Raw genomic sequence first — 114,219 nt, 5'->3', positions numbered from 1 at the left:
GACGGCGGCATCGTTGTGCTGCTCGACTTTGGACAGCGTCGCCCCGAAGCTGCTTTGCCCGGTCTTGCACGAGGTCGAGGTAGTCGGCACCGCGATCACGCAATCGCTTTGCGGCACCATCTGGCACGTCAGGACGAGGCCGGTGTTCTTCTCATCCTCGGTCAGGGCGTCTTCGATGTAGTCGTCACCGAGGTCGTAGCTGCCGCTTTCGGCACGGCACTTGCACGTGCCGCAGACGCCATCGGAGCAATCCATCGGCAGGTTGATCTTGGCGCGAAAAGCGGCATCGAGCACCTTCTCGCCCGCCTTGCAATCGATGAACCGCGTGACGCCGTCCTCGAAATTCAGTGCAACTGTGAAACTGGACATGGGATACCTCCGCTGCCTCTTGTGCGTGACCTATACGTGGGTGCGATCTCAGACGTGATAGACGTCGAGCACCTGTCGGATGTAGTCGTTCTTCAGGACGATCTTCTTGGATGCAATCAGGAAGTCATCACCATTGCGGCGCAGGGTGACGAACATCGTGCCGAAGAAGTGGTCGGTGGCCTTGTACCGGTGGCTGAGCGTGTGGAAGTTGTAGCGCACGTCGACTTCACCGTCGCGTTCGGCCAGGATTTCCACGTTGGTAATGCAGTGGCTGGTTCTCGGCTCCGGCGTGGATGCGCCGCTGCGCTCGGTCTTGATGCGGAAGACGCGATCCTCCAGTCCGCAGCGATTGGCGTAGTACATCAGCGATATCTCGCTCTGCGGGTCGTCGGTCAACTGGTCGTCGTCATCCCATGCCGGCATCCAGTAGGTGACGTCTTCCGCATAGCAGTCCAGCCACGCGTCCCACTGGCGGTCGTCGAGCAGCCGCGCCTCGCGGTACAGGGCCGCGCAGATGTTCTGGTAATCGGCGCTCATGCTGGCACCCCTTCGCATTCTTTCTTCAGTGCATCGCGCATGACTTGCACCCAGTATTCGTGCTGGCAGACGAACAGGCCTTCGTCTTCACTGCGCTCGCCGGAGATGCGTGGCTTCAGGCCCATCTTGGTGGCGTTCTCATCGGGGCCATGCACCCACAGCGGCGCACCGCGTGACAGGTCGTTCCACAGGGTGGTCGTGCCGGCATAGCCGTTCTGGCAGGCGCGGAATTCTTCCAGGTCGTCCGCCGTGCCCATGCCGGTGACGTTGAAGAAATCCTCGTACTGGCGGATGCGCGTTGCACGGTCGGTTGCGCTCTCGCCCTTCGGCGCGAAGCAGAAGATCGAGACTTCCGTCTTGTCGACGCTGATCGGCCGCACCACGCGAATCTGCGTGCTGAACTGATCCATCAGGAATACGTTCGGATACACACACAGGTTGCGGGTCTGATTGACGATGAAGTCCGTCTGGATTTCGCCCACGCGCGCCTTGATCTCTTCACGGTGCGCATAGACGGGCCGCACTTCGGGGTTCATCGTCTGGGTCCACAGCAGGATGTGGCCGTGCTCGAACCCATAGACGCCTGCCACCGACTTGCTCCAGCCGTTCGCATCCACCGCCTGGGTGCCACCCTCCTTGCGCCGGCCCATCGTGGCGGCGTAGTTCCAGTGCACGGTGCTCACGTGGTAGCCGTCGCAGCCGTTCTCCATCTGCATCTTCCAGTTGCCGTCATAGACATACGTAGAGTTGCCGCGCAGGACTTCCAAGCCTTCCGGCGCCTGGTCGACGATCTGGTCGATGATGACCCGCGCTTCACCCAGGTAGGTTTCGAGCGGCAGCACATCGGCATTGAGGCTGCCGAACAGAAAGCCGCGATAGTTCTCGAACCGCGCGACCTTGCGCAGATCATGCGAGCCATGCGTGTTGAACTGCACCGGATACTCGGTGGTCTTTTCGTCCTTCACCTTGAGCAGCTTGCCGGTGTTGGAGAACGTCCAGCCGTGGAACGGGCACGTGAAGCTGCCTTTGTTGCCGTGCTTACGGCGGCACAGCATCGCGCCCTTGTGTGCGCAGGCGTTGATGACTGCGTTCAGCTCACCCGTCTTGTCGCGGGTGATAACGATCGGCTGGCGACCGATCCACGTGGTGTAGTAGTCGTTGTTGTTCGGAATCTGGCTTTCGTGCGCCAGGTAGACCCAGTTGTTCTCGAAGATGTGCTTCATCTCCAGTTCGAACAGATCGGGGTTGGTGAAGATGTCTCGGCGGCAACGGAAAACGCCCGCCTCTTCGTCATCCACCACCGCGGTTGAGAGCAGGTGATCCAGTTCGTTGGCTTTGTCGATCAAGGCGGACATGGTCGTCTCCACTTAGCGTTCTAAGGTCTCAGACCTCGGCCGAAGCGCGCAGGCGGTTCACGCGCTGGTTGTCCTTGCCCTGCACCAGCGGCGTCAGCACGACGTTGAATTCGATGTCCTTGTACGCATCGGTCTTCAGGTCGAGCGCGGCGCCGCCGGTTTTCTCGACCACGAGCGGAATCAGCTCTTCGCGGGTGGCGTAGGCGAAGTCGTCCCAGATCAGCGGATCGCCTTCGATGTTGAATTGCGTCGTCAGCTTGCGGTGGCCATCGCTCGACACGAAGAAGTGCACGTGCGCCGGGCGATTGCCGTGGCGGGCCAGCCCGTTCAGCAGTTGCTGGGTCGCGCCTTGCGGCGGGCAACCGTAGCCCACGGGCATGAGCGTGCGGAATTCGTACTTGCCATCAGCACCGGTGCGGACTGCGCCGCGCAGGTTGAACGGGCTTTGCGCACCGGTCGGGTCGAAGTGCGAGTAGAAGCCGTTCGAGTTCGCATGCCAGCACTCGACCAGGGCGCCGGCCACCGGCTTGCCGTCCGGGCCAGTCACCGTGCCATGAATGATCAGCGGGCCCGCGGCCGGGTCCGGATCAACGTCGATGCGGGACACGCCATCGCGCACCGTCGCGCCCGCCACGTACAGCGGACCTTCGATCGTGCGCGGCGTCCCGCCGTTGAGGCCAAGCGCGGCGTCCGCAGCGTCCATGCGGATGTCGAGGTACTTCTCCAGGCCCACGCCGGCGGCAAGCAGTGCTGCCTCGCCGTCCTGGCCAAGCTTGTTCAGGTAGTTGATGCCCGCCCAGACTTCATCCGGCGTGATGTCGAGATCGTCGATGGCCTTGAACAGATCGGCCAGCAGACGGTGGGTGATCTGCTTCAGGCGGGCGTTGCCCTCCTTGCCATCCAGGTTGGTAGCAGCCTTTAGCAGGTCCTGCACGTCTTTCGTTTCGAATACGGTCACGCTCATGATGGGTGTCTCCACTGGTTTTTTGGGGGCAATGTCTGGGGTACTCAGGCGTCGTCGCCGTGCACTGACGACGGGTGACGGCACAGCGGTGTCACGGCAATCTGCATGTACGGAAACAACGGCAACGCGGTCAGGATGTCGTGCAGTTCGGCGTTGCTCTGCACGTCGAAGATGCTGACGTTCGCGTACTCGCCGACCAGGCGCCAGATGTGGCGCCACTTGCCGCTGCGCTGCAGCTCCTGCGAGTAGGCCTTTTCGCGCGTCTTGATCTCGTTGGCGACATCGGCGGGCATGTCAGGCGGCAGGCGGACATCCATGCGGACGTGGAACAGCATCGTGGTCTCCTTGGTGGGTGGTCTTCGTCTTGGTTGTTGTTATTGGCGGCGTAGGCGCGCGAGCTTGTCGCGGTCGATCTGGATGCCCAGGCCGGGGCCGGTGGGCACCTGCAACATAAAGTCGCGGTACTGCAGCGGCTCGGTCAGCAGTTCTTGCGTGAGCAACAAGGGGCCGAACAACTCGGTGCCGAACTGCAGATCGCCGAAGGTAGAAAACACGTGTGCCGAGGCAGCCGTGCCAACCGCGCCTTCGAGCATCGTTCCGCCGTAGAGGCTGATGCCCGCAAGCTGTGCGATGGCCGCCACCTGCATGGCCGGGACCAGGCCGCCGGACTGCGCGATCTTCACGGCGAACACATCGGCGCTGGCGTTGCAGGCCAGCTCGAAGGCGTCCAACGGGCCGTGCAGTGCCTCATCGGCCATCATCGGCACAGCGAACTGGCGGGCGAGGCGCTCCAGCGCGGCGCGGTTTTCAGCTCGCACCGGTTGTTCGATCAGGTCGATGCCGCCGGCTTGCAGTGCGGCAATGCCGTTGGCGGCATCGAGTTCGCTCCAGGCCTGGTTGACATCCACGCGCACGCTCACGGCATCACCCAGTGCGCGCTTGATGGCCAGCACGTGTGCCACATCGTCGGCCACGGGGCGCAGGCCAATCTTCAGTTTGAAGATGCGGTGGCGGCGCTCGGCCAGCATTTTTTCTGCCTCGGCAATGTCCTTGATCGTGTCGCCGCTGGCGAGTGTCCAGGCCACCGGCAGCGCATCACGCAGGCGGCCGCCCAGCAGTTCCGACAGTGGCACGTTCAGCCGGCGCGCCTGGGCATCGAGCAACGCCGTTTCCAGCGCGCACTTGGCAAAGCGGTTGCCCTGGATGGTCTTGCGCACTTTGGCCATCGCAGCCGCCACGTTTCGCGCATCCATGCCGATCAGCAGCGGCGCGATATGCGTGTCGATGTTGACCTTGATGCTCTCGGGGCTCTCTTCGCCGTAGTTGAGGCCGCCGATGGTGGTGGCCTCGCCCCAGCCTTCGATGCCGTCTTCGCAGCACACATGCACGAGGACGAGCGTCTGCGTATGCATGGTGGCGACGGAGAGCTTGTGCGGACGGATGGTGGGCACATCCACTAGAATGGCCTCGATCGAGCGAATCATGTTTTCCAGGTATCAGAGGAACTGCGTTCAACGTGGAAACCAGATTACGCAGCGAGATTTACTGCGTCCAACACCGATTTAGTATCAGCTTCATACCTATAAGGTTGGATATGGAACTGCGCCACCTGCGCTACTTCGTCGCCGTTGCCGAAGAGCTGAACTTCACCCGCGCGGCTGAGCGCCTGCACATCGCCCAGCCGCCCTTGAGCCGGCAGATTCAGCAACTCGAAGAGGAGATCGGCGTGCTGCTGTTCGAGCGCGGCAGCCGTCCGCTCAAGCTGACGGAAGCCGGCCGCTTCTTCCATGCACACGCGCGCCAATTGTTGGCGCAGACGGCCGAACTGGCCTCCATGACGCAGCGCGTCGGCCAGATCGAGCGGCGCATGTCGATCGGCTTTGTAGCCTCGACGCTGTACGGGATGCTGCCGAAGGTCATCCGGCGCTTTCGGGCGGAGTACCCGATGGTCGATCTCACCATGCACGAGATGACCACCATGGACCAGATCCAGGCGCTCAAGGACGGCCGCATCGACGTGGGTTTCGGCCGTATCCGCTATGAAGACCCGAACGTGCGACGCATCCTGCTGCGCGATGAGCGCCTGATCGTTGCCTTGCCCTCGGGGCACGCGTTGCTTGAGACCAAACCGGCGGTCTCGCTGCGCGATCTGGTGGGCGAGACGCTCATCATCTACCCCCGTGCGCCGCGCCCGAGCTATGCCGACCAGGTGCTCGCGCTGTTCCATGACCGTGCCCTGGAGCCGGCCAAGATCTACGAGGCACGGGAATTGCAAATCGCCCTCGGGCTGGTTGCCGCGGGCGAAGGTGTATCGGTGGTGCCGCGCAGCGTGGCCGGTCTGCAGCGCGAAGATGTCAGTTATATGGAACTGGACGACCCGCAACTGGTCTCGCCCATTATCTTCAGCACGCGCCTGCTGGATGAGTCGGAAGACATCCAGGCCATGCTGAACCTGACCTACCGGCTGTACGAAGAGCAGAAGATTCCGCACTACCGGCCGACGTAAGCCTTGCAATACGGGCGCGCAAAGTTACACACGCGCAGGCACGTCGGTGGACTGGACACGACGGCCGCATGGGCTAGATTGAAGTGAAGCGCCCGTCTGCCTGCGATTGGAGCGTAGCGAGTGAAAAGAATACGCCGCCCCGTCAAATTGTTGGCCCTGATTGCCGCGCCACTCCTGCTGCTTGCGGTGGCTGCCTGGCTTGTCTCCAGCGAGCTGAAGACCTCCGCGTGGCAGGCAAGCTACCTCGCCCGTCTCGGCAAGTCGCAAACCTTTCCCGTCAAGCCAGGGCCCAACGCCTCCGCGCGCTACCCGAACTCCGGCCCGTACGACGAGCGCCTCGGTTATCACCAGCTCTCTACGTTTCTGGATCGCCTGCACGCGCGCGGCTACATCGTCGCCCAGCAGGCCGTGCCGTCAAACGACATGCTCTCGCTCATGGAGCGCGGCCTGAACGCCCCCTACCGCGAGAAGGATCAGGCCGGCCTGGAACTGCTCGATGACGACGGCCGCCCGATCTACCGCGTACGCCACCCCGAGCGTATCTACGACCGCTTTGACGCCGTTCCGCCGCTGCTGGTCAACTCGCTGCTCGGGATCGAGAACCGCACCCTGCTGCAAACCGAATATCCCAAGCGCAACCCCGCCGTTGAATGGACCCGTCTGGTGCGCGCCGTGTGGGACCGCGCCCTGCGCCTGGCCGATTCGGAGCATGAATCCCCCGGTGGCAGCACGCTCGCCACGCAAATCGAAAAATACCGCCACTCACCCGAAGGCCGCACCGATTCCCCAAGCGAGAAGCTGCGGCAGATGGCTTCCGCCTCCGTACGCGCCTATCTGAACGGCGAAGACACCACCGCCACGCGCCACCAACTCGCCGTCACCTACCTGAACACCGTGCCGCTGGGCGCGCGCGCCGGCTTTGGCGAAATCCAGGGCATTGGCGATGCGCTGTGGGTCTGGTACGGACGCGACTTTGCGGAGGTCAACAAGCTGCTGGCGCCAGACTCCACCGCACCGTTGGCCGCCCGTGCGCTGGCGTACAAAGAGGCGTTGAGCCTGCTGGTATCGCAGCGGCGGCCGTCGTACTACCAGGAGAATCTCGACGATCTCGAATCGCTGACCAACGCCTACCTGCGCATCCTGGCCACGGCAGGCGTTATTCCGGCGGATTTGCGCGACTCGGCACTCGCGCAATCGCTCAAGCAGCAGGCCCAGCGCGTGCACCCACCCGCCACCCCCATCGAGCGCAAAGGCACCAACGCCGTGCGCGTCAACCTGGCTGGCATGCTGGGCGTGCCGCGCATGTATGCACTCGACCGGCTGGACCTGACCGCCAGCAGCACGCTCGACGCGCCGCTGCAGCACGAGATCGCCACCGAGCTGCGCAAGCTGCAAGACCCGGCACGCGCCAAGGCCGCTGGCCTCATTGGCGACAAGATGCTCGAACACGGCGACCCGCGCGGCGTCACCTACAGCTTTACGCTTTACGAACGCGCGCCCGGCGGCAACCGCGTCCTGGTGCAGGCCGACACCTTCGACCAGCCGTTCGACATCAACGAAGGCGTAAAGCTGGACCTGGGCTCCACCGCCAAGCTGCGTACGCTGGTGACGTATCTGGAAATCGTGGCCGAGCTGCACAAGCGCTATGTCGACCAGCCGCCTGCCACGCTGCGCAAACTCAACATCTCCCCGCAGAACCCGATCGAGCGCTGGGCCGTCGACTACCTCGCACACGCGCAGGACCGCTCGCTGAACGCCATGCTGGAAGCCTCGATGGAGCGCAAGTACTCCGGCAACGCCGGTGAATGGTTTACCACCGGCGGCGGCATGCAGAGCTTCGAGAACTTCGAAAAATGGGAAGGCACCCAATTCTTCACGGTGCGCGAGGGGCTCAAGCACTCCGTCAACCTCGTCTTCGTGCGGATCATGCGTGACATCTCGCGCTACTTTCAGCACCAGTTGCCCAGCGCCGGCGCAGAAGCACTGGAGGACACGGATTCCCCCCAACGGCAGATCTACCTGCAACGCTTTGCCGACCGCGAAGGCAAGCTCTTCATGGGGCGCTTCTATAAGAAATACCGCGGCAAGACGGCCGAGGAACAGGAAGACACGCTCGTGCAGAGCACGCATGCGACCCCCGTGCGGCTGGCCACGATCTTCCGCAGCATCAACCCGCAAGCCGGGCCGGACAAAATGGCGGCCTTCATCCGCGCGTATCTGCCAGGCGCCAAGCTGGATGAGGCGACAGTCACCAAGCTCTATAACAACTATGCGATCCAGCGCTTCGACCTGGCCGACCGCGGCTACATCGCACGGCTGCATCCGCTGGAGCTGTGGCTGGTGGCCTACCTGCGTGAGCATCCGCAGGCAACCTTGGCGCAGGTCAACCAGGACAGCGCAGCCGAGCGGCAGGCCGTCTACAAATGGCTGCTGCAATCCCACCGCAAGGGCGCGCAGGACAAACGCATCAAGCAGCTGCTGGAGATCGAAGCGTTTCAGTCCATCCACGCAATGTGGAAGCGGCTTGGGTATCCGTTTGAATCGCTGGTGCCTTCGTACGGCACAGCCATCGGCGCCTCGGCAGATCGCCCCGCCGCGTTGGCGGAGCTGATGGGCATCATCGAGAACGACGGCGTACGCCTCCCCACCGTGCGCATCGACCGCCTGCACTTTGCCGCCAACACCCCCTATGAAGTGCTGCTATGCCGAGACCCAAGCGCCGGTGAACGCGTGCTGCCACCGGAGATCCCGCGCATCGTCAAAGCCGCGCTAGCCGGCGTGGTGCAAGGGGGCACCGCCAAGCGCATCGACGGCACCTTTGTCGATACAGACGGCAAACCCATCACCGTGGGCGGCAAAACCGGCACCGGCGACAACCGCTTCAAGACCTTCAGCCGCGGCGGCGGGCTGATTTCCGAGCGCGTAGTCAGCCGCTCAGGCGCCTTCGTCTTCTATCTTGGGGATCGCTACTTCGGCACCGTCGTGGCCTACGTGGCCGGCGCAGATGCCGCCAAGTACAAGTTCACCAGCGCACTAACGGTGCAAGTGCTCAAGGTGCTAGCCCCCACCCTGATGGGCTACCTGGATCTGGCCGACGCAGCCCCCGCGTTCAACTGCAAGGTGCCGCAAGCCACCGCACAAGAGCAAAAACTGGATTGATCCCCAGCCAGCCAAGCACACCCAGCGTCAGCACATGCCCCCAGACGGTGTGGCCGTACCCTGCCCTAGATGGCGCCTTGAATTTCTGTAAGCGGGCGGAAAAAAGGCGGGGAACTGTCTGAGCGAAGCGAGTTTTCCCCGCCTCCGCCCGGTTACATAAATTCAAGGGGAAGTCGCCATCTCGGGCGCGCCTCTCTTTGCTTACTTTCTCTGGCAAGACAGAGAAAGTGAGTCAGCCCCGGCAGGGGATGAAACAAGGGATGCACCAGCAACGCAAACTCAGCGCAAATGCCGCTGCAACCAAATCGCCCCAGCACATATCAACGCAACCACCGCCCCCCAAGCAAACAAATCCCCCACAGCCAACAGAGTCGCCTGCCGATCAATCTCAGCAGAAATCCGCACCAACTCAACCCCCTGCAACGGATGCGGCCACTGCCAGGCCGGCGTGAGCGCACTCACATGCCCCACCAGATCCGTCCGATGCTGCGCCTGCCCCCGTTGCAGCAGCAGCGTGGCGCCCATCGTGCCGAAGGCCTGCGCCCAGGCCCGCATAATCCCCTTGAACTGATAGGCGTGGCCGAAGTCCTTGGCCGGCAGATCCACATACGTCAGCCCCGCCACCTGGATCACCACAAACATCCCCACCATGCCTTCGATCATGAAGGCCGGCGCCACTGCCGCCACGCCCGCACCGGGCATCGCCACGCGCGACATCCACAGCAGCGCCGTCGCCATCAGCATAAAGCCGATGGAGATCAGCACACGCTTGGGCGGCAGCACATTCGTCAGCTGAAAGTTCAAGATGCCCAGCACCACCGTCACCAGCCCGCCCAGGCTGATCAGCTGCGCGGTGGTTTCATAGCGGAAGCCCAGACCGTTCTGCAGCAGGCTCGACGAGAGAAAACTCCACCCGCTGGCAAACACGTAGTAGATGGCGTAGAAGACCATTCCCATCATGAAGCGGCGCTGCAGCGTGGCACGCAGGTCCACCCACGGCAGCGGGTGGCCCGTCTGGCGGATACCGATCCAGAGGATGAGCGCCACCACGGCGATGATCGGCACCACCTGCGCGGGCGAGCCATCCGGGTGCACGAAGCGCGCCTGCTGAAACCCGTGCAGCGCAATCAGCGCAGCCAGCCCGAAGGCGATAGCGGACGGCCAGTCGAGCGAAGCGAAGTCACCCTTGCGCTCCTGCATTTTCGGGTGCGGATAGAACGCCGCCACCAGAACGCACACCACCACGGCCACCAGCAACTGCGCGATGAAGGTGGAGCGCCAGCCAAACTGCTCGTTCAGCGCGGCCGACAGGATCGGCGACACGCAACTCAGCCCGAAGATGCCGTAGATCATCCCCTTCATCATCGTGCGGCGTTCATGCGCGGGGCTGTGCTGCACAAAGATGCGCGAGGTGGAGAGCATTGGCCCGCCGCCAAACCCCTGCACGGCCCGGCCGACGATCAGCATCGTGCCGCCCTCGGCTGCCGCACACATCAGCGTGCCGGCGATGAACACCCCCAGCGACAACAGCGTGTGCTTGCGGTACGTCATGTGATCGGCCAGCCGGCCCATCACCAGAATCGCCAGGCTGGCCGCCGCCGCATAGGCCGTCACAGCCCACAGGTAGACATCCTGCGAGGCCAGCACACCGCCTTCGATATGCGGCCCCGCGATCGAAAACATCAGGTTGGACATGTAGTCCACGCCCGTCGCCAAGCCGATCACCATGCCCACCATGCGCAACTCCATCCGGCTGCCAACCGTAGATTCGGCCGGCTGGCCAGCCGGCTGACGGAGGGGCGCTGGATTAGGGGAAACCATGTGGTCTGTGCTTGGCGTGTTCATGCTGGGATGGTAATTTGCCTGAAAACCGGCGGAAACCGCCATCCCACAAATTCATTGTTCAACTATGCGAACGACGGACTGGAACGACTGGGACACGTTTTGCACCGTGGCCACCCTTGGCAGCTTCACGCGTGCAGCTGACCGGCTGGGGCTGCCCAAGTCATCGGTCAGCACAGCCGTGTCACGACTGGAAGGCAAACTGGGCGCGCGCCTGTTCGAGCGGAGTACGCGCCGCCTGCGCCTGACCGACGCCGGCGAGGCCCTGCTGCGCGACGCCGGCCCATTGTTCCAGCGGCTGCGCGAAGTGTCGGAAGACGCGGCCGCGACGTTCCAGTCGCCCGCAGGCACCCTGCGCGTTGCCATGCCCTATGAATTTGCCGCCCGGCAATTTGCTGAGGTCGTGCTGGAAGTCATGCGCGAACACACCGGCCTGCGCATCGAGGTGGATGTGGCCCCGCGCCAGATCGACCCGCTTGCCCAGGGCTACGACATCATGCTGACCGTGCCGCGCGGGCCGCTGCCCGATTCCGGCCTGGTCGCCCAGCGCGTGTTCGACCTGCGGCGCGCGGTGGTGGTCGCCCCGCAACTGCTGGAACGCCTGGGGCCGCTTACCCACCCCGATCAACTGGCCGACTGGCCGTGCCTGGGCGTTTCGAACGAATCCGAATGGCAGTTCCGCACGCCCGGCGGCGAGACCATGAACCTGCCGCTGGACTTCCGCATGCGCACCTCCAATAGCGAACTGCGCATGCAGGCTGCCATTGCCGGCCTGGGTGTTGCGCGCATCACGTCGGTGTTCGCCACCGATCTGATCACCTCGGGTGCGCTGCAAGAGGTGTTGACTGATTACCAATCCCCGCCGATGCGCGTGTATGCCATCTTCCCGGGCCGTCGCCTGATGCCGGCCAAGGTGAAGGTGTTCATGGACGCCCTGCACCGCCGCATCGAGCGCTCCCGCCAGCACACCGACGTCCGGCCCACCTTCGTGGATGACACCACCCCGCCGTGGCCGCCGGAATCCCTGCTCTGATCCCATCCCAAGACGCTTTCTTCTAGTGGTAGATACGACAATGCGCCCATTTGCCCGCTCCCCCATCCGCGTCCTGACGCTGCTCCTGACCGTCGGCACGCTGTGCACGACGGCCTGCTCCCGTGCTGAAGACATCGGCAGCGTCAGCACCAATTTCCGCATCACCGGCTCGGACAAGATCGTCATCGAGGCCTTTGACGATCCGCTCGTGCAAGGCGTCACCTGCTACGTATCGCGCGCCCGCACGGGCGGCATCAAGGGCACGCTGGGTGTGGCCGAAGACGTGAGCGAGGCCGCCGTGGCCTGCCGCCAGGTCGGCGACATCACCTTCGTGAAGCCGCTGCCGCAGCAGGACGACATGTTCACGCAGCGCCTGTCGCTCATCTTCAAGACGCTGCACGTGGTGCGCACGGTCGACCGCAAGCGCAACGTGCTGGTCTACCTGACCTATTCGGACAAGGTCATTTCCGGCAGCCCCAAGAACAGCGTGACGGCGGTGCCGATCCCGGCCAGCCAGCCGATTCCGGTCAAGTAAGCGGCTTCATGCGGCGCGCGCACTACATTGGTGCGCCGCAGCGTCAACGTGGTAGCCAAACAACGCCCGCTGGTGCATACGTAGGCTTACGTATGGTGCATTGCAATATTTGGTCTATCATTCGGGTATTCCCTAACCGGGAAATCCCTAAGAGGCCAATCATGCAAAACACGAACGACCTGAAGCTGACCGACCAACTCGAACGCGAACTCATCGAGCGCGAAATGTCGGAAGGTATCTACTACTATCGCCGCCCGTCGGGCCATGCGTTCTCCTTCGCCCAGTTCTTCTCGGCAATCGCGAACCTGTTCAGCACGCAACGCACCGCCAAGGCCTGATCTGTCGTCATCAGCCGCCGTTATTGTCGATGGGCGTGTGCCCGAGCTAGCTGTAGCGTAGTAGCCGCAATATCAGCAGTACCGTGCGCCGGCCGCGTGTTTTTACACTCGCCGCCACACCCGCCAGGTCATGACCGCCTGGTGCCAATCGAGGGCCGGATTCCGGCCCTTTGTCATTTCTGCGGCAGCTGCTTTGCGCAACGCGCTGCGTGCCGCGGCATCCTCCTTTCACCTCTGCTGCCCCCCAACCGCGCTGCGGTTGTCTTCTCATTTGCCTGTGCTTTACTGAGTAGAGCCGCGACCACCGATATCGAGACCACGCACGCATTTCCGCTGCAAGGAAGGCACTCAGCGTGGCACCGGCGCCCATCCCCCAAGGAGACTTCCATGACGATCAGCCTCAAGCTGTCGGTCAACGGTGCGCCTGTCACCGTCAGTGTCGAACCCCATACCCTGTTGGTCCAATTGTTGCGCGAGCACCTGCGCCTGACCGGTACGCACGTTGGCTGCGATACCGCGCAGTGCGGCGCCTGCACAGTGCATATGAACGGGCGCGCGGTGAAGTCATGCAACATCCTGGCCGTCCAGGCTGACGGTGCCGAGGTGACGACCATCGAAGGGCTGTCAAAAGATGGTGCGCTGCACCCAATGCAGGAAGCCTTTCGCGAGTGCCACGGTCTGCAATGCGGCTTCTGCACCCCCGGCATGGTGATGGCGGCCACGGCGCTGGTTGCGCAACACCCGCATCCGGATGAACACATGGTGCGCGAGCAGCTTGACGGCAACCTGTGCCGTTGCACCGGGTATCACAACATCGTGCGCGCCGTGATGAAGGGTGCCGAAGCCATGGCCGAGGATGGTGACGCATCCTCCCTGCAAAGTCTGGCCGCCGCGCGCGCCCACGCTGCCTGATCAGGTGGCCAACAAGGCGAGGACACCACCATGAACGCTCCCGCAGAACCCAACAATCACCTGATCGGCGCGGCCGTCAAACGCAAGGAAGACTTCCGCTTCCTGACCGGCGCCGGGCAGTACACCGACGACGTCGTCCAGGCCCACCAGTCCTATGCGGTGTTCCTGCGCTCGCCCTATGCGCATGCCCGTATCAAGCACATCAACGCCGATGCGGCGCGCAACCATCCGGGCGTGCTGGCCGTACTCACAGGCGACGACCTGGCCGCCGACAAGGTCAACGGCCTGCCGTGCGGCTGGCTGATCCACAGCATTGACGGCACCCCGATGAAGGAGCCCCCCCACCCCGTGATCGCACAGGGCAAGGTGCGCCATGTGGGTGACCAGGTGGCGCTGGTGGTAGCCGATTCGGTGAAGATCGCCAAAGATGCCGTCGAGATGATCGACGTGGAATACGAAGAGTTGCCCGCCGTGGTGGACACCGCCACCGCACCAACGGCCGGCTCCGCCGTGCACGACGACGTGCCGGACAACACCTGCTACACCTGGGGCCACGGCGATAAGGCCGCCACCGACGCCGCCTTCGCCAAGGCCGCGCATGTGACGCAGTTGGATATCGTCAACAACCGGCTGATTCCGAACGCGATTGAGCCGCGCGCCGTCAACGCCAGTTACTCGCGCCAGGACGACAGCTACACGCTCTACGTTGCCAACCAGAACCCGCACGTAGAACGCCTGCTGATGTCGGCCTTCGTGCTGGGCCTGACCGAAGCCAAGGTGCGCGTGATTGCGCCGGATGTGGGCGGCGGGTTCGGCTCGAAGATCTTCCTGTACCCGGAAGACGTCGCGCTCACGTGGGCATCGAAAAAGGTCGGCCGGCCGATCAAGTGGACGGCGGAGCGGTCCGAATCCTTCCTGACCGACGCGCATGGCCGCGACCATGTCACGCATGCCGAACTGGCGCTCGACGCGCAGGGCAACTTCCTCGCCATGCGCGTGCACACCACGGCCAACATGGGCGCGTACCTGTCGACGTTTGCCAGCAGCGTGCCGACCATCCTGTACGCGACATTGCTGGCAGGCCAGTACAAGACGCCGGCCATCTACGCCGAGGTGAAAGCGGTGTTCACGAACACTGCGCCAGTGGATGCGTATCGCGGCGCCGGGCGGCCCGAGGCAACGTACGTGGTTGAGCGCCTCGTCGAAACCGCCGCACGCGAGTTGCAGATCGACCCCGCCGAACTGCGCCGCCGCAACTTCATCCGCTCGTTCCCTTACGCCACACCCGTTGGCCTGACGTACGACACGGGCGACTACGAACCCCTCTTGCAACGCGCCATCGAACTGGCCGACGTGAAGGGCTTCCCCGCCCGCCGAGACGCCTCGCGCGCCAAGGGCCGGCTGCGCGGCATGGGCTACTCCTGCTATATCGAAGCGTGCGGGCTTGCGCCGTCCAATATCGCAGGGGCGCTGGGGGCACGGGCTGGCTTGTTTGAAGCCGGTGAAATCCGCGTACACCCAACGGGCTCCGTCACCGTCTTCACCGGATCACACAGCCACGGCCAGGGGCACGAGACCACCTTTGCGCAAGTGGTGGCCGATCGCTTGGGCGTGCCCATCGAGAACATCGAGATCGTGCACGGTGATACCGGCCGCATCCCGTTTGGCATGGGCACGTATGGCTCGCGCTCGATTGCCGTGGGCGGCTCAGCCATCATGAAGGCGCTCGACAAGATCGAGGCCAAGGCCAAGAAGATCGCCGCGCATCTGCTGGAAGCCTCGGCGGAGGACATTGAGTTCAAGGACGGCGTCTTCCGCGTGGCCGGCACGGATCGCACCAAGACCTTCGGCGAAGTCGCGCTCACGGCCTACGTGCCGCACAACTATCCGCTCGACAAGCTCGAACCCGGCCTCGACGAAAACGCCTTCTACGACCCGACCAACTTCACCTACCCGGCCGGCGCGTACATCTGCGAGGTGGAAGTCGACCCCGACACCGGCGAGGTGCATATCGACCGTTTCGTCGCGGTGGACGACTTCGGCAACATCATCAACCCGATGATCGTCGAGGGGCAGGTGCATGGGGGGCTTGGCCAGGGCATTGGCCAGGCGCTGCTGGAGCGCTGCGTGTACGACGAAACCGGCCAGTTGCTGACGGGCTCCTACATGGACTACGCCATGGCGCGCGCCAACGATCTGCCGAGCTTTACGGTGGAGACTGCCAAGGGCACGCCATGCACGCACAACCCGCTGGGCGTGAAGGGTTGCGGCGAGGCTGGCGCCATCGGCTCACCGCCCGCGCTCATCAACGCCATCGTGGATGCGCTCGCCCCGCTGGGCGTGAAGGACATCCAGATGCCCGCCACGCCGCACCGTGTCTGGCAAACCATTCAAGCGGCCAAGGCCTAGGTAGAGGAGCCCACCATGTACGACTTCGAATACCAGAAAGCCACCGACGCCCAGACCGCTGTCACCGCACTGAATACGCACGCAGACGCCAAGTACCTCGGCGGCGGCCAGAGCCTGCTGGCGGCGATGAAGCTGCGGCTCGCACAGCCCTCCACGCTGGTGGATGTCACGCGCATTCCCGGCATGTCGGGCATCCGCTCGCAGCCGGGCGTGATCACCGTGGGCGCGGCCACACGCCATGCCGACGTGGCCGAGAGTGACGAGATCCTTCGCATGCTGCCCGCGCTAGCGGAACTGGCCGGTGGCATCGGCGACAGGCAGGTGCGCGCCATGGGCACGTTGGGCGGGTCGCTCGCCAATAACGACCCGGCTGCGTGCTATCCGGCCGCTGTGCTGGGGCTGAATGCCACCGTCGTCACCGAGCGGCGCAACATTGCGGCGGATGATTTCTTCCTCGGCATGTACGAGACGGCGCTGGCGGCAGACGAACTCATCACCGAGGTGCAGTTTCCCGTGCCGGACCAGGCCGCGTACGTGAAATTCCGCAACCCCGCGTCGCGCTTTGCGCTGGTGGGCGTGTTTGTCAGCCGCAAGGGCAACAACGTGCGCGTAGCGGTCACGGGTGCGGCACCGTGCGTGTTCCGCTGTGCGCCGTTGGAACAGGCGCTGGCGGCCAGCTTCACGTCGGAGGCGGCGCGCAAGGTGGTGGTGTCGGCCGATGATCTGGTGGGCGACCTGCATGCCTCGCCGGAGTATCGGGCGCACCTGATTCCAGTGCTGACAGCCCGCGCGGTTGAACAGGCGTTGGCGCACCATCACTAAGCGCATTTCTAAGCGCATTTGCTAGGAAACTGCATGCCGGTCGACTCCATCGACGACTGCATCGCGCAACTGCAAGGCCAGGGCTACTTTGCCAGCCGTGAGCTGGCTACGGCCCTGTTCCTTGCGCTGCGCATGCAGCGGCCGCTGTTTCTGGAAGGCGAACCCGGCGTCGGCAAGACCGAACTGGCGAAGGCGGCGGCCGGGCTGCTCGGCACGTCGCTGCTGCGGCTGCAATGCTACGAAGGGCTCGACACCGCCAGCGCCCTCTACGAGTGGGATTACCCGCGGCAGATCATGGCGTTGCGCCTGGCCGAAGCGGCGGGTGAAAAACCGCGTGCCGACACGCTTTACCGTGATGAATTCCTCCTCAAGCGCCCTTTGCTGCAGGCGCTGCTGCCTGACCCCGCCCACCCGGACACGCCACGCGTCCTCCTGATCGACGAGATCGACCGTGCCGATGAACCGTTCGAGGCGTTCCTGCTGGAGCTGCTGTCGGATTTTCAGGTGTCGATTCCGGAATTTGGCACCGTGCGTGCGCAGGTGATTCCACTGGTCATCATGACCTCCAACCGCACGCGCGAGGTGCACGACGCGCTCAAGCGGCGCTGCCTGTATCAATGGATCGGTTACCCCGACAAGGCGCGTGAGCTGCAGATCGTGGAGCAGCGCGCGCCTGAAACCGCCGCCCATCTGCAGCAACGTGCGGTGGATTTCGTGCACCGCCTGCGTGGCATCGACCTGTTCAAAGCCCCCGGCATTGCCGAGGCGATCGACTGGTGCCGCGCGCTGGCCGCACTCAACGTGATGGAGCTGGACCCGCAATCCGTGCAGGACACGCTGGGCGTGCTGCTCAAGTACCAGGACGACCTGGCCCGCGTGGACGCGCCCACCATTGAGCAACTGCTGGCGGCACCCGCGTTGCCGGAGTAGTAATGGACACGTTGACTACGCCGTTACCGACGCAGTTGCCCATCCTCGCCCGCAACGTGACGCACTTCGTGCGCCTGTTGCGCAACGCCGGCATGCCGCTAGCGCCCTCACGCGCCGTGGATGCCATTGAAGCCATGGGCCATCTCGACATTGGCCGCCGAGACGACGTCAAAGCCGGGCTGGCCGCCCTGCTGGTCTCGCACCCAGACGAACGCACGCTGTTCGATGCCGCATTCAACGTCTTCTGGCGCGACCCAGATTGGGAGGGCAAGCTGCGCACCCTGCTGCTGCCCAAGGTGCGGGGCGGCATTCCCCCCGCGCGCAGCAACCGCCTGGCCGATGCGCTGCGCGCGCAGCCATCGACCAACCTGCCGCCCGGCCCAACGCCTGACGGTGAGCGGCACGACATCGTTGCGCCAATGGCGTTTTCCGCAAACGAAGCGCTGCGCACACGTGATTTCGACACGCTCAACGCTGCGGAGTGGCGCACGCTGCAGCACATGATCCGGCGCAGGCGCGTGCACTTGGCGCAGGAGCGCACGCGTCGGCTGAAAGCAGCCTCACGCGGACGCCATCCGGACCTGCGCGCCACCGCTCGTCAGGCCGTGCGTGCCGGCGGCGACTGGACCGGCTGGAAGTACCGCCAGCCGGTCGACCGCACACCCCCGCTCGTGCTGCTGCTCGATATCTCTGGATCCATGAGCCGCTATTCGCGCGCGGTGCTGTATTACTGCCACGCGCTGCTGCAATCGCGCGAGCGCATCCAGGCCTTTCTGTTCGGTACGCGGCTGACGAACGTGTCGCGGCATCTGCGCGAGCGTGATCCGGACATTGCCGTGCAAGCCATCGCGCAGCTCGTGCCGGACTGGTCCGGCGGCACGCGCATCGGCGCAGCAATGGCCGAGTTCAACCGCCACTGGGCGCGCCGCACACTGTCTGGTCGTGCCACCGTGCTGCTCGTGACCGACGGGCTCGACCACGAACACATCGACCTGCTCGACACCGAGATGGCCCGCCTCGCGCGCTTTGCCCACCGCATCGTCTGGCTCAACCCATTACTGCGCTTTGCCGGCTTCGAGCCCCGGGCACGCGGCGTGCGGGCCATCCTGCCGCACGTCGACGCGATGGTGCCGGCACACCATTTCGACAGCCTGGCGGCGCTGGAGCAGGAATTGGCGCATGCTCGCCGCACCCCGTTTCCACGCCCCCATCACACCCGCCCGACCCCTACCCCAGCCCACCCGACCGCCCCATGGAACTAGCCCAGACCCATCTCCTGCCCGTACCCCTGCAGACCGCCTGGGATGCACTCAACGATCCGGCCGTGCTGCAGCGCTGTATCCCGGGCTGCGAGAGCATCACCGCGGCCGGCGACCATGCCTACGAGGTCGCCATGACGGCGGCCGTCGGCCCCGTCAAGGCGCGCTTCAAGGGGCGCATGGAACTCACCGATATCGCGCCGCCGCGCAGCTACACCCTGCATTTCGACGGTCAGGGCGGCGCCGCGGGTTTCGGCAAAGGCAATGCACAGGTGGAACTCTCGCCCGAGGGGCCGACAGTCACGCGGCTCTCCTACACCGCCAACGCGCAGGTGGGCGGCAAACTCGCGCAGATCGGCTCACGCTTGATCGACGGTGCTGCGCGCAAACTGGCCGACGAATTCTTCCAGCGTTTTGCGGCAGAATTCGGCCCCGCCTCCGATGGCGCGGCCGCGCTCGACAACCAGCCCGCTGAACATGCCATCCCGGATCTGGCAGCCGGCGAACTCCAGGCCCACGGGGCACCACAAGGCGCACCGAACATCGGCCCCGCCGTGCAGCCTCGCAATCCGTGGCCGTGGATCATCGTGGCCGCAGTGGCCGTGGTGGCGGCCTACCTGTTTTTGCACCACGGGGCATAATCGGGCACCTCCCCGCATTGAACACCGCGCGTAAGCGCAGGAAACGCAGGAAACGCATCATGGACAGCGTCGATCTTGAAGTCTTGAAAACCAGCGTGCGCTGGCTGGAACAGGGGCGGCGTGTGCTGCTCGTTACCGTTGTGAAGACATGGGGCTCCTCACCCCGGCCCGAAGGCGCCATGCTCGCGCTGCGCGACGATGGTGTCGTCGTCGGCTCGGTATCAGGCGGCTGCATTGAAGACGACCTGATCGATCGTGTGCGCCGCGAAGGCCTACAGCAGGTCAAGCCCGAGGCCGTCAAATACGGCATCAGTGCCGAAGAGGCCCACCGCTTTGGCCTGCCGTGCGGCGGCACGCTCCAGCTCGTGCTGGAGCCGCTGAACGCCGCCAGCGGTATCGATGCCCTGCTGCACGCCGTGGAAGCCGGTCAGCTTGTCGCCCGCACGCTCGACATGACCACGGGTGCGACGCAGTTGCAGCATGCCACCGTCACCGATGGGCTGCAATTTGACGAAGAACGCCTGGTCACCATTCACGGCCCGCGCTATCGGATGCTTGTCATCGGCGCCGGGCAGCTCTCCCGATACCTGTGCCAAATCGCCGTGGGCCTGGACTACCAGGTGACGGTGTGCGACCCGCGCGAAGAGTACAGCGAGGAATGGGACATCCCGGGCGTGGCGATGGTCCGCACCATGCCCGACGATACGGTGGTGGCCATGAAGCTGGATGAGCGCTGCGCCGTCGTTGCCCTCACGCACGACCCCAAGCTCGACGATCTGGCGCTCATGGAAGCGCTCAAGACGCCTGCCTTCTACGTGGGCGCGCTCGGCAGCCGCCGCAACAACGCCAGCCGCCGCGAGCGCTTGAAGGAGTTCGACCTGACCGAGGCGGAACTGGCACGCCTGCACGGCCCGGTAGGCATCTACATCGGCAGCCGCACGCCGCCGGAGATCGCCATCTCCATCCTGGCCGAGGTGACGGCGGCCAAGAACGGCGTTTCGCTGCCAACCATCCTGCAGGTGGAGGGAGCCAAAGCCGCGCGCGAAATTGCGGCCAATGCCACGTCCAGCTGCGCGGTGCCGCAAGCCTAAAGTCAGCCTTCTAGCGTGAAAGGTCTACAAAAGGGCGTGCCGAAAGGCGCTTGAAAGGTTACATTCTTATAAATCGCTGATTCTGCGCGGCTTCTGACCGCACCGCACAACACCTGTCATGCGGCGCGGCGAGCCTCGCACCTTGCGCGCCCTGCAGATGTGCCCTTTCGGGGCCTGCGCGCACCACCAGCGTTCCGTGTCCGCGCATGCGGCACCGATGCGGTTATTGGCAGGCGGGTTGGTCGCTCGCTTCGCACTTCAAAGATTTCGAGCTTTCTCGCATGAGTATTCTGCTGACCGGCGCGACCGGTTTTGTGGGCGGCGCTATTGCCGCAGATCTGTCTGCCAAGGATTTGCTGGCCGATACACGCTTTGCCGTGCGCGGCGACACGCCCGCAGACGGGCTCGCGCGCCTGCGTAAAAACCTGCGCCGGTTCCAGTTGCCGCAATCCGTGCTGGACAGCATCACCGAATCGCAGATCGTGCTGTTCGACCTGCGCAACGCCGGCGAGGCCAAGCTGGGCGACCCGGAAGTCATCATCAACTGCGCGGCGCTGGCAACGTTTTCAAACCATCCGTCGCTGTGGGATACCAACGTGGGCGGCGTGCTGGCGCTGGGCAAACTGGCTGCGCAGGGCTCGCGCCTCAAGCGCTTCCTGCAGATCGGCACGGCCATGTCGTGCGGCCAACTGGCCAACCACCATGTCCACGAAAGCTGGGATGTGCCGCCGATCGAGCAGCACGCCGTGCCCTACACGTATTCCAAGGGGATGGCTGAGCTGAAGCTGCGCGAAGCCGTGCCCGAGCTGCCGCTGGTGGTGGTGCGGCCGTCCATCGTGGTCGGTCACAGCACGCTGGGCTGCGAGCCCTCGGGCAGCATTTTCTGGATGCTGCGCATGGTGGCCCTGCTGGAGACCTTCAGTTGCCAGTTGTCGGACCGTGTCGACATCCTGCCGGTAGACGACTGCGCCGAGGCCATCGTCCGGCTGGCGACCAAGCCTACGCTGGCGCATGACCTGTATCACATCAGTGCCGGCGATACGAACTCCGAGCGCATCGAGACGCTGTACCCGCGCTTCAAGCGCTGCAAGACCCCGGAAGAAGACGCCCAGGCGTTGGCCGGGTACGTGTACCAGGAAAAAATCGCTGAGAAAGCATTGGCGCGTAAATTCCTGAGCATGACGGGTGACGGCAATGTGCGACTGGTCGCGCGCTGCATCCACCTGTATGCCAAGTTCGCCAGCATGAGCTACGTGTTCGACAACACGCGACTGGTGCAGGAGACCGGCTTCCAGCCGCGCTCCATGCTCGCCTACCTCGACCGCTGCCTCGAGACATCGGACGCCGTGCCGATTCCTGAGCAGATGCAGTGGGACTATAAGTAGCCGTCGGGTCTACCCGGCTCGCACGGCGTGTCATGGCGCCGTGTTATAACCATCGGCGCCTCATCTAGCACCTGAGCAAGACTCCGGGCTGCATAACAAGGAGCCGCCGATGCAGTTGCAAGCCCTCGCCAATCTCAACATCGTCACGCTGGTGGATTCGTTCATCAGCCTTACCGCTGCCTTTGCGCTCGGTTCCCTGATCGGTTTCGAACGGCAGGTCAGGCAGCGGACCGCCGGTTTGCGCACCAACGCGCTGGTGGCAGTGGCAGCGGCGGCCTTCGTCGACATGGCCGCGCAGATCGGTAGCCCATCGGACACCACCCGCGTGATCGCCTACGTGGTGTCGGGCGTCGGCTTCCTGGGGGCCGGCACCATCATGAAGGAAGGGTTGAACGTGCGTGGGCTGAACACGGCCGCCACACTGTGGGGCTCGGCTGCCGTAGGTGCGGCCGCAGGCTCGGACCTGATCGGTCAGGCGATATTGATTTCGCTGTTTGTGCTGGCCTCGAACATCCTGCTGCGGCCCGTGGTGAACCGCATCAACCGCACACCGCTGAACAACCAATCCGCTGAAGTCACGTACACCATGTGCGTGATCACGGCGCGCGAGCGCCAGAAAGAAGCCTTGGCCGACCTGGAGCGCTTGCTGGAAGAAGCCAGCTACCCCGTCAGCGACCTGTCGGTCGAGCCCTTTGGCGAAGACCATGTGGAAATCGAAGCCATGCTGATGTCCACCGCCGTCAATGCCGTCGAGCTGGACCGCATCGTCACTGTGCTGCAAGCCCAGCCGCACATCGCCCAGGCGTTCTGGAACCCGAGCACGACGGAATAACCGCAGTGCTCAAAGCTCCTGCGTGGCCGCCAGAGCGAAGATCTTCGCCCAGCGCTTCGCTTCCTGGCGACTGCGCATCGGGATCAGCCAATCCGCCTGCGCCTGGTGCTTCAAGCGCAACGCCAAAGACCATGCGCCGTCGCGCTCAACCGCATCGGCGCCGGCAATGTCGGCAAAGAGAAATCGGGCGTCCTGGTCATGCAGGCGCAATGACCCGCGCTTCTGCTCGGCGTCGACGGCAACCTGCCCCCAGCTCCCGCTCAGGGACACAACCCGCTGGCCCTTCACGTTGACGCCGTGCACCGCACGGTGGCGGCGGATCAGGCTGATGACGGCCCAGGCGATAAGCGCCGCTGCAAGCAATACCGCAGCGCCACCTGCCACAGCCCCGTAAGCCGAGGCGACTTCTGCGTACAACCGGATTGCGCCGTAGACGAGCAGGCCAATCAGCGCAAACGCGGCAATGATGAACGGCATGGTGAGATTCCTTGATCCTTGGATGAGCGTTCCGGTTATATCAACCGAAACGGCGCTCAAGGCAAGTCATTGCCACACATGCCGATCAAATCGATCGCTTGTATCAATTCCGGTATGGATCGGGTCAGGCCAGTCGGAACGCCGCAATGGCAGCGTTCAGCACCTGTGCCTGTTCTTCCAGCGACTCGGCCGCCGCGGCCGCCTGCTCCACCAGCGCGGCGTTCTGCTGCGTGGCTTCGTCCATGAGCGTGACGGCCTTGTTGACCTGTTCGATGCCCGAGCTTTGCTCATTGGAGGCCGCGGCAATCTCGCCCATGATGTCGGTCACGCGGCGGATGGAGGCGACGATATCTTCCATCGTGGTGCCGGCGCGCTCGGCCAGTGCACTGCCCGCCTCTACCTTGGACAGCGAGGCCTCGATCATCTCCTTGATTTCCTTGGCCGCTGCGGCGCTGCGCTGCGCGAGGTTGCGTACTTCGCCGGCGACCACGGCAAAACCACGACCTTGCTCACCGGCGCGGGCGGCTTCCACGGCGGCGTTCAGCGCGAGGATGTTGGTCTGGAAGGCGATGCCATCAATCACGCCGATGATCTCGGACACCGTGCGCGACGACGAGCTGATCTCGCGCATGGTCGCCACCACGTCAGTCACCACCGCGCCGCCCTGGCTGGCCACATGCGAGGCGCTGTCGGCCAGTTGGCTGGCCTGACGGGCGTTGTCGGCGTTCTGGCGCACGATGGAGGTCATCTCTTCCATGCTGGACGCGGTTTCTTCCAGCGAGCTGGCCTGCTCTTCCGTGCGTTGAGACAGGTCGGCATTGCCGGCAGCAATCTGCTTGGTGGCCGCGCCAATGGATTCGGAGCCGGTGCGCACGCGGCGCACAGTGTCGGTCAACGCCCCCTGCATGCGAGCCAGACCTTCGAGCAGGCGGCCCATCTCATCCCCACGGTCGACATGTACGGGCTGTGTCAGATCACCCGCGGCAATGCGGTCGAATTGCGCCAGTGTGGCGTTCAGCGGCCCGACAATGGCGCGCAGCAGCGACCATGCGCACACCAGCGCCACCAGCAATGCGAAGACGATGGCCGCAATCACGATCATGCGGAAACGCGCATAGGCTTCGCGCGACTCATCGTAGTTGGCCTTGGAGAAGGCGAGCTGCTTCTTGCTCAGTGCCAGGCTGGTGTCATTGGAATCGCGGAAGGCCTTGGAGACGCCCTTATCCATGATCTTGTCGGCAGTGGCCCGGTCACCGGCGCGCAGTGCCTTGATGATGTCGCGCAGCGTGCCCGATGCGGCCTCACGCTTGGTGGCGACATCCTTGGCCAGGCGTTCCTCTTCATCGTCGCGCGGCAGGGCCAGGTATTTTTTCCACGCCTCGTCCGAGCGGGCGATCAGCTCTTCGGTGCGGTCGAGCAACTGCATCGCGCCCTTGTCTTCCGGATACAGCATCGCCTTGTCGAGCGCGGTGCGGGCGCGCGTGAGGCTCAGGTCGGATTCGCCCAGGGCCAGCGCAGACGGAAACTGGTTGGTGAAGGTCTGTTCGTGTGCACGATTGGCGTCACGCAGGCCAAGCAGCCCAGCCACACCGATGAGCAGGGCCAGCAAAAACAGAATGGAAACCGTAAGCACCAGACGGGTGCGGATGGTCAATCGGGCAGACATGGGCGGGCGCGGCGAGAGTGACGTGCGCGGCTTCTCACGCAGGCGCGACGATCGCGCCGGGCGGCCGGCTACCTTGGCACTATCGGTCGCCCACGGCGGGAACTTGAGGGCGGCATGCACAATGCTTCACCTGACACCACCCCTGGCTCAAGGCGTTAGCCTGCCTTGCCCTTGCGCGCCTGCTGGTAGTCCTCCGCAAACTCGGCCCATTGTTTGAGCGACACCTTGCGCCCGTGCGTGGCCAGCTTCAGCGCCGATTTGCGCCACGCCGTGCCGGCAGCGTAGTCCTGCACCGTCTCGACCAGATCGGTCCCAAGGCGGCCACAACTGCGCAGATGGCACCAGGCGGCCACGCGAGCCATGGTCTGTAGCGCGTCGTCCAGGTTGGCAACAACGTGCTTACCGGAGCCCAACTCCACGCGGTCGGCCGTCGGCTGCAGGCTTTTGACCACGTACGACTTCGGCTTTTCACCCTTGGCCCCGTAGACGACACCACGCAGCAATGCCGGCGAAATCGCCTGCGAGATCCGCTGGATGCCGACCACACGCCCTGCCTCGCTATGCCACGGCGCCACGCTGCACGCGTCGCCCAGCACGCCGGCCCAAACGCTCGGCACGGAGAGCTTGATGTCGATCAGACGCAGGGTGTCGGGGTCGTTCTCTGGGCGGGCCAGCACCGAATAGCGCTCCAGCCCCAGGCTGCCCGTGCCGGCAATGCGACGCGCGACATCTACGGCAACGAAGCGCTGGCCGTGTCCGTTGCCCTGCTCGGCATACGCCTGGAGAATGCGGCGCGCGCGGCGAGCCTCATCCTTGCTGGCATGTAATGTGCGGCGCCCATCGATGCGCAGGTTGATCTGGTTGCCGTTGCGCTCCGTGCGCTCGGCAATGTAGGCCGCACGGTTGCGCCTGCGCAGGCCGCGCAGCAGGGTACGCACGATGCCGGTGGCGGTGGCACGCTCGACCCAGCGTGGTTTGCCGTCGACCAGCGCAGCCGCATAGGTATCGAGAAACCGCCGGCAGAGGTTGTTTGCGTCTTCGTCAGCCAGCTTCCAACTATGCGCAGCCACTTGTAGGCTGGACAGTACGCGCACGAGATCAACGGTAAACGGTGCGGTCAGTGCCTCGTCGAAATCGTTCATATCGAAGTAGACCAACCCGTTCTCGCCCTTGAAGCTGCCGAAGTTCTCCAAGTGCAGATCGCCACAGACCAGCGTGCGGGGCGGTTCGTGCATGAGCGGCGCATCGATCATCGATGCGGCGTACATGTTGTTGGTGCCGCGAAAGAATGAGAACGGATCGGCGGCGATGGCGGCCAGCTTGCGCGTGAGGCGCTCCGGGTCTCGCCCGGCGTTGTACTCAAGAATGACGCGGGTACTCTCGTGCATGGTCGCTGCCTTATCGATTGTTGGAGTGGAGTGCAATGCCCTCGAAAATCGAAGATTACGCCCTGATCGGTGATTGCGAAACCGCGGCGCTGCTGGGCACACCCGATCATGGGCGCTGGCAGATCGCACCACGATGTGGTGTTCGTCGTGTCAACCAGCGAACGCGCACCTAGAAACCAGAATCCGCCATCCCGGTAGAATGACGGCCCTGCTGATTCAACTGCCCCCCGCCATGCCCGACGACATTTCCAGTGCGCCCGAAAGCACCCTGCTCGGCCGCCCCGACAGCCCGTGCGTCGGCATCTGCTCGACCCTCTTCGATGAGGTCTGCCAGGGCTGTGGGCGCACCCAGCTGGAAGTCAGCAACTGGGTGTTCATGACCGACGAGGAGCGCAATGTGGTCTGGATGCGCATCCTGGCCGAAGGCACGGCCCAGGGCTACAACCCCGACGGCAGCCGCAAGTAAGCGCCAAAAGAAAACCCGGCCGAAGCCGGGTTTCTTGTTGACGCAGTAGACCGATCAAGCCGTCTGCGCGGGCTTGAGCTGCAGTGCCTTGTACTCCAGGAACTCCTCCAGCCCGTACTTGCCGTTCTCGCGCCCGTTACCGGACTGCTTGTAGCCACCAAACGGCGCCTGCATATTGAACGGCCCGCCGTTGATGTCGACCTGCCCGGTACGAATGCGCCGCGCCACGCGAATCGCCCGCGCCTCGTCGCCTGACCACACCCCGCCGCCCAGGCCGTAGATGCTGTCGTTGGCGATGCGGATGGCCTCATCCTCGTTGTCGTAGCAGATCACGGTGAGCACCGGGCCGAAGATCTCTTCGCGCGCCACGGTGTCGGTGGTCTTGACGTTGCCCAGCACGGTCGGCTTGACAAAGAAGCCGGTGGACAAGCCCTCCGGCGCATCAGCGCCACCGGTGATGAGTTCAGCGCCCTCTTCCAGGCCGCGGCGGATATAGCCGAGCACGCGGTCGCGCTGTACGGCGGAGATCAGCGGGCCCAGGCGCGTGGTTTCCTGCGCCGGATCGCCCGGCACGTAGGCCGCCGCGAATTGCGCGGCCAACGCCTTCACTTCCTCGTACTTGGCACGCGGCACCAGCATGCGTGTGTGCGCCGAGCAGGTCTGTCCCGAGTTCAGGAAACACGCCGACAACGTGCCCTTGACCGCCGCCGACAGGTCTGCGTCATCCAGGATCACCGAGGCGGACTTGCCGCCCAGCTCCAGCGCCACGCGCTTGACCGTTTGTGCTGCCAGCTCGGCCACACGCTTGCCCGCGCGCGTCGAACCCGTGAACGACACCATGTCGACATCCGGATGGCTCGCCAGCACCTCACCCACCACCGGGCCATAGCCGGTGACGAGGTTGAACACGCCCGGTGGCAGGCCGGCCTCTTCAATGACTTCAGCCAGCACAAACGCGTTGAGCGGCGCCACTTCCGACGGCTTGAGCACCACCGTACAGCCGGCAGCCAGTGCGGGCGCAACCTTCAGCGTGATCTGGTTGAGCGGGTAATTCCACGGCGTGATGGCGCCCACCACACCTACCGGCTCGCGCACCACCAGCGAGTTGGCGACCTGCTCTTCAAACTCGAATTTGGCCGTTAGCTTGGCAAAATTGCCCCAGTTGAACACCGGGCCACCCACCTGGATGGCGCGCGCCAGCTTGATCGGCATGCCGACTTCACCGGCAATCAGTTGCGCCAGTTCTTCACCTCGGGCCTTGAGGCCGTCGGCGATCTTCTGGATGTACTCGGCGCGTTTGGCCACGGGCGTAGCGGCCCAGCCATCAAACGCTGCGCGGGCGGCGGCTACGGCGGCTTCGGCATCGGCAGCGCTGCCTTCAGGGATCGTCCCCATCACCGCTTCGGTGGCCGAATGAATCACTTCAATGACGCCCTTGCCCTGCGGCGCCACCCACTTGCCATTGATGAAAAGCTTGTCGCGTTGCTGCATCGTTGCTTGTCTCGCTCTGGTGGATGCGCGGTTTGCGCGTTGTGCTATCCGGGTTGCGACTGAGATCGGCGCGCCCCCGGGGCGGTTATGATCGTTCTATTGTAGAGCCAGCAGAGCGCGCACTGCAGACGCGCCGGCCGAGGGAGAGAAGCATGACCGCCAGCATCTATCAGAAGACGGACAAGGGGCAGGAAGAAATCCGCACGCGCGCCTACCATCTGGATCAGAAGCATCGCGCGCTGCTGCTCATGGTCAACGGCGAGAAAACCTGTGACGAGATCCTCATCCAGCTCGCTCCATTGGGCATGAATCAGGCCGTATTCGAAGAGTTGGAGCATGCCGGGTATATCCGATCACACGGGATCGGAGCAACGCCCGCCGCAAGTGAACCCACCTCCGCGCCGGAGGCCCCTGTGCCAAGCACCACCTCCGGCGAGCGCGGCGTTGAAGGCTATCAGCACCTCTACCGCTTCTATACCGAGACCATCAGCCGTTACCTCGGGCTGCGCGGCTATCTGCTTGAAATGAAGGTGGAAAAGGCCGGCAATGTGGCCGACCTCGTCGCCCTGCGCGACACACTCAAGGCCGCACTTGCCAAGGCGCGGGGCGAGCCCGAGACCAGCAACGTGATCGCCCAGTTGGATCTGCTGATCGACGAAGCAACCAGCTAGCCTGTTCGTCGGGCAACAAAAAAGGCGGCCATCAGGCCGCCTTTGTTCAATACGTGTGCGATGCTCAGACTTCCACGCCCTGGCTCTGCAGGTATTCGTCGTAGGTGCCCGCGTAATCGCTAAGCGTGCCGTTCGGGCGCACTTCGATGATGCGCGTGGCCAGCGCACTGATCAGCTCGCGGTCATGCGACACAAAGATCAGCGTGCCCTCGAACTTGTCCAGCGCGATCTGCAGCGACTCGATCGACTCCATGTCCATGTGGTTGGTCGGCTCGTCCAGGGCCAGGACGTTGTGGCGGCCCAGCATCAGCTTGCCCCAGATCATGCGGCCCTTCTCACCACCGGAAAGCACCTTGACGCTCTTCTTGATGTCGTCGGCCGAGAACAGCAGACGGCCCATCGTGCCGCGCAGGGATTGGTCGTCATCACCGGCCTGCGTCCACTGGCTCATCCAGTCCATCAGGTCGCGGTCTTCGGGGAATTCTTCGTAGGTGTCCTGCGGCATGTAGCCGACGTTGGCGTTCTCGGCCCACTTGACGGTACCGCCATCGATCTCGATGCCGCGCTGCACGCCGGTTTTGACCGCACCGTTGAGCAGCGAGCGCAGCAGCGTGGTCTTGCCCGCGCCGTTCTCGCCGATGATGGCGATGCGCTCGCCGGCGCGCACGGCCATGGTCAGGTTGTCGAAAATCTTGCGGTCGTACGTCTTGCGAGCGTTTTCGGTTTCCACCGCCAGGTTGTGCAGCTTCTTCTCGAATTCGAAACGCACGAACGGGTTCTGGCGCGACGACGGCTTGATGTCTTCCACCTTGATCTTGTCGATCATCTTCAAACGCGACGTGGCCTGACGGGCCTTGGACTTGTTGGCCGAGAAGCGGCGCACGAAGTCCTGCAAGTCGGAGATGCGTTCCTTGGCGCGCGCATTGGCGGCCTGCAGGCGTTCACGTGCCTGCATGGAGGCTTCCATGTAGTCGTCGTAGTTGCCCGGGTAGACCTTCAGCGTGCCGTAGTCCATGTCGGCCATGTGCGTGCAGACCGAGTTCAGGAAGTGGCGATCGTGGGAGATGATGATCATGGTGGAATTGCGCTCGTTGAGCACCGATTCCAGCCAGCGGATCGTGTTGATGTCGAGGTTGTTGGTCGGTTCGTCCAGCAGCAGCACGTCCGGGTTCGAGAACAGTGCCTGTGCCAGCAGCACACGCAGCTTCCAGCCCGGGGCGACGTTGCTCATGGTGCCGTGGTGCTGGTCAGTCGGAATGCCGACACCCATCAGCAGTTCGCCCGCACGCGCTTCGGCGGTGTAGCCGTCGTATTCGGCGTACTTGGCCTCCAGGTCGGCGGCCTTCATGTAGTCGTCGTCGGTCGCTTCCGGGTTGGCGTAGATGGCGTCACGCTCCTGCGCGGCGGCCCACATTTCGGTGTGGCCCATCATCACCACATCCAGCACGCGCATGTCTTCGTAGGCGAACTGGTCCTGGCGCAGCTTACCCAGGCGCACGCCCGGTTCCAGCATCACATTGCCAGCGCTCGGCTCCAGATCGCCGCCCAGGATCTTCATGAAGGTCGACTTGCCGCAGCCGTTGGCACCGATCAGGCCGTAGCGATTGCCTTCGCCAAACTTGACCGAGATGTTCTCGAACAAGGGCTTGGGCCCGAACTGCATGGTGATATTGGCGGTGGAAAGCACGTGGAAACCTTGATTTGGAAAGCGGTGATCTGGCGCGGCAGGCACTTGGCCGTGCGCCATTTAGGAAACCTGGGATTTTACCATCCGGAGATGACCCGGACAGGCAAGCGGCCTAGCCGCGCAGCGTCGGATAGCCGCCCAAGTGCAGCGTAAAGCCCGTCGCATCGATGTCCAGCTCGGCTTGCGCGCCGATCGGCAGCGTCGCCTTGGTCGGGCAATGGCCGAACGGCAGGCCGGTCAGGACCGGAATTGGCAACCGGGCAGCCAGGTAGTCGCACATGGGGCCGAAGTCGTAGCCCGCGTCGTACGGCGTGGTGCGATAGCCTGAAAAATCGCCCAGCACCAGCGCTTGCTGACGCTCCAGCACACCGGCCTGCTGCAATTGCAGCAGCATGCGCTCGACCCGATACGGGTGCTCGTTGATGTCTTCAACGAAGAGGATGCCGCCGTCGATCCTGGGCAGATATGGCGTACCAACCAGGCTGCACAGCATGGCCAGATTGCCGCCCCACAGCGTGCCGCCCCACAGCGTGCCGGTGATGCGCCCCAGGCGAGCGGTGGCCTGTGGCACATCCACACGCAACGCGTAGTTCGGGTTGCGCAAGATGCCCCAGAAATGCTCGACCATGTAGGCATCCACCTCGGGCAGCGCGAAATCCGAGCACAGGTGCGGCCCGGCAAATGTCACACCGCCCGTCGCGGCCAGATACGCCAACGAGAACGCCGTGAAATCGCTATGGCCGACGATGATGGCATCGGTGGCCCGCGCACGCTGGTGGATCGCCGCAAAGTCGATGCGGTCCAACAACCGCGTCAACCCGTAACCGCCGCGGATGGCCATGGCGATTTCCTGACCGCTGCCGGTGCCGATCTGGTGCAGATCGGCCAGCCGCGCATCGTCGTCGCCGGCAAAGCGCTGGTGCTGGCGCGTGAGGCATTCCGTATTCACCAGCTCGCAGCCCTGCGCCCGCAGCGCCGCAGCGCCGCGTTTGGCGATCTCAGCATCGTTCGGGTAGCCAGAGGGAGCGATCAGGCGGACGGTGGTCGGCATGCGGTCAGTTCAGATCGGATCGGATTCGGTGGAGGCCAGCCGTGCAGCACGTTGGCTCGCGCGGCGCTCGGCGAAGAACGCGCGCAGCATGTCGCCGCATTCCTGCGCGAGCACGCTGCCGGTGATGGCGGTCTGATGGTTCAGGCGCGTCTCGGCAAACAGGTCGAGGATGCTGCCGGCAGCGCCCGTCTTCGGGTCCGGCGCGCCGTAGACGACGCGTGCGACACGCGCGTGCAGCATGGCGCCCGCGCACATCACGCACGGCTCCAGCGTCACGAAGACTTCGCAGTCGGGCAGGCGGTAGTTGCCGAGCTTTTCGGCGGCTTGGCGCAGGGCGCGCATCTCGGCGTGAGCTGAGGGGTCATGCGTGCCAATCGGCGCGTTGTAGCCGACGCCGACGATCTCGTTGCCGCGCACGACCACCGCGCCGACCGGTACCTCGCCCCGCCCCCATGCAAACTTGGCCTGCACCAGCGCCTGCTGCATCCAGTAACCGTCGCGCTCGTGCGCGGACATGTCGGCAGGCGGTGTGAGGACGTGGGGCGTGGTCATGCGTATCGGCTGTATCCGATCAATCTTGCTCGTGCGGGCGCGCGAGCTTCACGTCGGCCCAGCAGTTCGGGGTTTCGTACAGCACCAGCTTCGACAAACGCAGATGGTGCCCGAACGTATTGCGGAACACCGGCTCGAGAATGTCGAACGCGACCTGCGCGAGGTTCTCGACGGTGGGCACGTCGTTCAGCACGACGGTCTTGTGACCGCCTTCCATGTCGTTCAGGAATTCGACCAGCTTTGTGTCGCCCCGATAGACCAGGAACGCGTGGTCCCACAGGTCGACGAGGTGCTTGTTGGCGAGCTGCTTGACGTCGCCGAAGTCGAGGATCATGCCGTCGTCGGCGGCCTTGTCGTTGTGCAGGACTTCGCCCGTGAGCGTGAGTTCAAGCTGGTAGCGATGGCCGTGCAGGTTGCGGCACTGGCCGGCGTGGCCGGGGATGCGGTGGCCGGCATCGAATTCGAGCCGGCGCGTGATGGAAACGGTCTTGGTCATGGAGCGCAAAGGACTGGGCGGCAGCGAACGCCGCGAAACGGCTGAGACGACTGGGACAAAATGCTGCGGCCCGCCTTAGCGGATGCCCAGCATCTTATGGGTTTGCAGCGACAGGCGCCAGCGCGGCCGGCGCTGGCACAGCTCAACGGCGAGCGCCGTATTCTGCCGCGCCAGCGGGCCATCCATGGCCTGCAGGAACAAATGCTGGAAATCCAGCCGTTCATATGCGTCGAGGTCTTGCCCGTCTTGCGGGATCACGACCTTCAGCTCGTCCCCACGCGTGACAACCAGCTCCGAGCCCATCTTCGGGCTCACGCATACCCAGTCGATGCCCTCGGGCACAGCGATGGTGCCGTTGGTCTCGATGGCGATCTCGAAGCCGCGTGCGTGCAATGCGTCGATCAGCGGCTTATCGAGTTGCAGCAGCGGCTCGCCGCCGGTGCAGATGACGAGCGGCTTGCCGCCCTTGGCGTCGGCCGGCCATTCGGCGGCGACGGTATCGGCCAGGGCATCCGCGGTGGTGTATTTGCCGCCTTGCGTGCCGTCCGTGCCGACGAAGTCGGTGTCACAGAACTTGCAGACGGCGGTGGCGCGATCGGCTTCGCGCCCGCTCCAGAGGTTGCAGCCGGCAAAGCGGCAGAAGACGGCTGCGCGGCCAGTGTTGGCACCCTCGCCTTGCAGCGTGTAGAAAATTTCCTTGACGGCGTAAGTCATGTCTGAACGGTGGCATTCACAGGAGAAAGCTGCAAAAGCAACCCAATTCCCGCGCAAACCGTACCAGTACCCACTAGTGAATAACCCGGTATTGTTTCACAAATCGGGCTTCTGCGTCGTTCTAGCCGCAGAAGGACGCCAACGTCACAAAGGAAAACACGCTCTCCGGCGTCAGCCACGCCGAAAAAATCAGCGCAGCACCAGCTACCGCTAGCGCCCACGCTACACAGCGCTTGAACCGCCCGCTCATGCCGGTTGCGCGACCGGTGTGCGCGCCAGTTGGCGATCATCGATCGGCCAGTGCAGCAACGCCGCCACGATGCCCAGCACCATCGCACCAAACCAGATCGCGTCGTACGCGTGCAGGCGGTCGTACACCAAGCCACCCAGCCATACGCCCAGGAATGCACCGATCTGGTGGCCCAGGAACACGAAGCCAAACAGCGTGCCGATATAACGCACCCCGAACACCTGCGACAGCAGCCCATTCGTGAGCGGCACCGTGCCCAGCCACAGCAGCCCCATCACGATGGCAAACCCATACAGCGTGACCGGCGACAGCGGCAGCAGGATGAACAGCGCGATCGCCGCCGTGCGGATCAGGTACAGCAACGACAGCAGGTACTTGCGCCGGAACAGCCCGCCCAGCGCGCCGCAGTAATACGTGCCGACAATGTTTGCGGCCGCGATGAGCGCCAGCGCAATCATGCCGTGGCGCGCTGTCAGCCCTTTGTCGAGCAGATACGCGGGCATGTGCGCGGCAATGAACGCAAGCTGAAACCCGCACGCCAGAAAACCAAGGTTCAACAGCCAGAAACCTGGGTGCGCAAACGCTTCGCGAATGGCTGCGCCCAGGCTCTGGTGCGCTTCATGCGCCATGACGGTGGATGCCTTCTCGCGCAGCGGCGCCGCCAGCGGCAGGAACACCGCCATCACCACGGCCATGACCACCAGCGCCGTCACCCAACCGACGTTGCTCAGCAACCCCTGCGCCGCCGGCACCATCACGAACTGGCCGACGCCACCCACGGCGCCCGCCACGCCCAGCGCCCAGCTACGCCGCTCCGGCGGTGTCAGCCGGCTGATCGCGCCGTACACGACGCCGAACGAGGTGCCCGAGAGCCCGATACCGATCAGCCCACCCGCCGACAGCGTAAAACCCAGCGGCGTGCCGGCATGCGCCATCAGCACCAGCCCCAGTGTGTAAACCGCGATACCCGCGACCACGACCTTGGCCGCGCCAAAACGGTCTGCCAGCATGCCGGCGAACGGCTGCGCCGCACCCCAGATCAGATTCTGCAGCGCGATGGCCAGGCCGAAGGTTTCGCGCGTCCAGCCATGGTCCATCGTGATGGGCACCAGAAACAAGCCCTGCACGTGGCGGATGCCCAGCGCCAGGCCGATCACCGCCCCGCCCGCCAATACCGGCAGCCAGGGCGACTGCGTCAAGGATTTCGATGTCATGGGTGCGTTCTCCGTTGCGACTGACATTCCCGCGTTGCAAGCGTGCATTTGGCTGGAATGTGGTCCGATGGCTTATTAAACTTCGCCACATTGGGGTTCTCAATTGATCTTTGAGAACGCTTCACATGAGGAAAACGCATGTCGACACCATTGGTTCGATTGGCCTCGCTGGACTTGCTGCGCGGCTTTGTGGCCGTAGGCCGGCGCATGAGCATCACGCTGGCCGCCGATGACCTGTGCCTGACCCAATCGGCCGTGAGCCGCCAGGTGTCGGTGCTGGAAGAAACGCTGGGCGTAAAGCTGCTGGTGCGCGGCCACCGCTCGATCGCCTTCACACCTGAAGGTGAACGCTTGTTCCGCAGCGCCGACAGCGCTGTGCAGCAGTTGCAGGACGCCATCGGCGCCATTCGCGTGGCGGCCGAGCGCCGACCTGTGACGATCACCGCCAGCATCGGCGTGACGGGCCTGTGGTTGCTGCCGCGTCTGGCGCGCTTCCAGCAGCAGTATCCGGACATCGACGTGCGTGTGGCCACCAACAACCGCCTCGTCGATCTGAAGAACGAGGGCATCGAGCTGGCCATCCGCTACTGCCCGCCGGAGGATGCGCCGCCCGGCGCAATCCGCCTGTTCGGGGAAACCGTGGCGCCGGTTGCACATCCGTCGCTGGCGTTGTGTTCGCTCGACTCCGCCGAGGCGCTGGCCGGCCAGACCCTGCTCGACTTTGACGACCGTGACCTGCGCCGCCCCTGGCTCCAATGGACCGACTGGCTTGCCGCCGCCGGCTGGAGCCACGCCAAACCCCGCACGGTGCTGCGCTTCAACCAGCACGACCAGATCATCCACGCGGCGGTGGCGGGCCAAGGCATTGCACTGGGCCGGCAAGAGTTGATTGCCCCTCTGCTGGCCGATGGCCGGTTGGTGACCGTGCCGACGACGGCCCCTGGCGTGCACAACACGCATGCGTATTGGTTGATCCAGGCAGAGATCAACCCACGCCGCGACGTACGTGATGTGGCCAACTGGATCTGCGCTGAAGCCGCGACCCAGGCTTCGCATGCGCCCAGCGCATCCGAACTTGCATGAAACGCGTTTGAGCGCACGCCGCGCACCACGTGTAATGCCGCCAACGACACCCACGTTGGAGGCTGCATGGACACCCGCACCCGACCGCAAACGGTGGTTGGCGGCCTGAGTTACGTCAAACCCGACGGCCCTTATGCCATCAACTACATGTACCCGCCGCCCGCTGGCGAGCCCTGGCAGACCTGCGAGTACGAGCTGCGCGAGGTCAGCATCGCCGACATACGTTCAACCGCGCCGCCAGCGCTCGAACGCGAGGGCTTCATCCTTGCCGACGCTCCCACGCGCGTAACGGACTTTGGCGATGAAGACGCGATCCACGCGATCTACTACGCAGAAGCAGCCGAGCTTGCGCGCGCCGTAACGGGTGCCCGCGCTGCATACGTGTTCGACCACCTGGTCCGTCGGCGCGATCCAAGCCGCCCCACCCTCACCTTCGGGCGCGAAGGCGACGGTGCGCCCTCTGCCGTCGGCCGCATCCATAACGACTACACCGAGGCGTCTGGCCGCCTGCGCCTGGGCCGTGTGCTGACCGACCCCGTGCAGGCTGCGGCAGTCGGGCGCTATGGCATCGTCAACATCTGGCGCTCGATCCGCGGGCCGGTGCTCGATACGCCGCTGGCCCTGTGCGATGCGCGCAGCGTGAACGTCGCCGACCTCGTCGCCGCAGAGATCCGCTACCCCACGCGTACCGGCGAGCTCTACCTCGCCACCCACAACCCGCGCCACCGCTGGTGGTACGCGTCGGCCATTGATCGGCACGAGGCGCTGGTCTTCAAGCAATATGACTCACAGGCCAGCGGCGTGGCGCGGTTCACACCGCATGCCGCGTTCGTCCACCCCGAGGCGCCGGCTGGCACGCCACCGCGCGAGAGCATCGAAATCCGCTGCCTGGTGGTGTATGACTAAGCCGACCCCTTACAACGCAACGTGGGAAGCCCTCGTACCCACACCCACCGTCGAGTTCTGGTTCGACTTCGCCAGCAACTACAGCTACCTGAGCGTGATGCGTATCGAGGCGGCGGCCATACGCCTGGGCGTGCGCATCGTATGGAAGCCGTTTCTGCTCGGGCCGATCTTCCAGTCCTTCGGCTGGAGTAACTCGCCATTCATGCTGCAAAAGGCCAAGGGCGACTACATGTGGCACGACATCGCACGGGAGTGCCAGAAGATTGGTGTGCCGTGGACGCGGCCAAGCACCTTCCCACGCAATTCCGTGCTGCCGCTGCGTGTGGCGGCGCTGGGTGCCGACCAACCGTGGATCGGCGCGTTCTGCCAGCGCATCATGCTGCACAATTTCGCGCAGGATAGTGACATCCACACGCCAGAGGCCGTGTGCGAAGCACTGTCCGCACTCGGGCTTCCCGCCGAAGCGATCCTGGCCGAAGCCCTGTCCGACGCCAACAAGCAGCGCCTGCGCGAACAAACGCACGCCGCGCAGATTCGTGGCATCTTTGGTGCCCCAACGTTCTTTGTCGGTGACGCGATGTTCTGGGGCAATGACCGCCTGGATGACGCGCTCGCCTGTGCCGCAGCTTTGCAGTCCAATCCCCATCCACTCCACACCGGATAGCCCATGCCGACTCAGATCGAAAAAGCCCACGCCTTCCGCGCCCTGCACGAACGCAGCGGCACCTTTGTCATCCCCAACCCGTGGGATCCGGGCTCGGCCCGGTTGCTGGCCGCGCTGGGCTTCGAGGCGTTGACCAGCACCAGTGCCGGCTTTGCCTTCTCGCGCGGGTTGCCTGACTACGGCGTTGGGCGCGATCTCATCCTCACGCACGTGGCCGACCTGGCCGCGGCAACCGATCTGCCGATGGCCGCCGATCTGGAAAACGGCTTTGGCGATGCCCCCGAAACCGTGGCCGAGACCATCCGCCTGGCGGGTGCCACGGGCATTGTGGGCGGCTCCATTGAAGACGCCACGGGCCGCGCCGATGCGCCCATCTATCCGCTGGAAGCCTCTGTCGAGCGCGTACGCGCCGCCGTGGAAGCCGCGCGCTCACTGCCGTTTCCGTTCACGCTCACCGCGCGCGCAGAGAACCACCTGCACGGCCGCAACGATCTGGCCGACACCATCCGGCGCCTGCAGGCATTCCAAGATGCCGGCGCCGACGTGCTCTACGCCCCCGGCCTGAAAACGCGTGAAGAGATTGCCACCGTGCTGCGCGAAATCGATTGTCCGCTCAACGTGCTGATGGGGTTTGCCGACGGCAACCTGAGCGTGGCGGAACTGACCGAACTGGGCGTCAAGCGCATCAGCGTGGGCGCCGCACTGGCACGGGCTGCGCAGGGCGCATTCCTGCGCGCGGCAGAGGAGTTGCGGACCACGGGCACCTTCGCCTTTGCACGCGATGCCGCCAGCGGGGCCAAACTCAATGGCATCTTTGCGCCCTACGCTTGAGCCTTGCCTACGCGCCGGCAGTCGCGCGCAGCATGTGCTCTTCGGTGTTGGTATTGATCTGCACCCACAGCGGCAGATGGTCTGAGAGCTGATACGTCATCGCCTGCTTCGTCAAACGCGGGAACAGCGGCGTGTGATCGCCTTGATAGAAGTCGAGCACGCCGCCCGCGTTGGTAAAGCTCTCGGGGTATTCCGGCATTTGCAGGATCTGGTCGTAGCGCTTGTTCTTCTCCAGGTTGCTGCCGAACGTGCTGCGCAGCAGCTTGTCCGGCACACGCAGCCCACGTGCGGTCAGCGCCTGGAACAGCGGACTCTTCTCGCTGGGGACATTGAAGTCGCCCATGACAATCAGGTCTTTGCCGTCGGCGTCCTTCTCTTGCGCCTTGGCGTAGACCCAGTCGGCCAGCGCCTCGATTTCCGATAGGCGATCGCGCTCGCTGTTTCCCCAGCGGATGTGGGCGGAAAGGCAGACGAAGTCAAAGTTGCCGGAATGGAATGACACCATGTACGGCCGGCGCCACCACGAAATGTCTGACAAATACTCCATGCCGCGTTTCGTGCGTGGCGGTTGCGCCTGCGCTGCCAAACCGGTAAAGGCAACGGCACGGCGGTCATAGACATAGGCGATGCGCTCGCGGTTGCCACCGGCGTCGGTCAACGCATCGGAATACACGGCGCGCCAATCAGGGCCAAGAATCTCCAGCACGCGCTTGAGGTCGCCCAGGTTGTCACGCACTTCCTGCACGCCAATCAGATCGAACTGCCGCAGGATCTCCGCGATGTAGTACAGCGCGGTCTTTGTGCGCGGCTTCTTGCCGAACTCGCGGATGTTCCAAGTGGCAATGTTGAGCGTTTCGTCCAGTTTGGAAGACGGGATCTTCGCTTGGGCAATACGTTCGCGCAGCACCAGCAGGCCGCGCGCAATCTCTGGGGTGATGCCGTCGTAGTTCATGGGGCTCCCTGCCTGAAAGCCCGCCACTCTAGTGACCGCACGCAGACTGCAATATCAGACAGCGCCCTGACGTGGTTTGAACCACTCCACCAGAAAATCCAGCATCGCCCGCAGCGCCGCCGGCATCTGCCTACGTGAGCTATAGACACCATGGATGCCGAGCGCCTGCGGCACGTGCTCGGGCAGCAGGCGCACGAGCTGGCCGGCGGCGATGGGTGGCGCGGCGGCAAACGCCGGCTGCAGTGCAACGCCCGCGCCTTCCCTGGCGGCCGCCAGCAGCGCCATCGACTCATTCGCGCTCAGATTGCCGCTCACCGGCACGTCGGACGACACCCCCGTCTTCGTATCAGTGAACTTCCACAGGCTCTTGCCGAAGTACGAATACGTCAGGCAGTTGTGCACGGCCAGGTCTTCCACTCGGCGCGGCGTACCGTGCGCAGCCAGGTACGACGGCGCAGCCACCACCACGGAGTTGCACGTGCCCAGTCGCCGCGCGATCAGGTTCGGATCGAGATCATTGGTAATGCGCACCGCCAGATCGATGCGCTCTTCCACGAGGTTGATGGTGCGGTTGTCGACAACGAGGTCGACCGCCGTTTGCGGATAGCGCCGCAGAAAGGCCGTTACCGCCGCACTCAACACCTCCTGTGCGAGCGATTGTGCGCAAGCGATGCGCAACAAACCGCGTGGCGTGTCGGCCTCGGGACCATCTGCAACGGCCATCTGCGCGGCAATCTCCAGGATCTGGCGACACCGCACGAGCGTGGCTTCGCCAGCCGGGGTCAGGCCCATGCGGCGCGTGGTCCGGTGCAACAAGCGCGCACCAGACCAATCCTCCATCTGCGCCAGATAGCGCGTGACCATGGCGCGCGACATGTCGAGCCCTTCAGCGGCGGCGCTCAGGCTGCCGCGCTCGACAATCGCAACGAACACCTCAGCGGCAACGATCCGGTCCATATTTGATCGATTGAAGAAACAAATATGCGCATCTTAGGTGGTTTTTCGATCGAATCAAGCAACCTACAGTAACGACATTGCCATCACACCTCACTTGCCCAGGAGCACCCGATGACTTTGATCCGCACCCTGCTTGCCGCCGGCCTTGTCAGCGCCGGCCTCGTTGCCCATGCCGCCCCCCCGGCGCCGCTGCACCTGGAGGTGTACAACCCCGGCGACAAGGGTGTCTTCCCGGTGTCGTCGGAGATCATCACGGGTGCGCACGACGCCATCCTGATCGACGCGCAGTTCCAGCGCAGCGATGCAGAGGCCCTGGTGCAGAAGATCAAGGCCAGCGGCAAGACGCTCACCACCGTCTACATCAGCCAGAGTGATCCGGATTACTACTTCGGGCTGGACGTCATCCGCGCGGCCTTCCCAAAGGCAAAGATCGTGGCCACGCCACAAACCGTGGCGGCCATCCAGGCGTCGATGAACGGCAAGCTCGCCTATTGGGGCCCGATCCTGAAAGACAACGCACCCAAGGCGCTCGTGCTGCCCGACGTACTGCACGCCGATCACCTCACGCTGGAAGGCCGCACGATCGAGATCAAAGGCTTGAACGGCCCAGACGCCGCACGCACGTACTTGTGGATTCCGTCGCTCAAGACGGTGGCCGGCGGCGTGGTGGTCAACAATGGCGACCACGTGTGGGTGGCCGATACGCAAACGCGCGAATCGCGCCTGGGCTGGCTTCAGACGCTCGATAACATCACCGCGCTCAAGCCGACGACGGTGGTGCCTGGCCACTTCACCGGGCCGATGCCCACGGGGTTGGAAGCGGTACGCTTTACGGCGGATTACCTGAAGACCTTCGAGGTGGAGGCTGCCCGCGCCAACAACTCAGCGGAATTGATCAAGGCGATGAAAGCGGCCTACCCGTCGCTGCCCGGCGATGCCTCGCTGGAGTTGAGCGCGAAGGTCATCAAGGGCGAAATGAAGTGGCCGCAGTAACCAAGGATTGTTCATGACGACGTTGCATTACATCTTCGACCCACTGTGCGGTTGGTGCTACGGCGCCGCGCCGCTGGTGGATGCCGCCCGCGCAGTGCCGGGCCTGACCGTCGCCTTTCATGGCGGCGGCATGCTGGCCGGCGCAAACCGGCGCATGGTCACGCCGCAATGGCGTGACTATGTCATGCCCCACGACCACCGCATCGCCGAGATGTCCGGCCAGCCATTCGGCAAACCGTACTTTGACGGCCTGCTGCGTGATACCACCGCGATGATGGATTCGGAACCGCCCATCACCGCGGTGCTGGCTGCCGAAGCGCTTGGCGGGCTCGGGCTGGACATGATCCACCGCGTCCAACGCGCGCACTACGAAGAAGGCCGACGGATTGCTGATCTGCCCGTGCTGCGTGAGCTGGCTGTTGAACTGGGCCTATCGCCCGAAGCATTCGATGCGGAATATGCGCGGCAGGCCGGCGCGCTTACGCAGCAGCACATTGCGGCAAGCCGGCAGTGGCTGGATCGCGTGGGTGGTCAGGGTTTCCCGACGTTTGCACTGGAAGATGCGGAAGGCCACCTGGGCACAATCGACGTCGGCCCGTGGCTTGGTCGTCCGGAAGAATGGGCGCAGGCCCTGGCGCAGCACATCGGTGCACCGGCACCAGCAAGTGAGGCTGATGGGCCGGTCTGCGGACCGGATGGCTGCGCGTAACCGGGCAAAGAACGGCGCGAAGCTCAGCCCTTGAGCGTCCAGCGGCCAAGCTCGTCGTACCGCGTCTTGCCGAGCCAGCTATGGATGAGGACGAACTCGCGCACCGTCCAGGTGACGGGTTCGACCGGCTTGGGCGCAAAGCCACCGCGGTCGTACAACAGCGTGATGTGCGGCTTGAAATGCCCAAGCGGCACGGGCAGGCCGGCATGCTGCAAGGCCTCGCCCAGCGCCAACTGAAACGCCATCAGTTCGCTCACGCCATCACTGCCAAGCAGCACGAACGGACGATGATCGCGTCGGCCATGAAAGCTCACGACCTGATCGAGCGTGACATCGAAGGCCGGCAAGGCAAGCCGCTCAGCAGTCAGGCGCGTGCGCGCAACCAGATCCTCCGGCGGAGCTTGAACGAAATCGCCCAGGTGATACAGCGTGACATGCAGGCGCTCCGGGCGTAGCGCCTTCCCCTTGAAACCCACTACCGGGCGCAACTGCTCGACCAATCGTGCAATGCGCTCTGCGGTACCGGCATCGGGCTTAATCGCCAGAAACAGGCGGTGTGCGGGCAACTGCGGCGTGGCTTCGAATCCGGGAAGGGTGAGTTGGGTCACAGCGCGGGTGTCAGGTGTGGAGCATCAAGACCTCCATTATCGACAAGCGCATGACGTCTTGCGCATTGCTCCAAAAAACAACGCCCGGCGGGACGAACCCGTCGGGCGTTGTTTCATGTGACGCGGCGATCGATCAGATGTCGAAGAACACCGTTTCCGCACCGCCATCGGGCGTGTCCTGCAGGCGCACGTCAAAGGTGTAGACCACCTCGCCATTGCGCTCGGTACGCTGGGCAATCAGCGTCTTGCGGCGCACTTCCCACTCAATGCCATTGAGTACCGGATCGGCACCGTTGGCGGTGGCCTCGTCCGCAAAGTACACGCGCGTATGCAAGCCAAGGTTGATGCCGCGTGCAAACAGCACCATGCAGATATGCGGCGCCTGCACGGTATTGCCGCGCCCTGCCACGGCACCCGGCTTGATGGTGTCGAAGCGGTAGACGCCGGTGTCGAAATCGGCACCCGCACGGCCCCAGCCGCGGAACGCCGCATCGGCTGGCTTGTCCTGCTGGTCAGCCGGGTGTGCGTATTTGCCATCGGCATTGGCCTGCCAGATTTCGATCAGCACATCGCGTACGAGCGAGCCGGAACCATCGAACACGCGGCCTTCCAGCGCGATGCGCTCGCCGCGCGTGGCGGGCGTGGTCAGCACGTTGCCGAATTCCTTCTCGTAGATATCGAAGCCGGCCTGGCGCGGTGCGAGCCCGATATGCACGTAGGGGCCGCCCGTCTGCGAGGCCGTCTCATTGAAATGTGCGAAAGGCGGCGTTGTCGTCATGGCCGTTGCCTGCGCACGTTCGAGTGAGGCATGAAGCGTGGTCGTCGTCATCACTTGGCTCCTTGCAGGGCGTTCTCGAAATGCGTGGCGCGGCGGCCGCGCAGCGTGATGTCGAAGCGGTAGCTGCGCGCATCGAGCGGTACGTGGTTAGCCGTATCGAGCAGCGCAATCAGGCCGCGCACCTGCTCTTCGCTGGGGATGGTCTTGATGATCGGGCACTGCGCGATCATCGGATCACCCTCGAAGTACATCTGCGTGATGAGACGCTGCGCCCAGCCATCGCCCGAGAGCGAATAGTGGATGTGCGAGGGCCGCCAGTCGTTGATGCGATTGCGCCACGGATATGGCCCCGGCTTGATGGTCCGATAGGCGTAGTAGCCGTTGGCGTCCGTCAGCATGCGGCCGCAACCGCCGAAGTTCGGGTCGATCGGCGCGATGTACTGGTCTTTCTTGTGGCGATAGCGGCCACCGGCGTTGGCCTGCCACACCTCCACCAGCGCGTTCGGCACGGGGCGGCCGAATTCGTCGCGCACATAGCCGTGGACGATGATGCGCTCGCCAATTGGCAGACCCTCCTTGGCGTAGTTGAGGATGAGGTCGTTGTCGAGCGCACCGAGGTCGTCCGGATGGAACACCGGCGCGGTCGTCTCCGACAGCGTGTTGAGCGTGGAGATGAGCGCATTGCGCGGCGAGCGCAGCACGCTGGTCTTGTACACGGGGGTGAGCGCTGGCGGGTGTTGGGCGGTATCGCGCTGGGCGAACTCGCCGGTGCCGGAAAGCGGCAGGGTCATGGGGCGTCTCCGTTGGAATCTGTGGGGATGACTGTATCTCTGCCAAAAAGTGAAGTAAATTGACTTCTGATCGAAAAATCAATAACCAAAAGTTATGGATAGCACTGACCTGCCCTCGCGCATCCGCTTTCGCCATCTGAGCTGCTTTGTTGCCATTGCGCAGGAGCGCAACCTGCGGCGTGCGGCTGAGCGGCTGCACCTGAGCCAGCCGGCTGTGTCGAAAACACTGGGCGAACTGGAAGCGCTGGCCGGTATGCAACTGGTCGAGCGTGGCCGGCAAGGTGCGCGGCTCACAGCAGCCGGCGAGCAGTTCTTGCGACATGCCGTGGGGGTGACACAGGCGCTGGAATCGGCCACCGCTGCGCTGATGGGTTCGGGCGAAGCCTCCGCACCTGTCGTGCACGTCGGCGCCCTGCCGACGGTGGCGAGCGGCCTGCTTCCCCAGGCGATTGCCGCGCTGCATGCGCAACGCCCGCATGCCGGCGTACGCCTGCGCACCGGCACCAATGCCGAACTGCTGGCCGCGCTCAAGGCGGGTGAGCTCGATTTCGTGGTAGGTCGCATGGCCGAGCCGACCATGATGCAGGGTCTGTCGTTCGAGCTGCTGTATGCAGAAGCGCTTGCGCTGGTCGTGCGGCCGCAGCATCCGCTGACCCTGTCTGCAAACGGTGTGACATCCCTGCAGGCGGTGCTCGACTATCCGCTGGTGATTGCCACGCCTGGCACCGTGCCACGTCATCACACCGATGCCCTGTTCCAGACGCACGGCCTGCGGCTGCCCGCGGGCGTGACGGAAACGCTGTCCGTGTCGGTCGCGCGGCTGCTGGCCCGCCGCTCCGATGCGATATGGATCACGCCGGAGCGTGCCGCCCAGGATGACTTGTCACAAGGCTGGCTCACACGCCTCAACCTGCCAACACCCGGCACCGGAGAACCCGTTGGCCTGCTGCGCCGCAGCGCCGCCACGCCAACCGAGTTGGCGGATGCTTTCATGGAGACCCTCCGGGCGCTTGCGCATGCGGCTCCGGAAAAAACACGCTGAAACTATAACGTTAGCCGGCAGACAGGCAACGAATTTCATAATCCGAATAATTAAATAACAGCCGCGTTATCCACCAAAATTATTCAATACAAATAACCTGATTCAACGTCATTTTACGCAGCGATCAACTGCCAATTCACTTTATTGAAGGCAGATCAAAGAAAATATCACCCATCACCTGAATGGCCTATGCAACATTGGTCATCATCCCTGTCAGGCAGCCGGCACTCATCACCACATACATTGAAAAATCAAAGAGTTGCTCACGCTCGACCCCTTCCGCCTTCTTCTTATCCTGCTTACCCGCTGTTCAAATAATGCCAATTTACCTGGGATAACCGTGCCGATCTAATAATGATTAGTTCGAGATAGCGAGGCGCAGCATTTTCTAAAAAATATAATGACTCAACCAAGCGCATTGATGCCTTGGCACACAGACTCCAGGACAACCCCATTTAATGAGGCGCAACAATGACGCAACAATCTCTTGCTGAACGCGTACACGCAACGGAAAGCCAGGCAAAAGAGGCATTGGCTGTCAACGACTGGACGAAGTACGACGGAGAACGGGTCACAGGCAGCAACTCCTCGCCGGTCTACCTGGTCTTGCATGGCCAGCTGCGCTGGATCCCCAACCCGACCACGTACACCAACCTGTTCGCCTCGTGGGACGGCATCATCGTGAGCGACTACCTGGTCGACAACATCCCGCGCGGGCCGGCGCTGACCAACGGCGCCGTGCTGGCCAAGGGCAGCAGCGCAGCAACCTACCTTGTCACCAACGGACAGAAGCTGTGGATCCCCAACCCCGAGACCTTCAACAAATTTGCCTTCAACTCGAACAAGGTCGTGACGGTGCCGGATGTCGTCATCGACTTCATCCCGACCGGGCCGAACGTGGGCTGACGCATCCCAGCGGGCACGCGAAAGCGCCCCGTTGAGGGTTTCAAAAAAAAATGCCGACCACGGGGTCGGCATTTTCTTTTTTTTGGCGCAGAGATCAGCGATGCATCAGCTCGGGCTCGTCGCCGGCGTCAAACACGCTTCGATCAGTCTGCCCCAGCAACTGGCTGGTGATGGTGCCGGCGGTCATGGAGCCGTTGACGTTGAGCGCGGTGCGGCCCATGTCGATCAGCGGCTCGATGGAGATCAGCAGCGCCACCAGCGTCACCGGCAGGCCCATGGCCGGCAGTACGATCAGCGCGGCAAAGGTGGCACCACCGCCAACGCCCGCTACACCGACTGAGCTGAGTGTGACGATCGCGACCAGCGTAGCGATCCACACTGGATCAAACGGGTTGATGCCGACCGTGGGCGCCACCATCACGGCCAGCATGGCGGGATACAAGCCCGCGCAGCCGTTCTGGCCAATGGTGGTGCCGAACGACGCCGCAAAGCTGGCGATCGATTCCGGCACGCCAATGCGCCGTGTCTGCGCTTCGATGCTCAGCGGAATGGTGGCGGCGCTCGACCGGCTCGTGAACGCAAAAGACAGCGCCGGCCACACCTTGCGGAAGAAGCGGATCGGATTGATGCCGTTGACCGTCAGCAGCACAGCATGCACGCCGAACATGATCGCCAGGCCCAGGTAAGAGGCCACCACAAAGCCACCGAGCTTGATGATGTCCTGTACGTTGGACACGGCCACGACGTTGGTCATCAGCGCCAGCACGCCGTACGGGGTCAGGCGAATGACGAGTCGCACGAGCTTCATGACCCAGGCCTGCGCGGTATCGATGGCAGTCAGCACGCGCTCGCCCTTCACCGCGTCGTCCTTGAGCAGATGCAGTGCCGCCACCCCCAGGAATGCGGCAAAGATCACCACGCCGATGATCGACGTCGGCTTGGCGCCAGTCAGTTCTGCAAACGGGTTCTTCGGAAGGAAGGACTGCAGCAGTTGCGGAACCGAGAGGTCCGCCACCTTGCCGACGTAGTTGTCCTGGATCGCAGTCAGGCGGGCGGTTTCCTGCGCGCCTTGCACCAGCCCTTGCGCGGTCAGGCCAAACAGGTTGGTGACGAACACACCGACCAGCGCAGAAATCAGCGTCGTCAGCAGCAGCGTGCCAATGGTCAGCACGCTGATCTTGCCCAGCGACGCTGTGCTGTTGAGCTTGGCCACCGAATTGAGAACGGAGACCAGCACCAGCGGCATGACGATCATCTGCAGCAACTGGATGTAGCCGCCGCCAACAACGCTGAACCAGGCAATCGATTGCTTGAGCGTTGCGCTGTCGTCACCATAAATCAGGTGCAACACCAGACCGAACACGATGCCCAGCACCATGCCCAGCAGCACGCGTTTCGCCAGGCTCCAGCTCGCGTTCACGCGGCCCAGAGCGATCAGGATGGCGACGAATGTCGCGATATTCAGTATGAGCGGAATGTTCATTTTCCCTTTGTGTTGCAAGCTGTGATTGAAAGTGGTGACGTCCATGTCGCCACTTTCAATCGAGCCGGCATCTTACGACAGATGCACAAAGGGCGTCGGCGCACGGATTGAATCAAAAGTGCAGTCCGATCCACCGTAGATACCGCAGCGGCCCTAGCCCGCCAACTCGCCTCGTCCCGCCCTCCCCACTCGCAGCGACGAAAACCGCCAGTGCGTGACCGCACGCAGCAGCCACTCCACGGGGCCATAGGCAAAACGCCCCAACCACCAGCGGCTGATGACCGTTTGCACCGCAAAGATTGCAACCGCGATCAGCAGCGTGTCCAGCGGACTGACCCGGCCCATCATGCGGAACCCATACGCCAGAAAGATCACCGAACACACCAGCGACTGCATCAGGTAGTTCGACAGCGCCATCCGCCCGGCAGGCGCCAGCACGCCCAGCCACCACTGGCCCCAGCGGCTGCGGAACAGCAACTGCATCCCACCGATATACGCAGCGGTCAGCAATGGCGCCGTCAGCAAGCTCAGCGACAGCCCCAGCAGATCCCAGGGCGTGCCAGCGAGCCTTGTCGTGCCATAGGCATACGCCACCGCAGCCGGCAGGCCCACACAGGCGCCGGCAATCAGGCATTGCTTGTATAGCTTGCTGGTGCCGGCGGTTGGCGACGATGCCGAGAACAGCCCGCGCCGCCCTGCAATGCACCCCATCAGGAACATTGCCAGTGCCGTCGGCGCCTGCATCAGTGCCGTCACGACCCACACGCCCTTGAGCTCTTGCACATGCTGCGCGATGACGCCCCAGGGAGTGCTGCGGAACGCCGTCAGCGCCGAAGTGATCTGCGCCAGTGCCTTCGAATCGCGTGCTGCATCGACATCGAGTACGGAGAGAACGCCGATGATCGCCCAGACCGTGGCCGTGCCCACAATCAGGCCCACCGCCAGCTTGGCCAGCGCCTTCTCTGCCCGGCTGCGCAACGTCAACAGTACAGCGCCCATCACGGCATAGGTGGTAAGGATGTCACCGTGGAACAGCAACACGCCATGCAGCAGCCCGAGCACCCAGAGCCCGATAAGCCGTCGCAGCATGCGCGGCACAAACGCCTTGCCGTCGCGCTCGGCCGACTGCATCTGCAGCGTGAAGCTGTAGCCAAACAGGAACGAGAACAGCAGATAGAACTTCCATTCGAACAGCAAGGCAATGCCCACCATGACCGCGTGGCTGACGCGACTCTGCGCCATCGGATCGGGCACGCCCGTGCCGTAGTACGGCGTAGCAAAGGCGACGATGTTGACGACCAAGATGCCCAGCAGGGCAAAACCGCGCAGCGCGTCAAGGCTCGATTGACGTTCGATTGAAGACAGGGCCATGGCTGATTCCGACAAGGCAGCTTGAACGGAAGGCAGGATATTCCGCATGCTGGCGCGCTGCCTTGTGGCTGACTGACTGCGGGCACGACGCGCTCAGCCGGCCGCAAGGGCGCGAGCGCCATGTCACCCGAGCGTTGCCGCCTGCACGGTCAGGAACACGCCCGCCACTGTGGCAATGGCACCGATAACGCGCGACACGGCCTGACCGCCAGGCGTAAGACGCTCAACGGTGATGGCTGCCGCCACAACGGCCATCACGCGCAGGTCCATGACACCTGTAGCGAGCAGGATCGCCGTCAAGCCTGCGCAGGCGCCACTGCAATGCAGACCGAGTCGCACGCCGTGTCGCCAGGCCGCTCTAACATCGATGGGCAATGCGCAGTTGGCTCCTGCCGCCTCTCGGCAACACGCAAGCTGATGCGTTTTCCATGCAGAGAACTGGAGCACACCGGCCCCTAGGACAACGATTCCCGCCAGCGCTGGGATGGCACGCGCCAGCATCGGCCAACGCATCTCCAGCGCAAGCAGCGCCGCACCAAACGCAAAGACCACCACGCCAAACGCAGCCCACACCGCAAAGTAGCCAAGGCCTACTAGGGTGGTCAGCACGCCCAGACGCACGTCACCCGCCTCGCGCACGCTGTGCCGATACCCCCGCAGCATCGGCACCAGAGACGGCAGCATCATCGCCACCATCATCACGATCCACATACCGAGAAACGATGCGGCGGTGCCCAGCCATGTCTGCCCGCACATCGGCACCCACGCCATCGACAGCGTCCATCCGCCGGGCATCGGCATCTCGCCCATGCGCGACATCGATATGCACCACGCGACTGTCGCCGCCGTGCTGGCCACGAAAAGCAGCGCCGAGACGCCAAGGAAACCGCGCTCGGACGCTGCATGTGTGCGTGGCAGTTCAACGCTGCGCGTACTCATCATGGCGACGCCACCAGACACCGGCTTCATTGCGGCCAAGCGGTGCGCGATCCAGCCACTGGTACGCGCTCCAGAGGCCATCCAGCCCGCGCGCATAGGTGGAGTACGTGTGGTACACGATGCCATCCTCCAGCACGAACGCGCTCATGCCGGGTCGGTCGCGCACATAGGTGGGTGCATCGGTACCGCACATGGCCGCGAACTGCTGCACGGGTTCGGGCAGATCCGATGCGTCCATCACGTGGCTGCCGCGCACGTAGTTGTAGTCGGCCGTACCGGCGCGCTGCTGCGCTTCAGAAATCGAGACGTTGAAGTCGTAGTTGAAATCGCTGTCGACCGACGACGCCCACGGAAAGGTCCAGCCCATGCGCTGTTTGTAGGCCTGCAGCTTCTCCAGCGGTGCACGCGACACCGCCAGCAGCAGCACGTCGTGATTTGCCAGATGCGTCGCAAAGCCATTGAACCCATCCGCGATCATCGAGCACGACGGGCAGCCGGCCTTGTAGTCCGGGCCGAACATGAAGTGATACACGAGCAGTTGCGAACGCCCGCGAAACAAGTCCGCCAGCGACGCACTCCCCTCATCGGTTTCAAAGCGGTAGGTCTTGTCGACGCGGACCCACGGCAGCGCCTGGCGTTGGCGTGCGAGTTCGTCGCTGCGGCGGGTCAGTTCCTTCTCCGCTGCCAGCAATTCAAGACGTGCCTTTAGCCACGCTTGCCGTGTCGCGGTGGCATGTTGGGTGATGTGTGTTGTGGTCATGCTTGCCTCCATATCGGTGGACAGTTCGGATGGAAATTCGGGTGGAAACGCGTGTGCTAGATTAGGCGCCGACACCAACCGGAGGGAGTGACAAGTGTGGCGGGATTCAGATGGACTCGCTGATCACGGCAGCCGCACGCGCGCTCGCGGCGGGTGACCCGTTCGGGGCGCTGAACCGCGTCGCCTTGCGCGACGATCCGCCGGCACTGGCGCTGCGCGGCATCGCCATGGCACAGCTTGGCGATCTCACGCGCGCACGGGCCCTGCTGCGCAATGCAGCGCGCGCCTTCGGATCGAGAGAAGCCCTGGCCCGCGCGCGCTGCGTCGTTGCAGAAGCCGAAATTGCGCTCGCCTCACGCGACCTGGGCTGGCCCGAGAAGACCCTCGATGCGGCACGTATCACGCTTGAAGCGCATGGCGACCATGTCAACGCGGCACATGCGCGGTATCTCGACATCCGACGCTTTCTCCTGATCGGCCGACTGGACGATGCGGAGCGCATGTTGGCCGGGCAAGACCCCACCGCTCTGCCACCCGTGCTACGCGCAGCACACGAGTTGGTTATTGCAGGCATTGCGCTGCGCCGTCTGCAAACACAGCCCGCACGTACAGCGCTTGCGCATGCTGAGCGTGCTGCGCGCCAAGCCGGCATCCCCGCATTGACGGCAGAGGTCGAAAGCGCTGCCCTCGCACTGCATGCACCTGCCGCGCGCCTAGTTTCGCATGGCAATGCGCGCCTCCTCCGGCTCGAAGAGGTGGAAGCGCTGTTCGCATCAAAAACGCTGGTCGTGGATGCATGCCGCCTTGCCGTGCGCGAGACCGACACCGTTGTCTCGCTCGCCACACGCCCGATGCTGTTCACCCTCGCCCGCGCGCTGGCCGAAGCCTGGCCGGCAGACGTGCCAAGAGACACGCTCATCGCCCAGGCATTCCGCACCAGGCACGCCGATGAATCGCACCGCGTGCGCCTGCGTGTCGAGATCGGGCGGCTGCGCGCCGCACTCGGCGATCTGGCATCGGTGAGCGCAACCAAACACGGGTTCGCACTGCAGCCACGGCGCGCGCACGAGATCGTCGTGCTGGCGCAGCCCGTTGAGGCGCCGCATGCCGCCGTGCTCGCTTGTCTGGCAGATGGGGAGTCGTGGTCCAGCTCGGCACTGGCGCTCGCGCTGGGCAGCAGCCAACGCACCGTGCAGCGCGCGCTCGATGCCCTGGCGACGGCAGGCAAGGTGCAGTGCTTCGGGCACGGGCGTGCACGCCGCTGGATGACGCCACCCGTGCCCGGATTCGCGACCACCTTGTTACTCCCGGCGCCGCTGCCGAGTGACTAGGATGAAGACTCCGCAACCAAATCCACAGGACACGAACATGAAACGATCCGCCGCCGAAATCGTGCGCGAATATGGCCCGTTCCCGGGTGCCGACAACGTAGGCGGCGTGACGTACGACGGCCAGCACGTCTGGTTTGCAGCCGGGGGCCATGTGCAGGAAGTCGACCCTGCCAGCGGGCAAGCGCTGCGCACGATTGACGTGCCCGCCCACGCCGGCACAGCCTTCGACGGGCGGCACCTGTTCCAGATCGCGGAAGACCGTATCCACAAGATCGACCCGCAGACCGGGAAAGTGCTCGCCACCATTCCTGCGCCGGGCGCCGGTGGCGACTCCGGGCTCGCCTGGGCCGAAGGCACGCTATGGGTGGGCCACTATCGGGACAAGAAGATTCGCCAGATCGACCCCGACACCGGCGCCGTGCTGCGCACCATCGAGTCGAACCGCTTCGTGACCGGCGTCACCTGGGTTGACGGCGAACTCTGGCATGCCACCTGGGAAGGCGATGACAGCGACATCCGGCATATCGACCCACACACTGGCGAAGTGCTGGAACAGATCGACATGCCAACGGGTGTGGGCGTGTCAGGACTTGAATCGGACGGCGCCGACCAGTTCTTCTGCGGCGGCGGCACCAGCGGAAAAATTCGAGCCGTGCGCCGCCCCGGAAAAGCGGCGAAAACGCCGGCCGACAGCGCCGCCGAATAGCCAAACCGGCGCCCCAGCATCAAGCCCGCCATCGCGCGGGCATTTTCTTTGTTGCGCGCCTGCGTATTTGAAAGCCCCATAACATTCCGCCGAAGCACTCCTTGTACGATGGCCGCGCCCACACTCGTATTTCAGGAGAGACACGATGCCCTACGATGGAAACCGCGCCGCCAACTACGCCGACATCCACGTGCAGCCGAACAGCACCGGAAACTGCGCAAAGTACGTGCGCAAGGCGATTGAATGGGGTGGCGCAACGCTTGGACGAACCCACTTTGCCAAAGACTACGGCCCCGTCCTTGAAGAAGCCGGCTTTCACACCGTGCTGACCGCCCCGCGCAAGGGCGACATTGTCGTCATCCAACCGGCACCGGGTCATCCGTCCGGGCACATGGCGATCTATAACGGCACGGTATGGGTGTCCGATTTCACGCAGAACGACGGGCCGCAAGGTTTTTACCCCGGACAAGCCTATCGGACCGCGCAGCCCGCGTACAAGATCTATCGTCACGACGACTGAGGCCATCATGAAGACACGACTTTCCAGAGCACTGGCATGGCTGGTTCTCGCCGTCGGCCTGCTCGGTATGCAAGCCGTCATGGCACAGGGCAAGGCCGCCACGCCGGAAGCCAATACGAAGGCGTTCTACGCGTGGTACATCAAGCTGCAAACCAAATCGGTCTACCCGCTCACGGACAACGGCATCTACACCTACGTTGCGAAAGACACGGTAGACCGCCTGCGCGACGCCTACCGCCGCAATGAGATGCCGGGCGACGCCGACTACTTCACCAAGGTCCAGGACTACGACGAGAAGGATTGGGCGGAACACACCGTGACCCGCGCTCCGATCCTGCTGGAGGGCGTTGCCGTGGTGCCGGTCACGTTCGGCTCGAAGGACAAGGTGAGCGTACTCGTCTTCCTGCGCAAGCTGGACGATGGGTGGAAGATCACCAAGGTGGAGGACACACTGGACTTCCAGTAACACCTGCACCTGCCGCGCCCATGAAGAAGCCCGCATTGCTGCGGGCTTTTCGTTCTGTGCGCACTGCGAAACATTACAGTTTAACTGCACAGTTAAACTGTATTAATGCTATGCTTGGCGCATGGCTAAATCACCACCCCCGAACGATCCCACCCCGCCGGCCACGCTGGCGGGCGATCTGCGCATTGCTCTGGGCAAGCTGTCCAGGCGGCTGCGCGAACAAGTGCATCCGAACGACCTCACCCACGCACAAAAGTCGGTTCTCCTGCGCCTGGACCGTAACGGCCCCGCCACGGTTTCTGCACTTGCCCGTGCGGAGAGCGTGAAGCCGCAGTCCATGCGCGTCACCGTTGCAGGGCTGGAAGGGATGGGGGCGGTTGCCGGCACGCCAGACCCGACCGATGGTCGGCAGACGCTCATCGAGCTGACGCCCGGTTTCCGCAAAGTGCTCAAGGAAAGCCGCGCCGCCAAGGACGATTGGCTCTTCCGCGCACTGCAAGCCCAACTGTCTACCCAGGAACAAGCCGAGCTGGCCAGCGCCGTCAAGCTGCTGCAACGGCTTGCCGAATTCTGAACAAGGAGCGCCTGACATGGCATCACTGCACCTCGTATCGTGGTTCTTCGGCGGCGCATTTCTTGCCAACGCCGTACCGCATTTCGTGTTCGGCATCGCAGGCAGGCCGTTTCAAAGTCCGTTTGCAACGCCGCGTGGCGAAGGCCTTTCGTCCTCGACCGTGAACGTGCTCTGGAGCCTGTTCAACCTGGTGGTCGGCTACGTGCTCGTTCTCCGCGTGGGGGATTTCAACTTGCGAGACACCGCCGATGCCGCAGCACTCGGCCTGGGCATCCTGGCCCTCAGCGTGCCGTTGGCGCGGCGCTTTGGCCGCTTCAACGGCGGTAACCTGCCACAACGCCAATGAGCACCTCATCTGCGGGCGTCTTCCGTTCACTGCGCGTCTACAACTACCGCCTCTGGGCAGCGGGGTCGCTGGTCTCCAACGTGGGGACGTGGATGCAGCGCACCGCTCAGGACTGGCTGGTACTGACGCAGCTCACCCATCACAACGCTTCTGCAGTGGGCACGGTGATGGCGCTGCAGTTCGGGCCGCAGCTTCTGCTGCTGCCCTGGACGGGCGTTGCCGCCGACCGCTACAACCAGCGCAAGCTGCTGATGGCCACCCAGGCAACGTCAGGCGTGTTGGCGCTGATACTCGGGCTGCTGACCGTGACCGGTGCGGTTCAGCTATGGCATGTCTATCTGCTGGCGTTTCTGTCCGGCTGTGCGTCAGCTTTTGATGCGCCGGTGCGCCAGACATTCGTGGCGGAACTGGTGGGCGATGGCGATTTGCCCAATGCGGTGGCGCTCAACTCCACGTCATTCAACGCGGGGCGCATGGTGGGGCCGGCGGCGGCGGGTATCGCCATTGCCACCCTCGGCACAGGCTGGGCGTTCCTGGCCAACGGGCTGTCGTTCATCGCGGTGCTGACTTCGCTCTTCTTCCTGCGCAAGTCCGAGCTGCGCCCCAATGCGCGTGCACACCGCTCGCAAGGCGGCTTTGCAGAGGCCATCCGCTACGTGTGGGCTCGCCCCGACCTCAAGGCCATGCTGGTCATGCTGTTCCTGATCGGCACGTTCGGGCTGAACTTCCCGATCTTCATCTCGACGATGGCCGCGAGCGTCTTTCATTCGGATGCGCGTGGCTACGGCGTGCTGTCGTCGATGATGGCGGTGGGCACGATATCCGGTGCGTTGTTCGCCGCTGGGCGCGAGCGCCCGGAGTTCAAGTCCCTGCTGATTGGTGCGGCGATGTTCGGCCTGGGTTGCACGCTGGCGGCCATTGCACCGAGCTATTGGCTGTTTGCGGCGGCGCTGGTCATCACCGGCATTGCGGCACTCACCTTCACCAATACGAGCAACAGCCTGATGCAGCTGTCTACCGAGCCAGCCATGCGCGGCCGCGTCATGGCACTGCGCGTGGCCATCGCGCTGGGCGGCACCCCCATTGGTGCGCCGATCGTGGGTTGGGTGGCGGACCATCTCGGGCCGCGCTGGTCGCTTGGGGTGGGCGCGCTTTCAGGTTTGCTCTCGGCCGCCGTTGCCATTTACGTCATGCGGCAGCAGATTCACCTGCCTCAGCAAACGCCGTCGACGCTGGGGCAAGGCACGCCCTGAGATCACGTCTCTCGATGCACCGTGATATCGCGGTGCATCGGGCCAGCAGGCGAGTCGCCATGGCGCTGAGTGCCCTTCATGCGAGGCCCAGCCCCCCTACTCCTCCTAGTCCTTTCTTGCCGTCACCCCTCATACGAATGCGCTATGCAGAATGCGGCGAATTGTCCGCTTCTTTTGCATAGGCCATGTCAAACGCTGGCCACCCTGTCACACCCGAAGGAAATGCCATGCAGCCGGCCAACCAACCCTGTCGCCCACCGGCTCTGGAATAGTGCTGTTCATGGTCGTCATGCAAACCCTCGCTGCAACTGCCGCATATGCCCAGGGCCCTGCGCCGACCTAGTGTTCTGTTGTTGCCTACCGTGTCGGATACCTGCTCGCACCCCGACCGTTCCGAACCCTGGAGCGTTCCATGAACATCAGAACGTTTGCGAGCACCGTGATGCACTTCATGGGAGTGTCCTCGGACAACCCCGAACTGCTCAAAGCGCAGTACCGCGCGTTCTCGCGCCAGTTGCCGATGATGTATTTCATCCTCATCACCAGCACCTGGGCCGTCGCGCTGACCTTCCGCGCCGTCACCCCTGCCTGGCTGTCGATCGGCGTCCCGCTGCTGCTCAGCGCGGCCTGCGCCGTGCGCGTGCTGCACTGGTGGCGCTCCAGGCGCATCGACCCGACGCCTGAGCTTGCGCTCAGTGCCCTCAAGCGCACCAATCGGCTGGCGGGTGCCATCGCCGTATCGTTCACGACCTGGTCGCTGGCGCTGTTTCAGTATGGCGACCCCTACACACGTTCTTACCTGGCCTTCTACATGGCCATCACCGTGATCGCATGCATCTTCTGCCTGATGCATCTGCGCCCGGCCGCCGTGACGGTTACGGTGATCGTCAATGGCGCATTCATCGCGTTCTTCGCATCGACCGAGCAACCGACGTTCGTGGCCATCGCCATCAACATGGCCCTGGTGTCGTTCGGTCTGCTGGTCATCCTGATGATCAACTATCGGGACTTCACCCTCATGGTGAACGCACAGACCGAGGCCCGCCGCCGAGAGGCTGAACAGGGCCGCCTGTTGCAGATGATCGACGACATGCCGATCGCGGTCATGACGGTCAAACCGGACACGTTCACCATCAACTACGCCAACAACACTTCCAAGCGCCTGGTCGATCGGATCGCGCATCTGCTGCCGGTCAGGCCAGACGCCTTGTTTGGCACCTCGATTGACATCTTCCACGCGCACCCGGAGGTACAGCGCCGGGTGCTCGCTGACCCGGCCAACCTGCCCTACAACACGCGCGTGCAGCTTGGGCCGGAAGTCCTGGACCTTAAGATCTCAGCCGTGCATGCCAACGACGGCAGCTACATCGGCCCCATGCTCACCTGGGGGTTAGTGACCAAAGAGGTGGAAGCCGAGAACCGCATCCGCCAGCTTGCCCACTACGACATGCTCACCGGGTTGGCCAATCGCACCAACTTCCGTGAAGAGCTGGATGCCCGCCTGGCAACGCCAGGGACCCGCGCCGGGCTGCTGTATATCGACCTTGATGGCTTCAAGCTCGTCAACGACACCAAGGGCCACCGCGTGGGCGATGCGCTGCTGGAGCAGGTCGCAGCGCGGTTGTGCGCGGTCTGCAACCACGCCAGTTCGACCATCGCGCGATTGGGCGGCGATGAATTTGCCGTGCTCGTGTCGCATGACGACGCGGACCATGCCAACGCACTCGCTTGCGCCATCATTACGGTGCTCAGTGCGCCATACCCGCTCGGCACGAATCAGAGCGTGCGGATCGGGGCATCCGTGGGCATTGCGCTGGCGCCTGCCCACGGTCAGGACGCCGAGAACCTGCTCTCACGCGCCGACATGGCGCTCTATGCCGCCAAGGCGGCCGGCAAGGGCACAGCACGCCTGTTCAGCTCGACCATGGAAACCCGCATCCAGGAACGCGCTCGGCTGGAAGCCCAGTTGCGCGCCGCGCTGGAGCGCCAGGACCGGTTGTTCGTCTTCTATCAACCGATCGTCAATCTCCAGACCGGCAAAGTGACCGCGCGCGAGGCATTGGTGCGCTGGCACCATGCACAGCGCGGCTGGGTCCCGCCGGCGGAGTTCGTGCCCATTGCAGAACAAAGCGGCCTCATCGACCAGCTTGGCCGCTTCGTGCTCCACCAGGCCTGCCGCGAAGCGACGCGCTGGGAAGACGGTGCCCGCGTCGCCGTCAACATCTCGCCCATGCAGCTGGGCAAGGCAACGCTGGCGCAGACGGTGCAAGCCGCCCTGCTCGACTCGGGCCTCGCAGCGGACCGCCTGGAGATCGAGGTCACGGAAACCGCCCTGATCCAGAACGAGGCGGAGAGCTTTGAAGACCTGCGCCAGCTCTACAGCATGGGGGTACATGTCGCGCTTGATGACTTCGGCACCGGCTATTCGTCGCTGGCGCACCTGCGCGCGTTCCCATTCGACAAGATCAAGATCGACCGCTCCTTCGTCTGCGACCTGCCCGAGCGATCAGACAGCGCGGTGCTGGTCAAAGCCATTGCCGATCTGGGTCGGCAGTTGGGGGTGACCACCGTGGCCGAAGGCGTGGAGACGCAGGCGCACGTCAGAATGATCTGCCAGGCAGGCTGCACCGAGGCGCAGGGGTATTTCTACGCCCGGCCCGCGCCGTCCGATGAAGACAAGGCTACGGTGGAGGCGTGTTGTGTGGAGGTATCGGAAACCGCGGCACTTCGGGCCGAAGTTGGCTGACGCGTTTCACGCAAGGTTTCAAGCACAAGAAAAAAGCCCGCGCAATGCGGGCTTTCTTCTCAATGCCAGGGGAAGTGCAACCTCATTCCCACTCAATCGTCGCAGGCGGCTTGCCCGACACGTCATACACCACCCGGCTCAAACCACGCACTTCATTGATGACGCGGTTCGACACGCGGCCCAGCAGCGTGTAAGGCAGGTGCGCCCAGTGTGCGGTCATGAAGTCCGTCGTCTGCACCGCGCGCAGTGCCGTCACGTAGTCGTAGGTGCGGCCATCGCCCATCACACCGACGGACTTAACCGGTAGGAACACCGCAAACGCCTGGCTGGTCAGGTCGTACCAGCTCTTGCCGACATCGGCTTCCGTGCACAGGCCGGCAGCAGCATCTTGCGCCGTTGCCTTGGTGCCGCGCAGTTCTTCGATGAAGATCGCATCGGCGCGGCGCAGCAGGTCGGCGTATTCACGCTTGACCTCGCCCAGAATCCGCACGCCCAGGCCCGGGCCCGGGAAAGGATGGCGATACACCATCTCGTGCGGCAGACCGAGTGCCACGCCCAGCTCGCGCACTTCATCCTTGAACAGGTCGCGCAGCGGTTCGAGCAGCTTCAGGCCCAGCGTTTCCGGCAGGCCGCCCACGTTGTGGTGGCTCTTGATGGTCGTGGCCTTCTTGGTCTTGGTGCCGCCCGATTCCACCACGTCCGGATAGATCGTGCCCTGTGCCAGCCACTTGGCGTTGGAGAGCTTCTTGGCTTCCGCCTGGAACACCTCGACGAACTCTCGGCCGATGATCTTGCGCTTGGCTTCCGGGTCGGTCACACCGGCCAGGTGGCCGAGGAACTGCTCGGACGCATCCACGTGCACGACCTTGGCGTGCAGGCGGCCAGCGAACATGTCCATCACCATCTTGCCTTCGTCCAGGCGCAGGAGGCCGTGGTCGACAAACACGCAGGTGAGTTGGTCGCCAATCGCACGGTGGATCAGCGCTGCAGCCACTGACGAATCCACGCCGCCCGACAGACCCAGGATCACCTCTTCATCGCCCACCTGTTCGCGGATACGCTGAACGGCTTCTTCGATGTGGTCGCGCATGACCCAGTCCGGCTTGGCACCTGCAATTTCCAGCACGAAGCGCTCCAGCATCGCGCGGCCCTGCACGGTGTGCGTGACTTCCGGGTGGAACTGCACGGCGTAGTAGCCGCGCGCCTCGTCGGCCATGCCGGCGATCGGGCAGCTCGGCGTGGAGGCCAGCAGCTTGAAGCCCGGCGGCAGCTCGGCAACCTTGTCGCCGTGGCTCATCCACACCTTGAGCATGCCGTGGCCTTCCGGCGTGGCGAAGTCCTGAATACCGTTGAGCAGACGGGTATGGCCGTGGGCGCGCACCTCGGCGTAACCGAATTCGCGGTGGTCGCTCCACTCGACCTTGCCGCCCAGTTGCACGGCCATGGTCTGCATGCCGTAGCAGATGCCGAGCACCGGCACGCCCAGGTCCCACACAGCTTGCGGCGCACGCAGCTGGTGGTCTTCGTAGGTGCTGGCGTGGCTGCCGGACAGGATGATGGCCTTGGGCGCGAATTCGCGCACGAAGGCATCAGACACATCGTTCGGGTGGATTTCGCAGTAGACGTGCGCCTCGCGCACGCGACGCGCGATCAGTTGCGTGACCTGCGAGCCGAAATCAAGGATGAGGACTTTGTCGTGCATGTTGTGGAGGAATGGAATCGGCAATCGTGTCGACTTCAGTGCCGGGGCCGTACCCAGGCGGCGGCATGTAGGCGGGTTCTTGGCGCGCGGTGGTTTCCGTGCGTTGACGCTCGCGCTCGGCAGCGGCGTCTTCTCGGGCCTTCTGCGCGCGCTCGCGCTCATTGGTGCGCACGCGGCGCGATGCGGGAATCTGCACGGCAGAGAACGCCGCCAGCACTGCAGCAAACGTCGGCAGCCAGATGCGGCCTGCGCCTTCCACCGGCAGATGGAAGAACAGCAGCCAGGCAATCACCAGCACGGCAACAGCCAGGTTCACATGGCCGACCACCTGCGCCACGGCGGTGGTCAGTTGCCCGTTGATGGTGGCTTGCCAAAGCAGCCATGCCAGCCCGATCAGCGTGACGCCGAGCAGTTGGCCGTACATCGCCGGTTCCGGCTGCGGCAGTTGCAGTGCGCCGAAGACGGACGTCATCGGCGAGACCAGGAGGACGAGACCGACGCACAGTGCGACAGCCGCATCCAGAAACAGAACGAGTCGCAAAAGCGCTTTCATCTTCGTCTCCAGTTGCGGGTGGCCGCCCGTGCTCCGGCCACCGGTTGAATCAGCCGGAGCGCCCGCGCGCCCCGGCGGCAGTACTGCGTGCCTTCTATCTTGTGTGCGGTGATCGCGTTGCCGATCAGTCGCGGTGATAGTTCGGCGCTTCCTTCGTGATCTGCACGTCGTGCACGTGCGATTCGTTCATGCCAGCGGCGGTGATCTCGACGAACTGGCTCTTCTCATGCCATTCGGCAATCGATGCGCAACCGCAATAACCCATCGACGAGCGAACACCGCCCGTGAGCTGATGCACGATCGGCAACGCAGAGCCCTTGTAAGGCACGCGACCCTCGATGCCTTCCGGCACGAGCTTGTCGACGTTGGCGGTGTTGTCTTCCTGGAAGTAACGGTCGGCAGCGCCATCCTTCATCGCGCCCACCGAGCCCATGCCGCGGTAGCTCTTGTATGAGCGCCCCTGGAACAGGAACACCTCACCCGGAGATTCATCCGTGCCGGCAAACATGCCACCCATCATCACGGTGTGTGCACCGGCAGCCAGTGCCTTGGCAACGTCGCCCGAGTAACGGATACCACCGTCGGCGATGAGCGGCACGCCCGTACCCTTGAGGGCTTCGGCAACGTTCGACACGGCAAAGATTTGCGGCACGCCCACGCCAGCGACGATCCGCGTCGTGCAGATCGAGCCCGGGCCGATACCGACCTTGACGCCATCCGCGCCATGGTCAACCAGCGCCTTGGCCGCATCGCCGGTAGCGATATTGCCGCCAATCACCTGCACTTGCGGGTAGTTATCTTTGATCCAACGCACGCGGCTGAGCACGCCCTGGCTGTGGCCGTGCGCGGTATCGACCACGATCACGTCCACGCCGGCCTTGACCAGCAGGTCGATGCGCAGGTCGTTGTCCGGGCCAACGCCCACCGCCGCACCCACGCGCAGCGAGCCGCGCTCATCCTTCGAGGCCAGCGGGTATTCCGTTGCCTTCTGGATGTCCTTGACGGTAATCAGGCCACGCAGCTCAAAATCGTCGCCCACCACCAGCACGCGCTCCAGGCGGTGCTTGTTCATCAGGCGCTTGGCCTCTTCCAGCGAGGCGCCTTCCTTGACGGTGACGAGCTTCTCGCCCGGCGTCATCTTGGCGCGCACCGGGGCGTCCAGCTCTTCTTCAAAACGCAGGTCGCGGTTGGTGATGATGCCCACCACCTTCGTGCCTTCCAGCACCGGGAAACCCGAGATGCCGTGTTGGGCCGACAGCGCCATCACGTCGCGGACTTTCATGTCCGGGCCGATGGTGATCGGATCGCGCAGCACGCCCGATTCGAAGCGCTTGACCTTGGCGACTTCGCGCGCCTGTTCTTCCGGCTTCAGGTTCTTGTGGACGATACCGATGCCACCCTGCTGCGCCATGGCGATGGCGAGCCGCGCTTCCGTAACCGTATCCATGGCAGCGGAGACGAGCGGAATGGCGAGTTCAATCGAACGGGTGAGCTTGGTGCGAAGGGACGTATCGCGGGGCAGGACGGCCGAGTAAGCCGGGACAAGCAGCACATCATCGAACGTGAGTGCTTTCTGGACAAGACGCATAGCAATTTCCTCTAGGCGCAAAATCGGATTATACGGGAATTCGCCCCACGGTTGTAGACAGCCATGCTATGCTCGATAAATTTTTCTTCGCGCACGCATCTAAAGCGCGCTGCGCCGCCAGCGGCCGCCGCTGGTGGTCATACCGTGCCAGCCTCGCGAGTGTTCGAATGGGAATTGGCGTATTGTGCGCCCTGCTGGCTGGGGCGATGTGGGGCATGGTCTTCATTGCGCCCCGCGCGCTGCCCGCGTTCTCCCCCTGGGAACTGGCCCTCGGCCGCTACCTTGCCTACGGCGCCATCGCGGCCATTGCCGCCGCCCCGATCCTTCCCCGCATTGCCCGCAAGATCACCCGCACCGATTACCTGGAGCTCATCAAGCAATCCTGCAGCGGCAACCTTGTCTATTACGTTCTGGTGGCATTTGGCGTGCAACTGGCCGGGGTTGCCCCCACTTCACTCATCATCGGCATCCTGCCCATCACCGTGACAGTGCTGGGGCGGCGCGACCACGGTGCCGTGCCGCTTTCCCGGTTGATCTGGCCGTTGCTGGTGGTGGCTATCGGCATCGTGTGCATCAACATCGACCTGTTCGGCCATGAGAGTGCTGCGGCTGCAGCCAACGCTCGCCCCATCTGGCAACGCATTGCCGGCATCGCCTGCGCAGCCGGCGCGCTGTGCAGTTGGACGTGGTATGCCGTGAACAACGCGCGCTACCTGCAGCGCAATCCGCATTTCTCAAGCAACGAGTGGTCAGCGCTATATGGCATCTCGAGCGGCGTTCTGTCGACCGCACTGACCGTAGCCGCCCTGCTCGTTGCCGGCACAAGCTGGGCCAGCGGCGGCGGACGCGCCTGGGGTACCTTCTGGGCAGTGAATGCTGCCGTGGCACTCGGCGCGTCGCTGATCGGCAACAACCTGTGGAACATGGCTTCCCGCCGCCTACCGCTCACGCTATCCGGCCAGTTGATCGTGTTCGAGACGCTGTTCGCGCTGGCATATGGCTTTGTGTACGACGGGCGTTGGCCGCGTCCGCTTGAAATCGCCGCAATCGCCTTGCTGATCGCGGGTGTCGGCTGGTCCGTACGCTTGCACGCGGAAGACAAGTCTGCATAAACTGGGCGCCTTGCCGGGGGGGCGAGTCGATAGGCGGGTCAAGCCATCGTTCTCGATTTGCGAGTGGCGATCACGCCACCGGGCTCCCGTGCGCGTCGTGGGGCCGTCGTCGGGTCGGCCAGCGCGCCTCGGCAGGCCATCGAACGAGAACTCCATGAAACGACTGCACGTCCTGCTGCCGGCCACCGCCACCCTGATCGCCCTCGCCTGTCCGGCAGCCCTTGCACAATGGGCTTGGCAATGGCGCGATGAGAAAGGCCTGATGGTCTACAGCGACGCGGCACCGCCGCCGTCGGTACCGCCCAGCCGCATCATCCGCAACCCGAACAGCCGCACTGCCACCGCGTACGAAGCAGTGCCGGCACCGGCTTCCGCTGTTCAGGCCGCCTCGGCAACCAAAGCCGCCCAACCCGCCTCCAGCGTGGCTGTCGATCCGGACGAAGCCCTGCGCAAGCGCATGGCCGATCGCGCGAAGAAAGAACAGGACGAAGCCAAACAGGCAGAAGCCGCCCAGCGCAAGCAGGCGGAATGCGCACGCCTGCGCAACGAAACCACGTATATGCAGGAAGGCCGTCGCATTGGTACCGCGCAACCCGACGGCTCGATTGCCTTTATGGATGACAATCAGCGCGCCGCCGCCGTTGCGCGCAATCAGGCAGCCCTGAGCGCCAACTGCAGCTGAGCGAGCGTTATTCGAGGACGTCGTCTTTGGGCGGCGCCTCGGGTGGTGCCCCCTCGGGTGGCGCCCCATTACGCAGCCACTTCAGGCCTTCGCGCGTACCGGTTGCCCGTACCTTCTGCACCCGGCGCCGGCGCGCCGTCTTTGGATCGGCGATCAGCGGACCCAAGATTTCCACGCGGTCACGCGCATGCAGCGGTGCATCCGGCGTCTTGCGCTTGCCATAGATGCCCAGGCGGCATGTATCGATCGTCAGATCCGATCCATCCAGAACCCCTGACATCCGTACCGCATCACCCACTGTCGACTGCGCCGGCACCTGTACATTGACCAGCCGCGGCGGCGTAACCGTCGCCAGGCAAACCATCACCTCAAGCTGCTCAGGATTCGCCATAGACAGTCTCAGCGCGCTTGACGAAGGAATCGACGAAGGTATTGGCGATCATGCTGAACACCGGGCCGATGATCTTTTCCAGCAGGTGACTGGAAAACTCGTAGTGCAGGTGGAAATTGATCTTGCAGGCGTCGGCCCGCAACGGCGTGAACACCCAAAAACCGGTGAAAGCCTTGAAAGGACCGTCGGCAAACTGCATATCGATCCGGGTCGGTCGTGTTTGCGTGTTGCGTGTCCGGAAATGCTGACGGATACCCTTGAAGGCAATATCGACGCGCGCATCGAGTGACGTTTCCGTCTGCTCGAAGATTTCTACGCCGCCGCACCACGGCAGGAAGTTCGGATAGTCCTTGACGTCGGTGACCAGGTCGAACATCTGTTCGGCCGAGTAGCCAATCAACACGGTTTTTTCAACGTCTGCCATGCGCCATCCGAGAGCTTTGCGCGCCGCACCTCCGGGCGTAAGCCTCGGGCTGCAGCGGATTTGTTAAACTCGCCATTTTATCGCAGCGCATGCCGGGATCGTCACCCCGATGCGCTCACCGCACATTCCAACGTATGACCATCGCCGACAACAAGAAAGCCTTTTTCGATTACTTCATCGAAGAGCGCTACGAGGCAGGCATGGCACTCGAGGGCTGGGAGGTGAAGGCCATCCGCGCCAACCGTGCGCAGATCAAAGAAGGCTACGTCGTGATCCGTAACGCCGAGCTGTTCCTGATCGGGGCGCACATCAGCCCACTGCAATCGGCCTCCACCCACGTCAACCCCGACCCCGTGCGCACCCGCAAGCTGCTGCTGCACGCTGAAGAGATCAAGAAGCTCATCGGCAAGGTCGAGCAGCGCGGCTACACGCTCGTGCCGCTCAACCTGCACTACACGCGCGGCCGTGTGAAATGCGAAATCGGCCTCGCCAAGGGCAAGAAACAGTTCGATAAGCGCGAAACCGAAAAGGACCGCGACTGGCAGCGCGAGAAAGCGCGCCTCATGCGCGAGAAGGCCTGACCGGGGCCTTCCCGCTCCTGCGCTCTTAAGCGTTCGGCCGTTGTTGCCTCACAATCGTCAACGCTGACGCAATCATCGTGCTCAGGTCACCCATGTTGCCTGGCACGATCAGCGTGTTGCCCTGCTTGGCCAGGTTACCGAACGCGCTTACATATTCCTCCGCCACCTTCAGGTTGACCGCATCGATTCCGCCATCGGTGCGGATCGCCAGACCGATCTTCTGGATCGCCTGCGCATTGGCTTCGGCCACTGCCAGAATCGCCGCAGCCTCGCCCTGGGCCTTGTTGATGGCGGCTTGCCTTTCACCTTCAGACTTTTGGATTGCCGCCTCGCGCGCGCCCGACGCCAGATTGATCTGCTCCTGACGCTTACCCTCTGATGCAGCGATCAGCGCACGCTTTTCGCGTTCGGCCGTGATCTGCGCCTGCATGGCGTGCAGGATCTCCTTGGGCGGCGTCAGATCCTTGATCTCGTAGCGCAGCACCTTCACGCCCCAGTTCGATGCCGCCTCATCCAGCGCGTTGACCACGCTGTGGTTGATGAAGTCGCGCTCTTCAAACGTCTTGTCCAGCTCCAGCTTGCCCACCACTGAACGCAGCGTCGTCTGCGCGAGTTGCGTGATCGCTACCACAAAGTTGCTTGAACCATACGACGCCCTCATCGGGTCGGTCACCTGGAAGTACAGGATGCCGTCCACCTGCAGCTGCGTGTTGTCCTTGGTGATACAGATCTGGCTCGGCACGTCGAGCGGGATTTCCTTGAGCACGTGCTTGTAGGCCACGCGGTCGACAAACGGCAGCACGATGTTGAGCCCTGGCGACAGCGTTGCGTGGTACTTGCCCAGCCGCTCCAGAATCCAGGCGTGCTGTTGCGGCACGATCTTGACGCCCTGCGCGATCAGCACAATAGCGGCAAACAGAACGATAAGCGCGAGAGTCCCCAGCTCGAACATAGAACCTCCAGTTATTGGTATTGGGTGCTAAGGCTTAATGCTTGGGCGCGACAACCAGCACGTTGCCGCGTACCTCGACGATGCGGAATTCGCCGCCCGAAGCCGTGGCGTGCGGTGCCAGCTCGACGTCCCATGCGGCGCCGCGATATTGCACGCGCGCGCGGCGCTCGGGCGACCATGCGTCTACGCGCAGCACCTCGCCGATATCCAGATTCACGTTGCGATTGCGGGCGGCATCTTCGCGTGTCACGCGTCCGTAGCGCGAGCGCCGTAGTCCAGCGATGCCGAACACCGCGATGATGGCGGCCACAATGGCCTGCGCAGGAAACGCCAACCCTGTCAGCGCCGCCAGGCCACCGGCCAGCAGACCGATCGCCACCATCAGCAGGTAGAACGTGCCCGTCATCAGTTCACCGATGACGAGCAGCACAGCCAGCGAAAACCAAATGGTCTGAGCCGACATGCTCCCTCTCCCAGAAAAAAACCCCCGCGACGCTGCACGTCTGCGGGGGCATGTCGCTCGGCCCCCGCCAGCGTTAGACGCTGCCGGGCACTTCGCGTTCTTATTAGCGCGTACCCATCAGGATACGCGCCTTGTCTTACAACACGCTAGATCGAGCCCGATTTAGGCCGAACCCAGCTTCTGCCACGTATCGACCACCGAATCCGGGTTCAGCGAGATCGACGAGATGCCTTCCTTGGCCAGCCACTCGGCAAAATCCGGGTGGTCGGACGGGCCTTGACCACAGATACCGACGTACTTGTTCATCGACAGCGCCGTGGAGATGGCACGCTGCAGCATGAACTTGACTGCCGGGTCGCGCTCGTCAAAGTCGCGGGCCAGCAGCTCCATGCCGGAGTCGCGGTCCAGACCCAGCGTGAGCTGCGTCAGATCGTTCGAGCCAATCGAGAAGCCGTCGAAATGCTGCAGGAACTGCTCGGCCAGAATCGCGTTGGACGGCACTTCGCACATCATGATCAGGCGCAGACCGTTTTCGCCGCGCTTCAAGCCGTACTTGGCCAGCAGCTCGACCACCTTCTCGGCCTGGCCGAGCGTACGCACGAACGGCACCATGACCTCAACGTTGGTCAGGCCCATCTCGTCACGCACGCGCTTCATGGCGCGGCACTCCATCTCGAAGGCTTCAGCAAAGTCTTCGGCGATATAGCGCGAGGCACCACGGAAGCCCAGCATCGGGTTTTCTTCGTCCGGCTCGTAGCGCGAACCACCAATCAGCTTCTTGTACTCGTTGGACTTGAAGTCCGACAGACGCACGATCACGGGCTTCGGGTAGAACGCCGCCGCGATGGTGGCGATGCCCTCGGCCAGCTTGTCGACGTAGAACGCGCGCGGGCTGGCATGGCCACGGGCCACGCTTTCCACGGCTTTCTTCAGGTCGCTGTCGACTTGCGGGTAGTCGAGGATCGCCTTCGGGTGCACGCCGATGTTGTTGTTGATGATGAATTCCAGACGCGCCAAGCCAACACCGCCGTTGGGGATCTGGCAGAAATCGAATGCCAGTTGCGGGTTGCCGACGTTCATCATGATCTTCGTGCTGATCACCGGCATTTCGCCGCGCTGGACTTCCGTGATTTCGGTTTCCAGCAGACCATCGTAGATCTTGCCTTCGTCGCCTTCGGCGCACGAGACCGTCACCAGGGTGCCGTCCTTCAGCAGGTCGGTGGCGTCGCCGCAGCCGACCACGGCCGGCACGCCCAGCTCACGCGCGATGATGGCCGCGTGACAGGTACGGCCGCCACGGTTGGTGACGATGGCCGAAGCGCGCTTCATCACCGGTTCCCAGTTCGGGTCGGTCATGTCGGCAACCAGCACGTCGCCGGGTTGCACGCGTTCCATTTCGGCCGGATCGTTGATCACGCGCACCGGGCCCGTGCCGATCTTCTGGCCGATGGCGCGGCCGGTGGTCAGCACCGGCGCCGAGCCCTTCAGGCGGAAGCGCTGCTCAGCCTTACCCTGCGACTGGCTCTTCACCGTCTCGGGGCGAGCCTGCAGGATGTAGATCTTGCCGTCCTTGCCATCGCGGCCCCACTCGATGTCCATCGGGCGGCCGTAGTGCTTCTCGATGATGACAGCGTACCTGGCCAGTTCTGACACATCTTCGTCGCTGATGGAGTAGCGGTTGCGCAGTTCGCCCGGCACGTCCACAGTCTTCACGCGGCCTTCTTCACCCGGCGCGGTGAATTCCATCTTGATCAGCTTGGAGCCGATCGAGCGGCGGATGATCGGGTACTTGCCGGAGGCCAGCGTCGGTTTGAAGACGTAGAACTCGTCCGGGTTCACGGCGCCCTGCACCACCGTTTCGCCCAAGCCGTAGCTGGAGGTGATGAAGACGACTTCCTGGAAGCCCGATTCGGTGTCGATCGTGAACATCACGCCCGAAGCGCCGCAGTCCGAGCGCACCATGCGCTGGATACCGGCCGACAGGGCCACCACGTCGTGGGCAAAGCCCTTGTGCACGCGGTACGAAATGGCGCGATCGTTGTACAGCGAGGCGAACACGTGCTTGATCTTATCGAGCACGTCGTCGATGCCGAGAACGTTGAGGTAGCTCTCTTGCTGGCCGGCGAACGAAGCATCCGGCAGATCTTCGGCCGTGGCGGACGAGCGCACGGCGAACGATGCCTCGGCGCCTTCGCGGGCAGCCACGCGAGCGTACGACTCGCGAATTTCCTGTTCCAGACGCGGCTGGAACGGCGCGGTGGCAACCCACTCACGGATCTCTTTGCCGGCGGCGGCCAGCGCCTTGACGTCGTCAACGTCCAGCGCGGCCAGGCGCTGCGAGATACGCTCGGTCAGGTTGTTGTGGGCAAGGAAGTCACGGAATGCCAGTGCCGTGGTGGCAAAACCGCCCGGAACGCGCACGCCGGCGCCATCCAGCTGGGAGATCATCTCGCCCAGCGAAGCGTTCTTACCGCCAACGACCTCAACATCGGTCATCCGCAGTTGCTCGAACGGCAGCACATAGGCGCCGTCTTGCGACAGGTTAGTCATACAAAAGTCCCTAAACTAAGTAAAAAACCGGTCGGATGCGCATGGGGCATGTTCTTGTCGTCTGGCCATGCGAATCGCTTGGCTAAATCATCCGGGGCAGCCGCTGTGACATTGTCTGGCGAGCGGCGAGCCCGAATTGCTTAGCGAAACGATCGCCGCTATTCTACCGTGCCGCAGCACGATTTCTTGCCTGCGTGCTGGAAAAACCCCTTGTTTTCGATGACCGATCTTGCCGCCGCACCTGCCAACCGCGCGGCCGTCCGCACCGTATTTATCGTGTCGGATGGCACCGGGATCACTGCAGAAACCTTCGCCCACTCCATCCTGGCCCAGTTCGAGATGAAATTCCGCCAGGTGCGGATTCCGTTTGTCGACACGGTCGAAAAAGCGCATGTGGCGGTGGGCAAGATCAACGAGGCGTTCAACGCTGAGGGCGTTCGCCCGATCGTCTTCACCACGCTGGTGGATGCCGACGCCAACCAGATCGTCCATCGTGCCAAGGCCACCATCCTGGACATGTTCCAGACCTTCATCGAGCCGCTCGAGAAGGAGCTGAACCTCAAATCCACCCACGCCATCGGCCGCTTCCACCAGAACGCCGACACCGAGGCATACAAAAACCGCATCGAAGCGATCAACTTTTCACTTGCGCACGATGACGGCCAGTCACATAAGAATCTGGCCGAGGCGGATGTGATCCTTGTGGGGGTATCCCGCAGCGGCAAGACGCCGACCAGCCTCTACCTGGCGATGCAGTACGGGGTGAAATCGGCCAACTATCCGCTCATTCCTGATGATTTCGAGCGCGGCAAGCTGCCCACGGTGCTGTACGACTACAAGAGCAAGATCTTCGGCCTGTCGATCGACCCACAGCGCCTGTCGGAGATCCGCAACGAACGTCGCCCAGGCAGCAAATACGCCGCGATCGAGAATTGCCGCTACGAGGTCAACGAGGCCGAATCGATGATGCGGCGCGAGGGTATCAAGTGGCTGTCGTCCACGCACAAGTCGATCGAAGAGATCGCGACGACGGTCCTGCAGGACATCAAGATGGAGCGTGACAACTACTGAGCGTCGTGCTCACGCAATAAAAAACGGCCGGGTTCACACCGGCCGTTTTGCTTTTCCGCCGACGCTGGGCTCAAGCGCGATCACGCACCCAGTTGCCGCCGTGCGCAGCCGCCTGGGCGGCAGGGGATGTCGCCAGATAGGCCAGGGCCTGCTCGGTCGAACCCTCATGGTGCGGCGTGTAGCTGGGTCGGAAATAGCGCAGCGCAGCGCCCAGCATCTTCCAGAACGACGGCAGGCAACCGCGGCGCGACCCGTGCCACCAGCCGCGGATGAACCCCGGAAAGCGCCCCGTCCCGGGATCGCGCTTGTACATGAAGCGAAAGCCCGTCACCAGGAAATACAGCAGCAGCAGGATCGTGCTCAGCATATGGAAGCAACGCTCAAAGTAGTTGCCGCCCATGTGCCGGAAGATGTCGAAGGCCACCGTGCGGTGTTCGACCTCCTCTGCGCCGTGCCAGCGCAGCAAATCAAGCATGACCGGATCGGCGTTGGCGGCATCCAGCCCTTTTGCGTTGAGCACCCAGTTGCCGAGATAGCCGAAGAAGTGTTCCAGCGCGGCGATGATGCCGAGTTGCTGCCGCAGCCAAAAGCGCGTGTGGCCAATCTTCAGGCCGAGCGGCTGCTCGCCGAGCACCTTGGAAAACAACCAATCCAGCCGCTTGGTGAAGGGCTGCGTGTCGATGCCGTGGTCCTTGTAGTAATGCGTGAGCACGCCGCCATGCGAGCGCGAGTGGATCGCCTCCTGGCGCAGGAAGCCCTCCGCATCGGCGCGCAGTTTCGCATCGGTGATCTGCGGCATGGCCTTGTTGTAGACGCGGCAGAACCACAGTTCGCCGGCCGGAAACAGCAGGTTGAGGATGTTGATGATGTGCGTGCTGGACGGATCACCGGGGATCCATTGGATGGGCGTGTCCTTCCAGTCGAAGCGCACGTGCCGGGGCTTGATGGTGTAGTCGAGCGCAGTCATGGTTTGTCTCCTGTCGTTCTTGTTCAGGACCACGCTCAATGCCCGGCCATGCTCACGCGGGCAATCAGCCGGCTGAGCCACTGCGCGTAGCGTGAAATGAAGCGCGACGAGTGCGCCTCGATGCCGATCGTGACGACCGGCTTGTTGCGCAGCACCGCACGGAGCATGGCTTTGGCAACGGTTTCGGGCTTGAGGCCGCGCAACTGGTAGAGCTTGGTTGCACGAGCGCGCAGTTGGGCCTGCTGCACCTCCGTCGTACCGGCGTAGACGGTGGAGGCCATGATTCCCGTCTCGGCAAAGCCCGGGCAGATGGCCGATACGCCGATGCCCTGCCCGGCCAACTCACCGCGCATGCATTCGGACAGCATCAGCACGGCGGCCTTGGTGGTCGCATACGCGGCAAGATCGCGCGAGGGTGCAAAGGCCGCCGCCGACGCAGTGTTCAGGATGTGCCCACCCTGCCCCCGCGCCACCATCTGCTTGGCGAACAACCGCGCGCCGTGGATCACGCCCCACACGTTCACGTGCAGGATGCGTTGCCAATCGCGCTCGGAGGTGTCGACAATGCCGCCAGCCATGCCAATGCCCGCGTTGTTGACGACAATGTCAGCGCCACCCAGCGCCTTGCCGACCCAATCGACCAGGGCTTCCATCTGCTCGGCGTTGCCCACATCAACGGTGCGCGCCCACGCTTTACCGCCGGAGAGCCGGATCAGTGTGGCGGTGCGTTCTGCGTCCTCCGCACGGATGTCGACCGCGACGATGGCCGCACCTTGCCCCGCAAACTCCAGCGCCACACAGCGCCCGATGCCGCTGCCAGCGCCAGTGATGACGGCCAGCTTGCCGGTGAACGGTTTGCGTTCGCCGTGCTGGCGAGCGCGCTGCAACGCCTCGGATTCCGGCTTGCCCTCGGCGTGCTCGATCAGCTCGCGCGCCATCTCAGCCATGCGGCCGGCATGTGTCACGGGCAGCCAGTGCCGCGCCACCACTTCGCGCCGCCAATAGTTCGGCACCCAACGCGATAGGTCTTCGGACAACGCGGGGCTTACGTACTTGTCCAGCGTCGGCACGATCACCTGCACGGGCGCATGCGCGTAGCGTTTACGCGGCGTGAACAGGCTGCGGATGAAGTTGGCGCGATACAGCGAGACGCCACGTACCCCATCGGCCGTCTGCGTGGCGCGCGGCACGATGGTGGTCTTCTCCACGCGGCGTAGCACGCGCGGCCAGGCCCGCCCCAGCCATAGGCGCCAGCTCAACTCCGGCACGATCGGCAAATGGAACAGCAGCACGTACCACGAGCGCACAAGCTGCCCCAGCATCTTGCCCAGCGACGATGGTGTCGGCCGCAGCAGACGCTGGCGCATCCAATGCCCAACGTGATCCAGACACGGCCCCGAGCACGACGTGTAAGACGCGATGCGCCCGCGCAGGCGCTCTTCCGTCACGAACTCCCACGACTGGATCGAACCCCAGTCGTGTGCAATCAGGTGGACAGGCTTGCTCGGGCTCAGCGCATCAATCACCGCGATGAAGTCGTCGGTCAGGCGCGCGAAGGTGTAATTGCGCATCCCCTTGGGCGCGCTTGATTGCCCTGCGCCGCGAACGTCGTAGGCGATGACGTAGTAGTCGCGCGCGAGTATCGGCGCCATCTCGTGCCAGACCTCGCTGTTGTCCGGGTAACCGTGGACGAGCACGACGGTGGGGCGGGCCGGGTCGCCCCAGGTCTTGACGGCGAGCGCGACGTCACCGGATTGCACGGTGCGCTCCGAATGTTCCTTGGGTGGAAAGGCGGCGGCCGGCTCGAACAACGCCAGCGGGGCCTCTTCAAGAAGCGTTTTCATCTGAGCCTCCGCAAGCATCAGGCCGCACGCTGCTGTGCGAGCAGACGTTGCTGCTGCCGTTGTTGCCACCTGCGCACGTGCGGCAGGTCGTCGTCGAGCCAGTAGGCATCGTCTTCGGTGATGACGAGCAGCTCTTCGAACTTGGCACCCACGCCATGGAAACCCAGGTGCGGCTCGACGGCCCACAGGCCCGGCACCGGTGCGTGCTCGGAGCGGCGATCAATCGACCACAGCGGCGACCAGCCTTCCTGCTTACCGCTGCGCACCTGGTCGAGGATCAGGTTGCGGGTGGCGTTCAACCCGAAGCGCGCCACGAAGTGCGGCTTCGACGTTTTCTCCAGCTTGGCCACGCGATGCGCCAACACCTTGAACGGATAGGCCTTGTGACGCGGTTCCACGCCCTGCTTCATGCAGAGTTGATCCACCGCGCGCGCGACATCCGCCATCGGACGGCGCTCGCGAATCAGGCGCACGATCAGCTCGCGGTGCGCCATCAAATCGTCCAGCAGTTGTTCAAGGATGGCGTTCTCACCAACACACGTGGCGTAGCCCACGTCGGCAATCACCCCGTTGCGCACCGGCGCCACGTCCAGGATGACCGGCATGTTCTCCTCCAGCCGCCGCGACGACGGAAAGAACGCCATGTTGAAACCTGCCATGTGCGTCAGACCCGAGAACCCCCGAAACGCCGTGCGATCACCAAACCAGGCGAACGGTTTGTGCAGCCAGTCATGCACACCGCGGTCGCCCAGCCACTCGGTGAGCAGCCTGGCCGCATCCTTCTCCGTCATGCCGGGGCGCAGCATGCCGCCGACCGCTTCGACGCATTGGTAGGCCAACTGCTGGATTTCACGAAACTGCGCGAGTTCGTCGACATTGACGCGCGCCAGGGCGGGGTTCGGCATGGCCGGTCTCCTTGAGTCTGGTTATCGAGGGGCGCTCAATGGCACCACGATCAATGTTCCATTACTCAATGGCAAAGTCAATGCGGGACTTTTCTGGCGTTTGAAAACGCCGTGTGACCGGTAATCAACAGGAAAACGCGTCGGCTAAGCGCGGCGCTGGCGCACCGCTTCGAACAGGCAGACGGCTGCTGCGGCAGCTACGTTGAGGGATTCCATGCCGCCTGGCTGGGGGATCGTCACAGGCGTGGTTACCGCCGACAGCCATGCGTCGGACACGCCAGCACCCTCGTTACCGAAGACCCAACCGACAGGTGCGTTCAGCGGCACATCGAAGACAGCCTGCTTGGCGTGCGACGACGTTGCCAGCAATGGCACCCGAATGCGCGGATGCACGCTCTCGAACGTGCAGTGCTCGACGATGTTCAGGTGGAAATGCGCGCCCATTGCAGCGCGCAACGTCTTGGCCGACCACGCGAAGGCACAACCCGCCGTCATGAACACATCGCGCACCCCCGCCGCCGCCGCGCAGCGCAGGATCGAGCCGACATTGCCGGCATCCTGAATGCCATCCAGGATCACGCAATCGGCATCAATGACTTGCGGCAGATGGCCTTCAGGCGTTTCGATCAAGGCGATCAGATCCACGCCATTGACGACCGTGGTGAGCTGCGAAAACAGGTTGTCGGCCAGCAGGATGACAGTCTGCGGATCCATGCGATCCAGCAGCACCGTGACTTCCGGGTGAGCGACATGACGCTCGGAAACCAGGATCTGGTCCGGCGTCTGGCCTGCATCCAGATAGGCCGCAACCAGATGCACGCCGTCGAGCACGGATTGCCCCGCGCGCCGGCGTTGCTGTGTCGAGCCCGACAGCGCTTTCAGGTGCTTGAGTACGGCGTTGTCGCGGGAAGTGATGTGCTTCATGAAAATCAGTCGTCCCAGGCGGGGCTACCGCCCGCAGTCGTTGCAGCCTGTGCTTCCAGCGCACGGCGCACCGGTGCAAACGAGCGGCGATGATGCGGTGTCACGCCATGCGCTTCGATGGCAGCCAAATGCTGAGGCGTGCCATAGCCGGCGTGTACGTCAAAGCCGTACGCCGGAAACGCTGCGTGCAAAGCGACCAACTGCCGATCACGCGTGACCTTGGCAAGAATCGACGCCGCCGAGATCTCCTGCACCAGTGCATCGCCCTTGACGATGGCCTCCACCGCAAACGGCACCTGCGGGCAGCGATTGCCGTCCACCTGCACGAGGTCAGGCAGCGTGCCTTTCGCAGCCACGCCCTGCACGGCGCGCTGCATGGCCAGCATGGTCGCATGCAGGATGTTGATCCGGTCGATCTCCTCGACAGTCGCCTCAGCCACGTGCCAGGCGAGCGCTTTTTCGATGATCTCGTCGTACAGCGCCTCACGCTTTTTGGCGGTGAGGATCTTGGAATCGGCCAGCCCAGCAATCGGCTTGCGTGGGTCGAGGATGACGGCAGCAGCTGTTACCGGCCCCGCCAGCGGCCCACGGCCAGCTTCATCCACGCCACACAGAATGCGGTGCACACGCTTGCCGGCATCGTCCACCGGCTCTTGCGACAGCAGCAGGCCCAGTTGATCCGGATTGGGTTTGCGGGAAGCCATGGCGTTAAAGCTGACCGCGGCTGCGCAGCAGATCGGCCACGACCTTCGCGCCAATCTCCGCCATGTTCTGCTTGAGCGTCAGATGCATCTGCGTGAAATGCTCGCGCAGGAAGGTGGCGTTACCGTGATCGCTCAACTGCAGCAGCGTCTCACGCGCAAGCGCCTCGGGTGTCGCGTCGTCCTGCAGCAGTTCGGGCACGACAAAGCGGCCGGACAGGATGTTCGGCAGCCCCACGTAGGGCAGATAGCCCTTGCGCTTCATGATCTGCGCCGTCAACCAGGGCACCTTGTAGGTGATGACCATGGGCTTCTTGTACAGCGCGGCTTCCAGCGTGGCGGTGCCACTGGCAAGCAGAATCACGTCAGCGGCTTCCATGGCCGCGTGCGACTGACCGTCGACCACCCACAGATGCAGGCCCGGGTGCTCCGCACGCAGGGCATCAACGCGCTCGCGCAGTGTCGCGCTGGCGGCCGGCAATACGAAGGCGATGTCCGGCTCGACGGCTTGCATGCGCGCCATGGCGGCGAACAGCGTCGGGCCGAGGTTCTTGACCTCTGAGTTACGGCTCCCCGGTAGCACCGCCACGATCTTGCGGCCCAGAGGAAGACCCAGGCGCGTGCGCGCACCTTCCACGTCCGGCACCAGCGGAATCACGTCCGCCAGCGGATGACCGACGTACGTGGCAGGAATGCCCGCCTTGGCGTAGATTTCGGGCTCGAACGGGAACAGGCAGAGGATGTGGTCAACAGCCTTGGCGATCGTTTTGATGCGCCCAGCACGCCACGCCCAGATCGATGGGCTGACGAAGTGCACCACCGGTACACCCGCCTGCCGCATGGCGATCTCGACGTTGAAATTGAAGTCCGGCGCATCAACGCCGATGAAGGCCAGCGGCGGATTGGACAGCAGATCCTGCTTGAGCTCCTTGCGAATGGCGAGGATCTCGCGCAGTTGGCCGAGCACTTCCACGTAGCCGTTGACCGACAGCTTGTGCATCGGCCAATTGGACTGAAAACCTTGCTCGGCCATGCGCGCACCGCCGATGCCGTTGTAGGCGATGTCAGCGGGTAGCTGCGCATGCAGCCCCTTGAGCAGCAGCGAGGCCAGCAGATCGCCGGACGCCTCGCCTGCCACCATGCCGATGCGGCGCGCCGGCGCAGCTCCCTGGGCCTGATCGGTCAACGCACAATGCCGCGCTTGGTGGCGGCGATGAAATCTGCGAACGCGGTCAGCACTTCACGCGTCGGTGCATCGTCAGCCTGGGCAACCTGCGCGGCAATCTCGGCCTTGGCCTGATCGAAGCTCAGGTCGCTCTTGTAGAGTAACTTGTACGCTTGGCGTAGGCCGGTGATCTGCTCGGCCGTGAAACCGCGTCGGCGCAGACCTTCGACGTTGATACCGTGCGGTGCGGCCTTGTTGCCACCCTTGTCGCTTGCGGCAATCACGAACGGCGGCACGTCCTGCACCAGCGCCGAGGCACCGCCCAGCATCGCATGCGCACCGATGCGCACGAACTGGTGCACGCCCGACATACCGCCCAGGATGGCCCAGTCGCCCACTTCCACGTGGCCTGCAATCTGCGCGTTGCTCGAAAACACGGTGTGGTTGCCCACGCGGCAGTCGTGCGCGATGTGCACGTAGGCCATGATCCAGTTGTCGTCGCCAATGGACGTGATACCGGCATCCTGCGAAGTGCCGGTGTGGATCGTGGTGAACTCGCGGATGGTGTTGCGATCGCCAACGATGAGCTGCGTCGGCTCATCACGGTACTTCATGTCCTGCGGGCGGCCGCCCACCGACGCGAAGTGGCCGATGCTGTTATCGCGACCGAGCGTCGTGTAGCCCTCGACCACCGTGTGATGACCGACGCGTGTGCCCGCGCCCATGCGCACATTCGGGCCAACAACGGTAAAGGCACCGATCTCGACGCTCGAGTCCAGCTCGGCTTTCGGATCAATCAGCGCGGTCGGATGGATCTTGCTCGTGCTCATGCGGCTCCCTTCGGTTCATCCTTGATGATCGCGCACATGATTTCTGCTTCGGCGGCAATCTCGTTATCCACCATGCCGAACACCTTGAACTTCCAGAAGCCGCGCTTGCCACGCAGCAGTTCTGCGTGCAGGCAGAGTTGATCGCCAGGCACGACCTGCCGCTTGAAACGGGCGCCATCAATGGCCGTGAACAGATAGAGATCGTTCTCGTTGCGTTGGTGACCAGGCTCACCGAAGGTCAACAGCGCGGCAGTCTGCGCCAGCGCTTCGAGAATCAGCACACCCGGCATGACCGGGTGCCCCGGGAAGTGGCCGTTGAAGAACGGCTCGTTAAACGTGACGTTCTTGATGGCCTTAATGCGCTTGCCCGATTCGAACTCGACCACGCGATCGACCAACAGCATCGGGTAGCGATGCGGCAGCAGGTCGAGGATCTTCTTGATGTTGAAATCGCTGACGAGGCTGGTCGTCGCGTTGGTCGTATTCGATGCTTCGGTCATGATTCTTTGCGCAGGTCTTTGACCCGCTGTTCCAGTTGTTGCAACCGTTCGCGCATGCGCGTCAGGCCTCGAACGATGGCCGCGTTACGCTCCCAATCGCCATGCGGCATGAACGGGAAGACGCTGGTGAAATGGCCACCAGGTTTGGTGATGGATTTGGTGATGGACGTACCGCCCGAGACGGTCACGCGGTCCGCAATCGTCAGGTGGCCAGCAAAGTTCGCCGCGCCACCGATGATGCAGTAGCGTCCGATCTTCGTGCTGCCCGAGATGGCCGCGCAGCCTGCAATGACGGTGTAGGCACCCACGTGCACGTTGTGTGCAATCTGCACCTGGTTGTCGATCTTGCATCCCTGCTCGACCACCGTGTCGGCCATGGCGCCGCGGTCGATGGCGGTATTCGCGCCGATCTCCACATCGTCGCCAATCACCGCGCGGCCGGTCTGCGGAATCTTCACCCACTCGCCGCCTTGCGGGCCAAAGTCCGGCGCAAAGCCGAAACCGTCTGCACCGATCACCACGCCGCTGTGCAAGATGCAACGCGCACCCACCACACAGCCGTGGTAAATCGAGACGTTTGCGTAGAGGAGCGTGTCGTCGCCGATGCGCGCGTCTGCGCCAACAAAGCCGTTACCAGCAATACGTACGCGCTCACCGAGCACAGCGCCAGCCTCGATGGTCACGTTCGGGCCGATCGAGCATGATGCTGGCACCACGGCCCCCTCGCCCACGCTCGCACTCGGATGGACACCCGGCACCACCGGTCGCGCAGTCAGCGCGACAAAGCGCTGTGCAACGCGGGCAAACGCAGCATATGGATTGGCCGCCACCAGCCAGTTTCGGCCGTCTGCATGACCTTGGGCGGCGAGCGTTTCCAGATCGCGGGGCGATACGATGATCGCTCCCGCATTGGAGTCGACAGCCTGATTGAGGTACAGCGGATTGGAAAGAAAGGCGAGCTGATCGGCGCCGGCCTGATCCAGTGGCGCGATCGACTTGACGATCAGGCCTGCGTCACCCTGGACGGTCGCGCCGAGCGACGCGGCAAGTTCACCAAGCGAAAACGACATGGGAACAACCTCATTTCGCCGATTGCGAAGCCGCGTTCAGCGCCTTGAGCACATCGTCGGTGATGTCGATGCGCGGATTCACGTACACCGCTTCCTGCACGATCAGATCGTACTTGCGCTGCTCGGCGATCGAACGGATCACGCGGTTGGCGCGCTCAAGCACCTGGGCCAGCTCTTCGTTGCGACGCTGGTTTAGGTCTTCACGGAACTCGCGTTGCTTGCGCTGGAAATCGCGGTCCAGATCGGACAGCTCGCGCTGACGACGCGTTCGGTCAGCATCGGCCAGCACGGCCGAGTCCTTGTCCAGCTTGTCGGACATGGCCTTGAGTTTGGCGGCCGTGTCCTGCAGATCGCGGTCGCGCTTGGCAAACTCAGCTTCCAGCTTGGACTGCGCTGCCTTTGCCGGCTGCGAGTCGCGCAGGATGCGCTCGGAATTGACGGCGGCGATACGTGCTTCCTGCGCAGCGGCCGGCAGTGCAAAGCTGGCGGCGGCGAGCGCAGCAAAAGCAACCGACACGCCCAAGCGGGACAATGTTACGCGTGTGGATTTCATGATGAATGCAGTCATTAGAATGCCGTCCCGATCTGGAACTGGAAGCGTTGAGTCTGGTCTTCGGCCTTCCGCTTGATCGGGAAGCCCATGCTGATCTTCAGCGGACCAATCGGCGACAGCCACGACAGGCCGAAACCGGTCGAGTAGCGCATGTCGCTAAGCTTGTACGGCTGGGCGGCTTCCGCGAACACGTTACCGTAGTCGAAGAAGGTGAACAGGCGGACGGTACGGTCCACACCCGAGCCCGGCAGCGGGAAGATGAATTCGACGTTACCGACAATCTTGCTCGCGCCACCAATGGCAATGCCGTTGGCGTCGCGCGGGCCCAGCGTGCTGGTTTCATAGCCGCGCACCGAGCCGATACCACCCGCGTAGTAGTTCTTGAAGATCGGGAAGTCCTTGCCGCCGTAGCCTCGGCCATAGCCGAACTCGTTGTTGAAGGCCAGCGTAAACGACTTCGAGACCGGATAGAACCACTGGTGCTGATAGTACGCGCGGTAGTACGTGACACCACCCGGAACACCAATTTCCAGATTGGCCTGCTGATAGCGGCCGCGGGTCGGAACCAGGGCGCTGTCACGCTGATCCTTCGACCAACCGATCGTGAACGGGAAGTTGTTGGTGATACGACCGTTCTTGGTCACCCAGTTCTGATAGGCCAGCGGCGTATTGGCCGACACGTCGATGCTGGTGCGCTCGTAGCCGATGCCGAAGAACACGGTATCGGTTTCCGAGAACGGCACACCAAACTTCATGTTGCCGCCCTCCTGCACGATCTTGTACGTCGAGTCGCCGGTGTAGTACAGCGGCTGATACGTACGGTAGTACAGCTCGGTCGAACGGCTGATGCCGTCGGTCGTGAAGTACGGATCGAACTGCGTCACTGCAATGGTGCGGTTTGCCTTGGAGGTGTTCACGTCCAGGCCCAGGCTGGTACCGGAACCAAACACGTTGTCCTGGCGGATACCGGCTGAGAGCACCACCTTGTCCGTCGACGAGAAGCCCACACCCAGGTTGATCTGGCCAGTCGGCTTTTCCGTCACGTTGACGTTGACGTCCACCTGGTCAGACGTACCCGGCACGTCTTCGGTGGTGATGTTCGCGTCGGTGAAATAGCCCGTGCGGTTGATGCGATTCTGCGAAAGCTGCAGCTTCTCACCGTCAAACCACGAGGCTTCCATCTGGCGCATTTCTCGGCGCACCACTTCATCACGCGTCTTGCTGTTGCCAAGCACGTTGACGCGGCGCACGTAAACACGGCGGCCCGGATCAACCACCAGTGTGAGCGCAACCGTGCGGTCCTTCTGGTTGATCTGCGGCTGCGGGTTGATCGTAGCGAAAGCGTAGCCGTACGTGCCGAGCAGATCGGTGATCGACTTGGTCGTGGCCGACAGCTTGGCCGAGGAGAACACATCGCCCTGCTTGAGCTTGATGAGCTTCTCCATCTCGGCTTGCTTGGAGAGCAGCTCACCGGTCAGCTTGATGTCCGACACCTTGTACTGCTCACCCTCGTGGATGTTCAGCGTCAGGTAGATGTCCTTCTTGTCCGGCGTAATGGAAACCTGGGTCGACTCGATCGCGAATTCCAGGTAACCGCGGTCCAGGTAGAACGAGCGCAGCGCTTCCAGATCGGCGGTCAGCTTTTGCTTGGAATACAGATCGTTCTTCGTGTACCACGACAACCAGTTGGGCGTGGATAACTGCATCTCGTCGCGCAAGTCGCCTTCCTTGAAGGCCTTGTTGCCGACGATATTGATCTGGCGAATCTTGGCCGTCGGACCTTCGTCCACCGTGAAGGTAATCGACACACGGTTGGCATCGACCGGCGTGACGGTGGTCGACACGTCGGCGGCGTAGTAGCCGCGCGAAACGTATTGGCGCTTGATTTCCTGCTCAGCGCGATCGATCAGCGACTTGTCGTAGTAGCGCGCTTCGGCCACGCCCACGCCACGCAGTGTGCGGCGCAGTGCGTCCTTGTCGAACTCCTTGAAGCCGATGAACTCGAGCTGCGAGATGGCCGGGCGCTCTTCCACGCGCACCACCAGCACGTTGCCTTCGGCGCGGATCTGTACGTCCTTGAAGAAGCCGGTGTTGTAGAGCGCGCGGATCGATTCGGCGCCCTTCTCGTCGGTGAAGGTCTCACCTACCTTCACGGGCAGATAGCCGAACACGGTACCCGGTTCGACGCGCTGTACCCCCTCCACGCGAATGTCCTTCACGACGAACGGCTCCACTGCATGAGCCTGACCGGCAGTCACGGTCAGAACGGAAGCCGCCAGCACGCTGAGCGGGAAGCGATGTTGTCTGATCAATCTAATCCCCTAAATTGGATCCGGTTGGAATCCACTTCCGAGTGTTTTCAAAATCTTGGGTTGCCCGCTCACGCTTGGGGCAACGATGCGGCTTACCGACAAAAAAACGCGGTTTAGCCTCGAGTCAGAAACAGCCGACTCAAATCGTTGTACAAGGCGAGCGAAGTGAGAAGCAGAATGCAGGCGACGCCGATCTTTTGGAGTACTGCTTGCCAGGATTCCGGCACGGGTCGGCCTGTCAAAAATTCCACGCAATAATACAGCAAATGCCCCCCATCCAATACCGGAACAGGCAACAAGTTCAGGACACCGAGGCTGACGCTGATCAACGCGAGAAAACCTACAAACGTCTGCCAGCCAAGGCTTGCCGCCTTACCGGCAAAGTCCGCCACCGTGATCGGGCCACTCAGGTTCTGCAGCGAAGCCTGCCCCACGATCATCTTGCCAAGCACCTGCAGCGACAGCACCGAGGTCTGCCAGACCTGGCGCAATCCGTGCACCAATGCGGCGCCCGGCGCGTCACGCATCAACGCCGTCTCCACTTTCTGGTTGAGTTGCGCGCCGAGCTTGCCGATCTTCGCCCCATTTAGGCTCTTCGGATCGATATCGGCATCGGGGCGCACCGGCAGCGTCATTGGCTCACCGTTACGCAGAATGTCGATCGAGGCGTTCTGCTCGGGCATGGCGCGAATCTGGCGGATCAGATCCATCGCTTGGTCTGCAGGCTGACCAGCGAAGCGGACGATCTGGTCGCCAGCACGCAACCCGGCACGGGCAGCAGCACTGTTCGGCAGAACACCGACGATGGTGACCGGACCGCCCTGCAGCCGCAAACCAATCTGGTCGATCACGTCGGCCTGGGGCGTACGTGCGGGGCTCGGCAAGCCCTGCAGGCGAACCGTGCGTTCCGAGCCATCGGTACCACGCACCTGCACGAGTGCGTCATGCCCGCCGATGCCGGCCGAATACAGGCGCATGCGCACATCGCTCCAGCTACGCACAGGGCTCGGGGCTTCAACGTCGGTGCCGACGGCAATCACCTGATCTTTCGCGCGCAGATCAGCCTGCGCGGCAATGCTGCCCGGCGGCGGCGCACCGAGAATGGGCAGCGGCTCGACGGCCCCAACCCACGCCAGCACTGCATACAGAGCGATCGCCAGCAGGAAGTTGGCGACGGGGCCTGCGGCCACGATGGCGAAACGCTTATAGACAGGCTGGTGGTCGAAGGTGCGCGGCAGCTCTTCGGGCAGGATAGGCGGATCTTTCTCAGGGTCTCTCGCGCCTTCGCCCAGCATCTTGACGTAACCGCCAAGCGGGATGGCGCAGAGGGTCCATTCGGTGCGGTCCGGGCCGCGGCCGACATGACGGAACAGCACCTTGCCGAAGCCGACCGAAAACCGCAGCACTTTCACGCCGCACAAGCGCGCGACGCTGTAGTGGCCCAGCTCATGAATGACGATCAGTACCGCGATCGCAAAAACAAACGCTAAAACGGTCTGCAAGAACCTTCTCCGGAAGCACTGATGGGCGCGCACGGGCGCAACCCGCGCGAGCCTACTATGTTACCCGCTCGCGCTGACGGAGCACTTGTCACGCAGCCGGCAGATGCGCGCACGCCGTCGCAATGTAGCGCTCTGCCTCGCCACGCGCGTACGCATCGGCAGCAAACACGGTGTCGAGCGAGTCCGCCGGTACGATGGAAGCACGCGCCAGCGTGTCGCCCACCACGGCAGCAATATCGGTAAAACGGATGCGGCGCTGCAAAAATGCATCGACCGCCACCTCGTTGGCCGCATTCAGCACAGCAGGTGCCGTGCCACCGGCGCGTAGCGCATCAAATGCGAGTGCGAGGCACGGGAAGCGGCGCAGGTCCGGCGCCTCGAAAGTCAGCGTACCGGTGGCGGCCAAGTCCAGCAGCGGCACACCGGCCTCAATCCGCTCCGGGTACGCGAGCCCGTATGCAATCGGCGTACGCATGTCGGGGTTACCGAGCTGCGCCAGCACCGAGCCATCGTCGTAGCCGACCATTGAATGGATCACGCTCTGCGGATGGATCAGCACCTCAAGGCGCTCGACCGGCACGCCAAACAGCCAGTACGCCTCGATCACCTCCAGCCCCTTGTTCATCATGGTGGCGGAGTCGACCGAGATCTTGCGTCCCATGACCCAGTTGGGGTGAGCGCAAGCCTGGTCGGGCGTAACGTCAGCAAGGGTGTCGACGGCGCGCGTGCGGAATGGGCCGCCCGAGGCGGTCAGGACGATACGCGACACGCCTCGGCCAAACGTGGGGGCCTGCTGCGGCAGACACTGAAAAATGGCGTTGTGCTCGCTATCGATCGGCAGCACGGTAGCGCCATGCTGGCGCACGGCGTCCATAAAGAGCGCGCCGGACATCACCAGCGCTTCTTTGTTCGCCAGCAACACGCGCTTGCCTGCACGCACGGCGGCCAACGTCGGACGCAAGCCTGCGGCACCAACAATGGCAGCCATGACAGCATCGCAATCAGGATGCGCGGCAGCCTCTTCCAATGCCTCAGTGCCAAAACGGATATCGATGCCGGCCGCATCAGCGCCAAGCTGCTCGCGTAGCGCTTGAGCCGCTGCCGCCGAGCCAAGCACAGCCATCTGCGGACGAAACTCGCGGCATAACTTGGCGAGCTTGTCGGCCTGTGCATTGGCGGTGAGTGCGAACACGCGGTACTTGTCGGGGTGACTGCGCACCACGTCGAGCGTGCTGTCACCAATGGAGCCGGTTGCGCCAAGAACGGTCAAACGCATCATGTTCGGAAGACGCCTCAGGAGATCAGCAACGCGGCCAGCGGGAACACCGGCAACAGCGCGTCGATACGGTCGAGCACGCCGCCATGGCCAGGCAGCAGCCGGCTGCTGTCCTTCATGCCGACCTGGCGCTTGAGCAGGGACTCAAACAAATCGCCGCCAATGCTTGCAGCCACCAGCACGATCGTCAGCGCCAGAGCGACGATTGCACCGTTCTGGTCGAACTGGCGCGAGAACCACGTCGGCGCAAACCAATGCGTAACGCCCGCCACTGTCGCGATGATTGCCACGAGCACGGCCCCACCAATCGCGCCTTCCCAGGACTTGCCAGGACTGATGGTCGGCGCTAGCTTGCGCCGGCCAACGGCCTTGCCAACGAAATAGGCGCCTACATCGGCCGCCCATACGAGCACCGCGACGGAGAGCAGGAAAGCAATTCCCTGTGCACGCAGTGCGATGGCTGCATGCACGAACGCCGGCAAGATCACCAAGCCCAGCAGGGTGAAGATGGCCTGGCGCGTACCACGCAGTTCACGCACGCCGCCAGCCAGCAGGCCCCAGGCGACCATCCACGCGATAACCGCGCCATGGAACAGCGGCCGCACATTGCCACGCACAGGGATGTCGTGCCAGGCGATTGTCAGCACAACCACGACCACCGCATACAGCATTGGCCCCCACCAGCCCGGCAAACGCACGAGCCGCCCCCACTCCCAGGCCGCCAACACGGCAAACACTGTCACCAGCCCGGCAAGGCCGGCTGGCGGTGCGAAGAACAGAATGGGCAGGATGACAATCAGCAGGCAGACGGCGGTAATGACGCGAGTCAGCAGCATGTGTCAGGCTCCGGCAGATAGCGCGGGGGGAACACCGGGCTCAAGCTGCGCACTGGTGCGGCCAAAGCGACGCTCGCGATTGCGATACCAGGCGAAGGCACGATCCAGTTCTGCGGCATCGAAATCGGGCCAGTAGCGATCAGTGAAATACAGCTCCGAATACGCAAGCTGCCAGAGCAGGAAGTTGCTGATGCGTTGCTCGCCGCCGGTGCGGATAAACAGGTCTGGCTCGGGCGCATAGGCCAGCGCCATGTACGGCGCCAGAACGTCTTCCGTGATGGCCTCGGGCGCGATGCCCGGCTGCGCCGCCATCAATGCCCGCATGGCCTGGAGGATGTCCCACCGGCCGCCGTAGTTGGCGAGGATGGTGACCGTCAGGCCTGGATTGGCAGCCGTCTTGGCCTCCGCCTCGCGGATCAGCAATTGAATGCGCGGGCTGAACGCCGACAGATCACCCACCACGCGCAAGCGGATGCCATTCGCATGCAGCTTGCTCACCTCGCGGCGCAGCGCTGTCATGAACAGCTTCATCAGGAAGGTGACTTCTTCAGCCGGGCGGCGCCAGTTCTCGGAACTGAAGGCGAACAGTGTCAGATAACCGACACCTCGGCGCGCCGCAGCTTCAACCGTTGCGCGCACGGCATCGAGGCCACGGCTGTGCCCCGCCACGCGCGGCAAATGGCGCTCGGTGGCCCAACGGCCGTTGCCATCCATGATAACGGCAACGTGGCGCGGGGTATCAGCGGTGTCCGGCACCGCCTGTGTGGAACTAATATGCATGAATCGGGCTTCCCGCAACCGGCACTCAACGCGCCGGCCGTGGGAGACGGCCTTACACCGTCATGATTTCCTTGTCTTTCTCGGCAACCAGCTTGTCGATCTCGGCGACGAACTTGTCGGTCAGTTTCTGCACGTCGTCGCCACCGCGACGCTCGTCGTCTTCCGAGATGGCCTTGTCCTTGACCAGCTTCTTGAGCTGTTCGTTCGCATCGCGGCGCAGGTTGCGCACGGCGACCTTGGCGTCTTCGCCTTCGCCCTTGACGACCTTGGTCAGTTCCTTGCGGCGCTCTTCGGTCAACGCGGGCGTCGGGACGCGGATGATGTCCCCCATGGTGGCGGGGTTCAGGCCCAGATCCGCCTCACGGATGGCCTTCTCGACGGCTTGCACCATCTTCTTTTCCCACGGTTGCACGCCGATCGTGCGCGCGTCCACCAGCGTCACGTTGGCGACCTGGCTGATCGGCACCATCGAGCCGTAGTAGTCGACTTGCACGTGATCGAGCAGACCGGTGTGGGCACGGCCAGTACGGATCTTGGCCAGATCCGTCCTGAGAGCCTCGATCGACTTCTGCATCTTCTGCTCGGCATTCTTCTTAACATCGGCGACGCTCATACTTCCTCCGAACGATAACGGCGGCCTGCCGGACATGCGCCCCGGAATTCGACACAGGGCACCGGCAAGACCAAAAAGACAATAGGCGATTTTACATGGAAGCCGCTCGCCAACGCCATTTACACGGGGTCAGCGAGCGGTAAAAAAGGCGCTGACAAGGCAGCTAGGCTACCTGCCTCAGACGTGCACCAGCGTGCCTTCGTCTTCACCCAGAATCACACGCTTGAGCGCGCCCGGCTTCTGGATCGAGAACACCTTGATCGGCAGCTTCTGGTCGCGGCACAGCGCAAAAGCGGTTGCATCCATCACCTGCAGGTTGCGCGAGATGGCCTCGTCGAACGTGATGGTGGTGTAGCGGGTGGCGCTCGGATCCTTCTTCGGGTCAGCGGTGTAAACGCCATCAACCTTGGTGGCCTTGAGAACGATCTCGGCACCGATTTCCGAGCCGCGCAGCGCCGCTGCAGTGTCGGTGGTGAAGAACGGGTTGCCCGTGCCGGCCGCGAAGATCACGATCTTGCCCTCTTCCAGCTGGCGAATCGCACGGGGGCGGATGTACGGCTCAACCACCTGGTCTAGGCGCAGCGCAGATTGCACGCGGCCTTCGAGGTTGGCGTGGCGCATGGCATCCTGCAGGGCCAGTGCGTTCATCATCGTGGCGAGCATGCCCATGTAATCGGCCGTGGCGCGATCCATGCCGGCCGCACCGCCCGCGACACCGCGGAAGATGTTGCCGCCGCCGATCACCACCGCCACCTGCACGCCCAGCTTCACGATTTCGGCGATGTCGTTGACCATCCCCTCGATGGTGCTGCGGTTGATGCCGAAGGCATCATCGCCCATCAGGGCTTCGCCGGAAAGTTTGAGTAGAACGCGCTTGTAGGCAGGCATGGAGATCCTCTTGACGATTCCTGGTACGGGAGACAGGAAAGGGGGAATGACAGCTGCGACAGACGAAGCGGGGCTTCGCTCATCTCGCAACCTTCTTGCGCGGAAGCCGTCTGGGCTCAGTTCAGCCAAACGATGCCCGCGCAAGCAGGCTGCACCTACAAACAGGGCACCTTGCGGTGCCCTGTTTGCTCGGCATTATACGATCGCGCCGATGGAGAAAAGTTGCCCTGCCGGCCTGCACCGGCGGGCGAATCCCCGCTCCATCGGAAGCAATCGACGCAGCATTACGCCTGTTGCTTTGCAGCAGCCACCTGGGCAGCCACTTCAGCAGCGAAGTCGTCTTGCTTCTTCTCGATGCCCTCGCCCACCACGTACAGCGTGAAAGCCTTCACGGTCGTGTTGGCAGCCTTGAGCATCTGCTCAACGGTCTGCTTGTCGTTCTTCACGAACGGCTGGTTCAGCAGCGAAACTTCCTTCAGGTACTTCTGCACGCTGCCTTCCACCATCTTGGCAACGATTTCGGCCGGCTTGCCCGATTCAGCAGCCTTCTGCTCAGCAACGCTGCGCTCCTTCGCGACCAGATCAGCCGGCACGTCATCAGCCGACAGCGACACCGGCTTCATGGCTGCAACTTGCATTGCCGCATCCTTGGCTGCCTCTTCGCTACCCTCGAACGCCACCATCACACCGATACGGGCGCCGTGCAGGTACGACGTCAGCGTGCTGCCTTCGTAGCGCTTGAAGCGGCGGATCGTCATGTTCTCGCCGATCTTGCCGATCAGGCCCACGCGCACGTCTTCAACCGTGGGGCCGAAGCCGTCTTGCGACAGCGGCAGTGCGCCGATAGCGGCGACGTCAGCCGGGTTGCTCTTGGCGATCAGTGCTGCCACCGAGTTGGCGAAGGCCAGGAACGAATCGTTCTTCGAGACGAAGTCGGTTTCGCAGTTGATCTCGACCAGCGCGCCGGTGGTGCCGTCCACGGCAGCCGCCACAACGCCTTCAGCGGTGATGCGCGAGGCAGCCTTGCCGGCCTTGTTGCCCAGCTTCACGCGCAGGATTTCTTCAGCCTTTTCCAGGTTGCCTTCGGCTTCCGTCAGGGCCTTCTTGCATTCCATCATCGGCGCGTCGGTCTTCGCGCGCAGTTCTGCCACCATGCTTGCGGTAATTGCCGCCATTTCATGCTCCTTGTTTCAGATCGTCGTCCGGTCGCGCGCTGAAACGGTCTTTGCGTTTTCGCTTCGCGCCGGCCTGTCGTCCGGTTTCCATCCGGCCGCCCCACGAGATACGACGCGCGTGGGACATCCGCATGACAAATTAAAAAAAAGGGGCGTTTGTTACGCGCCCCTGTTTGGCCTTCACCTTTGATGCAGCGCGTTTGCAGTGCATCATCGATATGGCCTGACGCGCTTCCCGCTCGGCAATGCGGCGGGCGCGCGCCTTCTTGTGATTTAGCCTTCTTGGACTTCGACGAAGTCGTCGCCACCACGAGCGGCTTCCACGACTTCCTGGACCGCGTTGGCACGGCCTTCCAGGATCGCGTCGGCCACGCCGCGCACGTACAGTGCAACAGCCTTGCTCGAGTCGTCGTTACCCGGGATGACGTAGTCGATGCCTTCCGGCGAGTGGTTCGTGTCAACCACGCCGATCACCGGAATGCCCAGCTTGGCAGCTTCGGTCACGGCAATCTTGTGGTAACCAACGTCCACCACGAAGATGGCGTCCGGAATGCCGCCCATGTCCTTGATACCGCCGATGGACTTGGTCAGCTTGTCCATTTCGCGCTCGAACATCAGCGCTTCCTTCTTGCTCATGGTGTCGGTCGCGCCAGCTTCCTTGGCGGCTTCCATGTCCTTGAGGCGCTTGATCGAGGTCTTGACCGTCTTGAAGTTGGTCAGCATACCGCCGAGCCAGCGGCTGTCGACGAACGGCATGCCTGCACGAGCGGCTTCCTCAGCCAAGATCTCGCGCGACTGACGCTTCGTGCCGACGAACATGATGGTGCCCCGGTTGGCTGCCAGTTGGCGCACGTACTTGAGTGCGTCCAGGTACATCGGCAGCGTCTTTTCCAGGTTGATGATGTGAATCTTGTTGCGATGGCCGAAAATGAAGGGGGCCATCTTCGGGTTCCAGAAGCGGGTTTGGTGGCCAAAGTGGACACCGGCTTCCAGCATTTCGCGCATGGTTACGGACATGAAATTCTCCAGTCGGGTTAGGTCTAAAGCCGCCTCAGACATCCCTCGCATGCGATACGACGGACACCCGCGGTGAAGCGGCTCGCGATTTCAAGCAACACCAGCCACATGGCCGACAATCTGCTCAGCCAGCGATTATAGCCCCAAAAACCCAAGCAACTCAAGACCTTCCGAGCATTGCCGCAGGACGGACCGAGACCAGCGCCGGATGCCCAAAAACCCCGTCCGGGCCGCTTTGGTGCGATAATTCATGCTTTAGATACAACGTGGCGCCTTGCGCGCCCACGTGCAGAAAAAGTCACAGCATGGCCGTTACCATTCACACCGCCGAAGACATTGCGCACATGCGCGTGGCCTGCCGGCTTGCGTCCGAAGTCTTGGATTACATCACCCCGTTCGTCAAACCGGGGGTGACCACGGGCAAGCTGAACGAGTTGTGCCATGCCTACATGCGTGACGTGCAAGGCACCGTGCCGGCGCCCCTCAACTATGCGCCGCCCGGCTACCCCCCCTTCCCCGCCTCGATCTGCACATCGGTCAACGACGTGATCTGCCACGGTATTCCGACCGACAAGGTGCTCAAGAACGGTGACATCGTCAACCTGGACATCACCGTCATCACCAAGGAAGGCTATTACGGCGACACCAGCCGCACCTTCATCGTCGGTGAGGGCTCGATCCTGGCCAAGCGTCTGACGCAGGTGACGTTCGAGTGCATGTGGAAGGGCATTGCCGCCGTGCGCCCGGGTGCGCGCCTGGGCGACATTGGCCACGTGATCCAGCAGCACGCCGAAGCCGCCGGCTACAGCGTGGTGCGTGAATATTGCGGCCACGGCATCGGCAAGGTGTTCCATGCGGACCCGCAGATCCTGCACTACGGCCGTCCGGGCACTGGCATGGAACTGAAGGCCGGCATGATCTTCACGATCGAACCCATGATCAACGCGGGCAAGCGCGACATCCGTACGATGCCCGACCAGTGGACCGTCAAGACGCGTGACCGCAGTCTGTCGGCCCAATGGGAGCACACCCTGCTGGTGACGGAAACCGGCTATGAAGTGCTGACCGTATCGGCACTGACGCCTCCGCCACCGGATTTCGTGCACGAAGGTACGCCGGCTACGGCCTGATTGAACCAAACGGTGCGCCCACCCACGAGCGCACCGCAGCGGCCGGCTCAGCGTCGGCCCGACTCTTGCAGCGACCGGACATTTCCTCCGGTCGTTGTTTCATTCACGCTCCATTCATGCATACCGCCGCTGCCGTCAACCCCGAGATTTCACCGCGCGACACCCTGAAGGCCGAACGTACGCACTTGTTTGCGCAGTTCGACCAGCACGCCAACGTGCACCAACTTGTGACCAAGTTGGCCCGCGCGGTGGACCACGCTTTAGTGCAGCTCTGGCAGGACGAACAGATGCCTGCCGATTGCGCGCTGATTGCGGTGGGCGGTTACGGGCGCGGCGAGCTGTTCCCGCACTCCGACGTCGACATTCTCCTGCTGCTGCCGCATGCCGCAGACCAGGCACCCGACGCGTCTCTCCAGGCACACCTGGAGGCATTTATTGGCCGCTGCTGGGACATGGGACTAGATATCGGCTCATCGGTGCGCACTGTGGACGAATGCATCCACGAAGCCACACAGGATGTGACGGTGCAAACGTCGCTGCTGGAAGCGCGCCTGCTGACGGGCGACGAGGGCCTGTACCGCACGTTCGAGACACACTACCAAGGCCACCTGGATGCCACCGACTTCTTCCAGTCCAAGCTGCTGGAAATGCGTCAGCGGCACGCCAAGTACCAGGACACCCCCTACTCGCTCGAGCCCAACTGCAAGGAAAGCCCCGGCGGCCTGCGTGATCTGCAGGTGATCCTGTGGATGACGCGGGCAGCGGGCTTCGGGTCGAGCTGGAACGAGCTGCTTGCCAACGGGCTGCTTTCGCGCCGTGAAGCGCAGGAACTGGCAAGTAACGAGCGCCTGCTCAAGACCATCCGTGCGCGCCTGCACATGCTGGCAGGACGCCGCCAGGACGTGCTCGTCTTCGATCTGCAAACACAGCTGGCCGAGGCCTTCGGCTACCGCTCGACCACCGCCAAGCGCGCCAGCGAGCAGATCATGCGCCGCTACTACTGGGCAGCCAAGGCGGTCACGCAGCTCAACACGGTGGTGCTGCAGAACATCGAGGCACGCCTGTTCCCGACCGAGCTTGGCATCACGCGCAAGATCAACGAGCGCTTTGTCGAGCGCCAGGGGATGCTGGAAATTGCCGACCCCGACCTGTATCAGCGCGAGCCGACGGCCATCCTGGAGACCTTCCTGCTGTACGAGCAGGTCCGCGGCATCAAGGGGCTGTCTGCCAATACCCTGCGCGCGCTCTACAACGCCCGCACGCTGATGGATGTGAAGTGGCGCAAGGACCCGGCCAACCGCGCACTGTTCCTGGAGATCCTGCAGCAACCGCAGGGCATTACCCACGCATTGCGCCTGATGAACCAGACGAGCGTGCTGGGGCGGTACCTGCTCAACTTCCGGCGCATCGTCGGGCAGATGCAGCATGACCTGTTCCACGTCTACACGGTGGATCAGCACATCCTGATGGTGGTGCGCAACATCCGCCGCTTCGCCATCGTCGAGCACACGCACGAGTTCCCGTTCTGCAGCCAGTTGATGGCGAACTTCGACAAGCCGTGGGTGCTGACCATCGCTGCGCTGTTTCACGACATCGCCAAGGGACGCGGCGGCGACCATTCCGTGCTCGGCATGACCGATGCGCGGCGCTTCTGCAAGGACCATGGCCTCGCCAAGGAAGATTCCGATCTGATCGTCTGGCTGGTCGAGCATCACCTAACGATGAGCCAGGTGGCACAGAAACAGGACGTGGGCGACCCCGATGTCATTCGCCGTTTTGCCGATCTGGTCGGCAATGAGCGACGTCTGACTGCGCTGTATCTGCTGACGGTGGCCGATATTCGCGGCACCAGCCCGAAGGTGTGGAATGCGTGGAAGGGCAAGCTGCTTGAAGACCTGTATCGCATGACGCTGCGTGCGCTGGGCGGTGCAACCACCGACCCGCACGCCGTACTGGAAGGCCGCAAGGAACGCGCGCGCGCCCTCCTGCGCCTGGCCACGGTGGAAGACACCGCGTACGACGCCCTGTGGAAACAGCTCGACGTGGGCGTGTTCCTGCGCCATGGCGCAAGCGACATCGCCTGGTTCACGCGGCATTTCCATCACCGGATTGACACCACCATCCCGATCGTGCGGGCCCGCATCTCACCGGTGGGCGAAGGGTTGCAGGTGGCGGTGTACTCGCCCGACCGCCCCGACCTGTTCGCACGCATCTGCGGCTACTTCGAGCGCAAGAGCCTGACGATTCTCGATGCCAAGATCCACACCACCAAGCACGGCTACGCGCTCGACACCTTCCAGGTGGCCGACACGGGCACCGGCCTGGTGGAGCCCGGCCACTACCGCGACATCATCACGCTGGTCGAACACGAGCTGGCTGAGCAGATTTCGCGCGAAACCGCCCTGCCCGAACCGCCACGCGGACGTATCTCGCGCCAGTCCCGCAGCTTCCCGATCAAGCCGCGCGTCGATCTGCGCCCGGATGAGCGTGGGCAGTACTACCTGCTGTCCATCTCGGCCACAGACCGCACCGGCCTGCTGTATGCGATTGCCCGCGTGCTCGCCCACCATCGCGTATCGGTGCACACCGCGCGCATCAACACGCTGGGCGAACGCGTGGAAGACATTTTCCTGGTCGACGGCGCACGCCTGGCCCAGGACACCAAACTGCAGCTCGCGCTGGAAAGCGAGCTGCTTGATGCGCTCGTCATCTGAGCGCCAGCCTTACCGGTCTTGATTCATGACTACCGATTCTGACGATTTCCCGGGCGACGACGACAAGCGCCGCAGCGACCCGACCCAACGCGCCACCCGCCCGGGCAAGCGCACCACGCTCGGCGTGCGCCGCGACGATGAAGGCAACGCGGTACGCGCCACCGGCAAGCCGCTGCGTGCGTCCGACCTGAACCGCGACCGCCTGCCGCTGCGCCCGTCGCAACGTCGCCCCGAGCCGGCCGAGGGTGAGCGCAAACCGCGCCCACCGCGCCGCGACGGCAACAACGACAGCGGCCAACCGCCGCGTCGCGCGCAAAGCGATCGCCCGCCGCGCCGGTTTGATGATGAGCGTCCGCCGCGCCGGTTCAGCGACGATCAACGTCCGCCGCGGCGCCCCGATGACGGGCGGCCACCGCGTCGTTTCGAAGATCGCCCACCGCGCCGGTTTGATGATGAACGCCCGCCGCGCAGGTTCAGCGACGATCAACGTCCGCCACGTCGCTCCGATGACGAGCGTCCGCCGCGTCGCTTCGAAGATCGCCCGCCGCGCAGGTTTGATGACGAACGCCCGCCGCGCAGGTTCAACGACGATCAACGTCCGCCACGTCGCTCTGACGACGAGCGTCCGCCGCGTCGTTTCGAAGATCGCCCGCCACGCCGGTTTGACGATGAACGCCCACCGCGCAGGTTCAACGACGACCAACGTCCGCCCCGTCGGTTTGATGACGAGCGCCCGCCGCGTCGTTTCGAAGATCGCCCACCGCGCCGTTTTGACGATGAACGTCCGCCCCGCCGGTTCAGCGACGATCAACGTCCGCCCCCTCGCCCTGACGACGAGCGCCCGCCGCGTCGCTTCGAAGGCCGTCCGCCACGACGCTTCGATGACGAGCGCCCGCGCCGTTATGGCGACGATCAACGCGCGCAGCGCCGTGATGGCGACCAGCGTCCTCCGCGACGCTTTGACGATGAGCGCCCGCCGCGTCGATTCGATGACGAGCAACGGCCACCGCGTCACTATGGCGACGACCGCCCCCCGCGCCGTTTCGACAACGATCGTCCGCCACGTCGCTTTGAAGATCGTCCGCAACGTGCGGAACGTGAAGAGCGCGCCCCCCGCCGCACCGAGCAAGAGGCACCGCGTCAAGCCCCGCAAGCCGACGAGAGCGGGCTGGTCCGCCTGTCCAAGCGCATGTCCGAGCTGGGGCTGTGCTCGCGCCGCGAGGCCGATGAGTGGATTCCGCGCGGCTGGGTGCTAGTGGACGGCGAGCCCGTCACCGAGTTGGGTTCGCGTGTGAAGCCGGATGCGATTATCGAAATCCATCAGTCGGCTCGCTCCGAGCAAGGCGAACGTGTGACCGTGCTGCTGCACAAGCCGGTCGGTTATGTGTCTGGCCAGGCGGAAGACGGCTATCAGCCGGCTGCCGCGCTGTTCGTGCCGGAAAACCAGTGGGAAGAAGACCCCACACGCAAGCGCTTCGCACCGTGGCAACGCAAGGCGCTGGCTCCGGCCGGCCGCCTCGATATCGACTCCACGGGCCTGCTCGTGCTGACGCAGGACGGCCGCGTGGCGCGCCACCTGATCGGCGAGGATTCAACGGTCGAGAAGGAGTACCTGGTGCGCGTGGTGTGGAATTCACCGGAAGGTCCGGTGGAGCACGACATCTCCAAGGTCTTCCCGGAAGAGTTGCTGGAAAAGCTGCGCTTTGGCCTGTGGCTCGATGACGAAGAGCTCAAGCCCGCAAAGGTGAGCTGGCAGAACGAAGAGCAGTTGCGCTTCGTGCTGCGCGAGGGCAAGAAGCGTCAGATCCGCCGCATGTGCGAACAGGTGGGCCTGGAGGTGGTTGGCCTCAAGCGCATCCGCATGGGCCGCATCGTGCTGGGCGACCTGCCGGTCGGCCAGTGGCGCTTCCTGGGGCCGTTCGAGAAGTTCTAAGGCACGCGCTGCCCCAAATAAAAAACCGGTCAACGCACAATGCGCTGACCGGTTTTTTTATGGCCGCTGCAGCTAGATCAACGCTGCGGCGCCTGACAGGCTGCACCGGTGGTGTTGGCCGATGCCGGCGTGCCGAACACGGCCTGCGCACCGCAACGCGAGCCGAACATCTTCGCCTGATCATGCCCCACGCCGATCACCTCGTGCGACTGGTGATTGATGCGCTTGCGCGGGCCGGCCAGGTGACGCTCGTAGCGCCAGTAGTTGCGGGCGCGGTCCAGTCGCGTCGGGCCTTCGGCTTCGGCACCGCAGGTCTTGTCGAGCACGCGGTGGTTCGGGTCGTTGTCGCTCGTGCCAACCAGATACGTCACGTGGCGCTGTGCATAGCGGCTGAACAACACCTTGCCACTCTTGCCGGCCGCATACGGAACCATGTCGACCATGCCGTACTTGTAGTGATCGTAGTCTGGGCAGGTGCGGGTGCTGTAGCGGGCGAAGCCCTTGCCCTGCGGCCGGTCCGGCGTGAAGTACAGATACGACGACGGATTGGCGATGACGTAGCTCAGGTCGATGCCCCGCTTGCGGATGCCCTCGTCCACGTTGTTAAGCACGGCGTAGCGCTGCACGATCTGGCCGCCGCCCGAGTGGCCAGCCACCGTCACGCGTTTGACGTTGGGGGCGCGCGCCGGGTCGGTCACGTAGCTGATCAGGTCGTCCAGCACCTTTAGCGAGCTCAGCTCGGTGTACGGCGCATTGGTCGCATTGAAACCGCCGATCCAGCCGTCCACCGACCACACCGGCATACCGTCGAAGCCCTTGCCCGCATCCGGCTCACCGGGAAAATTCGGGGCAATCAGCAGGACTTCATCGGGATTGCGGCCGCTCGCCGCGAGCAGATCAACACCAGCTTTGTAGTAGTCGTTGCCGTTGCGCTGCAGACCGTGCTGCACGAGCACGACTTCGCGGATGCCGCTCAGGTCGCCATTGAGCGGATGGTTGGCGTAGACCGGGAAGTCGTAGGCAGCGGCATCGCTGCCCAGATGCACGCGTTGCCAGACCGGGCCCTGAGGCTTCTCAGCAACCGGTGCGGCGGCCGTGTCCGTCGCCTGCGGACCGGCGCACGCCGCCAATCCAAGCAAGGCCACCGCGGCCATCCCAAGCGCCAGCCGGCGCCACCCCTTCAAACCATCACGCTTCATATCATCTCCGTCGTGGATGAAAAATGCACCCACCCGCCCCCACGGACGGGTGCGGCGCTCCCACAGTCACGATCCGCCGTCGGCTCAGTCGTCGTGATTTGCAGGCAGTTCTGGAAACAGGATTTCGGTAAAGCCGAAGCGGGTAAAGTCTTTCACGCGCATGGGGTACAGCACGCCCTGGAGGTGGTCGCATTCGTGTTGCACGACGCGCGCGTGGAAGCCCTCGGCAATGCGGTCGATGGTGTGGCCGTGCTGGTCAAAGCCGGTATAGCGCAACCGCGTGTAGCGTGGCACCACACCGCGCAGGCCTGGCACCGACAGACAGCCCTCCCAGCCTTCTTCCGTCTCGTCGGTCAGCGGCTCGATGGTCGGGTTGATGAGCACCGTCTTGGGCACCGCTGGCGCATCCGGATAGCGCTCGTTGCGATCGAATCCGAAGATGACGACCTGCAGGTCCACGCCGATCTGCGGCGCCGCCAGGCCGGCTCCCCGCGCGGCGTCCATCGTGTCGAACATGTCTTCAATCAGCGCGGTCAGCTCGGGCGTACTAAAGCGTTCGACCCGTTTTGCTACGCGCAGCAGGCGGCTGTCGCCCATTTTGAGGATGTTTCGGATCATGCCGAGTCTCCAGCCTATTTCTGGCTATTTTTGCAACAGCGCGAGCATACCCGCTTCGTCCAGAACCTTCACCCCCAGCTCTTCTGCCTTGGCGAGCTTGCTGCCAGCCTCTTCACCGGCGATGACGTAGTCGGTCTTCTTCGATACCGAGCCCGACACCTTGGCGCCGGCGGCTTCCAGCATCGCCTTGGCGTCATCGCGCGTGAGGTTGGGCAGCGTGCCGGTCAGCACGACGGTCTTGCCAGCAAGGATGCCCTCTTCCGCCGCCTCGGCCGGCATGACTGCGAGCAGTTCGTTGCGCAGTGCATCAAGCTGCACGAGTTGCGCACGATGATCATGCGCGCCCAGCCATTCGAGCAGCGATGCGGACACGTCCGCCGGTAGGCCGGCCAACTGCCCGGCTTCCACAGCCGCCAGTTGCGCAAGCGTGGGGGCCACCACCGCCAATTGCTTGGCGCGCGTAGCCGTCAACTTGGGCACACCGAGCGTGGCGTACAACTCGGCCGGCTCCAGTTTCTCGCGTAGTTTGGCGTTGGGCGCATGCTCACCCTGGGGGGTGACGCCGGCTTCGAGCAGCGCATCCAACGCCTGCTGATTCTTCGGCTCGGCAAAGAAATCGGCGATGGCCTCCGCCACCGTTGCGCCCACGTCCGGCAACGCCAACAACAACGGCGCCGGCGCACGCCGGATCATGGCCAGACTGCCCAGCCAATCGGCGAGTGTCTTGGCGGTCGATTCGCCTACGTGGCGAATACCCAGCGCAAACAGGAAGCGCGCCAACGGCGGCGTCTTGCTGGCCTGGATACCCTCAAGCAGGTTCTCCGCCCACTTGGTGGCGATCTTGCCGGCGGCAACGGTCTCGGGGGCAGTGTCGCCCCCCCGGCCGTCGCGCTCGTCGGCGCGACGCTTCATCTCGAGAAGGTCTTCGAGCTTGAGCTTGTACAGGTCGGCAATACCGTGCACGTAGTCCAGTTCGACCAGGTTGTCGATATAGCGCTCGCCCAGGCCCTCAATGTCCATCATGCGGCGGCCGGCAAAGTGACGGATCGCTTCCTTGCGCTGCGCCGAGCAGAACAGGCCGCCCGAGCAACGCGCCACCGCTTCGCCCACTTCGCGCACCACATGCGAACCGCATACCGGACAGGTCTTCGGCAACTCGAATGGCGGGTACTTGGGCTGCTGCTGTGAGTTGAACAGGTCGCTGCCCGGCACGTCATCCATTGGACGACGGTCGAGCACCACGCTCACCACCTCGGGGATCACGTCTCCCGCACGACGCACGATCACGGTGTCGCCTACACGCACGTCCTTGCGGCGGACTTCGTCTTCGTTGTGCAGCGTCGCGTTGGTGACTGTCACGCCACCAACAAACACGGGCACCAGACGCGCCACCGGCGTGATGGCGCCCGTGCGGCCAACCTGCACGTCGATCGATTCGACGGTGGTCAATGCTTCCTGCGCCGGATACTTGTGCGCCACCGCCCAGCGCGGCTCGCGCGTGCGAAAGCCCAGTTCGCGTTGCAATGCCAGGTCATTGACCTTGTAGACCACGCCATCGATATCGAACGGCAGGCTGTCGCGCTTGGCACCAATGGCGGCGTGGAATTCGACCAGGCCTTCGCCGCCCTTCACTGCCGCACGCTCCTTGCTGACCGGGAAGCCGAACGCCTGCAGCGCATCGAGCATGCTGGAGTGCGTCTTGGGTAGGCCACTCCAGCCGACCACTTCGCCCAGGCCATAGGCGAAGAACGACAGCGGGCGCTCGGCGGCCATCTTCGGGTCAAGCTGACGCACCGCACCGGCAGCGGTGTTGCGCGGGTTGACGAAGGTTTTGTCGCCGCGCTCACGCTGACGGGCATTGAGCTTCTCGAAATCGTCGCGGCGCATATAGACCTCGCCGCGTACTTCCAACACCTCGGGCACAGACCCGTCCACAGGCGTAAGCCCCAGCGGAATCTGGCGGATCGTCCGGATGTTCTGCGTGACGTCTTCGCCCGTGGTGCCATCACCGCGTGTGGCTGCTTGCAAGAGGAAGCCGCGCTCGTAGCGCAGGCTGATCGCCAGGCCGTCGAACTTCAGCTCAGCCGCGTATTCGACAGGCGGATCGGTCTCATCGAGGCCAAGCTCACGGCGCACGCTGGCATCGAACGCACGGGCACCGTTGGCGGTGGTGTCGGTCTCCGTGCGGATCGACAGCATCGGAATGACATGCCGGACCTGCGCAAACTCCGGCAGGATCGCCCCGCCCACACGGAGCGTAGGGGAGTCGGGTGTTTTCAGTTCCGGATATTCAGCTTCCAGCGCTTCCAACTCACGGTACAACCGGTCGTATTCGGCGTCCGGCACACTGGGCTGGTCGAGCACGTAGTACTCGTGGGCATAGCGGTTGAGCGTGGCGCGCAGCCACGCTGCCCGCGTCTCGGGCCGGTCTTTCGAGGACGGTCCGGACGCGGGTTCTGCGGTCTTGCTCATGGGAAATGGGGAACGCGTCAGTGGCTGAACAAGCGCACCGCGGCGCTGGAACCGGCGGGCACGCCGCGCGATTCAAGCTTGTCGTACAGCACCCGCAGATGCTTCTGAATGGCAACGAAGGACTGCTCCGTCAACGGACGCAGGTTGTCGTCCACCACCTGCGCGCCCATACGCTGCGACAGCGTGTAAGCGTACTCGCAGACCAGCTTGAACGGCTTGGATGCCTCTTCAGCCACTGGCACGTCCAGCAGCAGCGTGATCTGGCGGCCGCCCTTGACGGTCAGGTCATCGCGCAGGAAGTTGGTGTCGCCAAACTGCAGCGTGAACAGCGCGCGCTGCACGCCGTCGGTGCCGGCGTGGTAGCGCGTAAAGCGCGTGCCATCGCGCGAGAGCACCAGGCCATCCTGCGTGGCCACGGTCTGCACGTAGGCAGCCGACCACGGTGCGCCGTCGGAGATCACGCTTACGCCAAGCTGCACGTCGCACTCGGCGGCAAACGCGTCGAGCTCGCGCGCATTGGCGATGGTCTCGTTCATGTCAGGCAACTCGGGCACGGCATCCGCCGCGTCCGACAGTGGGTCGATCGCGTTGATGAACTCCGAGAACTCCAACGCGTTGAGCGGGCCGGTGCGGTTAGCCAGTTGCACAGCCACCTGCAGATCCAGGTAGCGCTGGCCGGCGCGAATGGCTTCCCAGGCGTTTGCCGCGGGATTCAGGCCTTCCACGTGGATCTGCTTGGTCCCTGCGCGGCGGAGCTTGGACAGCGCCGGCAACAGGCGATCGCCCGACACTTCGCGCTCGGGGTGCAACGAAACGATGCAATCGATCAGCGGGTCGATCACGCCGTTGGCAGGCTCCAGCGAGCCTGGTGCAGGCTCGACCACCTCTTCCGCTTGACCCGTTTCAGCAGCTTCCCGCGCAGCCTCTTCGCTGGTGGGTGTGAGTTCAGCGCCGATCACGCCAGCTTCGGTTTCCGCGCTACCGGTGGACGGTGCATGCGGCTGTGATGTGAGGCCGGGTTCCAGTCGCGGCTCGACGCGACCAGCCTCATCTCGCTCGCCACCCAGCGCCGGTTCGTGGCGCTCGTTCCCTGTCCAGCCTTCACCGCGTGGGACCTCGTCAACAGACGGGTTGTAGGCTTCCGGACGGCGTGCCTTTCGAATCTGCCACTGGTTGTAGACCACGATCACCAGTACGAAAACAACACCAGCGCCCAGCAGCGCCATGACCAGGTTGTTGTCTTGCATTTACGCGGCCTCCGCCATGGTCAGTGCGGCATCCATATCCACCGCCACGATCCGGGACACGCCTTGTTCCTGCATGGTCACACCGATGAGCTGTTGCGCCATTTCCATCGCAATCTTGTTGTGAGAAATAAAAACGAATTGGGTCTTGTCAGACATGCGCTTGACCATGTTGGCGTAGCGCTCGGTGTTGGCGTCGTCCAGCGGCGCGTCCACCTCGTCCAGCAAGCAGAATGGGGCCGGGTTCAACTGGAACATCGCAAACACCAGTGCAATCGCCGTCAGCGCTTTCTCGCCGCCCGACAGCAGGTGAATCGTCGAGTTCTTCTTGCCCGGCGGTTGCGCCATCACCTGCACGCCGGCGTCGAGAATCTCTTCGCCGGTCATGATCAGCTTGGCCTGGCCGCCACCGAACAGCGTCGGGAACAGCTCGCCAAAGTGGTGATTGACCTGGTCGAACGTGCCTTGCAGCAGCGAGCGCGTTTCCTGGTCGATCTTGTGGATCGCGTCTTCCAGCGTGGTGATGGCGTCGTTCAAGTCGGCAGACTGCGCATCGAGGAAGCCCTTGCGTTCACGCGCAGCAGCCAGCTCATCCAGCGCAGCCATGTTGACCGGGCCCAGCGCATTGATGGCGTTGTTGATACGCGTGACTTCACCTTGCAGGTACGAGGGCTTGAGGTCGCCCGTCAGACGCTCGGCCAGCGCAGCTTCATCCACGTTGGCGGTGGCGAGCTGCTCGGAGAACTGCTCCTGGTTCAGGCGTGCGGCCTGCTCCTTCAACTGCAGTTCGGTAATGCGGTCGCGCAGCGGTTGCTGGGCGCGTTCAGCGGTCAGGCGCTGCTCATCGAAGGCACGCAACTGGGCCGTCAGTGCATCCAGTTCAATGCGCGCTGCGCCGAGCTTTTCTTCCTTCTCGGCACGGCGCTCCAGCGCTTCCTGCAGGCCCGTGTGCGCGGTCTGCTCGTTGATGGTTTCGAGTTCGGCGCGGGCGTTTTCCAGCGTCAGCACGATCTGCTGTGCTTGATCGCTCGCCACCTGGATGTTGCGCTTCAGTTCTGCAATGCGGTTCTGCAGATTGCGCTCAGCAAAGTGCGCCTCCTGTGCGCCGCGCTCCTGATCGCGCAAGGCATTCCGCGCATCGCTCAGGCGAACCTCGAGCGCCTCGAACGCCTGCTGGTTGTCTTCAAAGCGCGCCTGCAGATCGGCGAGTGCCGCGTCGTGCTGCTCGAAGGTCGCTTCGGATTCGGCACGGATGGCGCGCTGCTCTTCGATCTGTGCGCGGATCTCTTCCAGCTCGCTGTCGATCTGGCCGCTGCGGGCGTTGTAGCGCTCCATGGCCTGCGAGAGCTTGAGCACGTCCATCTGCAGCACGTGCACACGGCGCGTGGCCTGATCGGCGCGGGCCCGCACATGCAGCAGTGCCTGGCTGGCCTGGGTGTAGGCCGCATCTGCACGCACAGCGGCGCTCTTGGCCTCATCCGACAGCAGCATCTGCGCACGCACCTGCTTCTGCAGGTTCTCGATTTCCTGCGCGCGGGCCAGCATGCCGGCCTGCTCGGAATCGGGCGCATACAACTGCACCGATGAACGGCCGATCAAGTGCCCGGCCTTGACGACGAACGTACCGCCTTCCGGCAGCGTCGGACGCTCGGTGAGCGCGGCCTGCATGTCGTCAGCGATGTAGACGTCGGCCAGCCAGTCTTGCAGCACGGCGCGGATGCCTGGCTCGGTCACCTGCAGCAGCGACATCAGCGGACGCAGCCCGGCCGGCGCCTCCACCGGACGCGCAGCTGGCGGCGGCGCATAGAACGCCAGCTTGGCGGGCGGCGCGTCAGCGGCAAACGCCTTGATCCAATCGAGGTTGGAAACCTCCAGCGCGCCGAGCTTCTCGCGTAGCACGGCTTCGAGCGCGGGCTCCCAGCCCTGCTCGATCTGTAGCTTCTTCCAGAAGCGCGGCAGTTCGCTCAGTTCATGCTTGGCCAGCCACGGCTGGACCTTGCCGTCGGTCTGCACGTTCTCCTGCAACTGCTTGAGCGCGGCAAGACGGGCTTCCAGGCTGGCGATGGCGGCGGCTTCCGCTTGCACGCGCTCCTGCGCGGCGCGGCGCGCCTCGTCGAGCTGCGGAAGCTGCGTCTCGGCGTCTTCCAGCGCGGCCTGCGCTTCGGCCAGCACCTCTTCCTGTTCGGCCAGCTCGGCGCGCAGTGTTTCGAGCTGCACGTCGTCCGGCCTGTCGAGACCGGAGGATTCCTGCGACAGACGTTCGCGGCGCTGCTGCAGTTGCAGCAAGGCCTGATCGGCGTTGCGCTGGTGCGCGGCTTCTAGCTTGAGCGCCTGCTCCGATTGCAGGATGGCGGCGCGCTGGTCGTTCAGCGCGGTCTGCGCATCGCGCCATTGGGCCTCCAGGCTAGGCAGCTCGTCGGACTTGCGAGCGACTTCCTCGGCCGCCTGCGCAGCGCGCTCCTCGGCCATGGCGAGCTCTTCTTCGGCGGCGGCCAGGTCTTCCTGCGCCTGATCGCCCTGCGTGTGCCATTGATCCTGCTGCGCGGTCAGCGTGGCGATCTGCTGCTGGATGCGGTTGCGCGACTCCACCACGTAGCGGATCTCGGCTTCCAGGCGGCTGACTTCGGCGTTGGCCTCGTACAGCGCGCCCTGTGCGGCGTGCATGGCGTCGGACGATGCGTAGTGCGCAACGCGCATCGTTTCCAGCTCAGCCTCGATGTGGCGCAACTGCGCGGTCTGCGCTTCGAGATCGATCTGCGCCTGTTCGATGGCGCGCTGATGGCGCTCCTGCTCGCCTTGCGCCTCGCGCTTGCGCAACAGCCACAGCAGATGCTGCTTTTCTTCGCCGTCGGCCTGCAGAGCCTGGAAGCGCTGCGCAACTTCAGCCTGGCCTTCAAGCTTCTCGAGGTTGGTGCCGAGTTCGCGCAGGATGTCTTCCACGCGGGTCAGGTTCTCGCGCGTGTCGGACAGGCGGTTTTCGGTTTCGCGGCGGCGTTCCTTGTACTTGGACACGCCCGCAGCTTCTTCCAGGAAAATGCGCATGTCATCGGGCTTGGCCTCGATGATGCGCGAGATCATCCCCTGCCCGATGATGGCGTAGGCGCGCGGGCCCAGACCCGTGCCGAGGAAGATGTCCTGGATGTCGCGGCGGCGCACCGCCTGGTTGTTGATGAAGTACGACGAGGTGCCATCGCGGCTCAGGACGCGCTTGACCGCCACTTCGGCGTACTGGCTCCACTGGCCAGCGGCGCGGCCTTCGGCATTGTCGAACACGAGTTCGACGCTGGCCCGGCCAGCGGGCTTGCGCTGCGTGGAGCCGTTGAAGATGACGTCCTGCATCGATTCGCCGCGCAGTTCCGCAGCGCGTGATTCGCCGAGCACCCAGCGCACGGCATCGATGATGTTGGATTTACCGCAACCGTTCGGGCCGACGATGCCGACGAGCTGGCCCGGAACATGGAAATTGGTCGGATCGACGAAAGACTTGAAGCCTGCGAGCTTGATCGAGGAGAGGCGCACGTTGAGGTCGTCTCGAAGGGATCAGTAAGAGTGATGAAGCGGGCGCCCGAGACTTGCGCTGTCGCAATCACGTCAACGCCACGGGGCGCGGGATTGCAAGGCGCGCGCCGGGGGCGCGGATGGCGTCATCATACCATCGGGCACCCGGGCTCCAGCCAATACGAATGGCACAAAAATGGACGAAATTTGCGATCCCAGAAGGCAAATTGCTGAGGATTTGTCAGCAATTTCACCTTTCGGACATGCCGACATCAATCCGGCCTGCGCGTGCGGGAAATATCCGGGCTGGCTAGCCACTCCAGCAATGCCTGGTGCAGCGCAGCAGCGTCCTGAATTTGTGGCGCATGGCCCGCATCCGGAAATTCCACCAGCGTCGCACGCGGAATGGCCTTGGCAGTCGCCCGACCCAGTTCCGGGTAGTTGCCCAGGCGGGCGCGCACTTCCGGCGGCGCAGTGTCTTTGGCGATGGCGGTGGTGTCCTTCTGGCCGATCAGCAGCAGTGTCCAAGGGCGCACTTGGCCGAATTCGTACACCACGGGCTGCGTGTAGATCATGTCGTACAGCAGCGCCGAGTTCCACGCCACCAGGTCCCGCCCCGGGCCGCGGTACATGCCGGCCAGCATCTGCACCCAGGGTTCGTAGTCCGCACGCCATTGGCCCGCGTAGTACGTGGATTGCTCGTACGCGCGAATACGCTCGGCGTTGGTCTGCTTCTCGCGCGCAAACCATTGGTCGACCGTCATGGATGGCACACCCTTGGCCTTCCAGTCTTCCAGGCCGATCGGGTTGATCATCACCAGCCGCGAAACTTCGGTCGGATACATCAGCGCATAGCGCGTGGCCAGCATGCCGCCGGTCGAGTGGCCGATCACGATGGCCTGCTGAATGCCCAGCGAGGCCAGCAGCGCGTGCGTGTTACTCGCCAGTTGCTGGAACGAATACTGATACGCACGCGGCTTGCTCGATTTGCAGAAGCCAATCTGGTCCGGCGCGATCACGCGATAGCCGGCGCCCGTTAACGCCTGGATCGTGCCTTCCCAGGTGGCCGCGCAAAAATTCTTGCCGTGCAGCAGCACTGCGACCTGGCCGTTGGCCTGCTCGGGCTTGATGTCCAGATAGGCCATCTCCAGCGCGTTACCCTGGGATTCGAACTTGAACAGGTGGACGGGTGCCGGATAGTCGAAGCCCTCCAGCCGGGGGCCATATGCGGGGCCGTTCTCAGCAGCAGGTGCGGCTTGGGCGGACACACCCGACATTGCCAAGGCGGCAACCAGCGCAACGGAAATCAAACGAAGCGACATCAACCCACTCCTTGATGGATTCGTGAAACGCCTGCGCGCTACTTGCGCCGCGACAGGCCCGACAGCGCGCCCGCCAGGATGATGCAGGCACCGCCCACCATTTCCTGCATCGACAAGCGCTCAGACGTAAGCAGCGCCGACGACACGGCCGCCACCACAATCTCGAACAGCATCAGCAGCGCGGCGCGATTGGCCGGCAGCCGCTGCAAACCGCGCTGCACCATGGCATTGCCGCCCACCAGCACACATGCCATACCGAGCAGCAGCATCCATGTGTTGGGTTGCGCGATTGCGGCGGGCATCGCCTGCACACCGTCGAGCAGAACTGCCGCCGGCAAGCCCACCAGGGCAGAACCGGTAAAGACGACCACGGTACGCATTTCCGGCCGCATGGTCGGGTGACGCTGCCCCGCCAGGCGCGAGAGCACGTTGTTACACGCGAAAGCCAAGCCGGCAATCAACCCCGCCCATTCCGCCGCCGAACCCGGCCACGGCGTACCGGCCCGCCCCGACCACAACATCAGCATGGCTCCCGACAAGGCCAATGCGAGCAAAATACCGCCGCGCAGCCCCAGGCGCTCATGCAGCCAAAAGCGCGCCAGCAGCGCCGTCCACACTGGCGTGAGATAGAACAGCAGCAGCACACGCATGACCGTGCCGTGCACCGTGCCCCAGACGAAGCCTGCATTGGTGATGCCCGCTGCCAGCCCCAGCGCTGGGATCACCCAAGACCATTGGAAAGTGGGAAAGTGCCGCCGCAGCACCACGGCCGCGATCACGGCGGCCACGGCACCCGTCACCGAAGAGGCCAGCATGCTGCCCAGTCCCCAGCCAGCGAGCAGGCGGTACGGATACCAGGAAATCCCCCAGACCGAGGCACCCACGAGGATGAACAGTGCCGCCGTCCATTGCGGCTCGTGATGGGTGGCGCCGTCTGCTGAGGGCGCCGAAGAGGCAATCGTTGTCATGAATCCAATAAAAAACGGCGGAAAACCGCCGCTTCCTGCAATGTCCGAGGTGACCCATCCGGTGGCCAACACACGTTGGCCGCGCAGTTAGCCGTATAATTTCGGGCTCCGCCCGCAAGCGCCGAGCTTGCTCACCCAACCCGCCCCGCACCGTGAATCCGCGCCTGTCCGCCCTGCAGCCGTATCCGTTCGAAAAACTGAAAGCGCTCGTCAAGGACGTGACGCCCAGCGCCGCGCATACGCCGATCAGCTTCGGCATCGGCGAACCCAAGCACCCGACGCCTGCGCTCATCAAGGATGCGCTCGTCGCCGCGCTCGGCGGGCTGGCGAATTATCCCACGACGCTGGGTTCCGATGCACTGCGACAGTGCATCGCCGCATGGCTGGAGCGCCGCTACGGCCTGCCGAAGGTCGATCCGGCCACCGAGGTCATCCCCGTCAACGGTTCGCGCGAGGCGCTGTTCTCGTTCGCGCAGACCGTGATCGACGGCAGCAAGCCCGGTGCCCGCGTGCTGTGCCCGAACCCGTTCTATCAGATCTACGAAGGATCGGCCCTGCTGGCTGGCGCGACGCCGCTGTTTGCCAACAGCAACCCGGCGCGTAACTACGCGCCCGACTTCGATTCGATCACGCCCGAGGAATGGCGCAACGTGCAGCTCGTCTTCGTGTGCAGCCCGGGCAACCCGACCGGCGCCGTGCTCACGCTGGAAGACTGGAAGCAGCTCTTCGCGCTGTCGGACGAATACGGCTTCATCATCGCGTCGGACGAGTGCTACTCCGAAATCTATTTCGACGAGGCCAACCCGCCGCTGGGCGCGCTGCAGGCGGCGCACCAACTGGGCCGCGGCTTTGATCGGCTGGTGATGTTCTCCAGCCTGTCCAAACGCTCCAACGTGCCGGGCATGCGCTCGGGCTTCGTGGCGGGTGACGCCAAACTGCTCAAGGCCTACCTGCTGTATCGCACGTATCACGGCAGCGCGATGAGCCCGTCAGTGCAATCCGCTAGCATCGCCGCATGGAACGACGAGGCCCACGTGCGCGACAACCGCGCGCAGTACGTCAAGAAGTTCCAGCAAGTCACGCCGATGCTGGCCGAGGTGCTGGACGTGGCCCTGCCTGACGCGGCCTTTTACCTGTGGGCCAACGTCAAGCGCACGGGCCTGTCGGACACCGAATTCGCACGCCAGCTGCTGGCTGCCAAGAACGTCGCCGTGCTGCCGGGCAGCTACCTCGCCCGCGAGGCGCACGGCACGAACCCTGGCCAGGACTACGTGCGCATTGCCCTCGTGGCCGGCGTGGACGAATGCCTGGAAGGCGCGCGCCGCATTGTCGAGTTTTGCCAGCAACGCTGATCCCCTACCCCTTTTTCGAATCTTTCCTAGAGCCAACAAGCCATGACGCAACAACTGCAATCCCTGATCGATCAAGCGTGGGAAGACCGCGCCAACCTGTCGCCCAAGGCCGCTCCGGCCGATGTCCGCGAAGCTGTGGCCAACGTGATCGGCCAGCTCGACAAGGGCGCGCTGCGCGTGGCCGAGAAGAAGGACGGCGAGTGGATCGTCAACCAGTGGATCAAGAAGGCCGTGCTGCTGTCGTTCCGCCTGGAAGACAACGCGCCGATGGCTGCTGGCGGCTTCACGCAGTTCTACGACAAGGTGCCGAGCAAGTTCGCCAACTACACGGCCGAAGACTTTGCCGCGGGTGGCTTCCGTGTGGTGCCGCCGGCCGTGGCGCGCCGTGGTTCGTTCATCGCCAAGAACGCTGTGCTGATGCCGTCGTACGTGAACATCGGTGCCTATGTGGATGAAGGCACGATGGTCGACACGTGGGCCACCGTCGGTTCGTGCGCGCAGATCGGCAAGAACGTGCACCTGTCGGGCGGCGTGGGCATCGGCGGCGTGCTGGAGCCGCTGCAGGCCAACCCGGTCATCATTGAAGACAACTGCTTCATCGGCGCGCGTTCGGAAGTGGTGGAAGGCGTGATCGTGGAAGAGAACTCGGTGATCTCCATGGGCGTGTACCTGGGTCAGTCGACCAAGATCTACGACCGCGAAACCGGTGAAGTCAGCTACGGCCGCATCCCGGCAGGCTCGGTGGTGGTGGCGGGCAACCTGCCGAGCAAGGACGGCACGCACAGCCTGTACTGCGCCGTGATCGTCAAGAAGGTCGACGCCAAGACGCGCGCCAAGGTTGGCCTGAACGAGCTGCTCCGTGGCGACTAAGGGCGACTAAGCCGGAACGGCTGGCGTGTCGTGTAGTCTGACCGGCACGCCAACCAACCTGAACGCAGCATGTCCGGAAAATTCGACAAACTGCGCCAACGCATCATGGGTCTTGATCCGAACACCATCGGTACTGTCTTGTCGTTGCTGCCCACCATCCTGGAGCAGGCGAACAAGACCATCGACAAGTTCAAGAACCGCAAGAAGACCGGCACCGAACCTGCTCGTACGGACAGTGCCGCGTCCGACCCGAATACCCAGACTGCACGTATTGCCGAGCTGGAAGCGGCGATCCTGCAGCAGGCCGAATCCGTCAAGCTGCTCGCCGAGCAGCACGCCATCACCATCGACGCCCTGCGCAACGAAGCCGCGCGGCTCGAACGGCGCCTGAAGCGCATGACTTGGCTGGCCGCCATCGGTTTTGTGCTGGCCATCGCAGCGCTCATCGTCGCCACCCAACATTGACACCATGACGACCCTGCACGGCATTCCCAACTGCGACACCGTGAAGAAAGCCCGCACGTGGCTCGAATCGAACGGCGTTGCGTACACGTTCCACGATTTCAAGAAACAGGGCGTAAGCGCCGATATGCTGGCCGGTTGGCTCAAGCATGTGCCGCTCACGACGTTGCTCAACCGCAAGGGCACCACGTGGCGCGCGCTGTCGGATGCCGACAAGGCGCGTGCAGAGGACGAAGCCGGCGCCATCGAACTGATGCAAGCCAACCCGTCGCTGATCAAGCGGCCGGTGTTGGTGCACGGCAAGAGCGTCAACGTCGGTTTCTCGGCGGACCAGTACGCCGGCCTGTTCTAACCCAAACAACATCACCGTGACCGACATGTCGCCCACGCTTGCCCTCACTGAAGACCTGATCCGCCGCCGCTCCGTCACGCCCGAAGACAAGGGCTGCCAGGACGTGCTGATCGAACGCCTGACCGCCGCCGGCTTCACATGCGAAACCGTGGTCAGCGGCCCGGACCACTTTCGCGTGACCAACCTGTGGGCCGTCAAGCGCGGCACGGCAGGCACCGCAGGCAAGCTGCTCGTCTTCGCGGGCCACACCGATGTGGTGCCCACCGGCCCCGTCGAACAATGGCACTCCGATCCGTTCGAGCCCACGCACCGTGATGGAAAGCTCTACGCGCGCGGCGCGGCGGACATGAAGACGTCCATCGCCGGCTTCGTGGTCGCGTCGGAAGAATTTGTCGCCAAGCACCCGGACCACGCCGGCTCAATCGGTTTCCTGATCACCAGCGATGAAGAAGGCCCGGCGCACGACGGTACCGTCAAGGTGTGCGACCTGCTGCGCGCACGCGGCGAACGCCTCGACTACTGCGTGGTCGGCGAGCCGACGTCGGTGTCCACGCTCGGCGACATGGTCAAGAACGGGCGACGCGGTTCGCTGTCGGGCAAGCTCACGGTGAATGGCGTGCAGGGCCACATCGCGTATCCGCATCTGGCCAAGAACCCGATCCACCTGGCTGCGCCCGCGCTGGCGGAACTGGCCGCCGCCACCTGGGACAACGGCAACGAATACTTCCCGCCGACGACGTGGCAGATGTCGAACATTCACGGCGGCACGGGCGCGACGAACATCATCCCGGGCCACGTCACCATCGACTTCAACTTCCGCTTCTCGACGGCCAGCACGCCGGACGGCCTGAAGGCACGTGTGCACAGCATCCTCGATGCGCACGGCCTCGACTACAAACTCGACTGGACGCTGGGCGGCGAGCCCTTCCTGACCGAGCGCGGCGACCTGTCCGAAGCGCTCGCTTCCGCCATCCAGGCCGAGTGTGGCGTGACCACCGAACTGTCGACCACCGGCGGCACCTCGGACGGCCGCTTTATCGCCAAGATCTGCCCACAGGTGATCGAATTCGGCCCGCCAAACGCGAGCATCCACAAGATCGACGAGCACGTGGAGGTGGCCTTTATCGAGCCGCTGAAGAACGTGTATCGCCGCGTGTTGGAAACGTTGATCGCTTGATGGCCCGCAACGTCGAGATCAAGGCGCGAGTACGCGACGTAGTGGCGCTGCTGGAACGCGCCGCCGCCATCGCGGATTCGGGCCCCGAGCGTATCGACCAGGACGACACCTTCTTCGCCTGCGCGAATGGGCGCCTCAAGTTACGACAGTTTTCGCCTGAACGCGGTGAGCTGATCCACTACTTCCGCGCCAACAGCACCGGCCCGCGCGTGTCCAGCTACAACATCGTGCCGACCACCGCGCCCGATGCCTTGCGCGACACGCTGGCCGCTGCCATCGGCACCGCCGGCCGCGTCATCAAGGTGCGGCAGTTGTATCTCGCCGGCCAGACGCGTATTCACGTCGATGCCGTCAAAGACCTCGGCGATTTCGTCGAACTTGAAGTCGTGCTGCGCGATGACCAATCCGAGGATGACGGCGTGGCCATCGCCCATCAACTGATGCATGCCCTCGGCATTGCCGAGACCGACCTGCTCGACGTGGCCTACGTCGACCTGCTCGCTGCCAAACAACACTGAGCCAAACATGACCGCCCACACCCTCCCCGCCTCCCACCCCTTCACCACGGTGCGCGACCTGCTGCGCTACGCCGTGTCGCGCTTCACCGCTGCCGGCCTCGTCTTCGGCCACGGCAGCGAGAACGCCTACGACGAAGCCGCCTACCTGATCCTGCACACGCTACATCTGCCGATCGACACGCTGGAACCATTCATGGACGCGCGCCTGCTGCCCGAGGAAGTGGCCGCCGTGCTCAAGGTCATCGAGCGCCGCGCCGTCGACCGCGTGCCCGCCGCCTACATCACGCACGAGGCGTTCATGCACGGCATGCGCTTCTACGTGGACGAACGCGTGATCGTGCCGCGCAGCTTCATTGGTGAATTGCTGGAAGAAGGCCTGGAACCGTGGATCGACCAGGAAGACGGTCCGACTGACGTACTGGAGTTGTGCACCGGCTCCGGCTGCCTGTCGATCCTGGCGGCGCTGCAATGGCCGAATGCGACGATCGATGCGGTGGACCTATCGCCGGATGCCTTGGTGGTGGCCAACCGCAACGTCGACGAATACAAGTTGGAAGACCGCATCCGCCTGCACGAAGGTGATCTGTATGCGCCACTGGCTGCGGGCGTGCACTACGACGTGATCCTGACGAACCCGCCGTATGTGAATGAAACCTCGATGCAGGCGCTGCCGCCTGAGTACCTCGCCGAGCCACGCATGGCCCTGGCTGGTGGCAATGACGGCATGGACATCGTGCGCCGCATCCTGGCCGATGCGCCGCGCCACCTGAAGCCGCATGGCGTGCTGGTGGTGGAGATTGGCAATGAGCGCGAGAACGTCGAAGCGGCGTTCCCCGATCTTGATCTGGTCTGGCTGCCGACCAGCGCGGGCGAAGACCAAGTCTTCTTGGTCACGCGCGAGGCGCTGTAGGCGCACGGCGTTTCGGACTCGACATTTCAGGTTCGGAACGCGGCACTTGAGGTTCAGGAACACCAGACGCCGGGCTCAAAGCTCGGCGTTTTGCGTTCCAGACGCCGTGGTTGCGGCTCCGGACTCGGTGCGTGGAGTTCTGAACCTCGGGGGGCTGCGTTCGGAACCTCGCATTCCCTGTTCAAGGCCCCGTGATTGCTGTTCAGAACCTCACGTTCGGCGTTCGGAACGCGATGCGTCGAGGGCAACACGCGGAGGAAGCCGGTGCTGACTCGCGGGGCTTAGGACCGCACCTCATCGCACGCGTCTTTCACGACGCAGATGGAAAAGCGCTTATCGAAAACCTGGCCGCTCGGGCAGTGGTCGAAGACAGCTTGCGACTGGGCGTCGCAGGTGGCGTAGGCCGTGGTGCAGTTGGTGCGTACGGGCTGGTTGGGGCCGCGGTTCGTGCCGTCGTCGATCATGAAGCGGGCCGATGGTGACGGGCATTTGAATTCGGCGGCGGCCTTGGCCAGGGCGGCGGCGGCTTTTTCGGCTTTGGTGGTCTGCGGTGTGGGCGGGCTGGACGGGGATGGGTGGCGGTCGCAGGCCGTTACCGTTATTGCTAGCGCACACAGCAGCGTAGTGAGTGTGAGTGCGCGGGTCATGGGGGGCTCCTTCGGGGTTGGATATCCTGAAGTTTACGCTGGGGGGCGCGTTTTTGGTCCATCTCTGTTTCGTCCCCTGCCGGGGCCGACCTACTTTCTTTGTCTTGCCAAAGAAAGGTAGGCAAAGAAAGGACGCGCCCGACGATGGC

At 63.7% G+C, this 114,219-nt stretch carries 107 protein-coding genes (1 of these 107 only partly in view); 46 read left to right on the top strand and 61 right to left on the bottom strand.

Translation table 11 applies throughout. The features are described 5' to 3' along the window. The 6 genes in view from benC to C404_RS40345 are tightly spaced (at most 48 nt apart) and all read right to left on the bottom strand, a layout consistent with a single transcriptional unit that may run on beyond the window. Window positions 1-369: the beginning of a benzoate 1,2-dioxygenase electron transfer component BenC gene (gene benC / locus C404_RS40370; protein ID WP_021194462.1), read on the bottom strand. Its footprint begins 660 nt before the window's first position; 369 of the gene's 1,029 nt are visible here — the first part of the coding sequence; its start codon is at window positions 367-369; its stop codon lies off the left edge, out of view. 48 nt (window positions 370-417) lie between these two features. Next, complete coding sequence (gene benB, locus C404_RS40365) at window positions 418-906, bottom strand: benzoate 1,2-dioxygenase small subunit (RefSeq protein WP_021194461.1); 489 nt, start codon at window positions 904-906, stop codon at window positions 418-420. After that, a complete protein-coding gene (locus C404_RS40360; protein WP_021194460.1) occupies window positions 903-2,261 on the bottom strand; it encodes a Rieske 2Fe-2S domain-containing protein in 1,359 nt (452 codons plus the stop codon). The genes benB and C404_RS40360 overlap by 4 nt, the downstream gene beginning before the upstream one ends. A 28-nt stretch (window positions 2,262-2,289) precedes the next feature. Beyond that, window positions 2,290-3,225 carry a catechol 1,2-dioxygenase gene (gene catA / locus C404_RS40355; RefSeq protein ID WP_021194459.1) on the bottom strand — a complete coding sequence of 312 codons (936 nt, stop codon included), beginning with the start codon at window positions 3,223-3,225 and terminating at the stop codon, window positions 2,290-2,292. Between the two features lie 44 nt (window positions 3,226-3,269). Beyond that, entirely contained in the window at window positions 3,270-3,560 is a 291-nt protein-coding gene (gene catC, locus C404_RS40350) for a muconolactone Delta-isomerase (protein ID WP_021194458.1), read from the bottom strand. Window positions 3,561-3,599: 39 nt separating this feature from the next. Continuing rightward, window positions 3,600-4,709, bottom strand: a complete 1,110-nt coding sequence (locus C404_RS40345) for a muconate/chloromuconate family cycloisomerase (RefSeq protein ID WP_021194457.1) — start codon at window positions 4,707-4,709, stop codon at window positions 3,600-3,602. 110 nt (window positions 4,710-4,819) lie between these two features. On the opposite strand from C404_RS40345, the gene C404_RS40340 reads away from it, so the two are divergent. Together C404_RS40340 and C404_RS40335 are read left to right on the top strand one after the other, a co-directional pair. Continuing rightward, window positions 4,820-5,731: a LysR family transcriptional regulator gene (locus tag C404_RS40340; protein ID WP_021194456.1), complete on the top strand. Its 912-nt coding sequence runs from the start codon at window positions 4,820-4,822 to the stop codon at window positions 5,729-5,731. A 120-nt stretch (window positions 5,732-5,851) separates the two neighbouring features. Further along, window positions 5,852-8,890 (top strand): transglycosylase domain-containing protein, encoded by a 3,039-nt coding sequence (locus C404_RS40335; protein ID WP_031329235.1) that lies wholly within the window; start codon window positions 5,852-5,854, stop codon window positions 8,888-8,890. 279 nt (window positions 8,891-9,169) lie between these two features. Here the strand turns inward: C404_RS40335 and C404_RS40330 are convergent, their stop codons facing one another. Continuing rightward, on the bottom strand, window positions 9,170-10,735 hold the full coding sequence (locus C404_RS40330) for an MFS transporter (RefSeq protein WP_031329234.1): 1,566 nt from the start codon (window positions 10,733-10,735) through the stop codon (window positions 9,170-9,172). A 64-nt stretch (window positions 10,736-10,799) separates the two neighbouring features. Here C404_RS40330 and C404_RS40325 point away from each other — a divergent pair, with 64 nt between their 5' ends. From C404_RS40325 to C404_RS40275, 12 genes are all read left to right on the top strand, one after another. Next, on the top strand, window positions 10,800-11,765 hold the full coding sequence (locus C404_RS40325; protein WP_021194453.1) for a LysR family transcriptional regulator: 966 nt from the start codon (window positions 10,800-10,802) through the stop codon (window positions 11,763-11,765). Between the two features lie 40 nt (window positions 11,766-11,805). Then, complete coding sequence (locus tag C404_RS40320; protein WP_021194452.1) at window positions 11,806-12,300, top strand: CreA family protein; 495 nt, start codon at window positions 11,806-11,808, stop codon at window positions 12,298-12,300. 161 nt (window positions 12,301-12,461) lie between these two features. Further along, window positions 12,462-12,638, top strand: coding sequence for a hypothetical protein (locus C404_RS60445; protein WP_021194451.1), 177 nt, complete (start codon window positions 12,462-12,464; stop codon window positions 12,636-12,638). Window positions 12,639-13,025: 387 nt separating this feature from the next. Next, window positions 13,026-13,550 carry a (2Fe-2S)-binding protein gene (locus C404_RS40315; RefSeq protein ID WP_021194450.1) on the top strand — a complete coding sequence of 175 codons (525 nt, stop codon included), beginning with the start codon at window positions 13,026-13,028 and terminating at the stop codon, window positions 13,548-13,550. Window positions 13,551-13,580: 30 nt separating this feature from the next. After that, window positions 13,581-15,959: a xanthine dehydrogenase family protein molybdopterin-binding subunit gene (locus C404_RS40310; protein ID WP_021194449.1), complete on the top strand. Its 2,379-nt coding sequence runs from the start codon at window positions 13,581-13,583 to the stop codon at window positions 15,957-15,959. Between the two features lie 15 nt (window positions 15,960-15,974). After that, on the top strand, window positions 15,975-16,781 hold the full coding sequence (locus tag C404_RS40305; protein WP_021194448.1) for an FAD binding domain-containing protein: 807 nt from the start codon (window positions 15,975-15,977) through the stop codon (window positions 16,779-16,781). A 33-nt stretch (window positions 16,782-16,814) separates the two neighbouring features. Continuing rightward, entirely contained in the window at window positions 16,815-17,711 is an 897-nt protein-coding gene (locus C404_RS40300; RefSeq protein WP_021194447.1) for an AAA family ATPase, read from the top strand. 2 nt (window positions 17,712-17,713) lie between these two features. Beyond that, on the top strand, window positions 17,714-18,973 hold the full coding sequence (locus C404_RS40295) for a vWA domain-containing protein (RefSeq protein ID WP_021194446.1): 1,260 nt from the start codon (window positions 17,714-17,716) through the stop codon (window positions 18,971-18,973). Next, window positions 18,964-19,611: a CoxG family protein gene (locus C404_RS40290; RefSeq protein ID WP_021194445.1), complete on the top strand. Its 648-nt coding sequence runs from the start codon at window positions 18,964-18,966 to the stop codon at window positions 19,609-19,611. The genes C404_RS40295 and C404_RS40290 overlap by 10 nt, the downstream gene beginning before the upstream one ends. Before the next feature lie 59 nt (window positions 19,612-19,670). Further along, window positions 19,671-20,702, top strand: a complete 1,032-nt coding sequence (locus tag C404_RS40285) for an XdhC family protein (protein ID WP_021194444.1) — start codon at window positions 19,671-19,673, stop codon at window positions 20,700-20,702. Between the two features lie 281 nt (window positions 20,703-20,983). Then, the gene (locus C404_RS40280; protein ID WP_021194443.1) at window positions 20,984-22,087 is read left to right on the top strand and encodes an SDR family oxidoreductase; all 1,104 of its coding nucleotides are present in this window, start codon (window positions 20,984-20,986) and stop codon (window positions 22,085-22,087) included. A gap of 109 nt (window positions 22,088-22,196) precedes the next feature. Then, a complete protein-coding gene (locus tag C404_RS40275) occupies window positions 22,197-22,919 on the top strand; it encodes an MgtC/SapB family protein (RefSeq protein WP_021194442.1) in 723 nt (240 codons plus the stop codon). Window positions 22,920-22,928: 9 nt separating this feature from the next. Here the strand turns inward: C404_RS40275 and C404_RS40270 are convergent, their stop codons facing one another. From C404_RS40270 to C404_RS40260, 3 genes are all read right to left on the bottom strand, one after another. Then, the gene (locus C404_RS40270) at window positions 22,929-23,396 is read right to left on the bottom strand and encodes a hypothetical protein (protein ID WP_021194441.1); all 468 of its coding nucleotides are present in this window, start codon (window positions 23,394-23,396) and stop codon (window positions 22,929-22,931) included. 124 nt (window positions 23,397-23,520) lie between these two features. Further along, window positions 23,521-25,062, bottom strand: coding sequence for a methyl-accepting chemotaxis protein (locus C404_RS40265; protein ID WP_031329233.1), 1,542 nt, complete (start codon window positions 25,060-25,062; stop codon window positions 23,521-23,523). 155 nt (window positions 25,063-25,217) lie between these two features. After that, on the bottom strand, window positions 25,218-26,450 hold the full coding sequence (locus tag C404_RS40260) for a DUF2252 domain-containing protein (RefSeq protein WP_021194439.1): 1,233 nt from the start codon (window positions 26,448-26,450) through the stop codon (window positions 25,218-25,220). 232 nt (window positions 26,451-26,682) lie between these two features. Here C404_RS40260 and C404_RS40255 point away from each other — a divergent pair, with 232 nt between their 5' ends. After that, entirely contained in the window at window positions 26,683-26,916 is a 234-nt protein-coding gene (locus C404_RS40255) for a DUF1289 domain-containing protein (RefSeq protein WP_031329231.1), read from the top strand. Between the two features lie 54 nt (window positions 26,917-26,970). Here the strand turns inward: C404_RS40255 and C404_RS40250 are convergent, their stop codons facing one another. Then, window positions 26,971-28,407, bottom strand: coding sequence for an aldehyde dehydrogenase family protein (locus C404_RS40250; RefSeq protein ID WP_021194436.1), 1,437 nt, complete (start codon window positions 28,405-28,407; stop codon window positions 26,971-26,973). 152 nt (window positions 28,408-28,559) lie between these two features. Here C404_RS40250 and C404_RS40245 point away from each other — a divergent pair, with 152 nt between their 5' ends. Continuing rightward, a complete protein-coding gene (locus C404_RS40245; protein ID WP_021194435.1) occupies window positions 28,560-29,078 on the top strand; it encodes a hypothetical protein in 519 nt (172 codons plus the stop codon). A 64-nt stretch (window positions 29,079-29,142) separates the two neighbouring features. Here the strand turns inward: C404_RS40245 and C404_RS40240 are convergent, their stop codons facing one another. From C404_RS40240 to C404_RS40215, 6 genes are all read right to left on the bottom strand, one after another. Further along, a complete protein-coding gene (locus C404_RS40240; protein ID WP_031329229.1) occupies window positions 29,143-30,765 on the bottom strand; it encodes an ABC-F family ATPase in 1,623 nt (540 codons plus the stop codon). A 112-nt stretch (window positions 30,766-30,877) separates the two neighbouring features. Next, the gene (ldcA, locus tag C404_RS40235) at window positions 30,878-31,816 is read right to left on the bottom strand and encodes a muramoyltetrapeptide carboxypeptidase (RefSeq protein WP_021194433.1); all 939 of its coding nucleotides are present in this window, start codon (window positions 31,814-31,816) and stop codon (window positions 30,878-30,880) included. A 9-nt stretch (window positions 31,817-31,825) separates the two neighbouring features. Beyond that, window positions 31,826-32,368 (bottom strand): tRNA adenosine(34) deaminase TadA, encoded by a 543-nt coding sequence (gene tadA / locus C404_RS40230; protein WP_021194432.1) that lies wholly within the window; start codon window positions 32,366-32,368, stop codon window positions 31,826-31,828. 19 nt (window positions 32,369-32,387) lie between these two features. Further along, a complete protein-coding gene (gene queD / locus C404_RS40225; RefSeq protein WP_009238193.1) occupies window positions 32,388-32,864 on the bottom strand; it encodes a 6-carboxytetrahydropterin synthase QueD in 477 nt (158 codons plus the stop codon). 75 nt (window positions 32,865-32,939) lie between these two features. Further along, the gene (queE, locus tag C404_RS40220; protein WP_021194431.1) at window positions 32,940-33,578 is read right to left on the bottom strand and encodes a 7-carboxy-7-deazaguanine synthase; all 639 of its coding nucleotides are present in this window, start codon (window positions 33,576-33,578) and stop codon (window positions 32,940-32,942) included. A 246-nt stretch (window positions 33,579-33,824) separates the two neighbouring features. Next, window positions 33,825-35,042: an MFS transporter gene (locus C404_RS40215; RefSeq protein ID WP_021194430.1), complete on the bottom strand. Its 1,218-nt coding sequence runs from the start codon at window positions 35,040-35,042 to the stop codon at window positions 33,825-33,827. 138 nt (window positions 35,043-35,180) lie between these two features. Between C404_RS40215 and C404_RS40210 the strand changes: the two genes are divergently transcribed. The 4 genes from C404_RS40210 to C404_RS40195 all read left to right on the top strand — a co-directional run bounded on the left by C404_RS40210 (window position 35,181) and on the right by C404_RS40195 (window position 38,526). After that, the gene (locus C404_RS40210; RefSeq protein ID WP_031329228.1) at window positions 35,181-36,125 is read left to right on the top strand and encodes a LysR substrate-binding domain-containing protein; all 945 of its coding nucleotides are present in this window, start codon (window positions 35,181-35,183) and stop codon (window positions 36,123-36,125) included. Window positions 36,126-36,191: 66 nt separating this feature from the next. Beyond that, the gene (locus C404_RS40205) at window positions 36,192-37,031 is read left to right on the top strand and encodes a CmcJ/NvfI family oxidoreductase (RefSeq protein WP_021194428.1); all 840 of its coding nucleotides are present in this window, start codon (window positions 36,192-36,194) and stop codon (window positions 37,029-37,031) included. Continuing rightward, window positions 37,024-37,695: a 2-hydroxychromene-2-carboxylate isomerase gene (locus C404_RS40200; RefSeq protein ID WP_021194427.1), complete on the top strand. Its 672-nt coding sequence runs from the start codon at window positions 37,024-37,026 to the stop codon at window positions 37,693-37,695. Before C404_RS40205 ends, C404_RS40200 begins: the two co-directional genes overlap by 8 nt. Before the next feature lie 3 nt (window positions 37,696-37,698). Continuing rightward, window positions 37,699-38,526 (top strand): isocitrate lyase/PEP mutase family protein, encoded by an 828-nt coding sequence (locus C404_RS40195; protein WP_021194426.1) that lies wholly within the window; start codon window positions 37,699-37,701, stop codon window positions 38,524-38,526. A gap of 7 nt (window positions 38,527-38,533) precedes the next feature. Here the strand turns inward: C404_RS40195 and C404_RS40190 are convergent, their stop codons facing one another. Further along, window positions 38,534-39,478 carry an endonuclease/exonuclease/phosphatase family protein gene (locus tag C404_RS40190; protein WP_021194425.1) on the bottom strand — a complete coding sequence of 315 codons (945 nt, stop codon included), beginning with the start codon at window positions 39,476-39,478 and terminating at the stop codon, window positions 38,534-38,536. A gap of 54 nt (window positions 39,479-39,532) precedes the next feature. Then, a complete protein-coding gene (locus tag C404_RS40185) occupies window positions 39,533-40,435 on the bottom strand; it encodes a LysR family transcriptional regulator (protein ID WP_021194424.1) in 903 nt (300 codons plus the stop codon). A gap of 111 nt (window positions 40,436-40,546) precedes the next feature. On the opposite strand from C404_RS40185, the gene C404_RS40180 reads away from it, so the two are divergent. Then, entirely contained in the window at window positions 40,547-41,428 is an 882-nt protein-coding gene (locus C404_RS40180; protein ID WP_021194423.1) for an MBL fold metallo-hydrolase, read from the top strand. A 13-nt stretch (window positions 41,429-41,441) separates the two neighbouring features. Further along, window positions 41,442-42,137, top strand: coding sequence for a DsbA family protein (locus tag C404_RS40175; protein WP_021194422.1), 696 nt, complete (start codon window positions 41,442-41,444; stop codon window positions 42,135-42,137). 23 nt (window positions 42,138-42,160) lie between these two features. On the opposite strand, the gene thpR is transcribed toward C404_RS40175, so the two are convergent. From thpR to pcaH, 3 genes are all read right to left on the bottom strand, one after another. After that, window positions 42,161-42,745, bottom strand: a complete 585-nt coding sequence (gene thpR, locus C404_RS40170; RefSeq protein WP_021194421.1) for an RNA 2',3'-cyclic phosphodiesterase — start codon at window positions 42,743-42,745, stop codon at window positions 42,161-42,163. Window positions 42,746-42,878: 133 nt separating this feature from the next. Continuing rightward, a complete protein-coding gene (gene pcaG, locus C404_RS40165; RefSeq protein ID WP_021194420.1) occupies window positions 42,879-43,574 on the bottom strand; it encodes a protocatechuate 3,4-dioxygenase subunit alpha in 696 nt (231 codons plus the stop codon). Beyond that, on the bottom strand, window positions 43,574-44,314 hold the full coding sequence (gene pcaH / locus C404_RS40160) for a protocatechuate 3,4-dioxygenase subunit beta (protein ID WP_021194419.1): 741 nt from the start codon (window positions 44,312-44,314) through the stop codon (window positions 43,574-43,576). Before pcaH ends, pcaG begins: the two co-directional genes overlap by 1 nt. A gap of 94 nt (window positions 44,315-44,408) precedes the next feature. Between pcaH and pcaQ the strand changes: the two genes are divergently transcribed. Both pcaQ and C404_RS40150 read left to right on the top strand, forming a co-directional pair. Then, window positions 44,409-45,356, top strand: coding sequence for a pca operon transcription factor PcaQ (gene pcaQ / locus C404_RS40155; protein ID WP_021194418.1), 948 nt, complete (start codon window positions 44,409-44,411; stop codon window positions 45,354-45,356). 471 nt (window positions 45,357-45,827) lie between these two features. Continuing rightward, window positions 45,828-46,262 (top strand): hypothetical protein, encoded by a 435-nt coding sequence (locus C404_RS40150; RefSeq protein WP_021194417.1) that lies wholly within the window; start codon window positions 45,828-45,830, stop codon window positions 46,260-46,262. Window positions 46,263-46,356: 94 nt separating this feature from the next. Here the strand turns inward: C404_RS40150 and C404_RS40145 are convergent, their stop codons facing one another. The 4 genes from C404_RS40145 to C404_RS40130 form a co-directional block, all read right to left on the bottom strand. After that, window positions 46,357-47,745 (bottom strand): L-cystine transporter, encoded by a 1,389-nt coding sequence (locus C404_RS40145; RefSeq protein WP_031329226.1) that lies wholly within the window; start codon window positions 47,743-47,745, stop codon window positions 46,357-46,359. Between the two features lie 153 nt (window positions 47,746-47,898). Then, on the bottom strand, window positions 47,899-49,116 hold the full coding sequence (locus C404_RS40140) for a DUF418 domain-containing protein (protein ID WP_021194415.1): 1,218 nt from the start codon (window positions 49,114-49,116) through the stop codon (window positions 47,899-47,901). A gap of 123 nt (window positions 49,117-49,239) precedes the next feature. Then, entirely contained in the window at window positions 49,240-50,058 is an 819-nt protein-coding gene (locus C404_RS40135) for a DUF2182 domain-containing protein (RefSeq protein ID WP_031329224.1), read from the bottom strand. Beyond that, complete coding sequence (locus C404_RS40130) at window positions 50,036-50,815, bottom strand: DUF899 domain-containing protein (RefSeq protein WP_021194413.1); 780 nt, start codon at window positions 50,813-50,815, stop codon at window positions 50,036-50,038. The genes C404_RS40135 and C404_RS40130 overlap by 23 nt, the downstream gene beginning before the upstream one ends. Before the next feature lie 110 nt (window positions 50,816-50,925). Here C404_RS40130 and C404_RS40125 point away from each other — a divergent pair, with 110 nt between their 5' ends. The 8 genes from C404_RS40125 (at window position 50,926) to C404_RS40090 (ending at window position 58,757) form a co-directional block, all read left to right on the top strand. Beyond that, window positions 50,926-52,146, top strand: a complete 1,221-nt coding sequence (locus C404_RS40125; protein WP_021194412.1) for a hypothetical protein — start codon at window positions 50,926-50,928, stop codon at window positions 52,144-52,146. A gap of 37 nt (window positions 52,147-52,183) precedes the next feature. Continuing rightward, window positions 52,184-52,852 carry a Vgb family protein gene (locus tag C404_RS40120; protein WP_021194411.1) on the top strand — a complete coding sequence of 223 codons (669 nt, stop codon included), beginning with the start codon at window positions 52,184-52,186 and terminating at the stop codon, window positions 52,850-52,852. Between the two features lie 145 nt (window positions 52,853-52,997). Beyond that, a complete protein-coding gene (locus tag C404_RS40115) occupies window positions 52,998-53,372 on the top strand; it encodes a CHAP domain-containing protein (RefSeq protein WP_021194410.1) in 375 nt (124 codons plus the stop codon). 7 nt (window positions 53,373-53,379) lie between these two features. Continuing rightward, window positions 53,380-53,838, top strand: coding sequence for a DUF3828 domain-containing protein (locus tag C404_RS40110; protein WP_021194409.1), 459 nt, complete (start codon window positions 53,380-53,382; stop codon window positions 53,836-53,838). A gap of 121 nt (window positions 53,839-53,959) precedes the next feature. Continuing rightward, window positions 53,960-54,412, top strand: coding sequence for a MarR family winged helix-turn-helix transcriptional regulator (locus C404_RS40105; RefSeq protein ID WP_021194408.1), 453 nt, complete (start codon window positions 53,960-53,962; stop codon window positions 54,410-54,412). Between the two features lie 16 nt (window positions 54,413-54,428). Next, a complete protein-coding gene (locus tag C404_RS40100; RefSeq protein ID WP_021194407.1) occupies window positions 54,429-54,758 on the top strand; it encodes a hypothetical protein in 330 nt (109 codons plus the stop codon). Then, window positions 54,755-56,011, top strand: a complete 1,257-nt coding sequence (locus C404_RS40095; RefSeq protein WP_021194406.1) for an MFS transporter — start codon at window positions 54,755-54,757, stop codon at window positions 56,009-56,011. Before C404_RS40100 ends, C404_RS40095 begins: the two co-directional genes overlap by 4 nt. Window positions 56,012-56,423: 412 nt before the next feature. After that, entirely contained in the window at window positions 56,424-58,757 is a 2,334-nt protein-coding gene (locus tag C404_RS40090; RefSeq protein WP_021194405.1) for a putative bifunctional diguanylate cyclase/phosphodiesterase, read from the top strand. 82 nt (window positions 58,758-58,839) lie between these two features. On the opposite strand, the gene guaA is transcribed toward C404_RS40090, so the two are convergent. From guaA to guaB, 3 genes are all read right to left on the bottom strand, one after another. Next, window positions 58,840-60,459: a glutamine-hydrolyzing GMP synthase gene (guaA, locus tag C404_RS40085; protein ID WP_021194404.1), complete on the bottom strand. Its 1,620-nt coding sequence runs from the start codon at window positions 60,457-60,459 to the stop codon at window positions 58,840-58,842. After that, window positions 60,434-61,012 carry a hypothetical protein gene (locus C404_RS40080; RefSeq protein WP_021194403.1) on the bottom strand — a complete coding sequence of 193 codons (579 nt, stop codon included), beginning with the start codon at window positions 61,010-61,012 and terminating at the stop codon, window positions 60,434-60,436. The genes guaA and C404_RS40080 overlap by 26 nt, the downstream gene beginning before the upstream one ends. Window positions 61,013-61,136: 124 nt before the next feature. Next, window positions 61,137-62,600, bottom strand: a complete 1,464-nt coding sequence (gene guaB, locus C404_RS40075; protein WP_021194402.1) for an IMP dehydrogenase — start codon at window positions 62,598-62,600, stop codon at window positions 61,137-61,139. 167 nt (window positions 62,601-62,767) lie between these two features. Between guaB and C404_RS40070 the strand changes: the two genes are divergently transcribed. Together C404_RS40070 and C404_RS40065 are read left to right on the top strand one after the other, a co-directional pair. Then, a complete protein-coding gene (locus C404_RS40070; protein ID WP_031329223.1) occupies window positions 62,768-63,712 on the top strand; it encodes a DMT family transporter in 945 nt (314 codons plus the stop codon). 154 nt (window positions 63,713-63,866) lie between these two features. Next, window positions 63,867-64,394 carry a DUF4124 domain-containing protein gene (locus C404_RS40065; protein WP_021194400.1) on the top strand — a complete coding sequence of 176 codons (528 nt, stop codon included), beginning with the start codon at window positions 63,867-63,869 and terminating at the stop codon, window positions 64,392-64,394. A 7-nt stretch (window positions 64,395-64,401) separates the two neighbouring features. Here the strand turns inward: C404_RS40065 and C404_RS40060 are convergent, their stop codons facing one another. After that, window positions 64,402-64,785 (bottom strand): RnfH family protein, encoded by a 384-nt coding sequence (locus C404_RS40060; RefSeq protein ID WP_021194399.1) that lies wholly within the window; start codon window positions 64,783-64,785, stop codon window positions 64,402-64,404. Then, the gene (locus tag C404_RS40055; RefSeq protein ID WP_021194398.1) at window positions 64,772-65,209 is read right to left on the bottom strand and encodes a type II toxin-antitoxin system RatA family toxin; all 438 of its coding nucleotides are present in this window, start codon (window positions 65,207-65,209) and stop codon (window positions 64,772-64,774) included. The genes C404_RS40060 and C404_RS40055 overlap by 14 nt, the downstream gene beginning before the upstream one ends. Window positions 65,210-65,343: 134 nt before the next feature. Here C404_RS40055 and smpB point away from each other — a divergent pair, with 134 nt between their 5' ends. Beyond that, window positions 65,344-65,790, top strand: a complete 447-nt coding sequence (gene smpB, locus C404_RS40050) for an SsrA-binding protein SmpB (protein ID WP_004626709.1) — start codon at window positions 65,344-65,346, stop codon at window positions 65,788-65,790. A 25-nt stretch (window positions 65,791-65,815) separates the two neighbouring features. Here smpB and C404_RS40045 read toward each other — a convergent pair whose 3' ends face one another. The 3 genes from C404_RS40045 to ppsA form a co-directional block, all read right to left on the bottom strand. Beyond that, window positions 65,816-66,742, bottom strand: coding sequence for an SPFH domain-containing protein (locus C404_RS40045; RefSeq protein ID WP_021194397.1), 927 nt, complete (start codon window positions 66,740-66,742; stop codon window positions 65,816-65,818). Window positions 66,743-66,776: 34 nt separating this feature from the next. Continuing rightward, a complete protein-coding gene (locus C404_RS40040; RefSeq protein ID WP_021194396.1) occupies window positions 66,777-67,205 on the bottom strand; it encodes an NfeD family protein in 429 nt (142 codons plus the stop codon). Window positions 67,206-67,367: 162 nt separating this feature from the next. Continuing rightward, entirely contained in the window at window positions 67,368-69,755 is a 2,388-nt protein-coding gene (gene ppsA / locus C404_RS40035; RefSeq protein WP_021194395.1) for a phosphoenolpyruvate synthase, read from the bottom strand. Between the two features lie 219 nt (window positions 69,756-69,974). Here ppsA and ppsR point away from each other — a divergent pair, with 219 nt between their 5' ends. Further along, on the top strand, window positions 69,975-70,826 hold the full coding sequence (gene ppsR, locus C404_RS40030) for a posphoenolpyruvate synthetase regulatory kinase/phosphorylase PpsR (RefSeq protein WP_031329222.1): 852 nt from the start codon (window positions 69,975-69,977) through the stop codon (window positions 70,824-70,826). 70 nt (window positions 70,827-70,896) lie between these two features. Here the strand turns inward: ppsR and C404_RS40025 are convergent, their stop codons facing one another. The 19 genes from C404_RS40025 to rpsB all read right to left on the bottom strand — a co-directional run bounded on the left by C404_RS40025 (window position 70,897) and on the right by rpsB (window position 90,684). Then, window positions 70,897-71,793, bottom strand: coding sequence for a metal-dependent hydrolase (locus tag C404_RS40025; protein WP_021194393.1), 897 nt, complete (start codon window positions 71,791-71,793; stop codon window positions 70,897-70,899). Between the two features lie 35 nt (window positions 71,794-71,828). After that, the gene (locus C404_RS40020) at window positions 71,829-73,637 is read right to left on the bottom strand and encodes an SDR family oxidoreductase (RefSeq protein WP_021194392.1); all 1,809 of its coding nucleotides are present in this window, start codon (window positions 73,635-73,637) and stop codon (window positions 71,829-71,831) included. A 17-nt stretch (window positions 73,638-73,654) separates the two neighbouring features. Further along, window positions 73,655-74,542 carry a M24 family metallopeptidase gene (locus tag C404_RS40015; protein WP_021194391.1) on the bottom strand — a complete coding sequence of 296 codons (888 nt, stop codon included), beginning with the start codon at window positions 74,540-74,542 and terminating at the stop codon, window positions 73,655-73,657. A 144-nt stretch (window positions 74,543-74,686) separates the two neighbouring features. After that, on the bottom strand, window positions 74,687-75,466 hold the full coding sequence (locus C404_RS40010) for a TrmH family RNA methyltransferase (protein WP_021194390.1): 780 nt from the start codon (window positions 75,464-75,466) through the stop codon (window positions 74,687-74,689). Window positions 75,467-75,471: 5 nt separating this feature from the next. Then, the gene (gene rnhB, locus C404_RS40005) at window positions 75,472-76,170 is read right to left on the bottom strand and encodes a ribonuclease HII (protein ID WP_021194389.1); all 699 of its coding nucleotides are present in this window, start codon (window positions 76,168-76,170) and stop codon (window positions 75,472-75,474) included. A 4-nt stretch (window positions 76,171-76,174) separates the two neighbouring features. Continuing rightward, window positions 76,175-77,308 carry a lipid-A-disaccharide synthase gene (gene lpxB / locus C404_RS40000; RefSeq protein ID WP_049286237.1) on the bottom strand — a complete coding sequence of 378 codons (1,134 nt, stop codon included), beginning with the start codon at window positions 77,306-77,308 and terminating at the stop codon, window positions 76,175-76,177. Between the two features lie 41 nt (window positions 77,309-77,349). Then, window positions 77,350-78,162: an acyl-ACP--UDP-N-acetylglucosamine O-acyltransferase gene (lpxA, locus tag C404_RS39995; RefSeq protein ID WP_021194387.1), complete on the bottom strand. Its 813-nt coding sequence runs from the start codon at window positions 78,160-78,162 to the stop codon at window positions 77,350-77,352. Further along, window positions 78,159-78,662, bottom strand: coding sequence for a 3-hydroxyacyl-ACP dehydratase FabZ (gene fabZ / locus C404_RS39990; RefSeq protein ID WP_021194386.1), 504 nt, complete (start codon window positions 78,660-78,662; stop codon window positions 78,159-78,161). Before fabZ ends, lpxA begins: the two co-directional genes overlap by 4 nt. After that, entirely contained in the window at window positions 78,659-79,732 is a 1,074-nt protein-coding gene (gene lpxD / locus C404_RS39985) for a UDP-3-O-(3-hydroxymyristoyl)glucosamine N-acyltransferase (protein ID WP_021194385.1), read from the bottom strand. Before lpxD ends, fabZ begins: the two co-directional genes overlap by 4 nt. Before the next feature lie 10 nt (window positions 79,733-79,742). Beyond that, window positions 79,743-80,300 (bottom strand): OmpH family outer membrane protein, encoded by a 558-nt coding sequence (locus C404_RS39980; RefSeq protein WP_031329221.1) that lies wholly within the window; start codon window positions 80,298-80,300, stop codon window positions 79,743-79,745. Then, entirely contained in the window at window positions 80,300-82,597 is a 2,298-nt protein-coding gene (bamA, locus tag C404_RS39975; protein WP_031329220.1) for an outer membrane protein assembly factor BamA, read from the bottom strand. Before bamA ends, C404_RS39980 begins: the two co-directional genes overlap by 1 nt. Before the next feature lie 113 nt (window positions 82,598-82,710). Continuing rightward, the gene (gene rseP / locus C404_RS39970; RefSeq protein ID WP_021194382.1) at window positions 82,711-84,099 is read right to left on the bottom strand and encodes an RIP metalloprotease RseP; all 1,389 of its coding nucleotides are present in this window, start codon (window positions 84,097-84,099) and stop codon (window positions 82,711-82,713) included. 88 nt (window positions 84,100-84,187) lie between these two features. Further along, window positions 84,188-85,378 carry a 1-deoxy-D-xylulose-5-phosphate reductoisomerase gene (gene ispC / locus C404_RS39965; protein ID WP_021194381.1) on the bottom strand — a complete coding sequence of 397 codons (1,191 nt, stop codon included), beginning with the start codon at window positions 85,376-85,378 and terminating at the stop codon, window positions 84,188-84,190. 14 nt (window positions 85,379-85,392) lie between these two features. After that, window positions 85,393-86,211 carry a phosphatidate cytidylyltransferase gene (locus tag C404_RS39960; RefSeq protein WP_021194380.1) on the bottom strand — a complete coding sequence of 273 codons (819 nt, stop codon included), beginning with the start codon at window positions 86,209-86,211 and terminating at the stop codon, window positions 85,393-85,395. A gap of 3 nt (window positions 86,212-86,214) precedes the next feature. Beyond that, complete coding sequence (gene uppS / locus C404_RS39955) at window positions 86,215-86,991, bottom strand: polyprenyl diphosphate synthase (protein ID WP_021194379.1); 777 nt, start codon at window positions 86,989-86,991, stop codon at window positions 86,215-86,217. A 52-nt stretch (window positions 86,992-87,043) separates the two neighbouring features. Then, window positions 87,044-87,604, bottom strand: a complete 561-nt coding sequence (gene frr / locus C404_RS39950; protein WP_021194378.1) for a ribosome recycling factor — start codon at window positions 87,602-87,604, stop codon at window positions 87,044-87,046. 177 nt (window positions 87,605-87,781) lie between these two features. Continuing rightward, window positions 87,782-88,492 carry a UMP kinase gene (pyrH, locus tag C404_RS39945; protein WP_009238238.1) on the bottom strand — a complete coding sequence of 237 codons (711 nt, stop codon included), beginning with the start codon at window positions 88,490-88,492 and terminating at the stop codon, window positions 87,782-87,784. Window positions 88,493-88,776: 284 nt separating this feature from the next. Further along, a complete protein-coding gene (tsf, locus tag C404_RS39940) occupies window positions 88,777-89,667 on the bottom strand; it encodes a translation elongation factor Ts (protein ID WP_021194377.1) in 891 nt (296 codons plus the stop codon). Between the two features lie 273 nt (window positions 89,668-89,940). Then, complete coding sequence (rpsB, locus tag C404_RS39935) at window positions 89,941-90,684, bottom strand: 30S ribosomal protein S2 (RefSeq protein WP_021194376.1); 744 nt, start codon at window positions 90,682-90,684, stop codon at window positions 89,941-89,943. A gap of 305 nt (window positions 90,685-90,989) precedes the next feature. On the opposite strand from rpsB, the gene map reads away from it, so the two are divergent. From map to C404_RS39920, 3 genes are all read left to right on the top strand, one after another. Further along, on the top strand, window positions 90,990-91,814 hold the full coding sequence (gene map / locus C404_RS39930) for a type I methionyl aminopeptidase (RefSeq protein WP_021194375.1): 825 nt from the start codon (window positions 90,990-90,992) through the stop codon (window positions 91,812-91,814). Window positions 91,815-91,930: 116 nt separating this feature from the next. Next, window positions 91,931-94,528: a [protein-PII] uridylyltransferase gene (locus C404_RS39925; protein ID WP_021194374.1), complete on the top strand. Its 2,598-nt coding sequence runs from the start codon at window positions 91,931-91,933 to the stop codon at window positions 94,526-94,528. Between the two features lie 25 nt (window positions 94,529-94,553). After that, window positions 94,554-96,461, top strand: coding sequence for a pseudouridine synthase (locus C404_RS39920; protein WP_021194373.1), 1,908 nt, complete (start codon window positions 94,554-94,556; stop codon window positions 96,459-96,461). Window positions 96,462-96,538: 77 nt separating this feature from the next. On the opposite strand, the gene C404_RS39915 is transcribed toward C404_RS39920, so the two are convergent. From C404_RS39915 to C404_RS39885, 7 genes are all read right to left on the bottom strand, one after another. Further along, window positions 96,539-97,660, bottom strand: a complete 1,122-nt coding sequence (locus tag C404_RS39915; RefSeq protein ID WP_021194372.1) for a hypothetical protein — start codon at window positions 97,658-97,660, stop codon at window positions 96,539-96,541. An 84-nt stretch (window positions 97,661-97,744) separates the two neighbouring features. Then, complete coding sequence (def, locus tag C404_RS39910) at window positions 97,745-98,278, bottom strand: peptide deformylase (RefSeq protein WP_021194371.1); 534 nt, start codon at window positions 98,276-98,278, stop codon at window positions 97,745-97,747. A gap of 24 nt (window positions 98,279-98,302) precedes the next feature. Further along, a complete protein-coding gene (gene ligA, locus C404_RS39905) occupies window positions 98,303-100,750 on the bottom strand; it encodes an NAD-dependent DNA ligase LigA (RefSeq protein WP_021194370.1) in 2,448 nt (815 codons plus the stop codon). A 17-nt stretch (window positions 100,751-100,767) separates the two neighbouring features. Next, on the bottom strand, window positions 100,768-101,997 hold the full coding sequence (locus C404_RS39900; protein WP_021194369.1) for a cell division protein ZipA C-terminal FtsZ-binding domain-containing protein: 1,230 nt from the start codon (window positions 101,995-101,997) through the stop codon (window positions 100,768-100,770). Then, window positions 101,998-105,513, bottom strand: coding sequence for a chromosome segregation protein SMC (smc, locus tag C404_RS39895; protein ID WP_021194368.1), 3,516 nt, complete (start codon window positions 105,511-105,513; stop codon window positions 101,998-102,000). A 251-nt stretch (window positions 105,514-105,764) separates the two neighbouring features. Beyond that, on the bottom strand, window positions 105,765-106,814 hold the full coding sequence (locus tag C404_RS39890; RefSeq protein WP_021194367.1) for an alpha/beta fold hydrolase: 1,050 nt from the start codon (window positions 106,812-106,814) through the stop codon (window positions 105,765-105,767). A gap of 38 nt (window positions 106,815-106,852) precedes the next feature. Next, on the bottom strand, window positions 106,853-107,782 hold the full coding sequence (locus tag C404_RS39885) for a DMT family transporter (RefSeq protein ID WP_021194366.1): 930 nt from the start codon (window positions 107,780-107,782) through the stop codon (window positions 106,853-106,855). 152 nt (window positions 107,783-107,934) lie between these two features. Here C404_RS39885 and dapC point away from each other — a divergent pair, with 152 nt between their 5' ends. The 7 genes from dapC to prmB all read left to right on the top strand — a co-directional run bounded on the left by dapC (window position 107,935) and on the right by prmB (window position 113,423). Further along, window positions 107,935-109,134 (top strand): succinyldiaminopimelate transaminase, encoded by a 1,200-nt coding sequence (gene dapC / locus C404_RS39880; protein ID WP_021194365.1) that lies wholly within the window; start codon window positions 107,935-107,937, stop codon window positions 109,132-109,134. A 42-nt stretch (window positions 109,135-109,176) separates the two neighbouring features. Beyond that, a complete protein-coding gene (gene dapD / locus C404_RS39875; protein ID WP_021194364.1) occupies window positions 109,177-110,004 on the top strand; it encodes a 2,3,4,5-tetrahydropyridine-2,6-dicarboxylate N-succinyltransferase in 828 nt (275 codons plus the stop codon). A 69-nt stretch (window positions 110,005-110,073) separates the two neighbouring features. Then, a complete protein-coding gene (locus tag C404_RS39870; protein ID WP_021194363.1) occupies window positions 110,074-110,469 on the top strand; it encodes a membrane protein in 396 nt (131 codons plus the stop codon). A 4-nt stretch (window positions 110,470-110,473) separates the two neighbouring features. Next, window positions 110,474-110,818 carry an arsenate reductase gene (locus C404_RS39865; RefSeq protein WP_021194362.1) on the top strand — a complete coding sequence of 115 codons (345 nt, stop codon included), beginning with the start codon at window positions 110,474-110,476 and terminating at the stop codon, window positions 110,816-110,818. A 25-nt stretch (window positions 110,819-110,843) separates the two neighbouring features. After that, window positions 110,844-111,995, top strand: a complete 1,152-nt coding sequence (dapE, locus tag C404_RS39860) for a succinyl-diaminopimelate desuccinylase (protein ID WP_021194361.1) — start codon at window positions 110,844-110,846, stop codon at window positions 111,993-111,995. Further along, complete coding sequence (locus C404_RS39855) at window positions 111,995-112,513, top strand: class IV adenylate cyclase (protein WP_021194360.1); 519 nt, start codon at window positions 111,995-111,997, stop codon at window positions 112,511-112,513. Before dapE ends, C404_RS39855 begins: the two co-directional genes overlap by 1 nt. 7 nt (window positions 112,514-112,520) lie before the next feature. Further along, window positions 112,521-113,423, top strand: coding sequence for a 50S ribosomal protein L3 N(5)-glutamine methyltransferase (prmB, locus tag C404_RS39850; protein ID WP_021194359.1), 903 nt, complete (start codon window positions 112,521-112,523; stop codon window positions 113,421-113,423). Between the two features lie 281 nt (window positions 113,424-113,704). Here the strand turns inward: prmB and C404_RS39845 are convergent, their stop codons facing one another. After that, complete coding sequence (locus C404_RS39845) at window positions 113,705-114,070, bottom strand: chitin-binding domain-containing protein (protein ID WP_021194358.1); 366 nt, start codon at window positions 114,068-114,070, stop codon at window positions 113,705-113,707. Between the last annotated feature and the right edge of the window lie 149 nt (window positions 114,071-114,219).

It is taken from the genome of Ralstonia sp. AU12-08, assembly GCF_000442475.1.
Lineage (GTDB): Bacteria > Pseudomonadota > Gammaproteobacteria > Burkholderiales > Burkholderiaceae > Ralstonia > Ralstonia insidiosa.
This window is presented reverse-complemented; position numbering and strand designations above follow the sequence as displayed.

Excerpts from the sequence above, each read along its gene's own strand:
- C404_RS40115 (WP_021194410.1), top strand. The coding sequence starts at position 52,998 with ATGCCCTACGATGGAAACCGCGCCGCCAACTACGCCGACATCCACGTG.
- C404_RS40025 (WP_021194393.1), bottom strand. The coding sequence starts at position 71,793 with ATGACTGCGCTCGACTACACCATCAAGCCCCGGCACGTGCGCTTCGAC.
- benB (WP_021194461.1), bottom strand. The coding sequence starts at position 906 with ATGAGCGCCGATTACCAGAACATCTGCGCGGCCCTGTACCGCGAGGCG.
- catA (WP_021194459.1), bottom strand. The coding sequence starts at position 3,225 with ATGAGCGTGACCGTATTCGAAACGAAAGACGTGCAGGACCTGCTAAAG.
- rnhB (WP_021194389.1), bottom strand. The coding sequence starts at position 76,170 with ATGGCTTCCCGCAAACCCAATCCGGATCAACTGGGCCTGCTGCTGTCG.
- C404_RS39845 (WP_021194358.1), bottom strand. The coding sequence starts at position 114,070 with ATGACCCGCGCACTCACACTCACTACGCTGCTGTGTGCGCTAGCAATA.
- C404_RS40325 (WP_021194453.1), top strand. The coding sequence starts at position 10,800 with ATGCGAACGACGGACTGGAACGACTGGGACACGTTTTGCACCGTGGCC.
- C404_RS40305 (WP_021194448.1), top strand. The coding sequence starts at position 15,975 with ATGTACGACTTCGAATACCAGAAAGCCACCGACGCCCAGACCGCTGTC.
- tsf (WP_021194377.1), bottom strand. The coding sequence starts at position 89,667 with ATGGCGGCAATTACCGCAAGCATGGTGGCAGAACTGCGCGCGAAGACC.
- C404_RS40300 (WP_021194447.1), top strand. The coding sequence starts at position 16,815 with ATGCCGGTCGACTCCATCGACGACTGCATCGCGCAACTGCAAGGCCAG.
- C404_RS40200 (WP_021194427.1), top strand. The coding sequence starts at position 37,024 with ATGACTAAGCCGACCCCTTACAACGCAACGTGGGAAGCCCTCGTACCC.
- C404_RS40295 (WP_021194446.1), top strand. The coding sequence starts at position 17,714 with ATGGACACGTTGACTACGCCGTTACCGACGCAGTTGCCCATCCTCGCC.
- C404_RS39915 (WP_021194372.1), bottom strand. The coding sequence starts at position 97,660 with ATGAAGCGTGATGGTTTGAAGGGGTGGCGCCGGCTGGCGCTTGGGATG.
- fabZ (WP_021194386.1), bottom strand. The coding sequence starts at position 78,662 with ATGACCGAAGCATCGAATACGACCAACGCGACGACCAGCCTCGTCAGC.
- C404_RS60445 (WP_021194451.1), top strand. The coding sequence starts at position 12,462 with ATGCAAAACACGAACGACCTGAAGCTGACCGACCAACTCGAACGCGAA.
- queD (WP_009238193.1), bottom strand. The coding sequence starts at position 32,864 with ATGACCAAGACCGTTTCCATCACGCGCCGGCTCGAATTCGATGCCGGC.
- C404_RS40290 (WP_021194445.1), top strand. The coding sequence starts at position 18,964 with ATGGAACTAGCCCAGACCCATCTCCTGCCCGTACCCCTGCAGACCGCC.
- C404_RS40215 (WP_021194430.1), bottom strand. The coding sequence starts at position 35,042 with ATGACATCGAAATCCTTGACGCAGTCGCCCTGGCTGCCGGTATTGGCG.
- lpxD (WP_021194385.1), bottom strand. The coding sequence starts at position 79,732 with ATGTCGTTTTCGCTTGGTGAACTTGCCGCGTCGCTCGGCGCGACCGTC.
- C404_RS40210 (WP_031329228.1), top strand. The coding sequence starts at position 35,181 with ATGTCGACACCATTGGTTCGATTGGCCTCGCTGGACTTGCTGCGCGGC.
- C404_RS39900 (WP_021194369.1), bottom strand. The coding sequence starts at position 101,997 with ATGCAAGACAACAACCTGGTCATGGCGCTGCTGGGCGCTGGTGTTGTT.
- C404_RS40310 (WP_021194449.1), top strand. The coding sequence starts at position 13,581 with ATGAACGCTCCCGCAGAACCCAACAATCACCTGATCGGCGCGGCCGTC.
- C404_RS40110 (WP_021194409.1), top strand. The coding sequence starts at position 53,380 with ATGAAGACACGACTTTCCAGAGCACTGGCATGGCTGGTTCTCGCCGTC.
- C404_RS40105 (WP_021194408.1), top strand. The coding sequence starts at position 53,960 with ATGGCTAAATCACCACCCCCGAACGATCCCACCCCGCCGGCCACGCTG.
- C404_RS40190 (WP_021194425.1), bottom strand. The coding sequence starts at position 39,478 with ATGAACTACGACGGCATCACCCCAGAGATTGCGCGCGGCCTGCTGGTG.
- C404_RS40360 (WP_021194460.1), bottom strand. The coding sequence starts at position 2,261 with ATGTCCGCCTTGATCGACAAAGCCAACGAACTGGATCACCTGCTCTCA.
- guaA (WP_021194404.1), bottom strand. The coding sequence starts at position 60,459 with ATGCACGACAAAGTCCTCATCCTTGATTTCGGCTCGCAGGTCACGCAA.
- pcaG (WP_021194420.1), bottom strand. The coding sequence starts at position 43,574 with ATGACGACGACCACGCTTCATGCCTCACTCGAACGTGCGCAGGCAACG.
- pcaH (WP_021194419.1), bottom strand. The coding sequence starts at position 44,314 with ATGACCCTGCCGCTTTCCGGCACCGGCGAGTTCGCCCAGCGCGATACC.
- C404_RS40040 (WP_021194396.1), bottom strand. The coding sequence starts at position 67,205 with ATGTCGGCTCAGACCATTTGGTTTTCGCTGGCTGTGCTGCTCGTCATC.
- def (WP_021194371.1), bottom strand. The coding sequence starts at position 98,278 with ATGATCCGAAACATCCTCAAAATGGGCGACAGCCGCCTGCTGCGCGTA.
- C404_RS40120 (WP_021194411.1), top strand. The coding sequence starts at position 52,184 with ATGAAACGATCCGCCGCCGAAATCGTGCGCGAATATGGCCCGTTCCCG.
- C404_RS40265 (WP_031329233.1), bottom strand. The coding sequence starts at position 25,062 with ATGTCTGCCCGATTGACCATCCGCACCCGTCTGGTGCTTACGGTTTCC.
- ppsA (WP_021194395.1), bottom strand. The coding sequence starts at position 69,755 with ATGACTAACCTGTCGCAAGACGGCGCCTATGTGCTGCCGTTCGAGCAA.
- C404_RS40320 (WP_021194452.1), top strand. The coding sequence starts at position 11,806 with ATGCGCCCATTTGCCCGCTCCCCCATCCGCGTCCTGACGCTGCTCCTG.
- rpsB (WP_021194376.1), bottom strand. The coding sequence starts at position 90,684 with ATGTCCGTAACCATGCGCGAAATGCTGGAAGCCGGTGTCCACTTTGGC.
- C404_RS40125 (WP_021194412.1), top strand. The coding sequence starts at position 50,926 with ATGGACTCGCTGATCACGGCAGCCGCACGCGCGCTCGCGGCGGGTGAC.
- C404_RS40185 (WP_021194424.1), bottom strand. The coding sequence starts at position 40,435 with ATGGACCGGATCGTTGCCGCTGAGGTGTTCGTTGCGATTGTCGAGCGC.
- C404_RS40060 (WP_021194399.1), bottom strand. The coding sequence starts at position 64,785 with ATGGCGAATCCTGAGCAGCTTGAGGTGATGGTTTGCCTGGCGACGGTT.
- guaB (WP_021194402.1), bottom strand. The coding sequence starts at position 62,600 with ATGCGTCTTGTCCAGAAAGCACTCACGTTCGATGATGTGCTGCTTGTC.
- C404_RS39855 (WP_021194360.1), top strand. The coding sequence starts at position 111,995 with ATGGCCCGCAACGTCGAGATCAAGGCGCGAGTACGCGACGTAGTGGCG.
- uppS (WP_021194379.1), bottom strand. The coding sequence starts at position 86,991 with ATGCATATTAGTTCCACACAGGCGGTGCCGGACACCGCTGATACCCCG.
- ispC (WP_021194381.1), bottom strand. The coding sequence starts at position 85,378 with ATGATGCGTTTGACCGTTCTTGGCGCAACCGGCTCCATTGGTGACAGC.
- C404_RS40150 (WP_021194417.1), top strand. The coding sequence starts at position 45,828 with ATGACGCAACAATCTCTTGCTGAACGCGTACACGCAACGGAAAGCCAG.
- C404_RS40140 (WP_021194415.1), bottom strand. The coding sequence starts at position 49,116 with ATGGCCCTGTCTTCAATCGAACGTCAATCGAGCCTTGACGCGCTGCGC.
- C404_RS40270 (WP_021194441.1), bottom strand. The coding sequence starts at position 23,396 with ATGCCGTTCATCATTGCCGCGTTTGCGCTGATTGGCCTGCTCGTCTAC.
- queE (WP_021194431.1), bottom strand. The coding sequence starts at position 33,578 with ATGACTTACGCCGTCAAGGAAATTTTCTACACGCTGCAAGGCGAGGGT.
- C404_RS40070 (WP_031329223.1), top strand. The coding sequence starts at position 62,768 with ATGGGAATTGGCGTATTGTGCGCCCTGCTGGCTGGGGCGATGTGGGGC.
- C404_RS40135 (WP_031329224.1), bottom strand. The coding sequence starts at position 50,058 with ATGATGAGTACGCGCAGCGTTGAACTGCCACGCACACATGCAGCGTCC.
- C404_RS40055 (WP_021194398.1), bottom strand. The coding sequence starts at position 65,209 with ATGGCAGACGTTGAAAAAACCGTGTTGATTGGCTACTCGGCCGAACAG.
- C404_RS40285 (WP_021194444.1), top strand. The coding sequence starts at position 19,671 with ATGGACAGCGTCGATCTTGAAGTCTTGAAAACCAGCGTGCGCTGGCTG.
- C404_RS40100 (WP_021194407.1), top strand. The coding sequence starts at position 54,429 with ATGGCATCACTGCACCTCGTATCGTGGTTCTTCGGCGGCGCATTTCTT.
- C404_RS40275 (WP_021194442.1), top strand. The coding sequence starts at position 22,197 with ATGCAGTTGCAAGCCCTCGCCAATCTCAACATCGTCACGCTGGTGGAT.
- C404_RS39925 (WP_021194374.1), top strand. The coding sequence starts at position 91,931 with ATGCATACCGCCGCTGCCGTCAACCCCGAGATTTCACCGCGCGACACC.
- C404_RS40340 (WP_021194456.1), top strand. The coding sequence starts at position 4,820 with ATGGAACTGCGCCACCTGCGCTACTTCGTCGCCGTTGCCGAAGAGCTG.
- C404_RS40245 (WP_021194435.1), top strand. The coding sequence starts at position 28,560 with ATGACCGCCAGCATCTATCAGAAGACGGACAAGGGGCAGGAAGAAATC.
- C404_RS40045 (WP_021194397.1), bottom strand. The coding sequence starts at position 66,742 with ATGTTCGAGCTGGGGACTCTCGCGCTTATCGTTCTGTTTGCCGCTATT.
- pcaQ (WP_021194418.1), top strand. The coding sequence starts at position 44,409 with ATGGATAGCACTGACCTGCCCTCGCGCATCCGCTTTCGCCATCTGAGC.
- C404_RS40080 (WP_021194403.1), bottom strand. The coding sequence starts at position 61,012 with ATGAAAGCGCTTTTGCGACTCGTTCTGTTTCTGGATGCGGCTGTCGCA.
- C404_RS40280 (WP_021194443.1), top strand. The coding sequence starts at position 20,984 with ATGAGTATTCTGCTGACCGGCGCGACCGGTTTTGTGGGCGGCGCTATT.
- C404_RS40195 (WP_021194426.1), top strand. The coding sequence starts at position 37,699 with ATGCCGACTCAGATCGAAAAAGCCCACGCCTTCCGCGCCCTGCACGAA.
- ligA (WP_021194370.1), bottom strand. The coding sequence starts at position 100,750 with ATGAGCAAGACCGCAGAACCCGCGTCCGGACCGTCCTCGAAAGACCGG.
- C404_RS40255 (WP_031329231.1), top strand. The coding sequence starts at position 26,683 with ATGCCCGACGACATTTCCAGTGCGCCCGAAAGCACCCTGCTCGGCCGC.
- pyrH (WP_009238238.1), bottom strand. The coding sequence starts at position 88,492 with ATGCCTGCCTACAAGCGCGTTCTACTCAAACTTTCCGGCGAAGCCCTG.
- C404_RS40095 (WP_021194406.1), top strand. The coding sequence starts at position 54,755 with ATGAGCACCTCATCTGCGGGCGTCTTCCGTTCACTGCGCGTCTACAAC.
- C404_RS40010 (WP_021194390.1), bottom strand. The coding sequence starts at position 75,466 with ATGAAGCACATCACTTCCCGCGACAACGCCGTACTCAAGCACCTGAAA.
- C404_RS39980 (WP_031329221.1), bottom strand. The coding sequence starts at position 80,300 with ATGACTGCATTCATCATGAAATCCACACGCGTAACATTGTCCCGCTTG.
- prmB (WP_021194359.1), top strand. The coding sequence starts at position 112,521 with ATGACCGCCCACACCCTCCCCGCCTCCCACCCCTTCACCACGGTGCGC.
- C404_RS40250 (WP_021194436.1), bottom strand. The coding sequence starts at position 28,407 with ATGCAGCAACGCGACAAGCTTTTCATCAATGGCAAGTGGGTGGCGCCG.
- C404_RS40175 (WP_021194422.1), top strand. The coding sequence starts at position 41,442 with ATGACGACGTTGCATTACATCTTCGACCCACTGTGCGGTTGGTGCTAC.
- C404_RS39865 (WP_021194362.1), top strand. The coding sequence starts at position 110,474 with ATGACGACCCTGCACGGCATTCCCAACTGCGACACCGTGAAGAAAGCC.
- smpB (WP_004626709.1), top strand. The coding sequence starts at position 65,344 with ATGACCATCGCCGACAACAAGAAAGCCTTTTTCGATTACTTCATCGAA.
- lpxA (WP_021194387.1), bottom strand. The coding sequence starts at position 78,162 with ATGAGCACGAGCAAGATCCATCCGACCGCGCTGATTGATCCGAAAGCC.
- C404_RS40260 (WP_021194439.1), bottom strand. The coding sequence starts at position 26,450 with ATGCACGAGAGTACCCGCGTCATTCTTGAGTACAACGCCGGGCGAGAC.
- dapE (WP_021194361.1), top strand. The coding sequence starts at position 110,844 with ATGTCGCCCACGCTTGCCCTCACTGAAGACCTGATCCGCCGCCGCTCC.
- C404_RS40180 (WP_021194423.1), top strand. The coding sequence starts at position 40,547 with ATGACTTTGATCCGCACCCTGCTTGCCGCCGGCCTTGTCAGCGCCGGC.
- ldcA (WP_021194433.1), bottom strand. The coding sequence starts at position 31,816 with ATGCCGACCACCGTCCGCCTGATCGCTCCCTCTGGCTACCCGAACGAT.
- map (WP_021194375.1), top strand. The coding sequence starts at position 90,990 with ATGGCCGTTACCATTCACACCGCCGAAGACATTGCGCACATGCGCGTG.
- C404_RS39890 (WP_021194367.1), bottom strand. The coding sequence starts at position 106,814 with ATGTCGCTTCGTTTGATTTCCGTTGCGCTGGTTGCCGCCTTGGCAATG.
- frr (WP_021194378.1), bottom strand. The coding sequence starts at position 87,604 with ATGAGCGTCGCCGATGTTAAGAAGAATGCCGAGCAGAAGATGCAGAAG.
- C404_RS40090 (WP_021194405.1), top strand. The coding sequence starts at position 56,424 with ATGAACATCAGAACGTTTGCGAGCACCGTGATGCACTTCATGGGAGTG.
- dapD (WP_021194364.1), top strand. The coding sequence starts at position 109,177 with ATGACGCAACAACTGCAATCCCTGATCGATCAAGCGTGGGAAGACCGC.
- C404_RS39960 (WP_021194380.1), bottom strand. The coding sequence starts at position 86,211 with ATGCTGCTGACTCGCGTCATTACCGCCGTCTGCCTGCTGATTGTCATC.
- C404_RS40065 (WP_021194400.1), top strand. The coding sequence starts at position 63,867 with ATGAAACGACTGCACGTCCTGCTGCCGGCCACCGCCACCCTGATCGCC.
- C404_RS40015 (WP_021194391.1), bottom strand. The coding sequence starts at position 74,542 with ATGCCGAACCCCGCCCTGGCGCGCGTCAATGTCGACGAACTCGCGCAG.
- C404_RS40345 (WP_021194457.1), bottom strand. The coding sequence starts at position 4,709 with ATGATTCGCTCGATCGAGGCCATTCTAGTGGATGTGCCCACCATCCGT.
- C404_RS40315 (WP_021194450.1), top strand. The coding sequence starts at position 13,026 with ATGACGATCAGCCTCAAGCTGTCGGTCAACGGTGCGCCTGTCACCGTC.
- C404_RS39920 (WP_021194373.1), top strand. The coding sequence starts at position 94,554 with ATGACTACCGATTCTGACGATTTCCCGGGCGACGACGACAAGCGCCGC.
- C404_RS40145 (WP_031329226.1), bottom strand. The coding sequence starts at position 47,745 with ATGAACATTCCGCTCATACTGAATATCGCGACATTCGTCGCCATCCTG.
- C404_RS40330 (WP_031329234.1), bottom strand. The coding sequence starts at position 10,735 with ATGAACACGCCAAGCACAGACCACATGGTTTCCCCTAATCCAGCGCCC.
- C404_RS40205 (WP_021194428.1), top strand. The coding sequence starts at position 36,192 with ATGGACACCCGCACCCGACCGCAAACGGTGGTTGGCGGCCTGAGTTAC.
- C404_RS39870 (WP_021194363.1), top strand. The coding sequence starts at position 110,074 with ATGTCCGGAAAATTCGACAAACTGCGCCAACGCATCATGGGTCTTGAT.
- C404_RS40130 (WP_021194413.1), bottom strand. The coding sequence starts at position 50,815 with ATGACCACAACACACATCACCCAACATGCCACCGCGACACGGCAAGCG.
- C404_RS39885 (WP_021194366.1), bottom strand. The coding sequence starts at position 107,782 with ATGACAACGATTGCCTCTTCGGCGCCCTCAGCAGACGGCGCCACCCAT.
- ppsR (WP_031329222.1), top strand. The coding sequence starts at position 69,975 with ATGACCGATCTTGCCGCCGCACCTGCCAACCGCGCGGCCGTCCGCACC.
- tadA (WP_021194432.1), bottom strand. The coding sequence starts at position 32,368 with ATGACCACGCCCCACGTCCTCACACCGCCTGCCGACATGTCCGCGCAC.
- catC (WP_021194458.1), bottom strand. The coding sequence starts at position 3,560 with ATGCTGTTCCACGTCCGCATGGATGTCCGCCTGCCGCCTGACATGCCC.
- lpxB (WP_049286237.1), bottom strand. The coding sequence starts at position 77,308 with ATGGTGGCAGGCGAGGCGTCCGGCGATCTGCTGGCCTCGCTGCTGCTC.
- C404_RS40020 (WP_021194392.1), bottom strand. The coding sequence starts at position 73,637 with ATGAAAACGCTTCTTGAAGAGGCCCCGCTGGCGTTGTTCGAGCCGGCC.